The sequence below is a fragment of the Neobacillus jeddahensis genome, from assembly GCF_000612625.1.
Lineage (GTDB): Bacteria > Bacillota > Bacilli > Bacillales > Cytobacillaceae > Neobacillus > Neobacillus jeddahensis.
In genome coordinates this window covers 1-90,519 of sequence record NZ_CCAS010000013.1, presented here as the reverse complement: position 1 = coordinate 90,519, position 90,519 = coordinate 1, and the positions used below count along the sequence as shown (strand labels likewise).

Annotated in this window: 89 protein-coding genes, 2 tRNA genes, 2 riboswitches and 2 other annotated features; of the genes, 56 read left to right on the top strand and 35 right to left on the bottom strand. The window is 36.9% G+C overall.

Translation table 11 applies throughout. The features are described 5' to 3' along the window. Positions 1–294 carry a DUF6509 family protein gene (locus TY15_RS08640; RefSeq protein WP_040208637.1) on the bottom strand — a complete coding sequence of 98 codons (294 nt, stop codon included), beginning with the start codon at positions 292–294 and terminating at the stop codon, positions 1–3. A 231-nt stretch (positions 295–525) separates the two neighbouring features. Between TY15_RS08640 and TY15_RS08635 the strand changes: the two genes are divergently transcribed. From TY15_RS08635 to TY15_RS08620, 4 genes are read left to right on the top strand one after another with little or no spacing between them, the layout of a single operon-like run. After that, positions 526–1,191: a TorD/DmsD family molecular chaperone gene (locus TY15_RS08635; RefSeq protein ID WP_052353732.1), complete on the top strand. Its 666-nt coding sequence runs from the start codon at positions 526–528 to the stop codon at positions 1,189–1,191. Then, entirely contained in the window at positions 1,184–3,577 is a 2,394-nt protein-coding gene (locus TY15_RS08630; protein WP_040208638.1) for a DMSO/selenate family reductase complex A subunit, read from the top strand. Before TY15_RS08635 ends, TY15_RS08630 begins: the two co-directional genes overlap by 8 nt. A gap of 12 nt (positions 3,578–3,589) precedes the next feature. Further along, positions 3,590–4,177: a DMSO/selenate family reductase complex B subunit gene (locus TY15_RS08625; protein WP_042374321.1), complete on the top strand. Its 588-nt coding sequence runs from the start codon at positions 3,590–3,592 to the stop codon at positions 4,175–4,177. Positions 4,178–4,197: 20 nt separating this feature from the next. Beyond that, the gene (locus tag TY15_RS08620; RefSeq protein ID WP_074432792.1) at positions 4,198–5,103 is read left to right on the top strand and encodes a 4Fe-4S dicluster domain-containing protein; all 906 of its coding nucleotides are present in this window, start codon (positions 4,198–4,200) and stop codon (positions 5,101–5,103) included. 109 nt (positions 5,104–5,212) lie between these two features. On the opposite strand, the gene TY15_RS08615 is transcribed toward TY15_RS08620, so the two are convergent. From TY15_RS08615 to TY15_RS08605, 3 genes are all read right to left on the bottom strand, one after another. Further along, positions 5,213–5,304 (bottom strand) — tRNA-Ser (locus TY15_RS08615). Between the two features lie 5 nt (positions 5,305–5,309). Further along, positions 5,310–5,383, bottom strand: a tRNA-Gly gene (locus tag TY15_RS08610). Between the two features lie 187 nt (positions 5,384–5,570). After that, entirely contained in the window at positions 5,571–6,848 is a 1,278-nt protein-coding gene (locus tag TY15_RS08605) for a bacillibactin exporter BcbE (RefSeq protein ID WP_040208643.1), read from the bottom strand. A 238-nt stretch (positions 6,849–7,086) separates the two neighbouring features. Beyond that, positions 7,087–7,335, top strand: a binding site (T-box leader). A 39-nt stretch (positions 7,336–7,374) separates the two neighbouring features. Further along, positions 7,375–7,629: a binding site (T-box leader), on the top strand. Between the two features lie 62 nt (positions 7,630–7,691). Between TY15_RS08605 and trpE the strand changes: the two genes are divergently transcribed. The 11 genes from trpE to TY15_RS08550 all read left to right on the top strand — a co-directional run bounded on the left by trpE (position 7,692) and on the right by TY15_RS08550 (position 17,835). Further along, entirely contained in the window at positions 7,692–9,077 is a 1,386-nt protein-coding gene (trpE, locus tag TY15_RS08595; RefSeq protein WP_040208645.1) for an anthranilate synthase component I, read from the top strand. After that, positions 9,077–9,688, top strand: a complete 612-nt coding sequence (locus TY15_RS08590; protein ID WP_040208647.1) for an anthranilate synthase component II — start codon at positions 9,077–9,079, stop codon at positions 9,686–9,688. The genes trpE and TY15_RS08590 overlap by 1 nt, the downstream gene beginning before the upstream one ends. Next, complete coding sequence (gene trpD / locus TY15_RS08585; RefSeq protein ID WP_040208648.1) at positions 9,660–10,685, top strand: anthranilate phosphoribosyltransferase; 1,026 nt, start codon at positions 9,660–9,662, stop codon at positions 10,683–10,685. The genes TY15_RS08590 and trpD overlap by 29 nt, the downstream gene beginning before the upstream one ends. Next, positions 10,686–11,477, top strand: coding sequence for an indole-3-glycerol phosphate synthase TrpC (gene trpC, locus TY15_RS08580; RefSeq protein WP_040208650.1), 792 nt, complete (start codon positions 10,686–10,688; stop codon positions 11,475–11,477). Further along, the gene (locus TY15_RS08575) at positions 11,474–12,094 is read left to right on the top strand and encodes a phosphoribosylanthranilate isomerase (protein WP_040208652.1); all 621 of its coding nucleotides are present in this window, start codon (positions 11,474–11,476) and stop codon (positions 12,092–12,094) included. The genes trpC and TY15_RS08575 overlap by 4 nt, the downstream gene beginning before the upstream one ends. 1 nt (position 12,095) lies before the next feature. Further along, on the top strand, positions 12,096–13,295 hold the full coding sequence (gene trpB / locus TY15_RS08570) for a tryptophan synthase subunit beta (protein WP_040208653.1): 1,200 nt from the start codon (positions 12,096–12,098) through the stop codon (positions 13,293–13,295). A 1-nt stretch (position 13,296) separates the two neighbouring features. After that, positions 13,297–14,082 (top strand): tryptophan synthase subunit alpha, encoded by a 786-nt coding sequence (gene trpA / locus TY15_RS08565; RefSeq protein WP_040208654.1) that lies wholly within the window; start codon positions 13,297–13,299, stop codon positions 14,080–14,082. A gap of 251 nt (positions 14,083–14,333) precedes the next feature. Then, a complete protein-coding gene (mnmH, locus tag TY15_RS08560; RefSeq protein ID WP_040208656.1) occupies positions 14,334–15,410 on the top strand; it encodes a tRNA 2-selenouridine(34) synthase MnmH in 1,077 nt (358 codons plus the stop codon). A gap of 177 nt (positions 15,411–15,587) precedes the next feature. Continuing rightward, the gene (locus TY15_RS25120) at positions 15,588–15,716 is read left to right on the top strand and encodes a hypothetical protein (RefSeq protein ID WP_257000283.1); all 129 of its coding nucleotides are present in this window, start codon (positions 15,588–15,590) and stop codon (positions 15,714–15,716) included. 29 nt (positions 15,717–15,745) lie between these two features. Next, positions 15,746–16,429: a response regulator transcription factor gene (locus tag TY15_RS08555; RefSeq protein ID WP_040208657.1), complete on the top strand. Its 684-nt coding sequence runs from the start codon at positions 15,746–15,748 to the stop codon at positions 16,427–16,429. Further along, complete coding sequence (locus tag TY15_RS08550; protein ID WP_040208658.1) at positions 16,426–17,835, top strand: HAMP domain-containing sensor histidine kinase; 1,410 nt, start codon at positions 16,426–16,428, stop codon at positions 17,833–17,835. The genes TY15_RS08555 and TY15_RS08550 overlap by 4 nt, the downstream gene beginning before the upstream one ends. Positions 17,836–17,906: 71 nt before the next feature. Here TY15_RS08550 and TY15_RS08545 read toward each other — a convergent pair whose 3' ends face one another. Beyond that, positions 17,907–18,056, bottom strand: a complete 150-nt coding sequence (locus tag TY15_RS08545) for a sporulation histidine kinase inhibitor Sda (protein ID WP_392391390.1) — start codon at positions 18,054–18,056, stop codon at positions 17,907–17,909. 232 nt (positions 18,057–18,288) lie between these two features. Here TY15_RS08545 and TY15_RS08540 point away from each other — a divergent pair, with 232 nt between their 5' ends. Together TY15_RS08540 and TY15_RS08535 are read left to right on the top strand one after the other, a co-directional pair. After that, positions 18,289–19,926 carry an AMP-binding protein gene (locus TY15_RS08540; RefSeq protein ID WP_040208660.1) on the top strand — a complete coding sequence of 546 codons (1,638 nt, stop codon included), beginning with the start codon at positions 18,289–18,291 and terminating at the stop codon, positions 19,924–19,926. Between the two features lie 98 nt (positions 19,927–20,024). Next, positions 20,025–20,228 (top strand): DUF6501 family protein, encoded by a 204-nt coding sequence (locus TY15_RS08535; protein ID WP_040208785.1) that lies wholly within the window; start codon positions 20,025–20,027, stop codon positions 20,226–20,228. Between the two features lie 116 nt (positions 20,229–20,344). On the opposite strand, the gene yidC is transcribed toward TY15_RS08535, so the two are convergent. From yidC to TY15_RS08510, 4 genes are all read right to left on the bottom strand, one after another. Continuing rightward, positions 20,345–21,136 carry a membrane protein insertase YidC gene (gene yidC / locus TY15_RS08530; RefSeq protein ID WP_040208661.1) on the bottom strand — a complete coding sequence of 264 codons (792 nt, stop codon included), beginning with the start codon at positions 21,134–21,136 and terminating at the stop codon, positions 20,345–20,347. 490 nt (positions 21,137–21,626) lie between these two features. Further along, positions 21,627–22,376, bottom strand: a complete 750-nt coding sequence (pflA, locus tag TY15_RS08520; protein WP_040208664.1) for a pyruvate formate-lyase-activating protein — start codon at positions 22,374–22,376, stop codon at positions 21,627–21,629. 60 nt (positions 22,377–22,436) lie between these two features. Further along, positions 22,437–24,662 carry a formate C-acetyltransferase gene (pflB, locus tag TY15_RS08515; RefSeq protein WP_040208665.1) on the bottom strand — a complete coding sequence of 742 codons (2,226 nt, stop codon included), beginning with the start codon at positions 24,660–24,662 and terminating at the stop codon, positions 22,437–22,439. Between the two features lie 333 nt (positions 24,663–24,995). After that, on the bottom strand, positions 24,996–25,448 hold the full coding sequence (locus TY15_RS08510) for a cupredoxin domain-containing protein (protein WP_040208666.1): 453 nt from the start codon (positions 25,446–25,448) through the stop codon (positions 24,996–24,998). Positions 25,449–25,736: 288 nt separating this feature from the next. On the opposite strand from TY15_RS08510, the gene mprF reads away from it, so the two are divergent. Together mprF and TY15_RS08500 are read left to right on the top strand one after the other, a co-directional pair. Beyond that, on the top strand, positions 25,737–28,265 hold the full coding sequence (gene mprF, locus TY15_RS08505) for a bifunctional lysylphosphatidylglycerol flippase/synthetase MprF (RefSeq protein WP_081799369.1): 2,529 nt from the start codon (positions 25,737–25,739) through the stop codon (positions 28,263–28,265). Between the two features lie 153 nt (positions 28,266–28,418). Further along, positions 28,419–29,579 (top strand): D-alanyl-D-alanine carboxypeptidase family protein, encoded by a 1,161-nt coding sequence (locus TY15_RS08500; protein WP_040208667.1) that lies wholly within the window; start codon positions 28,419–28,421, stop codon positions 29,577–29,579. A gap of 148 nt (positions 29,580–29,727) precedes the next feature. Here the strand turns inward: TY15_RS08500 and TY15_RS08495 are convergent, their stop codons facing one another. Beyond that, a complete protein-coding gene (locus TY15_RS08495) occupies positions 29,728–29,982 on the bottom strand; it encodes a hypothetical protein (protein WP_040208668.1) in 255 nt (84 codons plus the stop codon). Between the two features lie 156 nt (positions 29,983–30,138). On the opposite strand from TY15_RS08495, the gene TY15_RS08490 reads away from it, so the two are divergent. Together TY15_RS08490 and TY15_RS08485 are read left to right on the top strand one after the other, a co-directional pair. Further along, positions 30,139–30,630, top strand: coding sequence for an Hsp20/alpha crystallin family protein (locus TY15_RS08490; protein ID WP_040208669.1), 492 nt, complete (start codon positions 30,139–30,141; stop codon positions 30,628–30,630). A gap of 105 nt (positions 30,631–30,735) precedes the next feature. Continuing rightward, entirely contained in the window at positions 30,736–31,155 is a 420-nt protein-coding gene (locus tag TY15_RS08485) for a hypothetical protein (protein ID WP_040208671.1), read from the top strand. 30 nt (positions 31,156–31,185) lie between these two features. On the opposite strand, the gene TY15_RS08480 is transcribed toward TY15_RS08485, so the two are convergent. Next, positions 31,186–31,428, bottom strand: a complete 243-nt coding sequence (locus TY15_RS08480) for a YkuS family protein (RefSeq protein WP_040208672.1) — start codon at positions 31,426–31,428, stop codon at positions 31,186–31,188. A 101-nt stretch (positions 31,429–31,529) separates the two neighbouring features. Between TY15_RS08480 and TY15_RS24210 the strand changes: the two genes are divergently transcribed. Continuing rightward, complete coding sequence (locus tag TY15_RS24210) at positions 31,530–31,670, top strand: YuzL family protein (RefSeq protein ID WP_074432791.1); 141 nt, start codon at positions 31,530–31,532, stop codon at positions 31,668–31,670. Positions 31,671–31,726: 56 nt separating this feature from the next. Here TY15_RS24210 and TY15_RS08475 read toward each other — a convergent pair whose 3' ends face one another. Together TY15_RS08475 and TY15_RS08470 are read right to left on the bottom strand one after the other, a co-directional pair. Beyond that, complete coding sequence (locus TY15_RS08475) at positions 31,727–33,346, bottom strand: ABC-F family ATP-binding cassette domain-containing protein (RefSeq protein WP_040208673.1); 1,620 nt, start codon at positions 33,344–33,346, stop codon at positions 31,727–31,729. 370 nt (positions 33,347–33,716) lie between these two features. Further along, entirely contained in the window at positions 33,717–34,319 is a 603-nt protein-coding gene (locus TY15_RS08470; protein WP_040208674.1) for an SCO family protein, read from the bottom strand. Between the two features lie 159 nt (positions 34,320–34,478). Between TY15_RS08470 and TY15_RS08465 the strand changes: the two genes are divergently transcribed. The 3 genes from TY15_RS08465 (at position 34,479) to TY15_RS08455 (ending at position 37,849) form a co-directional block, all read left to right on the top strand. Beyond that, the gene (locus TY15_RS08465; RefSeq protein WP_040208675.1) at positions 34,479–34,874 is read left to right on the top strand and encodes a CidA/LrgA family protein; all 396 of its coding nucleotides are present in this window, start codon (positions 34,479–34,481) and stop codon (positions 34,872–34,874) included. Next, on the top strand, positions 34,858–35,535 hold the full coding sequence (locus TY15_RS08460; RefSeq protein ID WP_040208677.1) for an LrgB family protein: 678 nt from the start codon (positions 34,858–34,860) through the stop codon (positions 35,533–35,535). The genes TY15_RS08465 and TY15_RS08460 overlap by 17 nt, the downstream gene beginning before the upstream one ends. A 373-nt stretch (positions 35,536–35,908) precedes the next feature. Continuing rightward, positions 35,909–37,849, top strand: a complete 1,941-nt coding sequence (locus TY15_RS08455) for an endonuclease MutS2 (protein ID WP_040208678.1) — start codon at positions 35,909–35,911, stop codon at positions 37,847–37,849. A 55-nt stretch (positions 37,850–37,904) separates the two neighbouring features. Here the strand turns inward: TY15_RS08455 and TY15_RS08450 are convergent, their stop codons facing one another. Both TY15_RS08450 and TY15_RS25115 read right to left on the bottom strand, forming a co-directional pair. Continuing rightward, the gene (locus TY15_RS08450) at positions 37,905–38,075 is read right to left on the bottom strand and encodes a XapX domain-containing protein (protein WP_040208680.1); all 171 of its coding nucleotides are present in this window, start codon (positions 38,073–38,075) and stop codon (positions 37,905–37,907) included. Positions 38,076–38,246: 171 nt separating this feature from the next. Then, positions 38,247–38,378 carry a hypothetical protein gene (locus tag TY15_RS25115; RefSeq protein ID WP_040208681.1) on the bottom strand — a complete coding sequence of 44 codons (132 nt, stop codon included), beginning with the start codon at positions 38,376–38,378 and terminating at the stop codon, positions 38,247–38,249. An 85-nt stretch (positions 38,379–38,463) separates the two neighbouring features. On the opposite strand from TY15_RS25115, the gene TY15_RS23540 reads away from it, so the two are divergent. Then, on the top strand, positions 38,464–38,649 hold the full coding sequence (locus tag TY15_RS23540; RefSeq protein WP_074432790.1) for a cold-inducible protein YdjO-related protein: 186 nt from the start codon (positions 38,464–38,466) through the stop codon (positions 38,647–38,649). Between the two features lie 201 nt (positions 38,650–38,850). On the opposite strand, the gene yhfH is transcribed toward TY15_RS23540, so the two are convergent. Then, on the bottom strand, positions 38,851–38,985 hold the full coding sequence (gene yhfH / locus TY15_RS23535; protein ID WP_074432789.1) for a protein YhfH: 135 nt from the start codon (positions 38,983–38,985) through the stop codon (positions 38,851–38,853). A gap of 287 nt (positions 38,986–39,272) precedes the next feature. Between yhfH and TY15_RS08440 the strand changes: the two genes are divergently transcribed. The 3 genes from TY15_RS08440 to TY15_RS08425 all read left to right on the top strand — a co-directional run bounded on the left by TY15_RS08440 (position 39,273) and on the right by TY15_RS08425 (position 44,639). Then, positions 39,273–41,426, top strand: coding sequence for a PAS domain S-box protein (locus TY15_RS08440; protein WP_040208786.1), 2,154 nt, complete (start codon positions 39,273–39,275; stop codon positions 41,424–41,426). A gap of 114 nt (positions 41,427–41,540) precedes the next feature. After that, positions 41,541–43,616, top strand: a complete 2,076-nt coding sequence (fdhF, locus tag TY15_RS08430) for a formate dehydrogenase subunit alpha (RefSeq protein ID WP_244440902.1) — start codon at positions 41,541–41,543, stop codon at positions 43,614–43,616. Positions 43,617–43,859: 243 nt separating this feature from the next. Continuing rightward, on the top strand, positions 43,860–44,639 hold the full coding sequence (locus TY15_RS08425; RefSeq protein WP_040208685.1) for a LysM peptidoglycan-binding and 3D domain-containing protein: 780 nt from the start codon (positions 43,860–43,862) through the stop codon (positions 44,637–44,639). A 42-nt stretch (positions 44,640–44,681) separates the two neighbouring features. Here the strand turns inward: TY15_RS08425 and TY15_RS08420 are convergent, their stop codons facing one another. After that, positions 44,682–45,983, bottom strand: a complete 1,302-nt coding sequence (locus TY15_RS08420) for a NarK family nitrate/nitrite MFS transporter (RefSeq protein ID WP_040208686.1) — start codon at positions 45,981–45,983, stop codon at positions 44,682–44,684. A 203-nt stretch (positions 45,984–46,186) separates the two neighbouring features. Further along, positions 46,187–47,686 carry a nitrate/nitrite transporter gene (locus tag TY15_RS08415; RefSeq protein WP_179301850.1) on the bottom strand — a complete coding sequence of 500 codons (1,500 nt, stop codon included), beginning with the start codon at positions 47,684–47,686 and terminating at the stop codon, positions 46,187–46,189. Positions 47,687–47,949: 263 nt separating this feature from the next. Here TY15_RS08415 and TY15_RS08410 point away from each other — a divergent pair, with 263 nt between their 5' ends. Then, positions 47,950–49,101: an acyl-CoA dehydrogenase family protein gene (locus TY15_RS08410; RefSeq protein ID WP_040208688.1), complete on the top strand. Its 1,152-nt coding sequence runs from the start codon at positions 47,950–47,952 to the stop codon at positions 49,099–49,101. Positions 49,102–49,255: 154 nt separating this feature from the next. On the opposite strand, the gene TY15_RS08405 is transcribed toward TY15_RS08410, so the two are convergent. Together TY15_RS08405 and TY15_RS08400 are read right to left on the bottom strand one after the other, a co-directional pair. Next, positions 49,256–49,435: an H-type small acid-soluble spore protein gene (locus TY15_RS08405; RefSeq protein ID WP_040208689.1), complete on the bottom strand. Its 180-nt coding sequence runs from the start codon at positions 49,433–49,435 to the stop codon at positions 49,256–49,258. Positions 49,436–49,501: 66 nt separating this feature from the next. Beyond that, positions 49,502–49,690 carry a hypothetical protein gene (locus TY15_RS08400; RefSeq protein ID WP_040208690.1) on the bottom strand — a complete coding sequence of 63 codons (189 nt, stop codon included), beginning with the start codon at positions 49,688–49,690 and terminating at the stop codon, positions 49,502–49,504. Between the two features lie 486 nt (positions 49,691–50,176). On the opposite strand from TY15_RS08400, the gene ltaS reads away from it, so the two are divergent. Together ltaS and TY15_RS08390 are read left to right on the top strand one after the other, a co-directional pair. Next, entirely contained in the window at positions 50,177–52,132 is a 1,956-nt protein-coding gene (gene ltaS, locus TY15_RS08395; RefSeq protein ID WP_042374316.1) for a lipoteichoic acid synthase, read from the top strand. A 213-nt stretch (positions 52,133–52,345) separates the two neighbouring features. Continuing rightward, complete coding sequence (locus tag TY15_RS08390) at positions 52,346–52,858, top strand: HD domain-containing protein (protein WP_040208691.1); 513 nt, start codon at positions 52,346–52,348, stop codon at positions 52,856–52,858. A gap of 42 nt (positions 52,859–52,900) precedes the next feature. Here TY15_RS08390 and TY15_RS08385 read toward each other — a convergent pair whose 3' ends face one another. Then, a complete protein-coding gene (locus TY15_RS08385) occupies positions 52,901–53,377 on the bottom strand; it encodes a hypothetical protein (protein ID WP_040208692.1) in 477 nt (158 codons plus the stop codon). A gap of 264 nt (positions 53,378–53,641) precedes the next feature. Here TY15_RS08385 and TY15_RS08380 point away from each other — a divergent pair, with 264 nt between their 5' ends. The 7 genes from TY15_RS08380 (at position 53,642) to TY15_RS08355 (ending at position 63,122) form a co-directional block, all read left to right on the top strand. Further along, entirely contained in the window at positions 53,642–57,040 is a 3,399-nt protein-coding gene (locus TY15_RS08380; RefSeq protein ID WP_040208694.1) for a hypothetical protein, read from the top strand. 422 nt (positions 57,041–57,462) lie between these two features. Further along, a complete protein-coding gene (locus TY15_RS25110; protein WP_257000286.1) occupies positions 57,463–57,591 on the top strand; it encodes a hypothetical protein in 129 nt (42 codons plus the stop codon). A 250-nt stretch (positions 57,592–57,841) separates the two neighbouring features. Beyond that, the gene (locus tag TY15_RS08375; RefSeq protein WP_040208695.1) at positions 57,842–58,843 is read left to right on the top strand and encodes an ABC transporter substrate-binding protein; all 1,002 of its coding nucleotides are present in this window, start codon (positions 57,842–57,844) and stop codon (positions 58,841–58,843) included. Between the two features lie 119 nt (positions 58,844–58,962). After that, positions 58,963–59,994 carry an ABC transporter permease gene (locus tag TY15_RS08370; protein WP_040208696.1) on the top strand — a complete coding sequence of 344 codons (1,032 nt, stop codon included), beginning with the start codon at positions 58,963–58,965 and terminating at the stop codon, positions 59,992–59,994. Then, positions 59,969–60,763, top strand: a complete 795-nt coding sequence (locus TY15_RS08365; protein WP_040208697.1) for an ABC transporter ATP-binding protein — start codon at positions 59,969–59,971, stop codon at positions 60,761–60,763. The genes TY15_RS08370 and TY15_RS08365 overlap by 26 nt, the downstream gene beginning before the upstream one ends. Positions 60,764–60,929: 166 nt before the next feature. Then, on the top strand, positions 60,930–61,544 hold the full coding sequence (locus tag TY15_RS08360) for an NUDIX hydrolase (RefSeq protein WP_040208700.1): 615 nt from the start codon (positions 60,930–60,932) through the stop codon (positions 61,542–61,544). Positions 61,545–61,760: 216 nt separating this feature from the next. Beyond that, the gene (locus tag TY15_RS08355; RefSeq protein ID WP_040208702.1) at positions 61,761–63,122 is read left to right on the top strand and encodes an aspartate kinase; all 1,362 of its coding nucleotides are present in this window, start codon (positions 61,761–61,763) and stop codon (positions 63,120–63,122) included. Between the two features lie 43 nt (positions 63,123–63,165). On the opposite strand, the gene TY15_RS08350 is transcribed toward TY15_RS08355, so the two are convergent. Continuing rightward, on the bottom strand, positions 63,166–63,738 hold the full coding sequence (locus TY15_RS08350; protein ID WP_040208703.1) for a DUF2238 domain-containing protein: 573 nt from the start codon (positions 63,736–63,738) through the stop codon (positions 63,166–63,168). 11 nt (positions 63,739–63,749) lie between these two features. Continuing rightward, on the bottom strand, positions 63,750–64,316 hold the full coding sequence (locus tag TY15_RS08345; protein WP_040208705.1) for a DUF2238 domain-containing protein: 567 nt from the start codon (positions 64,314–64,316) through the stop codon (positions 63,750–63,752). 147 nt (positions 64,317–64,463) lie between these two features. Between TY15_RS08345 and TY15_RS08340 the strand changes: the two genes are divergently transcribed. Beyond that, positions 64,464–65,111, top strand: a complete 648-nt coding sequence (locus TY15_RS08340; RefSeq protein WP_040208706.1) for a GntR family transcriptional regulator — start codon at positions 64,464–64,466, stop codon at positions 65,109–65,111. A gap of 28 nt (positions 65,112–65,139) precedes the next feature. Here the strand turns inward: TY15_RS08340 and TY15_RS08335 are convergent, their stop codons facing one another. After that, positions 65,140–66,705 (bottom strand): ABC transporter permease/substrate-binding protein, encoded by a 1,566-nt coding sequence (locus tag TY15_RS08335; RefSeq protein ID WP_040208707.1) that lies wholly within the window; start codon positions 66,703–66,705, stop codon positions 65,140–65,142. Then, positions 66,705–67,829 carry an ABC transporter ATP-binding protein gene (locus tag TY15_RS08330; protein WP_040208708.1) on the bottom strand — a complete coding sequence of 375 codons (1,125 nt, stop codon included), beginning with the start codon at positions 67,827–67,829 and terminating at the stop codon, positions 66,705–66,707. The genes TY15_RS08335 and TY15_RS08330 overlap by 1 nt, the downstream gene beginning before the upstream one ends. A gap of 211 nt (positions 67,830–68,040) precedes the next feature. On the opposite strand from TY15_RS08330, the gene TY15_RS08325 reads away from it, so the two are divergent. The 4 genes from TY15_RS08325 (at position 68,041) to TY15_RS08310 (ending at position 71,983) form a co-directional block, all read left to right on the top strand. Next, positions 68,041–68,739, top strand: a complete 699-nt coding sequence (locus tag TY15_RS08325) for a M50 family metallopeptidase (RefSeq protein WP_081799368.1) — start codon at positions 68,041–68,043, stop codon at positions 68,737–68,739. A gap of 16 nt (positions 68,740–68,755) precedes the next feature. Beyond that, positions 68,756–69,241, top strand: coding sequence for a nitroreductase family protein (locus TY15_RS08320; protein WP_040208711.1), 486 nt, complete (start codon positions 68,756–68,758; stop codon positions 69,239–69,241). Positions 69,242–69,477: 236 nt separating this feature from the next. Continuing rightward, positions 69,478–70,728 carry a DHH family phosphoesterase gene (locus tag TY15_RS08315; protein ID WP_040208713.1) on the top strand — a complete coding sequence of 417 codons (1,251 nt, stop codon included), beginning with the start codon at positions 69,478–69,480 and terminating at the stop codon, positions 70,726–70,728. Positions 70,729–70,996: 268 nt separating this feature from the next. Further along, positions 70,997–71,983 (top strand): acyltransferase family protein, encoded by a 987-nt coding sequence (locus TY15_RS08310; RefSeq protein ID WP_040208714.1) that lies wholly within the window; start codon positions 70,997–70,999, stop codon positions 71,981–71,983. 71 nt (positions 71,984–72,054) lie between these two features. Here the strand turns inward: TY15_RS08310 and TY15_RS08305 are convergent, their stop codons facing one another. From TY15_RS08305 to TY15_RS08295, 3 genes are all read right to left on the bottom strand, one after another. Further along, a complete protein-coding gene (locus TY15_RS08305) occupies positions 72,055–72,576 on the bottom strand; it encodes a MerR family transcriptional regulator (protein ID WP_040208715.1) in 522 nt (173 codons plus the stop codon). 109 nt (positions 72,577–72,685) lie between these two features. Next, positions 72,686–73,564 (bottom strand): MerR family transcriptional regulator, encoded by an 879-nt coding sequence (locus tag TY15_RS08300; RefSeq protein ID WP_052353731.1) that lies wholly within the window; start codon positions 73,562–73,564, stop codon positions 72,686–72,688. A gap of 236 nt (positions 73,565–73,800) precedes the next feature. Beyond that, on the bottom strand, positions 73,801–74,589 hold the full coding sequence (locus TY15_RS08295) for an HAD family hydrolase (RefSeq protein ID WP_040208717.1): 789 nt from the start codon (positions 74,587–74,589) through the stop codon (positions 73,801–73,803). A gap of 217 nt (positions 74,590–74,806) precedes the next feature. Between TY15_RS08295 and TY15_RS08290 the strand changes: the two genes are divergently transcribed. The 4 genes from TY15_RS08290 (at position 74,807) to TY15_RS08275 (ending at position 77,327) form a co-directional block, all read left to right on the top strand. After that, on the top strand, positions 74,807–75,451 hold the full coding sequence (locus tag TY15_RS08290; RefSeq protein WP_052353730.1) for a VC0807 family protein: 645 nt from the start codon (positions 74,807–74,809) through the stop codon (positions 75,449–75,451). A 34-nt stretch (positions 75,452–75,485) separates the two neighbouring features. Beyond that, positions 75,486–76,085: a TetR/AcrR family transcriptional regulator gene (locus tag TY15_RS08285; protein ID WP_040208718.1), complete on the top strand. Its 600-nt coding sequence runs from the start codon at positions 75,486–75,488 to the stop codon at positions 76,083–76,085. Between the two features lie 73 nt (positions 76,086–76,158). After that, a complete protein-coding gene (locus TY15_RS08280) occupies positions 76,159–76,674 on the top strand; it encodes a GNAT family N-acetyltransferase (RefSeq protein ID WP_040208720.1) in 516 nt (171 codons plus the stop codon). Positions 76,675–76,676: 2 nt separating this feature from the next. Further along, a complete protein-coding gene (locus TY15_RS08275; RefSeq protein WP_040208721.1) occupies positions 76,677–77,327 on the top strand; it encodes a DUF2306 domain-containing protein in 651 nt (216 codons plus the stop codon). A gap of 59 nt (positions 77,328–77,386) precedes the next feature. On the opposite strand, the gene TY15_RS08270 is transcribed toward TY15_RS08275, so the two are convergent. Together TY15_RS08270 and TY15_RS08265 are read right to left on the bottom strand one after the other, a co-directional pair. Continuing rightward, on the bottom strand, positions 77,387–78,748 hold the full coding sequence (locus TY15_RS08270; RefSeq protein WP_040208722.1) for a PFL family protein: 1,362 nt from the start codon (positions 78,746–78,748) through the stop codon (positions 77,387–77,389). Positions 78,749–78,765: 17 nt separating this feature from the next. Next, complete coding sequence (locus tag TY15_RS08265) at positions 78,766–79,041, bottom strand: ACT domain-containing protein (RefSeq protein WP_040208790.1); 276 nt, start codon at positions 79,039–79,041, stop codon at positions 78,766–78,768. A gap of 79 nt (positions 79,042–79,120) precedes the next feature. Beyond that, a riboswitch (glycine riboswitch) is annotated at positions 79,121–79,199 on the bottom strand. A 270-nt stretch (positions 79,200–79,469) separates the two neighbouring features. On the opposite strand from TY15_RS08265, the gene TY15_RS08260 reads away from it, so the two are divergent. The 3 genes from TY15_RS08260 (at position 79,470) to TY15_RS08250 (ending at position 81,985) form a co-directional block, all read left to right on the top strand. Further along, complete coding sequence (locus tag TY15_RS08260; protein ID WP_040208723.1) at positions 79,470–79,817, top strand: hypothetical protein; 348 nt, start codon at positions 79,470–79,472, stop codon at positions 79,815–79,817. Positions 79,818–79,979: 162 nt separating this feature from the next. Beyond that, positions 79,980–81,482, top strand: coding sequence for an aminotransferase class V-fold PLP-dependent enzyme (locus TY15_RS08255; protein WP_040208724.1), 1,503 nt, complete (start codon positions 79,980–79,982; stop codon positions 81,480–81,482). A 14-nt stretch (positions 81,483–81,496) separates the two neighbouring features. Next, positions 81,497–81,985: a L,D-transpeptidase family protein gene (locus tag TY15_RS08250; RefSeq protein ID WP_040208725.1), complete on the top strand. Its 489-nt coding sequence runs from the start codon at positions 81,497–81,499 to the stop codon at positions 81,983–81,985. Between the two features lie 149 nt (positions 81,986–82,134). Here TY15_RS08250 and TY15_RS08245 read toward each other — a convergent pair whose 3' ends face one another. Then, the gene (locus TY15_RS08245; protein WP_040208726.1) at positions 82,135–82,668 is read right to left on the bottom strand and encodes a YceI family protein; all 534 of its coding nucleotides are present in this window, start codon (positions 82,666–82,668) and stop codon (positions 82,135–82,137) included. A gap of 265 nt (positions 82,669–82,933) precedes the next feature. Here TY15_RS08245 and TY15_RS08240 point away from each other — a divergent pair, with 265 nt between their 5' ends. Then, positions 82,934–83,695, top strand: coding sequence for an ATP-binding domain-containing protein (locus TY15_RS08240; RefSeq protein WP_052353729.1), 762 nt, complete (start codon positions 82,934–82,936; stop codon positions 83,693–83,695). Positions 83,696–83,754: 59 nt separating this feature from the next. Here TY15_RS08240 and TY15_RS08235 read toward each other — a convergent pair whose 3' ends face one another. After that, positions 83,755–83,889 (bottom strand): BA3454 family stress response protein, encoded by a 135-nt coding sequence (locus TY15_RS08235; RefSeq protein ID WP_040208727.1) that lies wholly within the window; start codon positions 83,887–83,889, stop codon positions 83,755–83,757. Positions 83,890–84,070: 181 nt separating this feature from the next. On the opposite strand from TY15_RS08235, the gene TY15_RS08230 reads away from it, so the two are divergent. Continuing rightward, positions 84,071–84,535 carry a GNAT family N-acetyltransferase gene (locus TY15_RS08230; protein ID WP_040208728.1) on the top strand — a complete coding sequence of 155 codons (465 nt, stop codon included), beginning with the start codon at positions 84,071–84,073 and terminating at the stop codon, positions 84,533–84,535. A 42-nt stretch (positions 84,536–84,577) separates the two neighbouring features. Here TY15_RS08230 and TY15_RS08225 read toward each other — a convergent pair whose 3' ends face one another. Next, a complete protein-coding gene (locus TY15_RS08225; protein WP_040208730.1) occupies positions 84,578–84,808 on the bottom strand; it encodes a hypothetical protein in 231 nt (76 codons plus the stop codon). 415 nt (positions 84,809–85,223) lie between these two features. Between TY15_RS08225 and asnS the strand changes: the two genes are divergently transcribed. Then, positions 85,224–86,615 (top strand): asparagine--tRNA ligase, encoded by a 1,392-nt coding sequence (gene asnS / locus TY15_RS08220; protein ID WP_040208731.1) that lies wholly within the window; start codon positions 85,224–85,226, stop codon positions 86,613–86,615. Positions 86,616–86,687: 72 nt separating this feature from the next. Here asnS and TY15_RS24635 read toward each other — a convergent pair whose 3' ends face one another. Next, complete coding sequence (locus TY15_RS24635) at positions 86,688–86,858, bottom strand: hypothetical protein (RefSeq protein WP_179301852.1); 171 nt, start codon at positions 86,856–86,858, stop codon at positions 86,688–86,690. A gap of 160 nt (positions 86,859–87,018) precedes the next feature. Between TY15_RS24635 and TY15_RS08215 the strand changes: the two genes are divergently transcribed. Next, positions 87,019–87,252 (top strand): helix-turn-helix domain-containing protein, encoded by a 234-nt coding sequence (locus TY15_RS08215; RefSeq protein WP_040208732.1) that lies wholly within the window; start codon positions 87,019–87,021, stop codon positions 87,250–87,252. Between the two features lie 50 nt (positions 87,253–87,302). Here TY15_RS08215 and TY15_RS08210 read toward each other — a convergent pair whose 3' ends face one another. Continuing rightward, positions 87,303–88,781, bottom strand: a complete 1,479-nt coding sequence (locus TY15_RS08210; RefSeq protein ID WP_040208733.1) for an amino acid permease — start codon at positions 88,779–88,781, stop codon at positions 87,303–87,305. A 153-nt stretch (positions 88,782–88,934) separates the two neighbouring features. Beyond that, positions 88,935–89,126, bottom strand: a riboswitch (Lysine riboswitch). A 218-nt stretch (positions 89,127–89,344) separates the two neighbouring features. Here TY15_RS08210 and TY15_RS08205 point away from each other — a divergent pair. Continuing rightward, positions 89,345–90,160 carry a YitT family protein gene (locus tag TY15_RS08205; protein WP_040208734.1) on the top strand — a complete coding sequence of 272 codons (816 nt, stop codon included), beginning with the start codon at positions 89,345–89,347 and terminating at the stop codon, positions 90,158–90,160. Positions 90,161–90,519: the final 359 nt, after the last annotated feature.

The following is a 90,519-nucleotide window of genomic DNA, read 5'->3' as shown; positions in this document are numbered from 1 at the left end:
TTATTCCACCCGATGTTCTTTACAATAAGTAAGGACAAGTTCCTCCTCATCTTCCTCCAGTTCAAAATCAAGAACCTTGTCGCTTCCACGTTCATAAAAGTAATAGTTGGTAATTTTTTCTTCGCTTTCATCACTTACAAAAATAACTTTTAAGCCAATTCCATTTTCAGAATAGAGCTCATCTTCTATATCTACTTCAAGTTCAAGAAAGAACTCATAGCGATCACCTGATAATAAACCAAATGGGTCTTCTAATTTTTCAACTTCGTGTCCAGTAATGTTCAAGTGTATCATCCTTTGCTGTTTATTCGACCATCTTATTATACACCTTTTTTTCCTCACTGAAAAAAATTACTACTGAAGTGTCTATTGATTTTGAACTTAATGTGAATAATTGAACAAATCAGTTCCAACTTTGGAGCTATAAGGTAAGATAAACATTGAAAGGCTTACATATTTACTAAGAAAAAGGAGGAATAAATTTATTAATGTATGTGAAATATTTCACATTTAAGGAGAGTGGAAATGACATTAACTAAGTCGATACATACCCAATTACAGCCGTTTATGCAATCGAGACAAAATTTTTACAAAATCCTATATTCCTTATTTTTAGATCCAACAAATGAGGAGATATTGTTTGAAATTGGTACCCTAGTAAATTTTGGTGAACTAGAGGAGTTCCACGAAGGTGGAGGAATTCTCGCTTGCTTCTTTGCACAATTGACCACAGAAAACTACAGACTAGAAATAGAGGAATATCATCGTCTTTTTGTTGGACCAGGCTATTTGGCTGCACCTCCTTGGGAATCATTTTATAGGAGTAAAGACCATCTGTTATTTGATGATTGTATGCTTCAAATAAGAGACCAATATCATCAATTTGGACTTAAATTTATCAAAGAAAATAATGAACCGGATGACCATTTGCTACTTGAATTGGAATTTATGATTCATCTTTCTGATTTATGCTTGCAGCCAAGCGAAACGGATGAAATTTTAGAATTAATCTCTAGTCAGATACACCTGCATCAAGAACATCTATCCATTTGGATTCCTAATTTTTGTGACAGAGTTATTGATCATACCAAAAGTCAGTTATACATCGGGGCTGCCATGCTATTGAAAGACTTTATTAACTACGATTTAGCATCTTTATTGGAAATACGGGAGGCGTTAGCCAATGTCTGAAAATAACCATTTAAAGAATTTATTAAACAATAAAATGCAGAGGCGCACCTTTCTGAAATGGTCAGGGGCGATTGGGATTCCGGTAATCGCTGGTGGAATTGGAACAAAGATGCTGGTGGACCATAAAGAAGAAACAAAAAAAGCAGTTGCAAAAGACAATGAGAAAATTATTTCAACATGTAGTATTAATAACTGCGGGGGACGCTGTGTCATTAAAGCCCATGTAAAAGATGGAGTAGTAGTACGTGTAAGTACTGACACACAACCGGGCGGTGACCTATCGACGCCTCCACTCCGAGCATGTGTCAGGGGTAGAAACTATCGCAGTTTACTCTATCACCCGGATCGACTGAAATTTCCGATGAAGCGAATTGGGAAAAGGGGCGAAGGCAAATTTGAACGGATATCTTGGGACGAAGCCATTGAAACGATTGCGTCGAAGGTTAAACGAATTGGGGATAAGTATGGTCCTGAATCAAGGTATGTAAACTATGCATCAGGGCAAAGTTGGGGACTACACGGGGGAAAAAGTGCAGCAAGGAAATTATTAGCTCTTACAGGCGGTTATTTGAATGCTCGGAATGATTATAGTTCTGGTGCTGGAAATGTTGCCACTCCGTATACGTATGGAACCAACAATTCTGGTAGCAGTTTTGATTCTCTCTTGCATTCAAAGTTGATTATTTTATGGGGTCAAAACCCATCCGAAATGATTTTTTCGACACCATATCGTGAATATTTAATGCAGGCAAAGAAAAATGGTACAAAAATTATCGTCATTGACCCAAGATATACAGATACGGCAATAGCCTTTGCAGATGAGTGGATTCCAATCCTTCCAACAACTGATACGGCTTTGATGGATGCAATGGGGTATGTGATTGTTACCGAAAAATTGCATGATCAAGCGTTCTTAGATAAATATTGTATTGGTTTTGACGGGGATCATATGCCGGATGGAGTAGCGAAAGAGGAATCCTTACAAAATTATTTACTAGGAGAAAAAGATGGTGTTCCAAAAACCCCTGAATGGGCCGAACAGATTTGTGGGGTCTCTGCAGCTAAAATACGTGAAATTGCCCGTGAATATGCGAACACTAAGCCAGCCGCGTTAATACAAGGCTGGGCTGCGCAGCGACAAGCGTATGGTGAGCAATTTATGCGTGGGGGTGCTCAATTAGCCTGTTTGACCGGAAATGTTGGTAAGCTTGGCGGCTGGGCTGCAGGGACAGGTTATTGGAGCCGCTCAGACATTGTTTATCCATTTTCAGTTGAAAATCCTGTAAAAGCATCTATCCCTTGTTTCCTTTGGACAACTGCTGTTGAAAAAGGCACGGAAATGACCGCTACAGATGGTTTAGTTGGCACAGATAAACTTACGACTAACATTAAAGCCATTTTTAATATGGCAGGGAACATGTTGATTAATCAGCATGCGGATATCAATAAAACTCGCAAACTTTTAGAAGATGAAAGTAAAGTTGAGTTTATTGTTGTCAGTGATTTATTTATGACTCCAAGTGCTAAATATGCTGATATTTTATTGCCTGGAACAACCTTTTTTGAACGCTATGATATCGGTGTACCTTGGTGTTTCGGAGATTACGTCGTTTTTGGCGATAAAACAATTGACCCACTATATGAATGCCGGGATGAATATGATGTGTTTGCAGAAATTGCAGGTAAATTAGGTGTTAAAGAGAAATTTACCGAAGGGAGAAGCACTCTTGACTTAGTAAAGGAAAGTGTGGAAAGAACGAAAAAAGAGTTAGATCCGAACTTTCCGACGTTCGAGGAATTCCGAAAGCAAGGAGTACATCACTTTAAATATGATGAACCACTTGTAGGCTTTAAAGATCAAATTGATGATCTTGAGAAAAATCCATTTGAGACTCCTTCTGGGAAGATTGAATTGTTTTCAAAAGCATTATGGGATATGAACCAACATGAAGAAATTCCTGCGATTGCGAAATATATCTCCTCATGGGAGGGACCAGAGGATCCATTAATTAATGAATTTCCATTACAGCTGATCAGTTGGCATTATAAACGAAGATGTCACTCCACCTATGATAACCAGGAATGGCTTGAAGAAGCAGCCAAACAAGAAATGTGGTTGAATCCGAACGATGCCGATAAACGAGGGATAAAAAATGGTGACCGTGTTCAGGTGTTTAATGAACGGGGTTCTCTTTTGATTGATGTAAAAGTGACACCAAGAATCACTCCAGGAGTTGCTGGAATTCCTCAAGGTGCTTGGTATACTCCTGATAAAAACGGGCTTGATCAACGGGGTTCAGTTAATGTGCTGACATCACAGAGACCGACTGCCCTTGCTAAAGCAAATCCGCAATTAACAAACCTTGTTGAAGTTAAGAAAGCATAGGGAGTGAGGAATTTGGAACAATTAGGATTTTATATTAATCAAAGTCTCTGTACTGGTTGTAAAGCATGTTCCGTTTCTTGTAAAGATAAAAACAACCATGATGTCGGGATTAATTTCCGAAGAGTATACTCTTATGAGGAAGGTTCCTTTCTTGAGCAACCAAGCGGCGGGATTGTTCAGAACGTAAAATCATATTATTTTTCAATAGCCTGCAATCACTGTAAACAACCAGCTTGTATCCCTGTCTGTCCAGTAGGAGCCATTGAGAAAAGTAAAAAAAATGGGGTAGTGACGATTGATCAGGATATTTGCGTAGGGAGTCAATTATGTGTGAAAGCATGTCCTTATGGAGCACCACAATTTAATCAAAAAGTTTTTAAATCAAATAAATGTAATTTCTGTATTGATTTGCAAGAATTAGGGGAAGAACCCGTATGTGTAACGACGTGTCCAATGAGGGCAATTGAATTTGGTCCAGTTGAAGAGCTGCGAAAAAAATACGGAAATGTCAGTCAAATAAAAGGAATGCCAAGTAATACGATTACACATCCAAATATTGTGATCACTCCACATAAGGATGCGAAATTATCCAGCAGTTAACCTTATCAGCAGGTGATGAAATGTCTCTATTAATGAATTGGCTAGAAAGCTTGCACATCGATCCCAATATTACCAACAAGTGCTCGAGGAGGAGAAATCGACGATCAACCTGTAGTATCTGCTCAGAAGTATGTAATAAGGGGTCCCTTTCTCTTACCGAGGAGGCAATCGAAATAAACTTAGAAACATGTACCTCCTGTGGGGAGTGTATGATTGCTTGTCCATTGTCTGCTATCGAGGGGATTCCTACATCTAGAGAAATCAACAGTGGGTGTTTAATCTATTCGGACTGCTATACTCCAAGTGTAAAAGAATTACTGATTTACAAGAAAAGAGGGTTGGCTCATATTCGTGTGAATACCTCAAGACTTAATGAAAACTGGGAGCAAACCATTAATGAGGCAAATCATCAATTAACGCTGCTTGGACAACCAGTCTTGGAAATTGTGAGAAAGAGCGAAGAAAAAACCTTTTCAAGACGAGGGCTATTTAGCTCACTTCAAAAGGAAGGAAAGCAACTGGCAAAGAGTATGACTCCTGCGTCATGGAAGATGAATGCGAATGATTGGGTATTGAGGCATTATTATCCAGATGATCAATTTTACACGGTGGATATTGATAAAGATAAATGTACCTTCTGTCAGGCGTGCTTTTCCTTTTGTGCACAAGCAGTTTTTCAAGTTGAGAACGAATCTTTACAAATTGAACATCAGAACTGTGTTAACTGTCGGGATTGTTATGATATTTGTCCTGAAGAGGCAATTCAAATAAAACCGGAAATTAAGAAAAAAGAAAACTCACAGCTTGGCTTTCATATAGGAGAATGCCGAGATTGTGGGAGGGCTTTTCATACATTTCAAGAAGATAAACGTACATGTCCAGTTTGTTTTAATCGCGATTCGGGATGGTTAAGCCCGTTTGAATAAAAAATAAGAGGAGTCTCTACAGAGTGATTAAGACTCCAGAGAACTGCTCTTACTTCTTTTTGTATGAAAAATAAAAACCACTTCATGGAGTGGTGTAAACACGAAAAGATGGAGGAGAAGATGAGATTCGAACTCACGCAACGGTTGCCCGTCCTAACGCATTTCGAGTGCGCCCCCTTATAACCACTTGGGTACTTCTCCATTGTTGGAGCGGGTGAGGGGAATCGAACCCCCGCCGTCAGCTTGGGAAGCTGAAATTCTACCATTAAACCACACCCGCAAACTTCATTATAAACAAGATATATTATAGCATATCTATTATATTATTGGTATAAAAAATAGGAAAACAAATTTAACTAGTCAGAATGATTTTACGGGTCATTAAAAAAAGTGCTGAAAATAATTCTTCAGCACGGTTACTTTAGACGTTTGCCCTTCTAAAGTGGTAAGTAGGTATCTACCCTTTTTTATGCATTTGCCTTTGGTTTAATCGCGATCAACGCTACAATTGCTGCCACAATACTGAGGCTGCTTAATGTGATGAAAATCCAATGGGTGGCATACTTCATTAACAGAGCAATCATAGGCGGCCCTGCTGCGACACCAATAAACCGCATTGAGCTATAAATCGAAGAAATTGTTCCTCTCTCTTTTTTTTCAATACCTTCCGTAATTAAAGCATCGAGACATGGAAGGCTTAATCCAATCCCAACTCCGCTAATGAGAAACATGGTAATCATATACCAAAGGTTAATCGAGAACCACAGTGCCGCAATCGAAACAGCAGCGAAGACTATACCCCCAAAAGTAATCCATTTCATTAATACTTTATTTTTCTTAATGACTTTTCCGCTAATAAATGATGATAAACATAGTGCCCCTAAGGGTAAGGCTAAAAAGAAGCCCTTTTTGACATCCTTGATTCCATATTCTTTTTCGAAAATTTCAGAGAGGTAAAACAATATACCAAATAGAACGAGCATTAGTATACCTCCAATAAAAAAGATGGCATAAAGCCAACGTCCTTTTTCGGTAAAGGTATTTTTCACATTCACAAAAAAATCCTTGAAAGGGATTGGTTTTTCAGTCGTTTTGGGACATTTAACAAGGAAAATCATCATAATAACGGAAATTGCACAAAAGACAGGAAACGAAAAAAAGGGCAAAAACCAAATAAAACCAGCAAGAAATGCCCCTAATATGGGGCTTAAGACCTTTCCAAACGTATTGGAAGTTTCAATAAGACCCAAACAACTACTGACATCATCATCATTTTTAAACATATCACCTACAAGGGGCATGACAATCGGTGCTGCGCCTGCTGCACCAACCCCTTGGAGTGCACGGCCAATTAATATAAGCCAATAGGCATCCGCTAATTTCCAGGCAGCCCAACCGGAAACAATTCCTCCAATACCTGCAATGACAAGACTTGGAATGATAACTTTTTTCCTCCCTATGTGATCTGAAAGGTAGCCTGCTACAGGAATTAGAAAAATGGCAACAATGGAATATACCGTTATGACCATACTCGTTTGAAAAGAGGAAATTGATAATTTTGTTTCCATGGAAGGTAACACAGGAATCAACATTGAATTCCCTAAAGTCATGACTAAAGGAATGGAAGACAGTGAGACAATTGCCCATTTTTGAATAGATATTTCATTGGACTTTTTTCGCCCACCAGCCTTCTGTTTCTTTTTTGCTCCCTTTGGCTCTTGGCATAATTGTTCGATATGTTCCATGAATCCTCTATCCCGCCTTCATTTTTGCTTCTAAATTTTACATACATTCATCGTTCTAATTACATTGTTAACTACCTTTACTATTTACTTATTTTCTTAAAAATACCTATGGACACTAAATCCTTTAAATGGAAGTACTCAAGTAATAAAAGTTGATAATTAAATAAAGCTAAAATTTCAAAAAATACTTGACACTCAAGACAAAGTTGGATAGGATAATAATCAATAAAGAAAATCGTATACGGCGTTGACGAAGAGTAGTAACTAGTACGGATTGTTTAGAGAGCTGATGGTTGGTGAAAATCAGTGAAGACGTAATAGTGAATGGACTTCCGAGCCTCCAAACCGAACCTCCATAATGGTCAGTAGGCTTTGGCGAAAATCTCATCGTTACAAGAGTCAGATATTCAAGCATTTGCTTTGATATCGGTAAAGTGAGCTATATTTTAGCTAATGAAGGTGGCACCACGGGTCTCCCGTCCTTTTTGGATGGAGGCCCTTTTTGTTTTATTCAGAATAAATTATAACGAAATCGTTGAGCAAGAGGAGTACACAAATTAAATTTCTTTCCAGAGAGTTGGGGCTAGGTGGAAACCCGATATGAATGGATTTGTGGAATGGACTTGCGAGAGGTATCTTGAAGCAGAGTAGGGATACCCGGAGTTCCACCGTTAAAAGGATAGGATATCGAGCAGAGCATGTTTCTGTATCCGAAAAGAGGAAGCAGCGTTTTACTTGCTTCGAATGGAGGTGGCACCACGGTCTTAGAATCGTCCTCTATATGCGCAAACTATTTGCGCATATAGAGGACGATTTTTTTATTTAATAAAAAGGAGTTATGAGATGAAAACATTAAATAAGCTTATCATTCAGGAAATGAAGGGTGATACATTGACGCCTATTTCAATTTTACAAAAGATTAGTGGGAGGAAGAAATTCCTATTGGAGAGTTCTCATAAATACAATGATTCCGGCAGATATTCTTTTATTGGATCTGATCCCGCATTTGAACTCATATCAAGAGACGACAAGAATGAAGTCATTAGTCGTGATGGTAAGAAACAGATTTTGAAAGGGAACCCGCTAGAGATATTAACAAAATTAATACCAAAAAGTGACGATGAAGTAAATCTTTTTCCCTTTATTGGAGGAGCGGTAGGGTATGTTGGATATGACATCATCAGAAATTTCGAAATAATCGGAAAAGAATACCCTGACCAATTAGATATGCCGGATGTGCATTTAATGTTTTATGAGGAGGTCATTGTGTTTGACCATCTTGAGGAGAAAGTGATGATTTGTGGAATACCACTTTCAGAACAAAGTAGTAAAGAAGCAATTACACAACGGATATTACAAAGAATGGATGAACTGAAGGAACCAGACTTTTATCGTGAAGAAGAGCCATTTCATTTTACAGGCTTTACTTCAGACTCGACTAAGGAAGCGTTTATGAAGAATGTTGAAATTGCAAAGGAACATATTGTAGCAGGGGATATCTTTCAAGTTGTCCTGTCAAGAAGAATGCAATCAACTTTTCAGGGAACGCCACTATCCCTTTATCGGAAGCATAGGAGTACAAATCCTACACCCTATATGTTTTATATCGAGTTCGAAGAATATACTGTACTTGGTTCCTCCCCGGAAAGCTTAATAAAAACAAGGGGCACAACGGTGATTGCTAATCCGATAGCTGGGACAAAACGGAGAGGGAAATCAAGTGAAGAAGATGAACAAATTGCCAATGAATTATTTAATGATAAAAAGGAACTTGCAGAGCATCGAATGTTAGTGGATCTTGGAAGAAATGACCTTGGTAAGGTATGTGAGTTTGGGTCAGTCCATATTGATAAATATTTGTCAGTTGAAAAATTCCGACATGTCATCCATCTTGTTTCCGAAATAAGCGGCACACTTAATCCAGAAAATACGGCATTAGATGCTCTGGCAGCTTGCCTTCCAGCCGGAACGGTTTCAGGAGCTCCAAAGGTCCGTGCAATGGAAATTATTAATTCCTTAGAAAAATCAAAACGTGGGCTTTATGCTGGGGCAGTTGGTTATGTATCAGCTAGTGGAAATATTGATTTCGCCTTGGCAATCCGGACGATGATTATTAAAAATGGAACAGCGACCATACAGGCGGGTGCTGGGATTGTTCATGATTCACAGCCAGACTCAGAATATGAGGAAACATTAAATAAACTAAGATCCTTTTTGGAGGGTGAATAATGATTTTACTGATTGACAATTTCGACTCGTTTACATTTAATCTTTATCAGTATTTAGGTGAATTAGGGGAAAAAATAGTCGTTTACCGGAACAATCAGCTAAGTATGGATCAAATTAAAGAAATGAAACCAAAGGCCATTATTCTATCTCCAGGTCCTGGAAGGCCAGAACATGCAGGGATTTGCATGGAAATTATTCGGACCTTTTATAAAGATATCCCTATTTTAGGTATTTGCCTCGGCCATCAAGCGATTGGTGCGGTCTTTGGATATAAAATAAGAAGAGCAAATTTTATTAAACATGGCAAAACTTCGTTTATTACCCATCGAGGAACCGGGGTATTTTCAAACTTAGAGTCTCCATTAGAAGTGATGCGCTATCACTCATTAGCGATTGAAATATCAAGTGGTTCAACAGATTTAGAGTGTATCGCAATTTCCAAGGACGATAATGAAGTGATGGCTATAAAGCATCCAAACTACCCGGTTTATGGGCTGCAATTTCATCCAGAATCAATTGGTACACCTACTGGTAAGCAGCTATTAAAAAATTTTATAATTGAAATAGAAGGGGAGAAAAAGAATGAAAAACTATCTACTTCAATTAGCTGAGCAGCAATCTTTTACGGAAAGGCAAATGAAAGAAGTAGTGGAGTTTATTTTAGATGAAGAAGTCACGGAATCTGAAATAGCTGCATTTCTTATGGGTTTAAAATCAAAAGGAGAAACGGTTGAAGAAATTGCGGGAATTGTTAGAGCGTTGAAGGGAAATACCTTGACATTTAAACAGAGATTTCCGAATGTTCTGGATAATTGTGGAACAGGAGGGGATGGCTCGTCTAGTTTTAATGTAAGCACAACTTCTGCGTTTGTCATAGCAGGAGCTGGCATTCCCGTTGCCAAGCATGGCAATCGCAGTATTTCGAGTAAGACGGGGAGTGCAGATGTGCTTGAATATCTTGGCGTAAACCTAAATTTATCAGCAGAACGAACAGAGGAAATCCTCCAAGAAATTGGCATTGCCTTTTTATATGCCCCACATGTCCATCCGAAATTAAAGAAAGTTATGACTGTGAGGAGGCAATTGAAAATCCCAACCATATTTAATTTTATCGGGCCATTAACCAATCCAATCGAGTTAGATTATCAATTATTAGGAGTTAATCGAAGAGATTTACTAAATGTATTTGCAGAAGTGTTACAGATGCTTGGTCGTAAACGGGCTGTTGTAATAAATGGGGCAGGCTTTATGGACGAAGCTTCCCTTCAAGGAGAAAACCATTATGCTCTGTTAGAAGATGGAGTAATCACAAATCTAACTTTTCATCCTGAAGAAATGAATCTTCCGCTTTATAACAACATTGCAATTAAGGGTGGAGATTCAATGGAAAATAGTGAGATCTTAGTAAATGTACTAAAGGGAAAAAAAGGAGCCCATCGTGATACGGTGTTACTCAATGCAGGAATTGGAATTTTTACGGCAGGAAAGGCCACTTCCATAGTAGATGGCATTGAAATGGCAAAAGACATCATTGACACAGGTAAGGCCTATTCGAAATTAACGGACCTTATTAAACGTTCACAAGCAGAGAAAAGTGAGGCGATATAAATGGCAACCATCCTTGACAAAATAATTGCTGAGAAAAGGAAGGAGGTTTTACACCTTCATCAAAATAAACAAATGATCCAAAGAAGAAACGGTCCAATAAGGTCATTTTTACAAAAGCTTGAGGATGCGACTGAACTTTCGATTATTGCTGAATTTAAACGAGCCTCACCATCCAAAGGAATAATTAATGAGGGAATTGAACCAGTGCAACAAGCAGTCATTTATGAAAAGGCAGGTGCTGCAGCTATTTCCGTTTTAACCGATTCACCCTTTTTTAAAGGCTCGTTTACCGATTTAAAAGCAGTACGTGAAAAAGTGGATATCCCGATTCTTTGTAAAGACTTTGTCATTGATCCCATTCAAATAGATATAGCAGCAGCCAATGGAGCTGATCTTATACTGTTAATTGTTGCTGCGTTAAAAGAGGAGCAATTGATGGACCTTTTTCATTATGCAAAATCTAAAGGTCTAGAGGTATTAGTTGAGGTGCATAATCTAGCTGAACTAGAAACGGCGGTTAAAACAGGTGCAAAACTCATTGGTGTCAATAATCGTGACTTGAAAACTTTCCATGTATCACTTGGGATTACAGAACAATTAGCTCCGATTGTAAAACAATATGGTGCGTATCTCATAAGTGAAAGTGGAATCCACAAACAAGAGGATGCAGAGCGGGTTAGAAACGTAGGTGCAAGGGGAGTGTTAGTGGGTGAGTCATTGATGATTAGCCAGGATGTCAACAAATCCTTTTTAAACCTTCGTATACGACTTAAAGGGGCTGTTAACAAGTGAAGGTGAAAATTTGTGGCATAACCGATGTGTCCACAGCGCAGGCTGCTGTAAAGTTAGGTGCTGATGCTATCGGGCTAGTATTTGCTGATAGTAAACGCAAAGTTTCTCTGGATAGAGCTAAAGAAATCGTACTGGCACTTCCCTCAGAAGTAAAAAAAATTGGCGTCTTTGTAAACGAGAACAGCAAGGAAATGGAAAGGATCGCTTCCTATGTGGGTTTAACACATCTTCAATTACATGGAGACGAATCGGCCATTTATTGTGAATCGCTCTCATTACCAGTAATCAAAGCGATTAGCTTCCAAGGAAATAAAGTGCTGGCGGCCATGCAATCCTTTCCTGCAGATTATATCCTTCTCGATGGTCCAAAAGGCAAATATCATGGTGGAAATGGTACTGCCTTTAATTGGAGTGAGGTGCAAACAGCTTACTTAAATGGAAAAAAGCTCATTTTAGCTGGAGGATTACATGTTGAAAACGTGGAAGAAGCTATTTCAATTATGAATCCTTATATGGTAGATGTAAGTTCAGGAGTTGAAACAAATGGAGTAAAAGATCTTGTGAAGATCGAAGCTTTTATTAATAAGGTCAAAACTAGGAAAGTTGGAGGAGAATAGAATGAACACATATACGTTGCCGAATGAAAAAGGCCATTATGGCATTTTTGGGGGAAGATTTGTTCCAGAGACATTAATGAAGGCTGTGATTGAACTGAATGAAGCATATGAAGAGGCAAAGAATGATTCCAGTTTTCAAGCCGAAATTTCGAGATTACTAAAAGAGTATGTTGGCAGAGAAACTCCCTTATATTTTGCAGAAAATCTCACAAAGCATGCGGGTGGAGCGAATATCTACCTAAAAAGAGAAGATCTAAACCATACAGGTGCACATAAGATAAACAACGCGATCGGTCAGGCATTGTTAGCAGTAAGAATGGGGAAAAGAAGAATTGTTGCCGAAACTGGTGCTGGCCAGCATGGTGTTGCAACAGCTACTGTTTGTGCATTACTAAATCTTGATTGTATCATTTTTATGGGTGAAGAAGATATAAAACGTCAATCATTAAATGTTTTCAGAATGGAATTGTTAGGTGCAAAGGTTGTAGGAGTAACCTCTGGAAGTGCGACTCTAAAGGATGCCGTTAATGAAGCATTAAGATACTGGGTAGCTAACGTCGACGATACTCATTACTTATTAGGATCTGTGATGGGGCCACATCCTTTCCCGGTAATAGTACGAGATTTCCAAAGTGTGATTGGAAAGGAAACAAAAGCGCAGTTTTTAGAAAGGAATGGTTGTCTTCCCGAGGCTGTCGTTGCTTGTATCGGAGGAGGTAGCAACGCAATGGGGATGTTCTATCCATTTATTGAAGATGAGACGGTCCAATTATTTGGGGTCGAGGCAGCGGGAGCAGGGGTAGAGACGGATTTTCATGCCGCTTCATTAACGAAAGGAAAACCGGGCGTTTTACACGGTGCTTTAATGTATTTATTACAAACGGATGATGGTCAGGTCCAAGAAGCTCATTCTATTTCTGCAGGATTGGATTATCCTGGAGTTGGGCCGGAACATAGCTATTTAAAAGATAGTGGTCGGGCAAGCTATTTCTCGATTACAGATCATGAAGCACTTGATGCCTTTCAACTTTTATCGAAGCTCGAAGGTATCATCCCAGCACTTGAGAGTGCCCATGCTGTTGCCTATGCTATCAAATTAGCAGGTGAAATGGAAAAAACAGAAAATATTGTTGTTTGTTTATCTGGCCGTGGAGATAAGGATGTAGACACAGTAAAAGCAAGGATTGAGGGAGGGAAGTAACATGAATCGGATTGAAAAAGCGTTCTCATTACTAAAAGAAAACAACAAAAAGGCCTTTGTTCCGTACATAATGGCAGGGGATGGGGGATTAGAGGTTCTTGTTGACAGACTAGTATTACTGGAACGATTTGGCGCCACTGCAATAGAGGTTGGAGTTCCGTTTTCTGACCCTGTAGCAGATGGACCCACCATTCAACAAGCAGGATTAAGAGCACTGGAGAATGGGACGACACTCAAAGAAATAATTAGCGTGCTTGAAAAGGCGCGAGAGGTAGTAACTATTCCAATCATTCTTATGACCTATTTAAATCCTATTTATGCATATGGCATAAATGAATTTGTCAAGGATATCCGTCAAGCAGGGGTAGATGGCTGTATTATTCCTGATCTTCCGATTGAAGAGGAGGAAATGATTGCGCCACAGCTCGAAGAAGTACAGTTGGAATTAATTCGCCTGGTTACTCTTACAACACCACTCGAACGAATTAAAACAATTGCGAGCAAGGGAAGGGGCTTTTTATACATGGTAACGGTCAAGGGAATTACTGGAGAAAGGAAGGAATACGATGAGCAGTTATATCAATTTCTGCAGTTAGTGAAACAGGTAAGTCCCATTCCGGTAATGGCAGGTTTCGGAATCTCAAATAAGCATCAAATCTCAGAAATCACTGCCTATTGTGACGGAGTGATTGTAGGAAGTAAAGTGGTTGATTTATTTGAGCAAGATGATCTGGGTGAATTGGAAAATTTGATGTCTATCTTCAAACAGGAATCAAATATCATGTAAGGTTTACAAGTCTACTTCATCTTATTGGAGTAGACTTTTTAATTGGCAGTCTTTAAAAAAGTAAATTTTCAATTTCTTGAATACAGTGCAATTCTTCTTTATAATAGATATATATCATTGTAATAATAAATTTTTGCGTATGATTTCTATTTAATGAACAAATTTTTAAAACTTCCAGTAGTGGAAGTTTTGTTTGTTTTTATTGCTTTTTATCTGAACGTTTTATTATTTTTTCTAGGGGCGTAATATATATGAAGGAAATAACTGTAGAAGATTTGTTTCGCTTAAATAAACGAATAATTATTGATATACGATCTCCGATAGAGTTTAAAGACGGAGCTATCCCTGGAGCAATCAATGTTCCCTTATTTTCCGATAAAGAACGTGAAGAAATAGGTACGATCTATAAACATGAAGGACAAGCAGCAGCTAAGTGGAAGGCGATGGAATTTGTGTCTCCCAAAATTCCGTCTTTATTACAGACAATAAAATCCTACCATACAGAGGGTGAGTTAGTTATCCATTGTTGGCGGGGAGGGATGAGAAGTAAAGCAGTAGTGACCTTTTTAGAATTTGCAGGAGTTTACGCATGGCGCCTAGTTGGTGGGTATAAAGCATACCGTCATTTTATCCTTGAGAGTATCCCCGAATTTATTCCTGAAAAGGCAATTGTACTTCACGGGATGACAGGAGTAGGTAAAACTGAGGTATTGAAAATTTTGGAAAATAAAGGCTATCCTGTTCTAGACCTAGAAGGAATGGCTGGTCATCGTGGTTCTATTTTTGGCACGATTGGTCTGAGTGAAGGCCACAATCAAAAAACATTTGACTCTTTATTATATAAAGGTCTTCAAGATATTCAAGGGAGTAACTATTTTCTTGTGGAAGCGGAGAGCAAAAGAATAGGTAAAGCCGTTCAACCAGAAAAATTGATGGACGTTAAATTTCAAGGAATGAATATTTGTATTCATTCTTCCCTTGAACAAAGAGTAAAGCAGCTTGTCGCTGAATATGTGTCGCCATACATGGATGAAACATGGTATCATGACAAAATTTCACAGGGAATTAACAAGGTATTAAAACGTATAAAGGACCCAGAGATTCGAAATAGACTTTTAGAATTACTACATGAGCAAAATTATCCAGAGATCATCTTGATATTACTTCAACATTATTATGACACACGATATGAACATGCAAGGCAAGAATATGAAGGGGATTTTTTTGATATTTTTGCTGACAATCCTGAAGATGCTGCTGTGAAAATCATTGCAAAGTTAGAGGAATTATCGATTCCACCTTTTATTGAAGCAAATAAAATAAATTAATCCTTTTTATAGCCAAAAAGCACACGCGTTGTGCTTTTTTAATTTATTTTCTAAGCGAATTCTCATTTACTTTTCATCATTGCCACTTCTTATAGATGTATTATTACAACGATATAATTAATGGAAATAAGGGGTACCTTTTTGTAGCCGAAATGATTGAACAAGGAGGAATGGATTATGTTATGGATACGATTTGTCATAGTTGGCTTCTTCTCACTCACGGCTCTTTCGCTCATATCTTATCAGTCAATTGAAATTATTCAGGCGGTGATGGATTTTATTCGCGATAAACATCAGTTAAAATAATAGAAAAACGTACTGTGAGTGTGGAATGTATGTCAAAATTATTAATTATAGAAGATGAGAAAAATTTAGCTAGGTTTATAGAACTTGAGATGACTTATGAGGGGTATGAGACTACCGTTTCTGCTGATGGTCGAAGTGGATTACAATTAGCACTTGCCGATCACTGGGATGCTATCTTATTGGATTTAATGCTTCCCGAATTAAATGGGATGGAGGTATGCAGGCGGATTAGGCAAACTAACAAGACAATTCCGATTATTATGATTACTGCACGTGATAGTGTGTTGGATCGTGTTTCGGGTCTTGATAGTGGTGCTGATGACTATATTGTAAAACCATTTGCCATTGAAGAATTATTGGCTCGATTAAGGGCTTTATTCAGAAGGGTTGATGCACTCACTCCCACGTCTAATGAGATGACTATCCTGACGTTTAAGGATCTTGTTGTTGAATTAGAATCCTGCGTCGTTAAAAAAGGAGATAAGGTAATCGCTCTTACAAAGCGAGAATATGACTTATTGGTTATTTTCATGAGCAACATCAACATTGTGTTAACTCGAGAGGTACTCTTAAATAAGGTTTGGGGCTACAGTACGGGCGTTGAAACAAATGTCGTCGATGTATATGTGCGCTATTTACGAAACAAAATTGACAAGCAAAATGAAGGAAGCTATATCGAAACAGTTCGTGGGACAGGATATGTTATGAGATGATTAACAAGATAAGGAAGCAACTAAATCGACTATCATGGCAGACAAAGTTAGTGTTAAGTGGTTCAACAGCCATTTTTTTTACTTTTTTTCTATTTAGTTTCTTAGAATATCATACCGTTTCAAAATGGATGATGAATCGTGAAGAAATAGCCATTAATAGGACGATGACTGATATTGCCACATTTTATAAAGAAAAAGGTAACGAGTTAACAAGTGAAGATATTCAGAAGAGTGAAGAATTTTTAAGAAAAATGAATGATAATGACCAATTAATAAGGATATATGATCAAAAGGGGAAGATCCTTGTTTCCGATAAGAATGGTGAATATGCTGTATTAGAGCCTATACCAGCAAAGAATAGTACGACGGAATTGGTTTCAATCGAGGGGAATGAAGCGTATGTCGCTAGGTACCCGTTAAGTGGTGATAATTTTAAAGGAACACTGGAAATTGTGCGACAATTAAACAATTATCATAAAATGATGAGTAATCTCTTTTGGGTAATGACAATATTTGGAGTTGCTGCTATTTTATTTAGTGCAATCAGCGGTTTTTTTCTGGCAAAACAACTTTTAAAGCCTGTAAGAGATTTGGCCAATGCAATGAAGAGAATCAAGGAAAATGGTTTTCAGGAAAGAATGGTTGTTTATAAACAAAAGGATGAATTAACGGCTCTCACAAATGTTTTTAATGAAATGATGGATGACATAGAAAAGTCCTTTCTGCTTCAGAAACAATTTGTTGAAGATGCTTCACATGAACTAAGGACACCTGTTTCTATTTTAGAAGGACATCTTTCATTACTAAATCGATGGGGAAAAAAGGATCCTGCCATTTTAGATGAATCATTAGAGACCTCCCTTCAAGAGGTAACAAGATTAAAAAAGTTAATCAATGACTTATTGCATTTGACTAGAGCCGATCAGTTGAGATTAAAAAATGATGAAAATAGCGATATTTCTGTTATTTTGCAGCAATTGGTGAAAAATTTAGAAATCCTTCACCCTGATTACCAATTTACTATTGATCTTAACAAGTCATTACCGAGTTTAGCAATTGCCAAACAGCATTTTGAACAACTCATGATTATTCTATTAGATAATTCAATAAAGTACTCTTGTAGCAAAAAAAAGATTCGGATATCTGCTATTCAACAAGGGCATGAAATTTGGATTTCAGTCGTCGATAGCGGGATAGGAATACCAAATGAGCATATTTCCAAAGTATTTAATCGTTTTTACAGAATTGATAAGGCACGTGGCAGAGAGAGCGGTGGAACAGGTCTCGGCCTATCGATTGCCCAAAGGCTAATCAAAAAATATAATGGATCTATTTCCATTGAGAGTAAAGAAGGGGTAGGGACCAGAGTGAATGTTGTCCTCCCAGTTGTTGGCCACAATTTATAATTTAAATCCACACAAGATCGTCTACCCTTTAATCTAGGAAATAGAAAAACCGCTGAAGTTCAGCGGTTTTTCTATGCCTTTTTGGGGAAACTTCGATTCTTAAATGGCCTTAAACCACGACGTTGAATTTCATCTTTCAAAATTTGAATCCATTCTTTTTCCTTTTCCTCTCCAGATTTTACTGCATCCCGATACGAAACAACCAATTGTTCGTTACTCATAATTTTCAATTAAAGAATGCCTCCTCGGAAAATGGAATGAATATTCAGTTTTTATAATTGTAATGGTTTTCATTGCATTTAAGAACCCTAATTTACCAAATTTAAAAAAAGGTTCACAAATGCATATTTATAGTTATATTTTAAAAATATTGAATATTAAGATAAATGTGGTAACATATTTTTGTAAGCGTTTAAATTAAGGCGGATTACCTAATGTGGAGGGGATGAAAGAATGTCGACTTTATTAGAAGTGTCCATTGGAAAGTTATTAGAAAGAAAAGCAGAATTACACCCTGAGCATACAGCCGTGATTTATTCAGATCGAGACTTAAGATGGACGTATCGTGAATTTGATCAGATTTGCCGGAAGGCAGCCAAGGGGCTTATGAAGCTGGGTATTAACAAGGGAGACCAATTAGCTGCTTGGTCGACGAATACTCCGGAATGGTTGATAACGCAATTTGCAACTGGAAAAATGGGTGCCGTTCTCGTCACAGTGAATACTAATTATCGGACGGCTGAACTTGAATATCTTCTAAAACAATCTGATTCCACCACAATTATATTAATGGACAGCTGTAAGGGAACCTCCTATATTGATATGATTTATGATATAGTACCAGAATTGAGGATGTCTGAAAAAGGAAAACTCCAGAGCAGTAAGTTGCCTTTTCTGAAAAATGTAATTGTCCTAGGGGAAAAACAATATCCTGGAACATATAGCTGGAATGAAATTGTAAGATTAGGTGAAGAAGTTTCGGATGAAGAATTAGATCAGCGGATAAATTCACTTGATCCTAATGATGTCATTAATATGCAATATACATCAGGAACAACGGGATTTCCAAAAGGGGTCATGCTGACCCATAATAATATCGTCAATAATGGCTTTAATATAGCCAGTTGTATGAAGCTAACTGTAGCAGATAGACTTTGTATACCCGTGCCGTTTTTTCATTGCTTTGGGTGCGTTCTTGGGACGATGGCGTGTGTTTCTGTTGGTGCCACTATGGTTCCAGTTCAGGAATTTAACCCGAAAAGAGTTTTACAAACAGTCCAAGATGAAAAGTGTACAGGTCTACACGGGGTTCCAACAATGTTTATCGCAGAATTAAATGAACCTGAATTTGAAAGTTTTGACTTAACGTCTTTACGAACAGGAATTATGGCTGGTTCCAATTGTCCGATTGAAGTAATGAAAGCAGTGATTGAAAAAATGGGAGCGAAGGAAATAACCATTGCCTATGGTCAGACAGAATCCTCCCCAGTTATCACACAAACAAGAACGGATGATCCAATTGAGTTACGAGTGGAAACAGTTGGAAAAGCACTTCCAAACGTGGAAGTGAAGATTGTCGAACCAGTTACTTCTATTGAAGTTGCACGTGGTATACAAGGTGAACTATGTACACGCGGATACCATGTGATGAAAGGCTACTATAAGAACAATACTGCGACAAATGCTGTGATTGATGATACTGGATGGTTGCACACGGGGGATTTGGCCATCATGGATGAAAGTGGCTATTGCAAAATCACTGGTCGGTTAAAAGATATGATAATTAGAGGCGGAGAAAATATTTATCCACGTGAAATCGAAGAATTCCTTTACTCCCATCCCAAAGTTCTTGATGTTCAAATTATTGGGATTCCTGATGAAGTGTATGGGGAAGAGGTTATGGCGTGGATTATTTTAAAAGAGGGGGAGTTTGCTACAGCTGAAGAAATAAAACAGTATTGCGCTGGGTCCATTTCTAAACATAAAATTCCTCGCTATATTGAATTCACAAAGGAATATCCGATGACTGCATCGGGGAAAATACAAAAATTTCGACTTCGAGAAGAAGCATTAGAGATTGTAAAAAAATAAAATCTATTCGTTGATTGTAAAGGATGATATGGTTGCACTCCACTGGTCGGATTGATTATACTAGTACATGGACAATGACCGAGAGGACGGTGGCAACGATGATTCATTTATCATGGAAAGATCGCGAAACAGTAAAAAAAGTAAAATGTGTTCATACCGATGCTAAAAAATATCTTGTTAATAATGCCTTAACAACTGGGAAAATCTATGATGTAAAAAACGAAACTGAAGAGTTTTATTACATAATTGATAATACTGGTAAAGTAGGCGGATTTTATAAGGAATATTTTCAAGATGCATAGGTAAAAAAAAGAAGCAGCGCTGCTTCTTTTTTTTGTGGTATGGGGCAGAGTGCCCCAATATGAGTCTATTCATTTTTCATATTCATTCAATGTTGAAACTTACCTACAGGTTTTAACTATTTTTGCGTTACTGCTGTCTTAGTTGGTTTTGCTGATTGATACAATTTACGGCTAATCAGTGTTTGGATTGTTAGGAATGTACCACCAACTACCCAATAAAGCGGTAAAGCTGCAGGTGCGTTAAATGAAAACATCACAATCATGAGCGGTGACATTAGTCCCATGATTTTCATTTGTTGTTGTTGTGCTGTTGGCATGTTTGATTGTGAAACCTTAAATTGGAAGTAATAAACTAGCCCTGCAATAATCGTAATAATGATATCAGGATGTCCTAGATTAAACCACAAGAATTGATGGGAAGCAATTTCCTTTGATCCACGAATGGCATAATAAAATGCAGTTAAGATAGGCATTTGAATTAGCATTGGCAAACAACCCATGTTAAGTGGATTAACACCATGTTTCTGATAAAGCCCCATCATTTCTGTTTGCAACTCTTGCTTTTTCTTTGGATCCTTTTCAGCCTTCATTTTCTTTTGAATAGCATCCATTTCAGGCTTTAATACATCCATTTTTTCCTTCATTACCATTTGATTTTTGTATTGTCGTAACATTAATGGCATTAAGATAAGTCTGATCAAAACTGTAATGATAATGATGGCTAAACCATAGTTCCCATTGAATAATTCAGCTGTTGCATGGATGATGGATGAGAATGGATGGACAAAATAAGTTTGAAAAAACCCAGTTTTATTACCATTTTGTGTTTGTGATGAACAAGCAGTTAATAATAGGGTTGGTAAAATTAAAAGTGCTAAAAGTAAAAGTGAAGATCGTTTCGTTTTCATATTTCCTCCTAAAATGTCTATTAATGTGTGGTTAAATTAAAAGGAAGGAAATTGGATCCTCGGAATCATCTTGTGAGCATCTTTTTCTACGAATATATTTAACAATTCTTTTCAGAATTAAGTTTCCATTTAGACAGCTTCGTTTACGGTAAAAAACTAATGGGTGAATAATTTTTGTGTTTGCCGGATCAGATAAGGAACCAATAAATGAATATTCAACTCCCCATGCCCATAAAAATTTTATTGTGATACCTAAGTAGATACTCACATAAAGTGCGTTTAAGGCATTTATATCTGAAATATCAAGTAGCAATTGAATCAAAAATTATCACCTCGCTTTAAATGTCAATGATATGAGTATATAGGAGAACCGGCAAAGAATCAATTTTATCGCTGTTAAAATGCCATTTTATGAAGAGATTACTAATAATATTTAAAGGTAGGAAAGAACCTTATAAAATTAGAAGAAAAACACTGATCCATAAAAGAATCAGTGTTGTTGAGGTGCTTTCCAGTGGGCTGTCAACATTTGATTGGCAAAGTCCACTTTGGCCTCAGTAGGAGGCTCTACATGGCTGAGCTGATATTCATGTCCAAGTGCTTCCCATTTATAAACCCCAAGCTTGTGGTAGGGGAGAATTTCAATCTTTTGTACATTTTCGAGAGTGCCAATAAATTCTCCTAGTTGTTGCAAATCTATAGGGTCATCTGTAACAGTTGGGACGAGAACGTGACGCACCCAAATAGGAACATGGCGATCGGACAAGAATTTTGCAAATTCAAGAATATGATCATTGGCCATCCCAGTAAGTTGGATATGCTTCTTCCTATTGATATGCTTCAAATCCAGTAATACTAAATCTGTATATAGTAATAATTCTTCTAGTTGTTCAATAAAGAGTTTAGAGTGAGAGAAGCAGCCACCTGAAGAATCAATAGTGGTATGAATACCTTTCTTCTTACATTCTTTAAATAATGCTGTTAAGAAAGGAACTTGCAGCAATGGTTCACCGCCACTAACCGTAATCCCACCTCCAGATGCTTGTATGAAAGGAAGATAGCTCATGAGATCATCCATGATTTCGGAAACAGTCATTTCCTTGCCGGACCCGATTTCCCAAGTATCCGCGTTATGGCAAAATTGGCACCGTAAAAGACAGCCTTGGGTAAAAATGACATATCGAATCCCCGGTCCATCAACTGTCCCTAATGTTTCAATAGAATGAATATTTCCGTTCATGATTAAAATCCCCTTTCATTTTAAGCAGGAGCTCCACTAGGGGAGCTCCTATCAATCTAGTTATAGTGATTCATGGAACGTACGGTTAATAACATCAAGCTGTTGTTCTTTTGTTAATTTAATAAAGTTGACTGCATATCCTGATACTCGGATCGTTAATTGTGGATATAATTCTGGATGTTCCATCGCATCAATTAATGTTTCTCGATTAAAGACGTTTACGTTTAAATGATGTCCAGTTTTAACAGCATAGCCATCTAAAATGGAGACTAAATTACGAACTTGACTTTCTTCTTCTTTTCCAAGTGCTTTTGGAACGATGGAGAAAGTATTTGAAATACCATCCATTGCGGAACTGTATGGAATCTTCGCAACAGAAGATAGGGAAGCAAGAGTTCCTTTTGTGTCACGGCCATGCATTGGGTTTGCACCAGGTGCAAACGGTTCGCCAGCACGACGGCCGTCAGGAGTATTCCCAGTTTTCTTACCGTATACCACATTTGAAGTAATCGTTAATACGGATAATGTATGAAGTGAATCGCGGTAGGTGGCATGTTTGCGTAATTTTTTCATAAAGGTTTCGACGATTTCTACCGCAATACTATCCACGCGATCATCATTGTTACCGTATTTAGGGAAGTCACCATCTGTTTCAAAATCAACGGCTAATCCATTTTCATCACGGATCACTTTAACTTCTCCGTATTTAATAGCACTTAAGGAATCAGCCACGACACTCAAACCTGCGATGCCGCCAGCCATAGTACGAAGGATTTTGGTATCATGTAAAGCCATTTCAATTCTTTCATAGCTATATTTATCATGCATGTAGTGTATAACATTAAGGGTATTAATGTATAGACCAGCAAGCCAATCCATCATTTGGTCGAAACGTTGCATTACTTCTTTATATTCTAACACTTCAGCGGTAATTGGGAGATATTGCGGACCCACTTGAATTTTTAATTTTTCATCGACGCCACCATTAATCGAGTAAAGAAGTGCCTTTGCAAGGTTTGCACGTGCCCCGAAGAATTGCATTTGTTTGCCGATTTCCATTGCAGATACACAGCAAGCAATTCCGTAATCATCACCGTATTCAGGGCGCATAATATCGTCATTTTCATATTGAATGGAACTAGTTTTGATTGACATTTTAGCACAATACTTTTTAAAGTTTTCAGGAAGCTGTGGAGACCATAAAACAGTTAAGTTTGGTTCTGGAGCTGCCCCTAAATTATCCAAAGTATGAAGGAAACGGAATGAGTTTTTCGTTACAAGTGCGCGGCCGTCATGTGCCATCCCACCAATAGATTCCGTTACCCATGTTGGGTCACCACTAAACAATTCATTATAATCTGGTGTACGAGCAAATTTCACTAAGCGAAGCTTCATGATGAAGTGATCGACGATTTCTTGTGCTTCCACTTCCGTTAATGTGCCATTTTGTAAATCACGTTCGATGTAAATATCCAAGAAGGTTGACACACGGCCAAGACTCATTGCTGCGCCGTTTTGTTCTTTAATGGCAGCAAGGTAACCAAGGTATAACCACTGGAAGGCTTCTTGAGCGTTTTCAGCAGGGCGAGATAGGTCAAATCCATAGCTAGTTCCTAATTCTTTAAGTTCATTCAAGGCACGAATTTGCTCTGAAATTTCTTCGCGAAGGCGAATGTTGTCCTCGGTCATTACGCTCGTAGTGTTCTTTTTGTCTAATTGCTTTTCTTTAATAAGGAAATCAATGCCGTATAATGCAATACGACGATAGTCACCAATAATTCGTCCTCTTCCATAGGCATCCGGCAATCCAGTAATGATGGCTGCTTTACGAGCAAGCATCATTTCATCTGTATAGGCATCAAATACACCTTGGTTATGTGTTTTACGGAAGTCAGTAAAGATTTTTTCGATTTCTGGATTTAATTCATAGCCATATGATGCGCAAGCTTGTTTTGCCATCCGAATTCCACCGAAGGGTTGTAAAGAGCGATTGAACGGTTTATCAGTTTGAACGCCAACTACTTTTTCTAAATCTTCATTCAAATATCCTGGGCCATGAGAGGTAATAGTAGAGACTGTTTCGGTATCCATATCAAGAACGCCGCCATTTTCACGTTCTTGTCTAGTTAAGTCCATTACTTGTATCCAAAGTTGATTGGTTGCCTCAGTTGCAGGTTCTAAAAATGAATCATCGCCTTCATAAGGGTTGAAGTTTTTTAAAATAAAATCACGTACATTCACTTCTTTTGACCAAGTTCCTTTTATAAAGCCTTGCCATTTTTCCATTATTATTCACCTCTTATAGTATTGAAAAAAGTATAACAGATTGGATATCTATTGCTTGGTTTTAGTATAACAGGTTTATTGCAGAGCGTGTGGCATAAAAGGTGGTGAATTTGTTAAGAAATTGTGAAGTCTTTTAGAATAAGGGTTTTTAAGGGGTGTTTGTGAAAAATATGTGAACGGATATATTTGAAAATAAAAACTGTATTATAAAAATATCTGAATAATACGGAACTGTTATATAAGAAGAATTCAACAAAATCAACGTATTTATAGTGGAAACCCACGAAACAGCCAGCAAAAAGAAATGAAAAAAGCAGGGGGATTCTCCTGCTTTTAATCAACAACAATATAGGCAATCATCGGACCGTTATGTGATCGATCTGAATGAATCTCGCAAATTAACCGATATGTTCCTTCCTTATCAAATTGAAGTGGAACGCTTGTTTCCTCACCTTTTTTCACAGTTCCCTTAATAGTTGTACCTTCAATTTTAAATGGATGCTCTTCTCCGTTAATCCCACTAATTAACAGGTGTACCCTTTCTCCTTTTTCAAGGAAAATGGTGCCTGGATCCCAACGATACGCTTCTAGTTCCTTCCCATCTTTCATAGTGGTCTTAAACTCTCCAGTCACCATGTGGATTTCACGGATTTCTCGATTTGATTGCTGATTAAAAACGGTTGTATCGCCGGCCTTTAACATAACCCATACAGAAATACTGGCAATTACGACTCCGACGGCTAAAAAAAAGAGTAGTGTTTCTTTTTTGAAAACTAAAAACCTCACCCTAAAACCTCCTTGTAGACCCACCGATTGGCGAGTTTCTTTCTCTATTTAATACATATGCTAGAAGGGTTCGAAAACTTGTCTCTTTTTTGAAAGTTTTATAAGATTGTATAGGTTTCAATAATAAAAAAATTAGGTAGAACTGATTAGTTTATGATGAACATGGTTGAACAAACAGTTATATGTCTACAATAGTCCTAAACAGTGCCCCGTAATTAAATATATCTATGTTTTTCCTGATGAACAGTTTATATTAAAAACAGGAATGAAAATTAGGTGGTAATCTTGTTGAAAACCAGAAAAGATAAAGTACTTAAAGGTGCAAAATTCATTTTTCCATTGTTTCTATTGATTTTTGCCATCTTAGAAATGAAAAAATTCACTGGCAATTTAAATATTCACTTACTTAGAAATGAAATAAATCACTTGAATATTTGGCAGCTATTATTGATTTTTACTGTTACGATTGCTGCCGTTTTACCAATGTTGTTTTATGATGTGATTTTAGTTCGAATTTTAGGTGTGAAGGTGCTTAAAAGGGAGTTAGCGGAACAATCGTTCATCGCAAATTCTTTTTCTAATTTAATAGGCTTTGGTGGATTAATTGGTGCGATGCTAAGAACTTATTTTTTTCATAAACTTGAACAGGATAAGCGGAAACTTCTTGGAGTTATTGCTTCTGTATCCCTTTTTTATTTAACAGGTATATCACTCCTATCATGGATTGTGACAGTAAAATATCGTCAATTCCCGTTATTTATGGATGTAAGATGGCTCTATTTTGCTGCTTTAGGGGTGGCTTTATATTTACCGATTTTTATCCTTATACATACTATTAAGTCTAAAAGAGATAATCACTCATTGATATCACCACGTGTCAGTCTAAGATTAATAATGGTTTCTCTAATAGAATGGTTAGCCGTGTTAGTCGCTATTTTTGCCTTGACTAAAATAATAGGTATTCCTATTTCTTTTGAAAATCTGTTTCCTGTTTATATTGTTGCAGCATGTGCAGGAATCATTAGTATGATTCCTGGTGGACTGGGTTCGTTTGATTTAGTGTTTATTTGGGGGATGCAGGATTTACAAATACCCGAAGAGAAAGTTCTTGTTTTGCTTTTGTTTTACCGAATCGGTTATTATTTCATTCCTTTTGTCATTAGCTTAGTCTTTTTTGTAAGGCTATACTGGGAAAGATGGAACAAATCCTGGAACCACTTACCTAAAGCAATTTTACAGGGAATGAGTCATATCATATTAACTATGCTTGTTTTTCTATCAGGGTTAATCCTTTTGCTCTCTGCCAGTGTTCCCGGAATCATGTCAAGACTTAGGATTGCACAGGAATTATTATCATTTCCAATTATTAATGTTTCCCATCAACTCTCTGTTGCCGCAGGTTTCTTGTTACTAGGTTTATCACGAGGTATTGAATATAGTGTAAAAAGAACATATGATTTGACAATGCTAGCGCTAATCCTTGCAGCATTATTTTCTATATTTAAAGGAATCGATTATGAAGAGGCCATTTTTCTTATTATTGTCGCTCTGCTACTTAGAACGTCAAAAGGTCAATTTTATCGAGAGAGCTATGTCTTGACATGGGGAAAAACAGTATTCGATGTGACTATCATTCTTATTATTACATCCATGTATATTTTAATTGGCTATTTAAATTTACCAATCTCAAAAATCGCCTTGCCTCAAAAATTTTTACCTTATGTCATTGTCGATTATCGAGATTTGTTTACCAGTGCATTCATTGGCTTAATGATTGCCTTAACTATCCTTTTTATTGGTTATATAATCAGTATTCCTAAAAAATGGAAATTTGTGAATTCTATTGACCAAGAGCAAGAAATTATCGGGCATTTATCGGCGTATAAAGGAAAAATGCTCTCGCATCTTATTTTCTTGCATGATAAATATATTTTTTGGAATAACAAGAAAAATGTTTTGATCACATTTCAAAAATATGCGGATAAATTAGTCATCCTCGGTGATCCGATTGGAGAAGAAAAAGATTTATCATCCTCGATTGAGGAATTTCAAGAAATAGCGGATTTATATGGCTTTACACTTGTTTTTTATCAAGTTAGCGATGAAATGCTGCCATATTTACATGGACATGGGTTTGCTTTTTTTAAATTAGGAGAAGAGGCATTTGTCGATCTTAGTCATTTTTCACTGGATGGAAACGATATGAAGAATTTGAGGGAGATTAATACTAAATTTGATCGTGAAAAATTCAGGTTTGAATTAATAGAACCACCATTTTCAAATGAGATATTTGGGGAGCTAAGAGAAGTTTCAAGTGCATGGCTTCAAGGACGAAAAGAGAAGGGCTTTTCGCTGGGTTTCTTCGATGAACATTATTTAAATAAGGCCCCAATTGCTTTGGTAAGAGATAGTGGCGAGCAAATAATTGGTTTTATGAGCATTATGGATGTACATAATCATTTTCAAACTATTTCTGTCGATCTAATGAGAGTGAGACCAGATTCCCCTATGGGTACCATTGATTTTCTTTTCCTTTCATTAATGGATTGGGCAAAGGAAAAGGGCTATGAACGCTTTAATATGGGTATGGCCCCACTTGCTAATGTTGGACTTTCTCGTTTTTCCTTTTTAAGCGAGAAAATAGCTGCGCAAATTTTCTTGCACGGTCACTTTATCTACCACTTCCAGGGATTGAGGAAGTTTAAAGAACAATATACAAATATTTGGGAATCTCGGTATTTGGCGTATAGAAGAAAATCATCATTGCCAATTATTATGGCCCAAATCACGTTGTTAATTTCAAAAAAAAGGACATAAACAAATGAGACCGTTATTTAACTGGTCTCTTTTATTTATTATCTCAATTTAATATTAATTCAAAAATAATAATTTTGTGAAAGGCTATTTTCTTTATAGAAGAATCTGTTAAAATCATATAGGAATTGAATGTAAGAGTAAGGGTGTAGACGAGTGAAAAAATTTGTATTTTTTATCATCATTTTCCTTTGTATATATTCTAGTCAATTAACTACATACGCAGAGGAATCGGAGCAATTAAACTTAAAAAGTGAGGGGGTCGCCTTGTTAGACTCCGATACTGGGGCTGTTCTTTATGCGAAAAATGCCAATGAAAAAATGTATCCTGCGAGTCTTACAAAAATCGCCACCGCCATTTATGCAATCGATAAAGGAAATCTAGATAGTATTGTTACAGTTAGTGAGAATGCCGTTCGTCAGGAGGGAACACGCGTATATCTAATTGAGGGAGAACAAGTTCCATTAAAGAAACTGATTCAGGGAATGCTTATTAACTCAGGAAATGATGCTGCTGTAGCCATTGCAGAACACCTTGATGGAACCGTAGAACAATTTGCAGAAAATCTAAATATATTTTTGAAAACGAAGATTGGTGTGTCCAATACACATTTTACTAATCCAAATGGTTTATTTAATGAGAATCATTACACAACTGCCATGGATATGGCTTTAATGACCAATTATGCGATTAAAAATCCCGTTTTTGCTGAGATATTTGGAACCAAGGTTCTTGATTGGAAGGGACAGTCTTGGGAGTCGACCCTGCTAACACACCACCGGATGCTAAAGGGGGAGCTACCTTATCCAGGGATAACAGGGGGAAAAACTGGGTATACAAGTGAGACAAAGCAAACACTGGCAACCACGGCAGATAATGGTAAGATCAGGTTGACAGCCATAGTTTTAAAGTCTGAACAAAAAAATGATAAATATAATGATACATCCTTATTATTAGATTATGGTTTTCATGCGTATCAGCATGAAACGATTAAGCAGAGTGAACTTTTTACCACTGATAAGAAGGAGTTTTATCCTGAAAATGATACATTAATAACGGAGAATGTTACAGGGGTCATCAAAAAGGTAAATAATCAAGGGCTTCTCTCGATAGAAAATCAAAATGGTCGAGTAGTTCAATCAATCCAACTAAAATATAAGGAACCAGCCAAGTCCAAGGTAGTGCCAGAGAAAAAGACCCCCTCAAAGGAACCTACCCCGTCTATGTTCCAAATAAATACTGTTGTAGCCATGGTTATTGTTGTTTTTGCAGCAGTTTTGATGGGGGTTCGTAAAAAATTGATAAAAAAATATTAACATCATTATAGAATAAGCCATGGAGACGAATCCTTCCCATGGCTTTTTTTATGTCTAATTGAGTGAAGAGGCAATAGAACTGTCTTAATTGGTAGTATGATGTTTGTAAATCTTGTATATAGCAAATACCTATTTTTAAAAGATTTGCTTACATTTTATCCGAAATTGGATGATTCTCAAAGGAGGAAGGGGAGTCAATTTGATCTTTGTCATCAACAAAACTTCTAGTACCCACAAAATCACTGCTATCACCAAAATTTTGTCCATAGCCCTGATTTTTTTTATCGGAATTATGCCATTCTGCTAAAAGGTTTTGACCGATATTCACAGCAGAAGCATTTTCAAAGGAATTTATTTTAATCATGAATATATTTATATTAATAAATGGCGCCGGTGCTGGCATAGGATCTCCTCCTTACACTTGCTTTAATGTATATGCGCATCTTAAACGTTTATGAATAGAGTTAAAGATGGATTATTTTACGAATCGGTTTCGTAAGATGAAAGTAGGATGATAAATGAATCCTTACCTATTAGATGGGGGAAGGGAGGTAGCCGGATGGATATGGAAAAATTAAAACAGTGGATGGACATCGCTAAGAATATGCAGGGAGGAGACTTTTGGAACAATATTTTTGACCAAGATTTCGCAAAGCAATTTATGGATGATCAACAAGCGACACAGTCTTTTTCTAGCATGAAGGGACAACCGAGGCAAACTGAGAAAGCGGAGGAGAGGTCATTTCCGATAATCGATCTTTTAGAGAGTGAACAGGAGGTAATTGTTTTGATAGAGGTCCCCGGTGTAAAAAAGGAAAATTTAGAGTTAGGGCTAATCGGTAATATCCTCACCATAAAAGGAACGGTGGTACCAATCTACCCGCAATTTAATATTACCTATTCGGAAAGGTTTTACGGTGAATTTCAAAGACAAATTACTTTACCGGATTCTGTAAATCCCCAGCAATTAAATGCGAAATTTTGGAACGGGCTACTGTTTGTTAGTTATCAACGCACGATTGAAAAGGGAGAAATCATTCCAATCGATTAAGGATTAAGTATTGACATAATTTTGTTCCTCCTTTTTATACTTGGACATGTTAAGGCATCTTTCCCATATAAATAAGTAAGGGATAAAATAAGGGAGTTAGTGTGCATGTCATTAAAAGATTTATTATTAATATTTAAGGAAAACGATTATGAAAAGGAATTAAAGAAAAAATTACTCTCTTTAGAAAAGAATATTATAGAGTTGAAAAAATCACTACAAACCTTTCAAAATCAAAATTCAATTGACAAAGACGTTAAGGTAAAGGAACCACCGATTATTATTGAAAAAATTAATATTGAAAAAATTATTTTAGATAAATTTGAACTAAATAATAATCTTGGGCAGCTTGGAATTAAAGAATTAAAGGGGAAGTTAAACATTGGGGCAACATATGGTGGTGAATATTCACCTAGCCTTGATGAAGCAGAAAGTAATAAGGCTCATAACGAAAGGATAAAAAATAATACAAAAAATAACCCTAAAGTGAATATTAAGGTAAAAAAAGAAGAGAATGAAAAAGACTAAAGTGGAAAGCCTTTAGTCTTTTTACATACATTATTGCAGCCTGCTCTCTACATGCTGGCATACTTCATCGGCGGAAAGTCCATTTGCATCAATAACAGAGCCTTTTGTTGATGTATCCTGCATACCCATCACGTTTGAATCAAGGCCTGTCACAACACAGCAGTCACAATTTTGCGCATCAGACTCCTGCTTTAGCTCCACCACATCATAACCTTTTTCCTTTAGTGCTTGTTGAATGTCTGTAAGAGATTGTTCTACACCCACTTTTACCATACAAACCACCTCCTCCTGTAAATTATCTTGCCTAATTTTTACGTAAATATTCTGTATACAGAAGGAACACTTTCCAAAAGCTAAAAGAGGAGGTGTTGTTCATGGGAAAGCGAAGTAAACGGAAGGCAGATCCTTCTACTATTGGACTAAATTCACCACAAGTAGAGGGTCAAGGAACTACAACGACAGAAATAGGCTCTAGATCAGAGCCATCATCAAGAAGAAAGCAAAAACGAACCTAAACCTAAAAAAGGATGTTTCAAAAGGAGATTAATCTTTTGAAACATCCTTCACTTTATTATCGATACATTTCTGCTACTTGCTTTTGGATCTCATCATTCTCAAGGTATTCATCGTATGACATTTGCTTATCCACTAATCCTTTAGGAGTGAATTCGAAAATACGATTCGCAATCGTTTGAATGAACTGGTGATCATGAGAAGAAAACAGAAGTGAGCCCTTGAAATTAATTAATCCATTATTAAGTGCTGTAATCGACTCTAGGTCTAAATGGTTTGTTGGCTCATCTAAAAGAAGAACGTTCGCGCCATTAAGCATCATTTTCGAAAGCATACAGCGTACTTTTTCGCCACCTGAAAGAACACTTGCCTTTTTTAAGACCTCTTCACCGGAAAATAACATTCTTCCTAAAAATCCACGTAAGAAGCTTTCACTATCATCTTTAGGTGAAAACTGACGAAGCCAGTCAACTAGATTTAAGTCACTGTTTTCAAAATACTCGGAGTTGTCCTTAGGGAAGTATGCCTGTGAAGTGGTGATGCCCCACTTAAATGTACCGCTGTCGGCTTCCATTTCACCCATTAGTATTTTAAATAATGTCGTTTTCGCTAGCTCGTTAGTTCCGACAAGGGCAATTTTATCCCCCTTATTCATAAAGAAGCTAACGTTATCAAGGACTTTTACACCATCAATCGTTTTAGTCAAACCCTCGACACGCAGCAAATCATTTCCGATTTCACGATCGGGAGTGAAGCCAACAAATGGATAACGTCGTGATGATGGTCGAATATCATCAAGGGTAATTTTATCTAATAATTTTTTACGAGAAGTTGCTTGCTTCGATTTAGAGGCATTGGCACTAAATCGGGCGATAAAGGCTTGCAATTCCTTGATTTTTTCTTCCTTCTTTTTATTAGCATCAGAAGTTAATTTCGAAGCTAATTGGCTAGATTCATACCAAAAATCATAGTTCCCAACATAAATTTGAATTTTACTGAAATCCAAATCGGCAATGTGTGTACAAACCTTATTTAGAAAGTGACGGTCATGGGATACAACAATGACGGTATTTTCAAAATTAATTAAGAAATCCTCTAGCCACTGGATGGCTTTGATATCTAAGTGGTTTGTAGGCTCATCCAATAGAAGAACGTCCGGTCTACCGAATAAAGCCTGCGCAAGTAATACTTTAACCTTATCAGAACCGGTTAAGTCAGCCATTTTTTTATCATGTAATTCTTCCCCAATTCCAAGCCCTTTTAAGAGAATAGCTGCTTCAGGTTCTGCTTCCCAACCGTTTAATTCGGCAAATTCACCCTCGAGCTCGGCTGCCTTCATCCCATCTTCATCAGTGAAATTTTCTTTCATATAGATGGCATCTTTTTCTTGCATGACTTCATATAGTCTTGCATGTCCCATAATGACGGTCTTTAATACTTCAAATTCCTCGTATTCAAAATGGTTTTGTTTTAAAACTGCCATCCGTTCATTTGGACCCAGTTGTACCGTACCTGTCTGTGCCTCGATTTCACCGGACAAGATTTTTAAAAATGTTGATTTTCCAGCTCCATTTGCTCCAATAAGACCGTAGCAATTCCCTGGATTGAATTTAATGTTTACATCTTCAAACAATTTACGGTCGCCATATCTTAAACCTACGTTACTTACAGTAATCATATTAGTAATCCTCCAAAACAAAATATCTATTAATTATACCACCATTTAAGTTTAAGAGCGAATTCTTTTGGGGAGTTAACAGATATAAGAAAAATTTTCTAAAAAATATTTCCATATTCACACTTTATTCATATTTTTGTTGTAGAATTGGATTAAGAAGTTTTAAAGAGGGTGAGAAGTATGGCAAAAAAACAGCTTACTGAACTCGTGAACAAGTTAAAAAAGGCAGGTATAAAAGCGAGTCTAACTAAACCAAAGTCCAATTACCTTTTATCTTTGCAGCAAATAAAAAAATATCCTTCATCCGTGAATTAATTAGAAAAATAGGTAATAAAAAGCGATTAATCCCTAGGACTAACCGCTTTTTTTATTAATCAATTTTATCTATGATTTTATCATAAACCTTCTGTTTATCAAATTCTTCTCCCATAGGGAACTTTGCGATATATTTATTGTTTTCATCGACCAAGTAAGTAAAAGTAGAGTGGATAAATTGTCCATCACCAGGGTCTTTGTATTGGAATTGTAACGCATCAGTTATTTTTCTTAGTTCTTTATTAACCTCTTTTATATTTTGCTTTTCTCCAGTAAGAAAAACCCAGTCGTTGTCATTATTTATCCCAAACCCTTGTCTGTACTCTTGTAAAATTTCAGGGGTGTCTCGATAGGGGTCAATGGTTATGGTTACATATTCAATGTCTTTTCCATAAACCCCCTTTTTTGCTAACTTATTTTTCAATTCAACCATTTTTTGCGTTGTGGTTGGGCAAATGTCTGGGCAATGAGTGTAAATAAATTCAATTAGTTTTAATTTGGTCTTATCCTTCCCAAAATTATATGTATCACCATTTTGATTAATCAAAGTTACTTCTGATGGAATCGTTGCATGTGCATCCCGAATAAGAAAAAAAGCAATTCCTCCCGCAATTCCCAAGAATACGGCAAGACTGCAGATTAAATATATTTTTTTCATGGCCATCCCTCCTATCAATAAGATAAAGAAATTTTCAAGAAAAAGATATGGATATTTTGTGAACAAAGAGGATGCATTACATTCATTAATCCTTTATGCTGTAATATTATATATATTTTGAAAAATCAGAATATGAAATTAGGGAGATAGGTGATTCATATGGCAAAGAAAGCTTGGAGATTTTTGATTCAGATGGTTATTCTTATCGCAATCTATCAGATAGGGAATGTAACTGCATGGTTCCTTCATTTACCGATCCCTGGCAACGTTATAGGAATCATCCTTTTGTTCGTATTGCTTTGGTTAGGTGTGATTAAGATTGAGCAAATAGAATGGGCAACAGGATGGCTTTTGAAGCATCTTGGCTTCTTTTTTATTCCTATTTCCGTTGGTTTGATGACTTTAGGCAATATGTTTGTTTCGAATGGCCTGGCCTTCCTAGCAATCCTACTGGTTAGTGCTTTTATCGGACTACTATTTGCGGGGAAGACTACACAAATAGTGATCATGAAAAATGATAAGGAAAAAGTAAATTATCATGATCACGCTCTTTAGCATTCTCATAACCATTTCTGCCTACTATTTTTCTAGATATTTAGGGAAAAAATATTCTTCACCGTTAACCAACCCTGTTTTCCTGAGTACCATTATCATCATTTTCCTATTAGTAATTTCTCATATATCTTTTAATGAATACAGACCTGCTAATACAATAATGACTTTTTTACTTGGGCCGGCAACGGTGGCATTGGCTGTCCCAATTTATAAAAATCGTGAATTGTTCGCTAAATACATCGGAGCTGCTTCGATTGGGATTATAATCGGAATTTTAACAACGGTTACATCAGCGATTTTATTAGCTAAGGTCTTGCAACTTCCAAATATATTTATTTTGGGCTTAACAGTGAAATCCGTAACTGTTCCCGTTGCTACCGAAATCGGGAAGATTATACACGGGAATACTTCGCTAATTGCCGCATATGTAATTATTACAGGGATGATTGGAGCTATGTTTGGTTCGAAGGTGTTAAATTTGTTTAAAATTGATCATCCATTTGCCAGAGGCTTAGCGATAGGAACGATAGCGCACGGTATCGGAACAGCTGAAGCTGTAAAAGAAGGAGAAGTACAAGGAGCGGTAGCGGGTGCAGCAATGGGAATAGCCGCAGTATTAACCTCTTGTATCATTCCGTATATTATTAAATACATTCTATAGATATGGGTCACTAAAGCGTTGACAATTGGTTCTGATTACCGTATTCTTTAGAAGAATTAAAATTTTTCAATAAGGGAGTATGTTTTATGTTAGGTGTCGTTCTTAACTAATCCAATCAATTGGATAGTTTCATTCCTAAAATCATCGTCATTTTATGGCGAATGATGGGCTTATTTAAGTATGGAATGGAGTTAAGAACAATGGGCAAGCATAAGCATACATCTGTTTCCAATGTAGCTGTGTACACTCGTGTAGACAGTTTTTTATTTTGGTTTTGCAATTGTATGATAAATGTGTGGATACTCCACGCATTTCCTTTGGCCGCAATGACATTGTTCATTGCGGCTATTTTTATTTTTAGGAGGCAAATATTTTGAATCAACATACGTTTAACGCATTGGAATTTCAACAAATCAAAGAAACGATAGCAGCTTTCGCTTTAACAAAAGAAGGAAAAGATAAAATAGCCAATCTCTCACCATCTACTAATATCAAGCAAATTGAAGCCTGGTTGGATGAAATTTCAGAAGCAGTAGAGATTTTGAAAAAGAGTTCGAGCGTTCCAGTTCATGGTTTAGATGGTATCGTTCCATTACTCAATAACATGAACAAAGGAGTGTTATTACGAGTAGAGCAATTTACTAAGCTATCTGATTTTTTGGATTGCTGCGGTAAAATGCGCAGATATATGAAGGATAAAGTATTTTTTGCACCAAGGGTTTCTTCATATGTTGAGGTAATTGATGAATTACCTGAACTGGCATCAGAAATAATTCGTTGTATCCGCAATGGCAGAATGGATGATTACGCAAGTAAGGAGTTATTGAAAATTAGGAAGCAAATAGCGATTCAAGAAGAACGGTTGAAAGATAAAACGATGCAGCTTATTCGATCTAATAAATATAAAGCATTCTTGCAGGAGCAAGTCGTTAGCCAAAGAAATGGAAGATATGTTATTCCCGTCAAAAAGGAGTATCGAAATAGAATAAAGGGGACAGTGTTGGATACATCTGCCTCCGGTTCCACATTATTTATTGAACCTGAGGAAATTAGTGTTTTCCAGGATCAATTAACCTGGCTCTGTGCAGATGAGGAAGTAGAAATGCAACGGATCTTAAGCTACTTAACTGGTCTGGTTGAGGAAAAGGAGCAGCAACTTCTACTCTCAGTTGAAACGATGGTTCACTATGATTTTTTATTCGCCAAGGCCAAATACAGTCGTTCTATAAATGGTGCCAAGGTAAGAATCAATGAATCTGAGGAAATGACTTTGGTGGAAGCGAGGCATCCACTTATAGGAGATAAGGCAGTCCCGTTAACATTCAAGCTGGAAAAAAAACAGTCAGCTTTGGTCATTACGGGCCCTAACACAGGTGGTAAGACTGTTACAATTAAGACTGTGGGTCTATTAACCTTAATGGTTCAATCTGGTCTTCATATCCCTGCGGCCGAGGTAAGTAATCTAAGGGTCTTTGAGCGGATTCTCGTAGATATCGGTGATGGACAAAGTATTACTGAAAATTTAAGCACCTTTAGTTCAAGAATTGTCAATATCATTAGTATCTTGAAAGATACCAATGAGCGCACTCTGGCCTTGTTAGATGAGCTCGGATCAGGTACCGACCCTGGAGAAGGGATGGGACTTGCAACAGCAATTTTAGAGACACTTTATGAAAAAGGGGCAACGATTCTAGCAACAACACATTATAGTGAGATTAAAGAGTTTGCGGAAAACCATCAAGGATTTATCAATGGTTCGATGGAATTTGATCTAAATACTTTAAGTCCGACTTACCGTTTAACAATTGGTCGAGGAGGAGAGAGCCAAGCTTTTGCGATTGCTTTAAAATTAGGCATACATCCAAAAATTATCCAGCGTGCACATCACATCACCTACAAGGAAGAAAAGCGATATTTAACTGAAGTGACCGATCGTGGGGAATTGTTAGAATTAGAAAAACAGGTGAGTGTAAACAGGTATCAACACCGTGAAAAAGTAAGTAAACGAGAGGTAGAGGTCGGAGTTTTTCAACGAGGGGATAATGTCATAATATCACCCACAGATGAATTTGGATTTGTCTATACAGGGCCAGATCAGCTTGGAAATTATATCGTCCAAATTAAGGGAGAAAAGATATCGGTAAATCATAAAAGAATCAAGCTATACATTGCTGCGAATGAATTATATCCCGATGACTATGATTTTGATATTATCTTCCATACAAAGGAAAATCGTAAAAAGAGTAAGCTGCTTTCAAAAAGACATGATGAAGCGATCACGATTGATTATGATGAAAATAATAAAATACAGTAAAGATGAAAAACCAATACCGTAAATGTAAAAGCCTTCCTAATCGGAAGGCTTCCTGTTATTTTACAAATTGTTGCAAAACCCAATCCGCGATGACTCCACCAAAATAGACCCCAAAAATACCTAATACTCCAGAGAGGACGGGTGGAGCCGGAATAGGTAACTTAAGAAATCTAAATAAAATCCCAACGGCAATACCAGCGATGATACTCAATACAATCTCTTTCATTATCTTCCCTCGTCACTTTAATTAGTTCTTTATTTAAGTATGAGTTATTTTCTACGACATATTCCTTTTCAAATAAATAGTTTATACTCCATGATTATCAATATAAAAAAACAAAAGTAAAAATCAAAATATTGATAACATGAAGGGATTCCCTATAAAGAAAGAGATACATTATTTCTTCTTATTCACATATTGTTTGGCCAATACTTCTTTTACTTGATTATAGCTTAAGCCAGATTGGCTGTTTAATCGTTTAACTTCTTCAATGTCTGTCCCAACCTTTGTCAATCTTTTATGAGGCATTATTTTCTCACTCCTTCACTCAAAGAAATTTTGGAAATGAAATGTCACTTTTTTGTGCATACTATTATAAAAGGAGGCGGTTCCCATTTTTTACGGTAAAAGGGCTAAAGAAGAAGAAATCGAAACCATTCTCGTGGATACAGAAATCTATTCTTGTATGGATGATTCCTGTATTGGTTGGATGAGAAAAGATTTTGTTGCAGATGACCTGCTTTGTCCAATGTGTGGAAATGAAATGTTACAAGAAATTAGAGAGCTTCCGAAAATTTAATTAGCTATTGCAAAGACTGTCTTGATGAAAGGGCAGTCTTTTATTTTTCTCTGAAAAGTTAAAAGTCAACTGAATAGCTAGTCTCTTTATATAAAGGTTTTACATAGTGAATAGGGTTTATGCCTACCTTTTTATGTCTGATTGGAGATCCGTGTAAAACAAATTAAAAAAGCTCTCCAACACTTGGAGAGCGTTTACGGGTTACTCTTCTCTTTTTGCTAAGCAACGATCACATTCCATTAAATAACTTTCAGCTTGTTCCTCCATATGCTGACCACATTCTGGACATTCCTTCTTAGGTAGGGTACGGAAAAATTCTACTGGACTCATTAACATTTAAAACTCCTCCTTTAGTAATACAGTTTATTTATTTTCATCTTGTTATAGTACAGTATAAACAAAAAAATAAAAATTGTGTAGACCTTTTTGAAAAAAAAGTAAAATAAATAAAAAATGAGGCTTTTATCACAAAAAGCTTTATATTGTTTTTTTGAGTTAATGATCAAAGTAATGAAAATAGGTTACTTTATGGGTATTGTATTAAAATATTTCTTCCATATGTATCATCTTTACATTACAATCATAGTAGAAATCTATTGTTTGAATTGGGGGGATGCATGTTAATGGACACATTTCTAGGGACTTTTCATCCTTTTTTCATCATTATTGCCATTGGTTTAACAATCATGGCATCCTATACGGCATTGGATATGTTTATGTTAATAAGGTCAACAAATCAAAATCAAAATAAGCGGCTTTTGTTTCTTGGTGGGACATTATCGATGGGAATAGGGATTTGGGTGATGAATTTTATGGCACTTATTTCTGCTGATACAAATCGATTTTCGAGCTACCATATTCCACTTACGATTCTATCCATATTTATATGTATCGCATTTACAGGAATGGCGTTTTTTTGGTTTTTTGGCAAGACGATTAGTATTTACCATTTACTGGCTGGAAGCATGTTTTTAACTTTAGCGGTAATTGCTATTCAAGTGATTGGTTTTTCGGCCATGAATATGAATATAGAATATAATACAGGGCTCCTTATATTTTCTGGACTATTAATTTTTTGTTCCTTTTTATTTTCTCTGTGGATCCTGTTTTCTTCAAGCTATTCACATGGAAATCAGGTTTGGTTAAAACCAATCAGTGCGTTGATCATATCTGCAGCAATTGCTGAAGGACATTTCCTTTTAAAACGAGCTACTAGTCTAACTGATGGGACATTAAATGGTAATTCGGATAGTCCTTTCTTTATTTATTTGGTCTTATTCGTCTCAGTTCTTATCATTGGTGGACTTATTATTTCGAGTACGTTAATTAGCAAACAATTAGTAACCACAGACACAAACTTAAAGGATATTAAGTCAGCCCTTGATGCCTCAACCATTGTAGCTATTACCGATCATCGGGGAATTATCACATTTGTTAACGATAAATTTGAAGAAATCTCAAAGTATCATAAAGATGAAATTATTGGTAAAAATCATCGAATATTAAATTCTGGTTATCATTCAAAGGAATTTTTTCAACATTTGTGGAAGACCATCAAATCCGGGCAAATTTGGCGTGGTGAAATCCGTAATAAAGCCAAGGATGGCTCCTTTTATTGGGTAGATACAACGATTGTCCCATTTTTAAATAATAAAGGGGAACCGGTTCAGTATATTGCGATTCGTTCAGATATATCAACTAGGAAACGGGCAGAAGAGCATCTCAAAGAAATGATTAAAGAAAATGTTGATATTAAATTCGCACTTGACCAGTCCTCGATTGTAGCCTTTACTGATGCAAAGGGGAAAATCACCAGCGTGAATGATAAGTTCTGTGAAATTTCCAAATATAGTCGAGAAGAAATCCTTGGACAAGATCATAGAATTCTTAATTCAGGTTACCATTCAAAGGAGTTTTTCAAGGATTTATGGAAAGCAATTGGTTCAGGAAGTGTGTGGAAGGGTGAATTGAGAAATAGAGCAAAGGATGGTACTTACTATTGGGTAGACACGACCATTGTTCCATTTTTAAATGATCAGGGTAAGCCATATCAATATCTAGCCATTCGGAATGATATAACAGAACGAAAGAAAACAGAGGAAGTCCTTCATCGTCAAGATAAGCTTGCTGCCGTCGGACAACTCGCTGCCGGGGTCGCTCATGAAATTCGCAACCCCCTCACTTCGATGAAGGGATATGCAGAATTCTTACAATTGGATGAAAAGGATCCTGAACGGATGGAATTTTTGAATATTATTCTTGATGAAATTGATAGGGTTAATACGATTGTAGAGGACTTTATGGTTTTAGCGAAACCAAAGGCGGTTGAACTAGAAGAACAGAATGTCGTCCCATTAATCAGAAATGTCGTTTCTCTTCTTGAATTTGAAGCAAGGAAAAAGAATGTCCACTTGTCATTTGATTGCAATCAAGAGATTATTCAAATAGAATGTGATGAAAGTCGCTTAAAACAGGTATTTTTGAACTTTATTAAAAATGGAATAGAAGCGATGCCAAATGGTGGGGATTTACATGTAAAAACCATCATCCATGATAATAATGTTCAAATTTCTATCCAAGATTCTGGGGTTGGAATACCTCAAGAAAAATTGAAGAAGCTAGGCGAACCATTTTACACAACCAAGAAGAACGGGAACGGCTTAGGATTAATGGTAAGCTTCAAAATTATTGAAAGCCATAAAGGTAAGGTATTCGTTGAAAGTGAGCCCAATAAAGGAACAACGTTTAATATTTTATTACCAGCAAACATTGCCTAAAAAACGAGAGACTTTTCTCGTTTTTTTTATTTCTTTCGATCCAACAAAATTTTTAAAAAAAGAATCTACAAAGTGAATAAATAGATTATGATAGTTATATAGCGATGATTTTGAATGGGAGGGGTATTTTTGAGCGAATCAAATTTTGTAAAGACAATATGCGGATATTGTGGAACTGGATGTGGATTAGTCCTTGAAGTACAAGATAATAAAATTGTAAAGATCCGTGGGGATAAGGACGCACCTGTAAATAAAGGGCAAACTTGTGTAAAAGGGGCGTTTGCCTATGAATATGTCCATGCAAACAACCGATTATCTGCACCACTCATCCGTAAAGCTGGAAAACTAGTTGAATCAACTTGGGAAGAAGCCTATCAATATATTGCTAATAAATTAACAGGAATAAAAACAACCTGGGGTCCGAATGCTATTAGCATGTTCGCATGCGCCCGTAGTACGAATGAATCAAATTTTATTACCCAAAAATTTATGAGGACTGTAATAGAAAGCAATAACATCGATGGTTGTAACCGAACGTGACACGCTCCAAGCGTTGCCGGTCTGGCAACTATTTTTGGAAGCGGTTTCCCTACAAATACAATTGAGGATTTTGAAAAAGCAGAAGTATTGCTGTTGATGGGGTCAAACACAACGGAGGCTCATCCGATTATCGCCAATCGAATGAAGAAAGCAGCAAAATCTGGTCTCAAGATCATTGTTATTGATCCAAGGAGAATTGATATGGTGAAAGTAGCTCATCGCCATTTACAAATCAATGTTGGTTCGGATATTGCTCTTATTAATGCTTTCATCCATGTCATTTTAAAGGAAGGACTCTATAATCCAACATTTATCCAACAATTTACGATTGATTTTGATCGGCTTGCAAAACAGGTAGAGCTCTATACACCCGAATATGCCTCAGTGATTACCGGCATTAAGGCAGAAGATATTATTTCGACCGCAAGAGAATATGCTACGTCTAATGCTTCAATGATTGCTTATACACTAGGGATCACAGAACATCATTGTGGGGTTAACAATGTTTTTGATATTGCGAATTTAGCATTACTTACTGGAAATATTGGAAAAGTAGGAACGGGAATTATGCCGCTGAGAGGGCAAAATAATGTCCAAGGAGCAGGGGATATGGGCTGCTTGCCAAACCAGTTGGCAGGTGCGATGAGTTTGGCTGATGATGAGTATAGAGCTCGTTTTGAAAAAGAGTGGAAGGTTGAATTAAATCCACATGCCGGGGATACCCAAACTCGTACCTTTGACCGGTTGGAAATGGGCGAACTAAAGGCACTTTATGTGATCGGAGAAAATCCACTCCTTGCCGATGTTCACATGAATCATACAAAAACATTATTTGAAAAGCTTGACCTCTTAATTGTTCAAGACATCTTTCTTACCGATACAGCAAAAATAGCTGATGTTGTATTGCCTGCACGTTCTTGGGGCGAGGTGGATGGAACTTATACGAATACGGATCGAAGAGTTCAACGTGTTCGGAAGGCTGTCGATGCTCATCCTAATACGAAGGAAGATTGGGAAATCCTTTGTGAACTCTCAACGCTAATGGGCTATCCCATGCATTATAATAGTAGTGAGGAAATCTGGGATGAAGTCAGAAAGCTAGCGTGGGAGATGTATGGTGGTATAACATACACACGCCTTGATAGAGAATACAGTATCCACTATCCATGTCCTAATGAAAACCATCCAGGAACATTTATTATGCATGAACGGTTCCATAATCAGGAGTCAGTTGTAAAAAAATCTCCATTTGTGCCGGTAGACTATACAGCACCATTAGAATTACCCGATGAAGAATATCCGTTTACATTAACGACTGGACGGCGCTATGAGTCATACAATACCCATAGTCAAACCCGACACTATGCATCAGGAGTTAAAGTGAAACAAACAGAAGAAACGGTTGATATTCATCCGGATGATGCCATGGCACTTAATATTTGTGACGGTCAAGTGGTAAAGGTTCGTTCGCGTCGGGGAGAACTTGAGGTAAAGGCGAAAATAACAGAACAAGTTGTACCTGGGCTGGTATTTATGAGTTTCCATTGGAGTGAAACACCAACAAATGTATTAACTTTGAATGAGTATGATCCAATATCAGGTACGGCTGAATATAAAGCTTGTGCAGTCTCGATATCTAAGATTTCCTGAAAATGAATACCGTGATGTTATAGTGCAGAAATAATTCTGCACTATTTTGTTGTTCAAAATCAACAGGGAGGTAGGAAATGGAAGGAGTTTGGGTTGAAATTTGAATATTCAGTTATCTAGAAATATTATCGTAATATAATTGCCATTCTTGTAAACGAATTAACATCCCACTGTTCTTTGTTTCAGTAAAATTCATGTTATCATTGGGAACAGTTAGCGACGAAAGAACATGGGAGGTAAAAAATGCGCAAAACAATCAAGACATTCATTGCAGTAGCTGCACTCTCAGGAACAATAGGTGCTAATGTTCAAGCTGCAGAATTAACAGTTGAAAAAGGGGATACCCTTTGGGGGATTTCACAGGAACATCATACATCGGTAGAAAATATTGAAAAATGGAATCACCTTTCTACGAACTTAATTCACCCTGGCGATGTTTTAACCATTGCAACGGAAAAACAATATACCATTCAACAGGATGAAACGCTATGGGATGTTGCTGTGAAATTCCAAGTATCGGTAACGCAAATAAAAGAATGGAATAATTTAAATACAGATTTGGTTCACCCAGGCTTGACTCTTCTCATCTATGATGAAGTATCAGAGAGTGTTAAAAATGTTGAGACTGAAACCGCATCTAGTAATAGTAGTACTGCGGTTGACGAAACACCATTACAACAAGAAGAACTAGCTCACCAAGAAAATAAACCAGCGCCAAGTGATGTAAATGACTCAAAGGAAATTACGGTAAAGGCTACTGCCTATACTGCCTCATGTGAAGGATGCTCTGGAACAACTGCCACAGGTGTTGATCTAAATGCGAATCCAGATGCTAAAGTCATTGCTGTTGATCCAAAGGTTATTCCATTGGGAAGTAAAGTCTATGTTGAAGGATATGGAGTGGCAACAGCAGCGGATACAGGTGGAGCCATCAAAGGAAATAGAATTGATGTATTTATTCCTACCAAACAAGATGCGCTCAATTGGGGAAATAAACATATTACCGTGAAAATTTTAGACTAATAAAAAAACTGCCTAAATTGGCAGTTTTTTTATCTATTCAAGTTAACTAGCTTGATTCACCGCTGACTTTACCACTGTTGATTTTCTTTGGTAGAAGTACCAGTTAAGCACAAATGAAATGGCGTAGAATCCGATAAAGAAGTAGAATGCAGTTACATAACTACCTGTAGCTTTTACAGACCATCCAAACAGTTTGGGAATAAAGAATGATCCATATGCTGCAAATGCGGCTGAAAATCCGATTACAGGGGCAGCTTCCTTTGGAATGAAAATGTTTGGAATCATTTGGAATGTTGACCCAGAGCCAATACCAGATGCAAGGAAAAGGATTAAGAAAGATAGTAAAAATCCAGCAAATTGTTTATCATTTAAGAAGTAGATGACTCCTGCTGCACCAATGGCCATGATTACTAATACATAAGCTGTTACCTTGGCTCCGCCTAGTTTATCAGCTAACCAACCACCCACTGGACGAGCAGCTGCCGCAACTAGAGCACCAAGGAAAGCGAGTGAAATATGTTCAGGAAATTGTGATTTTAATAAAAGTGGGAATGCCGCAGAGTAGCCGATAAATGATCCAAAGGTTGCTACATAAAGAGCGGTCATAATCCATGTATGCTTACGTTTTACAATAACAAATTGATCTGCTACAGATTGCTTGGCACCTGGAACGTTATCCATTTTAAATTGGGCAAGAATGGTCATGATCACGATAGGAATGACCCAAATAAACGCTGCATTTTGTAACCAAACAGTTTGACCATCAGCTAAAACTTGTTTGCCACCAACAAGGGCGAATGTTCCTGAAGTAATAATTAATGGGGTTACAAATTGTACCACTGAAACTCCCATGTTTCCTAAACCACCATTAATTCCAAGGGCTGTTCCTTTTTCTTTTTTAGGATAGAAGAAGCTTATATTAGCAGAAGAAGATGAAAAGTTTCCTCCTCCAAGTCCACAAAGGGCAGCAAGTAAAAGCATAATAGAGAATGGAGTATCAGGATTTTGAACTGCAAAGCCAATTCCGATGGCGGGTATGGCTAGAACAGCAGTTGAAATAACAGTCCAATTTTTTCCACCCATCGCACCGGCTGCGAATGTATAGATAAAACGAAGAGTTGCTCCGACAAGTCCTGGTATGGCAGCGAGTGTAAATAATTGTTCTTCTGTAAAATGAAAGCCGATATCATTTAATCTCACAGCAACTACAGACCAGATCTGCCAAACGATAAATGCAAGCATTAAGGATGGGACTGAGATCCATAGATTTCTTCTTGCGTGTTTTTTTCCTTCCGCGTTCCAGAACTTTTCATCTTCTGGATTCCAATAATTAATTCGAGCCATGATTTTTCCTCCTATATTGTTAAAAGTAAGTTGTTTTGTTTATGTTGTTACTATAAAACAGATGGGAACATGATTTTTGTGACGTACGTCACAAAAATGGTGAAGGAAATGTGAACTCGATTGAATAGACAAAAAGTTGTAATATTTATCACAGTGAGGTGATAAAAAAAAGACCTTCTATGGAGAAGGCCTTCATCTAAGTTTCATTTTGATTTTTCTTTATCTTCGTAGAACATGGCTACGAAATTTTTTGTTTCCCCAGAGTCATCTTTGATAGCTGTGATCGTCAACCATTCCTGATAAATCTCATTATTTTTTCGTTTGTTCCAAATATTCCCTTCCCAAAATCCATTTACTTTCAAACTATCCCACATTTTCTGATAAAAATCATGGCCATGTTCACCAGACTGAAGGACACTCGGGGTTTTTCCAACAACTTCGGCTTGACTATAACCTGTAATTTTCGTAAATGCAGGGTTCACGCTTTGAATTGTTCCATTTATATCTGTTACGCATATACCATCTAAAGCATGGTTCACGATTTTTGCTGAGATATCGAGCTTATCTTGATAGTATAGCCAGACTACGATGACCAGACTTGCCAGTGAGAATTCCGACAAGGACATAAATCCAATCGCATAATGGCCAGTCCAATTATAGAAAATCGTTAATATGATTGGTGGAAAAAACCCGCCCAATCCCCCCATCGCCGCCACAATTCCATTAACTATTCCTGCTTGTTTAGAAAAATACAACGGAACTAACTTAAAGATTGCACCATTTCCAATTCCGGCAAAAAAGGCAACTAGTAAACAGCCAAAAGAATAAATTGGCAGGGAGGGTGTAAAGGCCAATAAAAATCCGGCAAATGTTAGGCTGAAAAAAACTGACATTAATATAAGAAATGGATTTACCTTGTCACCGAGCCATCCACCAATGGGTCTAAAAAAGGTTGCAAGTGCAATAAAACCAGCTGTTCTTAACCCAGCATCTACCTTATCTAATTCAAAATGATTCACTAAAAAGGAAGGTAGATAAATGGTGAAAGCGACAAAAGATCCAAATGTAATGAAATAGAACAAACTTAAAAGCCATAGTTTAGGAATTTTATAAACTTCTTTAATTTGTTCTACAAGGGGATTATTTATTCTTTGTTCTTTTCGGTCACCAAATAAGAAATTAATAATGGAAAATACTACCATAATAATCAGAAAAATCTTTATAGTGTTTCTCCAGCCAAATTCATTTGCCAATACAGGGGCAAAAAAAGAAGTGATAGCCGTTCCGATATTTCCAGCACCGTATATTCCATTAATAAATCCATGCTTTGTCTTTTCATAATATTTCGGCAAGGAAGTAACCCCAATGGAAAAAACTGCACCGCCAACTCCTAGGAGCAAGCCGCCTAAAAGTAACATGAACAAAGAATTTGCATAGCTCAAAATGGCAAGTGGAATTAGTAAAATGAGAAAACTTATCGCAAATAATGTTCTTGCACCATAGCGATTGGTCCAATAGCCTATCGGAACCCTGAGAAGAGAACCGAGGATAACCGGGATGGCAGTTGCCCACGCAATTTCTGATGAAGATAATGTAATATCTGTCTTAATATATGGTATAAGTGAAGAAATGAGTACCCAGACCATAAATCCCGCTACGAGACTACTTGTTTGAATTAATAGTTGTTTTATCCCTAGTTTCATCTTCATCCCCCTTGAAAGACTTTTCCACTATATTATTTCCACAAATAAACATGCGCTATTATAAATGGTAAATCATAACATGGAAAAATTCACTTCCAGTATTATAGAACACTTTCTTACATAAATCAGTGACGTATGACACATAGCTTCTATGATTTAAATGAAAAATGGTTCTAATTTCGACCAGTCAGGTTTTTAATTCATTTATTCCATTATTTTTATGGTAAGGTAAAGAGAAAGAACTCGGATTGGAGTGGAATGGAATGAACTTTCTAGAGAATGAAACAATGGAAGAACGTCTAGCCTTGATGAAGACTCTTTCAAAACAGTTCTTAATGAGAGCCCATCAAGTGGATATAGAAGGAGGTTTTCCGTTTGCCAATATTCAAGATCTTAGACAAGCGGGCTACACTTCTTTAACAGTACCAGTTGAATATGGTGGGAAGGGAATCACATTATATGAATTAATTCGTCTTCAAGAGCAAATCGCAGAAGGTGATGGTGCAACAGCTTTATCAATCGGCTGGCATATGGGGATAATGATGAATATTTATGAAAAAAAATCATGGAACCTGTCGATCTATAAGTTTTTGTGTGAAAAGGTTAAAGGTGGTGCCTTGATTAATAGTGCTCAAACAGAGCCAAGAACAGGTAGTCCTACTCGAGGTGGTAGACCGGAAACAACCGCCCAATTAATTGGTCAGAATTGGGTGGTGAATGGAAGAAAAACGTTTACTACCATGGCACCAGTCCTTGATTATTTTATTGTGAATGCATCCATTAATGAATCCAATGAGATTGCCAACTTTCTCATTCCACGGGAAACAATCGGTATTGAAATAGAAGAAACATGGGATAGCATTTCCTTACGGGGAACAGGAAGTCATGATTTGATTCTCAATAATGTGATGATCCCAGATAAGTATCGGGTAGAAATGTTTAACCAACAGAGTAAAAAAGCTAATGGTTGGCTGCTCCATATTCCGGCCTGCTATCTAGGTATCGCCAAAGCAGCACAAAGATATGCCATTCAATTTGCTAAAGAATATTCCCCAAATAGCATTGAGGGGACCATTATTGACTTACCAAACGTTAAGCAAAAAATTGGTGAGATGGAATTGAAACTAATGCAGGCAGAATATTTTTTATATGGGGTTGCAAAACAATGGGATAGTTCAAATGATGAGCAGCGGGAAAAAATGATTCCAGCCTTGGGTGCTGCCAAATTAACCACAACCAATTTGGCCATTACTGTCGTCGATTTGGCAATGAGACTGGTTGGGGCGAAAAGCCTTTCAATCCAGAACCCCTTACAACGATACTACCGTGATGTAAGGGCTGGTCTCCACAATCCACCAATGGACGATATGACCATCCAATTATTGGCGAAAGAAAGTATTTTACATCACGACTGATATTAAGGTTCTGCATGATTCTGCAAAAAATGACAATAATCCATACTATCATTCAGTAAAGCCCAATTTAGTTTTATCGGAGGCAGGAAACCATCCCTGCCTCAATTTTGGCATTGATGATAAAAAACATCTTTTCAAGGAAAAGATGGTGGATTCACTCCTCTATTAATTCACCAATTTCAACAACTGTTCGTTCCTCAAGAGGACCGCGCAAATGAACTGTAGCTGTGTTTCCATTCTCATTTAGATGATCTATCCAAATAGAAGCTCCATTGTATTTAACTTCAATATCAGCTGAGGAAGACAAAATTTGTTTTACACGGTTTACATTCATTATGATTACTCCTTTGAAATAATAGTCATCTCTATGGTTTGTTTTCGTTTTCTTCTATATAATATGTTATTCTTCGTGATAGAAATGAATCTTGATCCCCTTTATGGTTCCTGGTTCATCTAAAATTTCTAAACTGTTCAAGTATTCTTCTAGTTCATTTTGCATTTCCTTAGGAGCCCCGGCTTTTAAATGCCAGTTTCCAGGCTCATCAATGAAATATGGACTTTTAGTGAAGTCAGGCCTTATTCTAGGCATACATACAACTCCCCTTATCATATCAAGTATCCTTTCCAGACTATGGTTACCAATTATTTAATAATTATTCGATATCGATTCAGTGAAATATAAGTCTAAATTCTTATTGCCATACGATTAGCGCAGAATTATGATATGTAGAAATATACTCGTTCCTTGAGCTTTAATCTGAGTGTAGAAGATCCAATTAGAATAGAATTTGAAAAAAAGTGAAACCAAATTTGATCTCAGCTCGTCTTATAACAATGAAGATGGAAATCAGTCATGTCCAACAAATCGCATACATAATATTAATGAAAAAAGCTCGAACATACAGATGCTGTATGTCGAGTTATGTCGAAATGTTGTAAAAAATGGCGTAATTTATTTTGTTCAATCATACATAAAATGGGATGATTTATGTTTTTATTTTTTTAGAAAATGTGATATAGTAATTGAGGTTCGTTTACCGGAGCTTAATTTGGTAAGTGAGAGGAGAATTTATAAATGAAAAAAATTAGACTACCTAAAAAAATAAATAATAGTCACATTTCATTTTTCGTAATCGCCGTAGTATTATTCTGGTTAAAGACATACGCGGCATATCAAATTGAATTTAACCTTGGAATTGATAATAGCTTACAGAAATTTTTGTTGCTTATAAATCCTTTAAGTTCAGCGCTTTTCTTTTTTGGATTAGCATTGCTCTTTAAGAAGCGTACAAAACTTGTCATGATTATCATTAATTTCATTTTATCTTTCTTATTGTATGCAAATATTGCCTATTATCGCTTTTTTAATGACTTTATTACAGTACCTGTCTTAATGCAGACAAAAACTAATGCAGGACAGCTTGGAGATAGTGCCCTATCATTGATGTCTCCATTAGATATATTTTATTTTATCGATATGTTTATTTTAATAGCACTTGCATTGACCGTATTCAAAAAAGTTACGGTGACGAACCGAAAGTCATTTAAGATTGTTCTTTTGTTTGCAATCACAACATTTCTTTTTAACTTAGGTTTAGCTGAAAAAGATCGCCCGCAATTATTAACACGTTCTTTTGACCGTAATTACTTAGTTAAATATCTTGGTGCCTATAACTTTACGATTTATGACGTTATTCAAAACATAAAATCATCGAGTCAACGGGCATTAGCAGATTCAAGTGATATTACTGATGTGGAAAACTACCGTAAAGCAAACTATACGGCACCAAACCCGGACTACTTTGGTAAAGCTAAAGGTATGAATGTTATTTATATTTCGATGGAATCTTTCCAAAGCTTTATGATTGATTATAAAATGCCTGATGGGCAAGAAGTAACGCCGTTTTTAAATTCTTTAAAACATGATGGGAACACATTTTATTTTGAAAACTTTTTCCACCAAACTGGTCAAGGAAAAACATCGGATGCTGAGTTTTTAATGGAAAACTCCTTATATCCAATGGCACAAGGTGCTGTGTTTGTTAATAAGGCACAGAACACCTACCAAGCAATGCCATCTATTCTTAAAGGGCAAGGCTATAGTTCAGCTGTTCTTCATGGGAACTATAAGACCTTCTGGAATCGAAATGTTATTTATAAAGCATTTGGTTATGATCAATTTTATGATGCCGAATACTATAGCATGTCGGATGAAAATACAAAAAACTATGGCATGAAGGATAAGCCGTTTTTCGAAGAATCCATGCCATTGCTTGAAGGCATGAAGCAACCATTCTATACAAAATTTATTTCATTATCAAATCATTTCCCATTTGAAATGGATCCAGAAGATACAGATTTCCCTGCAGGTGATTATGGGGATACAGTAGTAAATCAATACTTCCAATCTGCTCATTATATGGACCAAGCATTTGAACAGTTCTTTAATGACTTAAAAGCTGATGGCCTATATGATAATACTGTAATTGTCATGTATGGTGATCATTATGGTATTTCTGAAAATCACAACGATGCCATGGCAAAAGTACTAGGGGTAGATGAAATCACACCTGCCATTAATGCAAAATTGCAACGCGTACCATTGTTTATCCACGTACCAGGCGTAAAGGGTGGTATTCAAACCCAGGTTGGTGGAGAAGTAGATGTTCGCCCGACTGTGCTTCATCTATTAGGTATTGATACAAAGGATTACATGGAATTTGGTTCGGATTTACTTTCTAATGAACATCGTAATTGGACATTATTTAGAAATGGTGATTTTGTTTCTTCTGATGCCATTTCAATTAATGAAAAATGTTACTCTTATGATACCGGAGATTTATTGGAAGATAGTTCAACCTGTAAGGACCTAAGTGATAAGGTTAATACAGAGTTACAAATGTCTGATGAAGTGGTTTATAAAGATCTATTACGTTTTTATAAACCTGAAGGATATACTCCAATCAATCCTAACGATTATGAGTATTTGGGACCTAATGGAAAAACGTCAAAAAAAACTGAAGATAAATAACAAAAAAAGAGAGGATGTTCTTCCTCTCTTTTTTGACCGATGGGGAAGTATAACTTTCCTATCAGGCATAAGTGCAACTACGCCTCTGTCTTCGCCCTTTGGGCTCGCCAATCGGCGAGTTTTCTTTATTATTTGCTGTAAAGGAATAGCCATACAGGACAGGTTAGCATATAATAAGTGAAATATTATTAAATTTACGATAGGAGAGATCGCATGAGAGACGTCACCTTATTGAATATATTTGAACATCATATCGCCCAAAAATATTTAAACCGCTCTGGACTTGCCCATGCGATTGCGGTAGCGTATCATGCATTTCATTCAGCAAAAGAATCCCAAGTGGACGTGGATATCGCAGCTAAAGCAGGCCTTCTCCACGATATGGGGCATTATACATGGTATAAAAATGGTAAATGGGATTATGACCTTTATAGACAAAATGATATCCATCCAATAAAGGGTGCGGAGCGTGCACATAAACTTTTAATACGACTAGGGGAAAATCCGATAAAAGCGAAGACCATAGCCCTTGCCATTCTTTTTCATACGGATTCTTTTTTACCGACAAACGATATTGAAAGAACCCCTTTACAGCAGATCGTAAAATGGGCGGATGAGAAAGATGAGGAAGTAGGGGGGGAGCATCACTATCGAAAGATCGACTATGAGCGGGCAAAACAAAGTATTATTCGTTTAGACGAATGGATTGACAGTGACCTTATATAAATGGGTAAAGGCTATGCTCATGATGAGCATAGCCTTTACTTTTTACATGCGGTTAAAACCTTCTTCTTTTAAAAACTCTTCTGCTTCCCCATAGGTGTCAAAGCTGGCATCAAGGTTTAATCCAAAATAAATATTCCACGCATCATTTTCATTTACGACGATGAGCCGATTGTTTTCACTATCCATCCAATGCTCTTCACTTGAATCTCCCACAATCGCTTCTTCTGCTGCCGTCTTTTCGTTTGGTAGAAGACCTTGGATCGCTTCTGCTAACAATTTGCGTAATTGATCAGCAGAAAAGTCGCGGATATTGGCCATTCCTTTTTCGTCCGTTTCATAGTTATCTAAATGACCTGCATAAACAAAGCCATTTCCATTAGGATGTAAATGATAAACGATATTCTTTTTATCCGAAATACTATTTGGTAGTTGGAAATTGACTCGGCCAAGCGAGACCGTTTTTCGCTCTAATTCGGGAAAAGTTTCAATTATTGCTAATTTTTCATTATAAGTAAGCATAAATTCCTCCATTTGTAGATGTAAGTTTTCCTGTGGGGAGATAGTTTCTTTTATGTTCCCTATGAAATTAATTCTCCTCTAAAGATAACATATCTAGCTAGTATATTTTATCATACAGATATTTTACTAAAAGGTAAAACTGATTATTTATTGCTAATAAATGAATTATTGGCAATTTTAATGAATTTGGTGTAAAATTACACTAAATAGATCTTTTATGAAGATGAATGGACCACATCAATGGGATGAAATGGGGGAAAACCAATGGAGCAGAATCCAAAAGAAGAGAGAAGAAGGATATTTAGGCAGGTGCTTTTTACTTTGAGAGAAGAAGGGTACTTATCTCCTGCAATTGTAGAAATGGTTGCCAAGGCACATCATCAATACTACCTCGATTTACTTGAATTAAGTCCACTTCCAGCAAAAGAAAAAGAAACAGTACCAATGGCTGTTCCTCTTAGACCAGCAAAAGTTAAGAAAACAAGGACACTAGATGAGATTCGTGAACGGAACATTACGTGGTTATTAAATATTGGAGTTATTTTCTTACTAATTGGTGGCTTATTTGTTGCTACAAGTAATTGGGAATCAATGACAAGTCTGATGAAAAGTGGATCAATAGCTATTGTTTCCATATTATTTTATGGGATTGCGTTTGTAACAAAAAAAGGTTTGCATATCGATAAAACGGCCTTTGCCTTTACTGTTTTAGGAAGTTTATTTCTACCTATATTTATCCTTTCACTAGGATGGTTCGAACTTTTAGGCCCATATCTGTCTGTCAATGGAGAGGGACGCTATTTACTTGGCATGCTAGGTAGCCTGGTTCCAATTACGATTTACATCTTCCTTGCTAAGAAACTAAATTCTAGATTATTTGTTTGGTTTACGTATGTTTCATTATCAATAGGATTAAGCTTTTTATTGGCAGCATTGAACCTTAGAACCGATTTTTATTATTTAGGAATAGTGATAATTAATACCATCTTCATTATTGCTTACCAAAGATTAAAGGACAGGGTAGCTCTCAAATTGTTTACTCAGGAAATGGTTCCCTATATCCAAATACATCTAATCATTTCAACCCTAACGATGCTTTTTATCTACGATAATGAGGTGATCCATGGCTTTAATTTACTTTTAACAGGAATCATCTATTTGTCGATGATATATGTGAGTGGCAGGAAAGAATATCATTTTATCTTTACGATTATGCTTGTTTATGGTGCCTATCAAGTGATCGAGCATAGCGCTCTAGATCAGATTGGCGCGATATTCTATGCATCCTTGGCCTTTGGATTGGTATTTATTCCTAAAGTATTAGATAATAAATTTTCATTAGAGAAAGTATTTCAATATACAAGTGGAGTCCTATCTGGCTTTGCCTTTATTTATATAAGCGTAGAAGCGTTCTTGATTAGGACAGGAACTCCTTCGATTGTCCTTCTATTTGCCTATCTTATTATGGCTACTAATTTCTTATACTTAGCTTTCAATCGTAAAGAGAGGATTTTTCCTTATTTAAGTTCACTATTTTTTGCATCAACTAGTCTCGAAGCGGTTGACTTACTTAATCATCCGTTTGGATTTTTTCCTTTTCCACTTTTGGTCTTTATAGCTGGATTTCTACTTTTTTGTGTCTTTGGATTCCGTCGAATGAAATGGGTCATGATCCTCCAGACTGCTTCAAAGGACGTTGGTATAGGTATCATGGTGCTTGCTGTTTTGATATCGTTCACTTTCCTTATGTGGTGGGAATTAGGGATCATGCTCATCCTACTATCAATATCTGCTTATTTATTACACAAATTTGATGAAAGGGTGCAATATAAGCAAGTAGCGATTTGGGTCATACCGATTGCATGGGGTCTCTCGATCATGGCATTTGGTGAAGAAATGATTGGCTATTCAGGCGTATATGCAGTTAATTATGGATATCCGGTAAATCTTGCCTGTGGAGCCCTCTTTGTTTTATGTTCAAGCTTGCTATGGAATAAGATTGGTGAAATAGAAATAGGGAAACTTTCCTTGTACACGGCACAGATACTTTACACGTTGGCTATTTTTTGCGTATTAGTAGATCCTTTAAATCAACCATGGGTCCAACCAGCTATATTGACAATAGGAATTGGGATGTATACATATCTTTATAAACTCACCGGAATAAAATGGATACCATTTTTTATTAGCATAGAAGTACTGTTTAGCTATTTTTCCATCATACATGCTGTTTCACTACTGATAACATTTAGTCGGTCTGTTGATTCATTAATCGCCTCAACAGGAGCTGTGATTTTGCTGTTAACTGCTTTTATATGGAGGAAATGGGATCATGTCCTATCGTCTGCCTTTGCATGGGTCGGACACATCGTATATCCATTTACATTGGTCTATACTTTGTTTGTTTTTCATGATTTTGCACTTTACAGCTTCATTCTAGCCATTTTTGTATATGCATTGAGTAGTAGATATGCCGTTCGGGAATGGCAGATTAAAGTCTATCTTTATGGTTGTTTTACCTCATTATTTTTTATTGTCACAACTGCTATCAATATGGTCTTTGCTGATTACCTAGGACAATATAATTTTCTTATCACCAGTGGCTTAATTCTTTTATTCTCATTGGTCGTGAAGGGAGAATATGCAAGGCGAACCACTTATTACTTAGTGTCATTTTCAATGCTTGGGATTGGTTTTTCACTTTTGATCTATCCATATAATGGGCTTCAATATCTTGTAACCCTTTCCTATGTGGTGGGATTATTAGTCTATTTGCATAAGGTAAAATGGGATATTTTTGGGCTGGTTCCATTAATATTTGCATTTTTTGCAACAGTGGAGTTCTCGTATTCGAGTGAAATAATGGGGCTTGAAAACATGCTACTTTTCGGTGGTTTGGGAATTCTCATGATTTTTATTGGGCAAAGTATTTACAAAAAGGTTGTTTCTAATGGGAAAATGCTTCTTGATACAAAGATTGATGGATATACAATGGTATCCTTCTTATATTTTGTGTTTATGTACTTTATTGACACAGAAAATCTTTGGACGCATGCCTTACCAGGGTGCCTCATCGCCATCGCCATCTGGCTGCAGGCAAAAAGAGTACCAGTAGGTGCATCCGTATTTATGTCCATCCTCGGAGGAACCTATCTATTACAGCCCTATTATTCGGTCATATATAGGTTGAATATTGCGGATTTATGGAAACGGGAGGTACTTGTCCTTCCCTTTATTCTACTGGTTATTTTTATTCAAAAAAATCTAAAAGGAAGGTATGCTGAAAGTATAAAAGCTATCCAATGGGGAGTATTAATCTCCGTTTCTCTGCTCCTAATCCAGGATGGCTTAGCTAGCAATACCGTGTATGATGCCATTATTTTAGGAACACTTTCATTAGTATCTATGCTGACAGGAATGTTTCTCCGTATTAAATCTTACTTTTTTGTTGGGGCAGGGGTGTTACTATTAAATGTATTCCTGCAAACCAGACCATATTGGGGCAACATGCCATGGTGGGTATATTTATTAATAGCAGGCATGGTCTTAATTACTGTTGCAAGCTTTAATGAATGGCATAAGCAAAAAGTACAAAAGGGGGAGTCCACCTTCTTTACCCTGATAAAGAATAAAATAATCGAGAAAATAAAAAATTGGGATTAAATAAAAAGGAGCCTGTTGCCTTGGGATTACGATCCCCAAAGGTGACAGACTCCAATATTTTTGTACGATTATGAAACAGATATAAGTGACTCCGACTCGCTTTGTTTCCCACCTTTTTTTAATCCGTTAAAAAATCTAAATTCCCGCCGGCTTGTCTTGTGCTTGGCTACAGAAAGCTATCGCTTTCTGTACGCATTAAGAGAAACTAAGCCGATTTTCAATCGTAAGACTTGCCTGATTCCCTTCCCTTCCCCATTGTAAACTGACTTTTTGGAAAAAATAGTGAATAATATCATATCTTTACTGTTAAAAAAGTACTCGATATTTGTTTTTTGTTGATTTCTTTACGACCCCCAGGTTTTTTAAGGAACCATCGAATAGTCTTATAACAAGTAAGGAGTAACAGTTGATGGAGGTTTGTGATGGGAAACATTTTAATTGATATCGATAAATTACTAGAGGCCACATCAGAGCTAACATCTGAAAAGAACAGTCATATGGTGAAAATGGTAGAGATTGATCAATTACTAGAGAACACTAGGGAATGGTAAGATAAAGAATTTAACTCATTTCCTTATCATGTTTTATATACTTGCTTGAATGCCTTCCACTTACACGAAGGCATTTTTTTTGTCGAAAATTTTAGGTTTGATGTTTTCTCTTCACTAATACGCTTTAAAGCAAAAAAATATTTTCCCCATTTCTATTGCTTTTAAAACAAAAAGATACTAGAATAATTTTAATATAAAAAATTTTTTGACAATAATTATATTGAACGAGGTCAAGGGGGATGGAAGTTACATGAAAAAAAGAGTTCAGGCATTTTCTATTGCAATGGCAGGAATGTTGCTGCTAGCTGGCTGTGGTAGTAAAGAATCAGCAGGAGGTTCGGAAAAGGGAGGCGCGGATAAGGAATTCAAAGTGGGGATTACCCAATTTGCACCGCACCCTTCATTAGATGCTGCGACGGAAGGCTTTAAAAAGGCTTTAAAAGACAAGGGGATTAAAGTTAAATATGATGAACAAAATGCTCAGGCAGATATGAATAACACGCAAACAATTGCTACAAATTTTGTGGGTGATAAAGTAGATTTAATTTTTGCAAATGCAACTCCTAGTGCGACAGCGGCATTGAATGCTACCAAGGATATTCCCATTATCTTTACATCGGTAACAGATCCTGTTGGGGCAGGATTGGTTGAGGCATTTGACAAGCCGGGGAAAAACATTACCGGAACAACTGACAATCATCCGGAAGCAACGAAAAAAACCATTAGTTTTATTACTGACGAAGTGAAAGCAAAGAATATCGGTGTCATCTATAACTCTGGTGAACAGAATTCTGTTGTTCAGATTGAGGAAGTTAAAAAGATTGCTGAAGGACAGGGAGCTAAACTTGTAGAAGTATCGGTTTCTACTACAGCAGAAGTGAAGCAGGCCGCCGAATCATTAGTTGGGCGCGTGGATGCTATTTATATCCCAACGGATAATACTGTTGTGACAGCGCTTGATTCAGTTATTTCGGTTGCAAACAGCAAAAAAATACCCCTTTTCGTTGGTGAACTGGACTCTATGAAAAAGGGAGCAGTTGCAGCAAGTGGCTTTAGCTATTTTGATCTAGGTTATCAATCAGGTTTAATGGCTGCAGATATTTTAAGCGGCATGAAGAAGGCGTCTGAAATTCCAGTTGAATTGCCTAACAGCCTAAAGCTAGTTATTAATAAGAAGGCAGCTGAAACGCAAGGACTCAAGGTAAATGAGGATTGGAAGAACTTAGGCGAGTTTTATGAAGGAAATGAATGAGCAATGCTTCAAGGAGGAAGCCTTTTTAGGGGTTAACTCCTTGATTTTTACATAGGAATGAAAGCAGCTTTTATTGATTATTAAAATAGACGAAAAGACATAAAGAAAGGATGATCTTCATGTTTACAGCCCTTTTTGGTTCATTTGAAGCAGGAATCATATATGCGATTATGGCACTGGGCGTTTATCTTTCCTTTCGGATTCTGGATTTTCCAGATTTAACGGTGGATGGAAGTTTTGTAACAGGGGCTGCCATTTCGGCAATTCTTATCGCGAATGGTGTCAACCCCTTTTTAGCAACAATCGGGGCTTTATTTGCAGGATTTGCAGCTGGGTGTATGACGGGACTTCTCCATACGTTTGGGAAAATAAATAATTTACTTTCTGGAATCCTCATGATGATTGCTTTATATTCGATTAACCTAAGAATCATGGGGCGATCCAATATTCCGTTATTAAATACGGATACGGCCTTTACAAAAATTAGTGAAGTTTTTGAAAAAACAGGCATTGATTCTTTTTTCAATAGCCTTTTAACTTCGGTAGGTCTTGGGGATAGTCTGCCCGAAACATGGGGAATTCTCATCTTTATGATTCTCGTCACGTTCTTAATTAAATTCATGACTGATTTGTTCTTACAAACGGAAATTGGTCTCGCTGTCAGAGCAACGGGAGACAACAAGCGAATGATTCGTAGTCTTTCTGCTAACACCAACCTCCTTGTCGTCCTTGGACTCGGTTTATCTAATGCCTTAGTTGCTTTCTCTGGTGCTCTTATTGCCCAACAGGGAGGATTTGCTGACGTCGGCATGGGTATCGGAATGATCGTGATCGGCTTAGCATCAGTGATTATTGGAGAGGCCCTATTTGGCACAAAAACCATCGCCAGAACAACTCTTGCCGTTATTGGCGGGTCCATCATTTACCGAATTGTCGTAACCTTAGCGCTTCGGGTTGATTTCTTGGATCCAGGTGATATGAAGCTCATTACTGCCCTCATTGTAATTCTTGCACTTACTACACCGAAAATCATTGAAGGCTCTAGAGAGAAAAAGCGGAAGGCCCGTAGAAAAGCTGAACGAATGAATCAGATCCAGGCTTCTGCTCATGCAAAGGGGGATCACCATGCTACGCTTAAATCAGATTCATAAGATTTTTAATGAAGGGACGCCCGATGAAAAAATAGCTATTGATCATGTGAACTTAACCCTTGAACCCGGGGATTTCGTCACCGTCATTGGAAGTAATGGAGCTGGCAAGTCTACGTTAATGAATATCATTTCAGGTGTATTAACTCCAGATGTTGGGGAAGTGCAAATTGGCGGTAAAAATGTAACAGGGGTGTCCGAATTTAATCGTTCTAAAATGATTGGCCGTGTTTTTCAGGATCCGATGGCAGGTACGGCCCCAAGTATGACGATTGAAGAAAATCTTGCAATGGCTTATTCACGAAATAAAACGCGTACATTCCGAAGAGGGGTAACGAAAAAACGGCGTGATTATTTCTGTGAAGTCCTCGAATCCTTGCATCTCGGGTTGGAGAATCGTTTACAAGCGAAAGTAGGTTTACTATCTGGTGGGGAGCGGCAGGCACTTTCCTTATTAATGGCGACCTTTACAGAGCCCTCTATTCTACTACTTGATGAACATACGGCTGCGCTAGATCCATCAAGGGCAGAGCTAATTACCAATTTGACAAAGGAAATTGTAAGGAAATACAACCTTACTACTCTTATGGTTACTCATAATATGCAGCAAGCGATTGATTTAGGAAATCGGTTAATTATGATGGATAAGGGACAGGTGATTTTTGAGGTAACAGAAGAAAATAAATGGAATCTAACCATTGAAAGTTTATTAAGTGAATTTAAAAGAATTCGTGGTGTACAAATGTCAAGTGATCGTGCCATATTGTCGTAAGTGAGCAAAGTTACGAGCATCTAATCATGGGATTGATAATAAAAAAACATACTTCAGGGGCAATCCAACTCATTTCTGTTGGGTTGTTTTTTTCTATAGTCTAATAAAAAATGGTATTGTAGTAAGTAACAAACATAATATTACGAATATAGAGTGAGGTGAAGGCATGGAATTAGATCCGGTTTTACAAAAATTGAAAGTGCATACCCCTAAGATTTTAGGCAGTGAGAGATTTTCAAAATATGCGGTTATGATTCCACTACTTCAAAAAGAAGATGGAATTCATATCTTGTTTGAGGTTCGTTCCCTTGAATTAAGACGGCAGCCAGGAGAGATTTGTTTTCCGGGAGGAAGAATTGACCCGGAGGATTTAGATGAAAAAGGTGGCGCTGTACGTGAGACGGTTGAGGAATTAAGAATTGATGAAGAAGATATATCGGATGTTTACCCACTTGATTATATGATTTCTCCGTTTGGAATGATTCTCTATCCGTATGTTGGCTATATTAAAAAACCTGACCGAATTTCGCCAAACCCATCAGAGGTAGGAGAGATCTTTACTGTACCGTTAGCTTTTTTTATGAAGAATAATCCAGAAATTTATCGAGTCCAATTTAAAGCAGAACCAGAGGAAAATTTTCCATTTGATCTGATTCCTGGTGGTGAAAAATACCAATGGCGAGCAAGAGGATTGGAGGAATATTTTTATCGATATGGTGATAGGGCAATCTGGGGACTAACTGCTAGGATTCTTGCCCATTTTATTGAAATTATCCGTTAATTTAAGGATGCTATCCTCCTTGGTAGTATAGTTAATTTTTGATATAACAAGTTCAACAGTGGTTTTCTTAGGGAAATTACTGTTTTTTCTTTTGTATTTATTCCACAGTCTTTTATACAAGGACAAATGTGCATTGGAGAAGGAAAAAACACTTGAATATTTTCGGAATTGTAATAAAATTAAGATTATATTTTTGATAGATAAGGGGATGTATCAATGAAGGTTATTAAATTTGGCGGATCCTCTTTAGCATCGGGGAAGCAACTTGAAAAGGTATTTCAGATTGTTTTATCAGATCCCGAACGAAAAGTTGTCGTCGTATCAGCACCTGGCAAGAGATTTTCAGATGATTCAAAGGTAACTGATTTATTAATTGAAGTTGCTGAACTTTGTTTAGCGAATAAAAATCCTCAAATCAGGCTTGAAGAGGTTATCGAAAGATATGCAGCCATTGCGGAGGAATTAGCACTTCCAGATCGGGTCATGGCCGAAATCTATGACGATTTAATGGTAAGAGTTGCGAGTAATAAAAGTAAACCTGACCGATTTATCGATTTACTGAAGGCGAGTGGTGAGGATAATAATGCAAAATTGGTGGCTGCTTATTTTCGTGAGCAAGGAGTAGAGGCTTACTATGTTGATCCTAAAGAGGCAGGTCTGTTAGTAAGTAATGAACCAGGTAATGCCCAAGTCTTACTGGAATCCTATGACCGGCTGTTTGCACTCAGTCAACATCCTGGAATTTTAATCTTTCCTGGTTTTTTTGGCTATAGTGAAACAGGTGAAGTGTGTACTTTTTCGCGGAGTGGTTCTGATATTACAGGTTCTATTCTTTCTAACGCGCTAAAGGCAGATTTATATGAAAATTTTACAGATGTGGATGCTGTTTACTCTGTTAATCCAACAATTGTGAGCCAGCCAAGAGAGATAAAGGAATTAACCTACCGTGAAATGCGTGAATTGTCCTATGCCGGCTTTACCGTATTGCATGATGAAGCACTTGTTCCAGCATATAAAGCTGGTATACCAGTTCAAATAAAGAATACAAATAATCCGAATGCACCAGGAACAAGAATAGTGAATGTACGTGATAACATCAACGGTCCGGTTATTGGTATTGCCAGCGATCAAGGGTTTTGTAGTATATATGTTAGCAAATACTTAATGAATAGAGAAATTGGCTTTGGCCGAAAGCTGTTAGGAATTTTAGAGGATGAAGGTCTCTCCTATGAACATACGCCATCTGGTATTGACGATGTCTCGATTATTTTAAGAGAAAATCAGTTAGATGTTAACATGGAGGCAAAGATTATTAAGCGAATTAAGACAGAATTACATGCGGATGAAGTGAAAATCGAACATAGTCTTGCACTTATTATGGTGGTTGGAGAGGGGATGCGTCAGAACGTTGGGACAATGGCAAAAGCATCCAAGGCATTAGCAAAGGCTTCGGTTAATATTGAAATGATTAACCAAGGCTCCTCAGAGGTAAGTATGATGTTTGGGGTTAAGGAAGTCGATGAAAAAAGAGCTGTTCAGGCTTTATATGAGGAATTCTTTATGGCAGTAACCGCATAAAATCAATAAAAAGGTGCGTCGACTAAGACGTACCTTTTCCCTGTCATTTCTTAATCTTCTTATTCGTGCGAATGCCAGCCCAAATGGCAATGACAAGACCGCCTAATGAATCCGCAATTAAATCGGTCATGGTATCCTTATTACCTCCGCCTTGTAAGGTCATACCAATCAATTGGTCACAGCTAAACTCATACACTTCCCAAAGTACACCGCCCAATGCTGCAAACGAAAGAGTAAAGAGAAACACAAACCACGGTGAAATAGCCTCACCTGCATTTCTATGGATGAGTCTTTCATATAAGGCAATACCTGAAAAGGCAAGGATGGCACCGCTAATGAAATGCATGAAAGTGTCCCACCAACCAAGGCCATACCAACCTAGTATCGAGCCGAAATATTGTGATCCGATCAAGAAGATTAAATAAGATAGGACAATCGGTAAATTGAATTGAAGTTTAGTGAAAAAGGCTAAGATAAGGGGGATAGCCCCGCATATAATCCCCCCAATTGCTACAGTTGATTTAAAGGAATCCTCATTTTGATAGTAATAGACTGCCAAAACAGCCATGAAAATAACATATAAGGTACTAAATAGAATGACAAGCTTCCGGTTCATTCAAATCACCTCTACACTTTTTCTTTTCTAAAAAGGGAATAAATAGCTATAAGTAAACCGCCGGATAGACCACAAAGTAAATCCTCCATCGTATCCTGATTTCCACCTCTTTGCATCGTATGTGTTAATGTCAAATCACCAACATATTCATAAATTTCCCAAAGCACACTCGACATCGTCGCTAGTGACAGAACGAACAGAAATAGAATCCAAGCTGAGACACCTGCTCGCATCTTTTCAGGAATCCAGCATTTATATAGGACTATGCCGATCACCCCTACTAATATACCCTTATAAAAGTGAAGGGTAGAATCCCACCATTTATGATGCAGGTAAAAGCTAGAGATCGACCCTAAAAATAATGAACAAAATAAAAACAGATAATAACCGAAGATGATTGGGATGTTAAAAGGATTATTTTTCAACCTTAGGAGGACAAGTGGTATAGAACTAACAACGATTCCTCCTAGAGCCACCTGCCATCGTGATGAATCATCCTTTATCATGTAATAAATAAATAATGCAACCATAAATAGACTAAACCCTATGCTTAATAGTACTAACATCCACTTTTTCATCTTGATCATCTCCTATCAAATAACTCCCTACAATTATGTCCAAATCAACATACTTATATATTCCGCTCGCAAATAGGAAATAAAAACGGTATAGTGTAAAGGTATCAAACATCCATTTTATCAAATGAATCTTGATGGAGGTTCCTAATGCAGAAAGCACAAATTCCTACATATGAGCGGATTGCAATTGATTTAGCAAATAGAATATATGATGGTAAATTTAAGGTAGGAGAAAAGATCCATGGCAGGTCCACTTTGGCAAGTGAATACAAGGTTTCCCCTGAAACGGTAAGGAGAGCTATCAAGATTCTAGAAGATGTCGAGATTCTTCAATCTACAAAGGGCAGTGGAATCATTATTTCTTCTCGAGAAAATGCCTATAAATATATTCATCGATTTTCTAATTTAGCCAGTATTAAAGATCTTGAAAAGGAAATGAACAAACTTATCACTGAGAGGGATAAGCTTGATGAGCAGCTGTTTGATACCCTGAGAAAGATTATGGACTACTCAGGAAAGCTTCGTCACACCAATCCACTGGCACCGATTGAAATAGAAATATTCCCAGGCTGTATCCATATTGGCAAAACAATTTCTGAAGTAAAGTTTTGGCAGAATACAGGAGGGACCGTGATTGGGATGAAGCGGAACGGGGAATTAATTATCTCGCCAGGACCATATGCTCTTATTCAAGAAGGGGACATCTTACTTGTGATTGGGGACGATAAGACATATGATCGGGTAGTTCATTTTCTCGAGGATGCATATGAACAGGAAGAAGCCGGTCGCAATTGACCGGCTTCTTTTTCATTGAAATAGGTGGTTAATCTAATAACCCTTCTTTTTCTAAAAATTCCTTGGCTACCTTAGCAGGTGACTGCTTGAGACTGTCTACCTTATAATTTAGCTCACGCATTTTTTCATCAGATAGTTTACCGGCTAGGGTATTAAGAGCTTTTTTCACTTCTGGGTGTTCCTCTAGGGTGCTTTCTTTAATAATAGGCACTGCATAATAGGGAGGGAAAAAGTTTTTGTCATCCTTTAATACCTTCAAATGAAAGGCCTCGAGTAAGCCATCAGTCGAAAAGGCATCGATGACATCACTTTTATGGTTATCAAGTGCAGTATAGCGTAAACCGCCATCGACCGCTTTGACGTCTTTGAATTCCAGATTATATGTTTTAGAAAGACCGATTAAACCATCTTCTCGATTTGGAAATTCGATAGTAGGACCCATGGTTAAATTTCCGCTAACTTTCACTAAATCTGAGATCGTCTCCAATCCAAATTCTTTAGCGGTATCTTGTCGAACTGCTAAGGCATAGGTGTTATTAAATCCGATCGGTTTTAATAAGTCAATATTATATTTTTGTTTAAATTCTTTTTGAACATATTCATATACTTTATCTGGGTCACTTTCTGGCGGCTGATTTAAAATATTTACCAAACCTGTCCCTGTATATTCTACATATACATCGATATCTCCACTTTGAATCGCACTAAAAGCGACTTGAGTCCCACCAAGATTTAATTTTCTCTCTACTTTAATATCAGTCTTATTTTCTACTAAATCTGCTAGCATATTTCCTAAGATTATCGATTCACTAAAATTCTTAGAACCAATTACAATCTTATCTTCCGCATTAGCGGTTGTATATACTTTGAATGCACCAGCCACAATGATTACAAATGAGGTAAGTCCAATCAGCCATCTTTTTGTTTTTTTACCTACTTTAGCTGTTCTTTTTGCAGATGTTTGTTTATTTGTATAAGAAAGGCCTGATTCAAGTTTACCAACAACAAAGTCAATTAAGAGAGCTAGAATACAAGCGGGAATTGCTCCGGCCAAAATCATATGATTATCGACGGTTTGTACCCCAGAGAATACGAGGTATCCAAGCCCGCCTGCTCCAACGAAAGCAGCAATGGTCATTAAACCAACAGCTGTTACCGCTGAAATTCTGATACCCGCCATAATCATCGGGAAGGCTAGTGGTAACTGAACCTTTCTCATTGTTTGACTCTTGGTCAGACCGATACCTTTGGCGGCTTCCAGAATGTCTCCATCAATATTTGTCAATCCAGTATAAGTGTTCTTGACGATAGGTAGTAATGAATAAAGGACGACCATGACAATCGCTGGTGAACTACCAATTCCGATAAACGGAATGAGGAAACCAAGTAGAGCCAAGCTCGGAACGGCCTGAATAACGTTTGTTGTGCCAATAATAGGTTTTGAAAGCTTTGGCTCATTTGAAATCAAAATGCCAAGAGGTATCCCAATAATAATGGCGATAAGGACGGAAATAATGCTTAAATAAAGATGTTCACCCAATAAACTTAGTATTTGCTGATAATTTTCCGTTAAATAATTCAAAAAAGCACTCATTAAAACGCCACCTCCAAGTCAATTAATTGGCTGCTTAATGCCGATAGAATGCTACTTCTTGTAATTAACCCTGTTAATTGGTTAGCGTTGTTGACAACAGGCAAATAACCAATTTTATGTTCATTCATGGTTGCTAAGACAGATATTAAGTTAGCATCCTGTGAAACGGATTGGACTTGGTGCTCCATGACCATTTCAATTGATGTAGTTCGATTTAACAGTTGAATACTTTTTAATGTGACAAGTCCTTTAAGGACGTTTTGTTTATCTGTCACCATGAGACTATCTACTTTGTTGTCCTTCATTATTTCAATCGCCTGGAGAACATTTCGCATTGCATTAATCTTTACCGGTTGATGAATCATAATATCCTCAGCCAATAATAATTCAGGATTATTCCAGACTCTTCTTTTTCCGATAAAGTCTTCAACGAAATCATTAGCAGGATTTTTAAGAATGTTTTCAGGTGTATCATATTGAAGAATATCTCCATCTTTTAATATACAAATTTTATCTGCTATTTTAATAGCTTCATCCATATCATGAGTAACAAAGATGATGGTTTTATTTAATTCCTTTTGCATCTGGAATAATTCATCTTGAAGTGAACTTCTTGTAACCGGGTCTAATGCGCTGAAGGGTTCATCCATTAGGATGATGTCGGAGTTAGTGGAAAATGCTCTAGCAACGCCAATTCTTTGCTGCTGACCACCGCTCAATTCTTTTGGATATCGATGCAAAAACTCTTTTGCGTCTAAACCAACTATCTCCAGTAATTCACCTGTTTTTTTCTCAATAGCTGCAGGATCTTCACCTTTTAATTTTGGAATCAGCTCAAGGTTTTCTTTTATCGACATATGCGGAAAGAGACCAGTGTTTTGAATCACGTATCCAATATTTCTTCGTAATTCAATCGGATTCATCGTCGAGATATCTGTCCCATTGACGAATATTTTACCTGACGTTGGCTGAGTCAATTTGTTAATCATTTTAAGTAAAGTCGTTTTTCCACAACCGCTTGGCCCGATAAAAACAACAAGTTGACCAGCTTCAATTTCTAATGAAAATGGATTAATGATTGTTTTTGTTCGATATTTTTTAACAATGTTATGGAATTTAATCAATTTCATTCCCCCTAATCTAATATCATGTTATATTAGTAACAACTTAATGATAACATAAAAGTTGTTGGTTTGTCTAATTCGCCTAATAAATAGGGGAGAAAACCTTTATAAATCACATCTTTTACTGAATGTGAAAGTTAAAATTTGCAATATTGCTAATATAAAATGTTAAAATAGAGAGAAGTAGTTTCTATAAAGAGGGGGAGTTATGTTGAGCTTTGTTCGGGACAAAGTCAGTACGAAGTTTTTTCTATTCCTCATGTTTGCCTTTTTACTGATTCATGTACCATTCCTCGGGAACTATGTAAAAATAATCAATACGTTAATCCATGAATCAGGCCATGCTTTGATTGCTCTTTTGGGTGGAAATGTTGAAACAATTTCTTTATTTATGAATTCTGAAGGTGCAACAATCAGTAATCAGTCTACATGGATTGGCAGCTTCTTCACAAGTCTTGCTGGTTATACGTTTGCCTCTTTTATGGCTTTTTTATCTTTTTTATTAATAGGGAGAAAAAAGGAAATAATCCTAATTGATATCATATTGGGGTTTATATTCTTGAATTTAATTTTTTGGGTGCGAAATCCGTACGGAATTTTTTGGCTCTGTTCATTTGCTGTTGGGTTTCTGTTATTGCTCATAAAAGGAAGTCAAGAATTAAGAAATCATTTGTTACTGTTAATTGCTGCCATCTTGTTAGTGGATTCGCTACAAAGTGCATATGAAATACTCTACATTAGTATTTTTCAACCACAATCAGCAGGTGATGCTGCTAATCTAGCACGATTGACTGGCTTTATACCTGCACCTTTATGGGGGCTTTTCTTCTTCGTTCAATCAATTGGGTTTTGTTATTTTGGTTTAATAAGGGGGTATTATAAGTTAGGGAGTTTTCACAAACAACACTAGAAGGGGGATAATGTGTATGAATATCATAGATGTGATGAGCACAAGACGAAATATAAAGGTATTCAAGCCGGATGTTATTAAGGATGAATTAATTAATAAATGGCTTCAGACCGCATCATTGGCTCCAAATCATCGTATGACTGAACCATGGGAGATTTATGTAATCGGCAAGGAAACAAGAGCTAAGTTGAACCATAAAACGAATTTTGGTGATGCCCCATTTCTAATGGCAGTCGTATCAAGGAATGGTGCTACAGTAGTTGAGACGGAAGAAAACGTAGTGGCAACCGCATGTTTTATTCAAAATTTTAACTTGGCGGCATGGGCAGAGGGGGTTGGGACATTTTGGTCATCTGTAGGGATAACCCCAAAGAACAAACAAATTCTTGGGGTAACTGATGACAGTACCATCCTTGGAGTTTTAGGAGTTGGCTATCCAAAAGTTGTCCCAGATCCAAAACCACGGACTCCGATTCAGAACAAAATAACAAGTTTACCATAATATAAAAAAGTCAACCGATTTATTTGGTTGGCTTTTAATTGTTAGTGACTCATCAAATTAAATACAGTTTATCGTTGATGATGAAATCTTTTAGTCGATATTATCGTTCATTTAATATATATTTAGTGAATGGACCAGAGCTTAAAAGACCTATACTAGGTCAACATCATTCTGTATAAGAATAGGTACTCGAAACCAAACTAAACGTTATGGAAACAAGATTGGAAGGTGTCAAGATGGTAAAAATTTTCACAGATATTGACTTGGACGGCTTAGGTTGTGGGTTAATTGCCAAAATAGCCTTTGGGGAAAAGGCAAATGTATTTTATAGTTCATATCGAAATTTAAATCAAAGAGTAGATTCGTTTATTTCACATCCGGGTAATAATCATGAAGATGTATATATTACGGATTTAGCCGTTAATGAAGTTATCGAGAAAAAACTGGAAGAACGATTTCAGCACGGAAGACATATTCAAATGATTGATCATCATGTGACAGCAATGCACTTTAATCAATACAAGTGGGGGAAAGTCCTACCCGAGTATGAGAATGGTAAAAAGACATGCGCAACCTCACTATTTTATGATTTCCTTATTGAGCAAGAGATGATGGACCGAAATCATGCGCTTGAAGAGTTTATTGAGTTAGTTCGTCAATACGATACGTGGGAATGGGATGAAAATAATAATGTAGCGGCTAAGCGCTTAAATGATTTATTTTACATAATGAACAGAGAACAGTTCGAAGAAGAAATGCTTAAACGGTTAACAGAGAATAAAGACTCATTTAGGTTAACCGATACGGAAAATATGATTCTTGATATCGAAGAGCAAAAAATTAATCGCTATATCCATTCCAAGAGTAGACAAATTGTCCAAACCATTGTAGACGATTATTTTGTTGGAATTGTACACGCTGAACAGTATTTGTCTGAGCTTGGAAACGCCTTGAATAATATTTACCCCCATTTGGATATGATCGTTCTTATGAATGTTAGTGGAAAGAAAATGGGCTTTCGTACAATCCATGAAGAAGTGAATGTAGCCGAATTCGCTCAAAAATATGGCGGGGGTGGACACCCGAAAGCCTCAGGATCAGAAATGACAAAAGAAGCATTTGAAACTTTTATTGTAAATGTTTTCGACTTAAGCCCGCTTAAACCGGATGCAGATAGGAATGAGTATAATGTTAAGGATTCATTATTCGGGACCAGCTATCAAAATCAAAGCGGAGAAAATTCTTATATTCTTCCAGCGGGTGAAGGAACTTTCTATGTGGTACATAATGGGGAAAGAGCAAATGAAATATTTTCAAATTTCCAAGCTGCAGAGCACTATATAAAAAGAAATTATTCCTCATGGCTACGACAAGATCAAGAATATCTAAAACAGGTTTCATCCTCTCTTCGTGTCCCACTTGAAGAATTAAAAGAAAATTATATTGAAATGATAAGTAATCATTTGATTGATATTGAGAGCAGATAAATGAGAGCTGGGGATGCCCAGGCTCTTTTTTTTGGGGTTTATTTACTTTGTAGAAGGGTTACATAGTAGCTACCAGGTAAGTTACTCCTAGGTAAAAGGAATTACTATTTTAAAATTGTAATTTATACGAAATAGAATGTTAACCCAATTTCATCATCCTGTAATAATACTAAGTTATCATGGTTACATGGTGGATGATTCCAACGTATATCAAAAGACAATAATGGTAAGAGTTTTTTTGAGGAAAATAAAGCTATGGGGTGATGTGATGAATACCACTTCAAAAAGGAGTAAATTTTTCGATAATGCAAAATTTATTTTGATTTTCCTTGTTGTTTTTGGCCATATGATAAGTCCTTTGAAGGAGGATAATGGTATCTTATTCACTTTATATACAGTTATCTTTTTATTTCATATGCCAGCCTTTATTTTAATCTCTGGATACTTTGCAAAAGGGTATAAAAAGAAGGGCTACTTCTTAAAATCAACAAAGAAAATATTAATCCCTTATTTTATCTTTCAAATTATTTATTCGATTTATTACTATTTGATCGGACAGGAAGAGCGATTAGCTTTTGATTTCTTACATCCTCATTGGTCATTATGGTTTTTGTTGAGTTTATTTTTTTGGAACTTGTTATTATATGTATTTGCAAGGTTGGGATGGCCTGGGTTTGCAGCGGCTGTCATAATAGGGATCGCCATTGGGTACGTAAATCATGTGGGAAGTTTTTTAAGTTTATCTAGAACGATTGTTTTCTTTCCGTACTTTTTATTGGGTTATTTACTTAATGGAAATCAGTTAAAACGACTCATTCGTGCAAAATTTTCATTCCCACTTGGTATTGTCATCATTATGTTAACATGGTTCTTGTTGGGTTATACCTTCCCAAAAGACGCTGTCCCATGGTTATTGGCTGATACCTCTTACGAGAGTATGGGGGGCATGGAATGGACGGATGGTTTTATTCGTGCACTACAATATGGGTTGACACTTATCGTTGTGTTTGGCTTTTTATCACTAATCCCGTCCACTCAATATAAATTAACAAAAATTGGCGAACGAACGTTATATGTCTATCTGTTCCATGGTTTTATTATTAAATCGCTTCAAGCGATAATTCCTGAGGAAAGCTTAGTATTCATTTCAGGAAATTATCTGTTACTAATGAGTATTTCTTTAATCATTTGTCTAATTTTAGGAAGCTATATGATTAAAAAATATACTCAACCACTGGTAGAGTTAAAGGTATAGGCCGTAATCTTCAACTACACAGAAAAGCCGAACATGATTGTCCGGCTTTTTTGCTATTTATATGGTATTGGTTAAAATCCAAAAATCGAACTAACAAAATTCTTCTTTTTTCTTTTGATCTTGCTTTGTTCAAAGCTAATTGTTTTTTCAATTTGTGAAGGTAAGTTCAGTTGGTTAAATTGACTTTGAAGCAATTCGAGCTGTTGTGATAATTTTTTAACTTGGTCCTGCAAATCTTCTATTTCACGGCGATGTTGTAGGAGTTGATAAGAAGCAACAGAATCTGCCTTCGTATTTAAGCTAATTTCTAGTTCGTTTACCTTCATAGTTAATTTTTCAATGACCTTATCATTTTCTACAGACTTCATAGCGCCCTTACGTATATTTTTTTCCTCATTCACTGGAGTAATTTCATGGAGCAATGTTCCATTTTGAAGCTGTTCATGAATCTCTTTGAAAAGATTAATATCATCGTTGGTAAAATGATAATGCCCCCGATCATTTTTTTCCATCGGTAATCTAAGCTGCTTAACCCAACGTTGAACCGTACTAGCAGACACCCCTAATAATTTTGCTACTTCGCTTGTATTCATGTCAAATCCTCCTAACGATAGAATAAGCCAAAACCATAAGTGACGATCGACCAAAGGAAACTACAAAAATTCAAGGTGCTTCAACTAACTAGACATAAAGATAGTGAAATTAACCCCAAAATTTCCACCATTTTTTTTCTTTTGCTCCTGCAACATCACGAAAGCTTGTTAGCATTTGTTGAAAAGCTAGTTCTCTTTGTGTTACTTCATGTCGGTATTGATTTCGTTCTTTGAGTAAAAATTCACGATCTCGTGAAATTGTTTCAGACAAATTGGTAATTTCATTATTGGTGGCATCAACATAATGAGATAATTCAGTTGTCGTCTCAGATAACTGCTTTGTGAGTGTGAAAATTTCCTCAGAAGTATCAATTGAAACGGTGGTTATCCTGTTTGCGAGGTGGCCAAGGGAATCTTTTGTCACCTCGGTGGCTTTTTCGAGTGTCTCAGTTAATTCTTGTATTTCAACTTTCGTGTTGGCTGTTGATTTATAAATGGAATCAGAAACGGCTTTTACCGTAAAAAGCTGCCCGTTTTTAATTTCCTTCTTTACCTCTTCCACCACTTCTTTGCGAACAACATTTCGAATTTCATCCTTTACTTCATTTAAAAATGTTTTCTTATACGTTTCCATTGCATCAAAAAATAGTTCCGTATTTTTCATTGCACTTTCTTCTAGTGGAACTGGTAACATTTCTTCTTCAGAGATGATTTCTACTGAGACATCAGCTGTAGGCTTTATTGTAGCTATTTCTTCCGGTTCCTGTCGTTTTTGCATCCTTTGTCTAATTAAGTGCTTGCTCACTTTGTTGCCAGCCATATGTTTAATTTCTAATAGTTGTTCCATTTCCAAATTAGTATAAATTCTTGCCCCTTGTTTTGTACGAGGGATGTCAAGTAAATCGGCAAAATCTCGTTCCCATTGGCGAACTGTTCCAGGTGTGACATTTATTTTTTTGGAAACTTCTTTTAAGGTATAAGTTTTCACACTAATCATTCCTCTCTATTTGTATATAGGAAATAATTTTTTCTTAGACTAGTTATTCACCATCTGGTATGTGTTTTTCCTGCCGCATGACAAAAGCTATCAAAACAAGACGTAATTTTCAAAATAACAACATATTCTTGCAATATATGTGGGCAACCACCATAAAATAAAAAAGTGCAGGCACATTTCGCTTGAAATGAGTTCCTGCACTTTTTTATATTGAATGGACTACCTAGTTAATCAACCAATCCAAGCTGCTTTAGCCCATTATAAATCCCTGAATTTGTTACTTCAGTTGTTTTATGCTTTGCGTATTGAAAAATATTAGGATGTCCGTTCCCCATGGCGAAACTTTCTCCAACCGTTTGGAGCATTTCTTTATCATTCATGCCATCCCCGAAGGCGATTGAAGTTTCTTTTTCAATACCAAGCCGTTTTAATACCATCTGAATTCCGTACCCTTTATTTACTTTGTCTCTAATGACGTCATAACAATGACGCATCCCGTCTACATTTACTTGAGATAAATGGATACTTTCCTCCTGGTTATAGGGAGCAAGATCATCTTCCTTCACATTCACTAACGTCATTCCGAGAACATCGTAATGGTTTGATGGAGAAAAAGCGACATTCTTATGTAGGTGAAACATTTCCACAAATTTCTGCATACCAGGAGAATCTAAAGATGTTAATACATTCTCCTTATTTGTGTATAGAACGACTTCATGGTGATGTTTTGCGGCAATCTCCATGAATCGTTGGACTAATTTCTTATCCATGGGCTCCTGAAAAATATCTTCGTGTTGGTATGTTGCATAGGCACCGTTATAGCCAATAAACGAGTCAATGTTTAATTTTTTGGCTAGTTCATCAATTTCATGTAGAGGTCTACCTGTCGCTAAAAAAACCTCTAACCCTTTTGCTTGAACTTGTGCAACAGCATTTTTTGTAGAATCTTCGATCGAATCATTAGGAGTTAAGATGGTGCCATCAATATCTAAAAATAAAACCTTGTATTTAGTCATCATGGTGCTCCTTCATAAAAAGATATGAATAGTTTACCACTATTCCAAGGAAGAAGTCACCCATTCTAAAAAGAAGAATGTAGGGTAAGATTCAGTTTAGCAAATAATCGCATATCTTTCTTTAGGAGGAAAAAATAGTAAAAACCATTTGACAAACCGACTGACGGTTTGTAATATAAAACTAGAACATAAGGAAAGTAAAAAGGGGAGAAGAACATTGGCAACTCAACAATCAAGAAGAAAAGTAATTCAAACCATTGTCCTAAGTCTTGTGATTAATGGGTTGATACCAGTTGTTGTATATAACTTATTGTTGGGATATTTCACAAGCATTGTATCATTGTTAATAGCCACTTTGATACCGTTAGGAGATAATCTAATTCATATAGTAAAATATAGAAAGGCTGATGCCTTTGGACTGTTTATGCTTTTTGGATTTGTATTAAGTTTACTAGCCTTCTTGTTAGGTGGCAATGAAAGGTTAATTTTGTTGCGAGAATCAATGGTTACTGGTTTGTTAGGGTTCGTTTTTATTGGTTCCTTGTTCTTTTCGAAACCGTTGATTTATCATTTTGCCATTAGATTTAGCAGCAATAATGAGTCTGAAAAAAAGGGACAATTTGAAAATAATTGGGAATTTCCCTATTTCCGATTTGTTTTACGCGTAATGACCGCCATTTGGGGTATAGCACTGGTGGGAGAAGCAGTGATAAAAAGTATACTTGTATATGAACTGTCTATATCTGCCTTTTTAGCAATATCGCAAGTAATTTTTTACAGTGTAATTGGGGCTGCCATATTATTTACCCTGTTATATCGGAGGTATGCAAAAACGCGTTTAGACAGACTTACTAAAATATAGAGATATTGAATACGGACTAAGGATGGTAGTACACATGGTAAAAACAACTTTATATCATAATCCAAGCTTTCAACATATATTAACCATTACAGAAAAAATCATTTTAGAAAAAGGGTGTCGAAACACTACATTACGAGACATTATTGAACAATCAGGACTGTCTAAGGGTGCCATTTATCACTATGTTGATAGTAAGGATGAATTATTTGGGCTTATTTTAAAGTCTAAGATTGAGGAAATGAATGACATGTTTCATGAGATGTTGAAAATGACCATAAAGGAGGGGAATCCTAATCAAAATCAATTCGAGGTTGTCAGTCAATTTTTTTTCGGGCGGCAAAATCCACATGAGGTTGGCAATCTAATTTTTCTATATTTATTAAGTCAGGACAATGAAAAGGTTAAAAAGATTCTTCATGATATTTTTAAATATAGTAAGGACACTGGAGCGCACTGGATAAAGGTGGGGCAGGAGCATTGCGTGATTCCAGCAAGCATTGATGCTGACAAAATGGCATTATTGATGATGACGTTTTCTTATGGCTTGCGAGTGACGCAAATAGTATCAACTGATGAGAATGATCAAGTCGAGGCTACAGATATATTTAAAGTAATTATGAAATCTTTGATGTAGTAACAAAATGTTTCCTCTATGTTGGGGGCACATTTTAATTAACATACCGACAGTCGGTATGGAGGAGGGCGTGATGGATATATTCCCAATCGGGCAGGAAAAAAAGAAAAAAGTTCACCGATTATATTCAGATATTACATCAGATTTGAAGAAAAAGGGGATTCATCAATGGGACTGCTTTTATCCTAATAGATTTGTGATTAATTCAGATATCAAGTTGGGGCATCTTTTCGGCATCCTTATAGATAATCAAGTTATCGGTGTGATTGTGCTGGATACGAATGAAAACAAACAGTTTCAGAGCCTCAAATGGATGGATGAAAGGGGGAGGCCGTTAATGATCCATCGATTAGGGATTCATCCTTTGTATCAAGGGAGAGGATATGGAAAAAAATTACTCGGATTTGCTGGCGAATACGCTATTTCGAATGGATTTTCCAGTATGCGGCTTGATGTATTTTCTGGGAACAAGGGGGCCTTAAAGATGTACGAACACGCTGGATTCCAAGAGAGAGGGGAGATTTGCTATCCTTTCCGTTCGGCACCATATATATGCTTTGAGAAAATAGTTACGAGGAGTGAAAGCTAATTATGAAAGAAAAAAGAAATAATGCTTCAATTAGTTGGATGTATTTTACGATTGTTGTATTTACAGTCTATATTTTTGTGATGTTCTTATTAAATGGTGTCGAACATGCGCCAATGGTAAAAGGAAAAATGGAAAATCCTGATTTTTCAGTAGGGACTTGGAAATGGTTTTTTTATTCACATATTTTATTAGGAACGATCTCATTAGTGATTGGTCCATTTCAACTGACTAAGATTAGCCAAAGAAGTCCGAAGCTTCATAAAAGAATGGGGAAAATATATGTGTTAGCAATTTTTCTAAATCTATTCATGGTGCCATACCTTGCAATCTCAGCTACAGGAGGCCTATCATCAACCATCGCCTTCCTTGTATTAAATGCCTTGTGGCTTTGGACTACAGCCATTGGTGTTATTCGTGCAATGCAGCGAAAAATAGCTGAACACAAACTTTGGATTCTTCGAAGTTATGCGATTACGTGGGTGTTTGTGACCTTTCGAATTGTTGTAATCCCTTTTTCGTTGATCATGGACAGTTCCATTGCATTTCCGCTCGCCGTATATCTGTCTATTATTGTTAACCTTTTGTTTGTTGAATGGAGGAAGCAAAAAAATAACAAGCATCGTCCATATCGAAAGATAACAACTTCACCGTAGTAAAAGCCGTGCGAAATATACACAGCTTTTACAGGTTGAGGATGTCAATTTAATTTAATTTAATTGATTAGTGCTTGTAATGGGGCGGGAATTCTTCCGCCTCGGTCGATGAGTTTTTGAGAACTAAAGGGGTTCACTCCCATAACTGGGGCACGTCCAAGCAACCCGCCAAATTCAACCATTTCACCTTCATTTTTACCTGGAACAGGAATAACACGGACTGCAGTGGTTTTCTTATTGATCATGCCAATTGCTGCCTCGTCGGCGATTATCGCAGATAGGGTTGCAGGCGTGACATTACCAGTGATTGCGATCATATCGAGGCCCACGGAGCATACGCATGTCATCGCCTCAAGCTTTGATAATGTAAGGGATCCTTCAATAATGCCTCTTATCATCCCATTATCTTCACTAACAGGAATAAAAGCACCACTTAATCCACCAACATATGAGCTAGCCATAGCTCCCCCTTTTTTTACCGCATCATTCATGAGTGCCAAAGCAGCAATGGTACCATGCGTTCCCACTCGTTCCAGCCCGATTTCCTCGAGTATTTCCGCAACACTGTCATTTACGGCATTCGTTGGAGCAAGCGATAAATCCATTATGCCAAACGGGATCCCAAGACGTTTAGCTACTACTCTGCCAATTAATTCTCCTGCTCGGGTAATTTTGAAGGCGGTCTTTTTAATAATGTCAGAAACTTCTCCGAGATCTGCACTTGGATGACGCCTTAATGCGTTTAAGACAACTCCAGGTCCACTAACTCCGACATTTAGTACAACTTCTCCTTCACCGGAGCCATGAAAGGCACCCGCCATAAAGGGATTGTCTTCAACAGGGTTACAAAATACAACCAGTTTAGCACATGCAATGCCATTATGATCTTTTGTTAACTCAGCTGCTTCTTTTATGATGAACCCCATTTGCTGAACTGCATCCATATTAATTCCAGTCCGAGTAGTAGCAACAGAGACAGATGCACAAACCCGTTCGGTTTCGCTCAAAGCGCGCGGTAATGACTTTAATAAGGTTTCATCTCCTATAGAGGCTCCTTTATGGACGAGAGCCGAAAACCCGCCAATAAAATCAACTCCCAGTTGCTTAGCCGCTTTATCAAGAGTTTTTGCTAGTTCAATTGCTTGTTCCACTGTTGCATTTCCAAGTATTTCTGCAATAGGGGTGATGGAAATCCGTTTATTGATGATAGGCACCCCGAATTCTTTCTCCGTTATCTCCGCCACACTCTTTAAATTCCCCGCATACGTAATAATTTTCTCATAAACTCGTTTATTCATCTTATAAAAATCTGAATCTGCACAATCTTGGAGGCTGATTCCCATCGTAACCGTACGAATATCTAGATTTTCCATTTGGACCATTCGGATGGTTTGAATAATTTCATCCATAGCAATTGACATATGTATCGCTCCTAAGTTTAAATTCTGTGCATCGCTTGAAAGATATCTTCTAACTGTATATTGATTTTCAAATCCATTTCTTCGCCGACCAGCTCTAATTCATCCCGTAATTTATTCAAATGATCTATTACAGAAATATCAATAATCATCATCATGGTAAAAAAATCTTGTAAAATTGTTTGGTTGATATCAAGAATATTCATATTGTTTTCAGCTAATACTGCGGTGACCCGAGAAATTATGCCAACTTTGTCCTTGCCTATCACACTAACCACTGCACGTCTTTTTTCCATTTCTTTCACCTCATTTAATAAAATAAAAAAAGATTGGAATAACTCCAATCTCATAGGTAAGAAAAGTGTGCAGTATGCACAACATTCTCCTGTCCTTTTGCCTGAGATTGTGAATCCTTCGGCGCCGCTCTTTAGACGGTCTCTCCAGAAGCTGCTCCCGTTATAGTTTGACCCATAACGATCATTGCTTGCTATATTGAATTAAACAAATGTTATCAATTAAAAAGTGCTTCGTCAATAAAAATATAAAAATTCAGATAAATATGGAGGGAAAATAACACATTCTCCATATTTGTATAAACATGAATGAATTATGATCGGTCAAAATGATTTGATACCACTTTGTAAACTAGTGGAAACCTGAGTGTAATCAGGCACCGTTATAATAGTGTAAATATTAGTAAGATTTCTTTTAGGACGGTGTATATATGGAAGAGACCATCGCAAAGTCGTATTTACAAAAATCACTTGATGAATGGAAGGATGATATTTCGCTGGTATTAGCTGAAATTGCAAATGAATATGATGAGGTAGCGCAAGAATTAAAAGTGTATTCTTACAAATATGGGATTACCAAGCAAGTGATCCAATCAACCGTGAACGAAGAGATCATTGAAAAAATACGTGAAATGTACCATAAACCATTTGAAGAAAGCTATAACCAACTTAAAGAGTACATAAAGGACCTTGAGGAAAAAAGAAGAGTGTTTCAAATGTTTATTCAAAAGATCGATGAAGTGACAAAAAAAGAGACTGCTAAAATTACAACTTATTAGTTCATTTTACCCCCAATTCGTAAATCGATGGGGGATTTTTTATGAAGAAGAAAATAGGAGTGGAAAATCACGTATAGCTATTTCTTTTGGCATGGCGGGCAAACGGCATGAAAGGTCCCTGCATATATTGAATAACAGAACTAAATGTAAGGTGTGAAACAAATGATAATCGCAAAGATAGGAAATAAAACCTTCCGAATCCCGGAAAACCTCGAAGATTATTTTCAAACGTTTCGCTCACAGGTGATTGGAATAGACCAAGAATTTGCTTCTCCTTATGGAAAAAAGAAAATTATTTATGCGGACTGGACGGCAAGTGGACGGTTATACAAGCCAATCGAACAAAAAATTTCTGACGTTTTCGGCCCCTATATGGCAAATACACATACGGAATCAAATATTACTAGTTTAATGATGACCGGAATCTATAAACAATCTAAACAAATCATAAAGGATCATGTTCATGCCGATCCACATGACGCTATCATCTTGGATGGATTTGGGATGACATCTGTCATTAATAAATTCCAACGACTATTGGGTCTAAGAGTCCCTGATCAGTTTAAAAATCGATTACTTAGTCCTGAGGAAGAAAGACCAATCGTATTTATTACCCATATGGAGCATCATTCGAATCAAACCTCTTGGCTGGAAACATTGGCCGATGTGAAAATAGTAGATCCCAATCCAAATGGGGGAGTGAATGTTAATCACTTAGAGGAACTTTTACAACGATACAAAAAGCGCCCTTTAAAAATAGGATCGTTTACGGCATGTTCGAATGTAACCGGGATTGTGACGCCCTATTATCAACTAGCAAAAATGATGCACCAATATGGAGGAATTTGTTGTGTGGATTTTGCTGCAGCTGCTCCATACGAAACCATCGATATGCATCCAGAAGATCCCCTTGAGAAATTAGATGCTATCTTTTTCTCGCCACATAAATTTTTAGGGGGACCAGGTACAAGCGGGGTTCTCATCTTTGATTCGAGATTGTATAACAACCAAGTTCCTGATCATCCAGGTGGTGGGACAGTAACGTGGACTAATCCTTGGGGTGACCACCAGTATTATAAGGAGATTGAGCTGAGGGAAGATGGAGGGACGCCAGGTATTCTACAAGCGATTCGGACGGCCTTATGTTTGAATTTGAAAGATCAAATGGGTGTTGAACATATTTTAAATAGAGAGAAGGAGCAACTTAAACTGTTATTTTCAGGATTAAAAAATATTCGAGGTCTTCATATATTAGATGGAAATATCAATCGGAGGATTGGAATTGTATCCTTTTATATTGAAGACATTCATTACAATTTAATCGTCCGCTTACTTAATGATCGATATGGAATACAAGTGAGGGGGGGCTGTTCTTGTGCGGGGACATATGGACATTATCTTTATCAAATTGATCAAAACGACTCTATGCAAATTATGAATAAAATAAATGAAGGAGATCAGTCATTAAAACCAGGTTGGGTAAGGTTTTCGTTGCATCCAGTAATGACAGATGAAGAAATTATTTCCTTTGTAAATGCCCTACAAGAAATTACTCAGAATATCAAGGAATGGAAAAAGGAATATAAATATGATGTTGCTAGTAATGATTACTTTTATCTCACGCATATTCGCGAAGATCTTTCGCCATTATTTCGATTTGAATGAAAGGGGGGAGGAGCATGCTTCATATTGTCAAAAGAGGAGAAACGCTAAGTATTATTGCTGCTAATTATCGAATTAGCCTGCAACGCCTTTATGCAGCCAATCCTGGGGTGGGTCAATTACAAGTGGGGCAAAAAATTGAAATTCCTAGCCTGCCAGAACCTGACACGATCCCCTATACTATTCAAGTATCGGTTGGAAAAAGAAGACTGTCCTTATATCAGAACGGAAAGTTAGTGAAAATTTATCCAATTGCTGTTGGGAAAATGCTAACGAATACTCCAGTTGGTGAATTCGTAATTGTGAATCGCCAGTATAATCCTGGAGGTCCATTTGGTGTTTTGTGGCTGTCGCTATCAAAACAAGGATATGGGATACATGGAACGAATGATCCTAGTTCAATTGGTAAGGCAGTTTCCCATGGTTGTATTCGCATGTATAATCGAGATGTGCTGCAGCTTGCGGAGAGAGTACCTAATGGCACCAGAGTAATCATCCATCCTTAAGAAATGAGAAAAGGTTCTCCCAATTGAGGAGAGCCTTTTTTAGAAGATTAGTATGAATTTTGATTTGAAAATTGTCCAGCTCCAGGCGCCATTGTCTCGAGGACACAAGCCTTTAAACGGACTCCTTCCGTTTTACTTGTGAATAGTGATTATTCTACTTTTGCTGCTTGAATTTGTAGGTTAATTTTAACTTTGTCTCCAACTAATACGCCACCTGTTTCAAGGGCAGCATTCCACACTAAACCATAATCAGAACGGTTCAATGTACCTTGGGCACTAAATCCAACTTTTTCATTTCCCCATGGATCTTTTCCTTGGCCCTCAAAGGTTACTGCGAATGTTTCCTGTTTTGTGATACCACGAAGTGTTAAAGCGCCAGTCACGTCATATTCACCTACGTCTGTTTTGTTAATCTTGGTTGCCTTAAAAGTCATATTTGGATGATTTTCTACATCAAAGAAATCTCCTGATATAAGGTGTGCATCGCGATCCTTACTGCGTGTGTCTACACTTGCGGTTTCAACTGAAAATTCGATATTTGCCGATGTTAAATCTGTTGGATCTGCATCAATCGTAGCGGAAAAGCTGTTAAATGTACCTTTTACATTTGCAATCATCATGTGACGAACCGAAAAATCTACACTGCTGTGTGCGGGATCTAAAGCCCATTTTGTCTTTGTCATTTGTATTTCTCCTCCACTTGTTCTAAAATAATTTATCTTGATTTAAAAATAACTTAATTCAAGATAAATTATAAATTGCTGACAACTATACTGTCAATTCTTTTATTAATTTTTATGATAAATTTTTCTAATACTAGTGAAATGTAGCAACAGTATTACCTGAACTTATCTACAATTATTTACGAATAGTGAGGAGAAAAGTGAAAGTCTTCCCCCTCAGTGGGCGTCAATTTGCAGATTAACTGTGGAGGGCTTTAACAACAAGGTGATTCCTTATGAGGATGTGACTCCATATGTTTACCTCCAAGACATCATTAAAGGTCGGAAGTCGAATACAGGAATCCGTCATATCTTCATTGATGAAGCACAAGATTATTCACCATTTCAATTTGCCTTTATCCAACGACTTTTCCCTTACAGTAAAAAGACGTTACTAGGCGATTTCAATCAAGCAATCTTTTCTGGTGTTACAGGATCGGCGACAGTTTTAACCGATCTGAACATTAGCAGTAATGACATTGAGAGGTTTGTTTTAACCAAAACATATCGATCGACGAGGGAAATTGTCGAATTCACAAGCGGTTTGATTGTTTGTGGTGAAAAAATAGAACCGTTTAACCGAACTGGTAATAAGCCAGTGGTCGAACGAGTGGAACAGAACAAATTGAATAAGGCTATTATTGAAAAAACTAATAATGGTTATCAAACGATCGCGGTAATTGGCAGAAATGCTGAAGAAAGTAAAAAAGTTTTTGATGATAGTAAAAATAAAGTGACACTTCATTTAATTGAAAAGGGAACTATTTCTTATGAAAAGGGTAATCTGGTAATCCCTTCCTATCTTGCTAAAGGGATAGAATTTGATGCTGTTATCGTTTATGATTGTTCTCAATATAAAAGTGAAGAAGAACGGAAATTGTTCTATACGGTTTGTACACGAGCAATGCATGAATTGTATATGTTTACAACCGATGGAATTAGTCCACTCATGGCAAACGTACCAAAGGCTACCTTTCAATATCTCTAAGAGAAAAAAGCTGTAAGGGTCTTTTTTAAATCCTTACAGCTTTTCCAATATCAACATCATTATTTTTTCCATTGTTTTTGTACTTGTTCGAAGGCAAGTCGTAATATTTCATCATTTGTCGTTTCTCGATGAGTAATGACATTGGTTAAATAGCTTTTACCTTCGAAAGTTATTGTTACTTCTACTTGTACCATAATAAATCACCTTTCTTTCCGTTTTATAAGTTTTCTTGTATAATGTGTTCCCAAAACGAAACACAACGTTTCAACGTATGTGGTTACTTCGACTTGTATGACAATAATTGTTCGACTAATGTTTTTGGAGATAACTTGTTTGATATAATAGTTTCAAAAAATATGTTCAGGGAGAATACTGATGTCAATTTATTTTGAAGAGATAAAGAAAGAAACATTATATATTGTTCAAGAAGTGATGAATTCGAATCCAGATTATAATGTGTTTGAAAATGGATGTGAGGCTAGAACACTTACTGAAATAGAAGAATTTTTGAACCATGATACAATTAGTGCATTTATCAAGGTTGACGATACATATATCGGAGTCATTAATTACAAGATAGAAAATCCGAAAGATCATTTTCCGTGGCTTGGGTTGTTAATCCTTCATGGTGATTATCAAGGCTATGGTTATGGATTACATGCATTTGAACTCTATGAAAATGAAATGCGTAAACGAGGCTTGGAAAGTATCAGAATTGGCGTATTGAAGGAAAATGCAAGGGCAATTCGCTTCTTTGAATCGTTAGGATTTGTTTATTATATATCATCAACCTCTCGAAATGGAAGTGGAATTTTATGTTATCAAAAACAAATAAGCTAAGTAGTACTTTCCAATGGGTCAAAAAAACTTCCCAAAGGAAGCTTAAACTTCAATTACCATGAATTTTTCAGCGAAAAGTTGCACTTGATTTTTATCAATTTTGTTTTTCTTCAATAAGGACTCGGCAATGATTAATTGAGTCTTAAGAGTACCATTTCTTTTTAGATCTCGAATTGAAACATCGCCATTCAGTAATTGAATGGCTATTTCTTTGATGTCTTGATCCTTAGATGTCTGATATAGAAGATAGGCAATACATGTAACCTTGTCCATAAAGTAACCTCCCATCAAGAATCGATTATCTTCTAATTAATTTCGACTAGAATCTATTGAATTCCTGTTAATATTCTGAAAATTTTATAAAAATTGCGAACATGCTCAATTTAACCGTCTAAATTTGCTGATGAAGGAACTAAGCGCTGATGAAATTGTATTGAATAAAATGAATCTACAAAAAACGAAAATAAAATTCCTTTACAAATCGGAAAATTTGTTGAAAATTGCTTATTTAATGTGGTATTTTATATAATATTGAAGGGATAAAAGAAAAACGATGATAGTCTTAGGAATTTTACCTTTCGTCCCAATGGGGATGGGAGGTTTTTTATTTTATCCTCCCTAATGGGAATGAAAAAATCCAACTGGCTATTAAGAAAACCATATACATATTTTTTAGGAGGAAAATAAATTGAAACAGGTCTTAATTAAGGATTTGTACCGAAATACAAATGATTTTATTGATCAAAAGGTTCAATTATCAGGCTGGATTCGTACGATCCGCGATTCTAAAACGTTTGGATTCATTGAATTAAATGATGGAAGCTTTTTTAAAGGGGTTCAAATTGTATTTGATGAGCAATTGAATAACTTTAAGGATATTTCGAAGCTCCCTATTAGTTCTTCTATTAAGATAGAAGGGGACTTCATTCATACTCCTCAAGCGAAACAACCGTTTGAAATTAAGGCAACGGAAATTGTGATTGAAGGTACATCAAATGTTGATTATCCTTTGCAAAAGAAAAAGCACTCCTTCGAATACTTAAGAACCATTGCACATTTACGGCCAAGAACTAATACCTTCTCAGCTGTTTTCCGGGTGAGATCATTAGCTTCTTATGCGATTCATAAGTTTTTCCAAGATAAAGGCTTTGTATATGTACATTCCCCAATTATCACTGGTAGTGATACAGAGGGTGCAGGAGAGATGTTCCGTGTAACCACGTTAGATATGGACAATCTTCCGAAAAATGATGAAGGGAAAGCGGATGTAAGTAAGGATTTCTTTAACAAAGAAACAAATCTTACTGTCAGTGGACAGCTTTCTGCAGAGGCATTTGCCCTTGCATTTCGAAATGTCTATACATTTGGTCCTACCTTTAGAGCAGAAAATTCTAATACGGCAAGACATGCTGCTGAATTTTGGATGATCGAGCCTGAGCTTGCTTTTGCTGAGCTACCGGATATTATGGATTTAGCGGAAGAAATGGTGAAATATGTGATTGGATATGTTTTGGAACAAGCACCAGAGGAAATGAGCTTCTTTAATAGCTTTATTGAAAAGGGATTATTAGAGCGTTTAAATAGCGCCTATACCGCTAACTTTGGACGAGTAACATATACTGAAGCAATTAATTTATTGAAGGAGTCGGGTGAAACCTTCGCCTATCCTGTGGAATGGGGACTTGATTTACAAACAGAGCATGAACGCTATTTATGTGAAAAGGTCTTTAAACGTCCGGTATTTGTAACTGACTATCCAAAAGAAATTAAGGCCTTCTACATGCGTTTAAATGAGGACGATAAAACAGTTGCGGCAACTGATTTACTTGTCCCTGGAATTGGAGAATTGATTGGCGGAAGTCAACGTGAAGAACGGGAAGAAATCCTTGCTGGTAAGATTAATGAATTAGGTATGACTGAGGAAGATTATTGGTGGTACCTTGAATTAAGAAAATACGGCGGAACGAAGCATTCAGGCTATGGTCTAGGTTTCGAACGATTAATCATGTACTTAACAGGCATGTCTAATATTAGGGACGTCATTCCATTCCCACGTACAACAGGGAATGCCGAATTCTAAAGAGAAAAGAAGACCAATTCACGTGAGATTGGTCTTCTTTTTTTAGATTGAATTTTTCAGTTTAGTTTTTTATTAATCCTGTAGTTCTTCCTCGAAAAAGAAGGTACCTGGGTGCTCTTTAACGATATAAGAATATCTTTTCATATTTTTAACATACTGCCATTTTAAAATGGTAACAGCTTCACCAGTTTCCTTAATATTAACCGTTTGACCATTAGCGTATCGGTTATTTGCGTTTTTCATACTAAACACCCCTTTTACTATTCCTACTTAAGTATACCACAAAATGTAGGATGCTTATTTATAACTCAATAGGATCTGTTCATGCAATTGGAAAAAGGATCTCGTTCACCTTTCCATTATAATGTAATTATGGTATGCTTTACAAAAGCGAGGTGTCATTTTGGCCAATTATAAAGCAAGAAAAAGTAACCTCAAGAGTTTATTGACAAAAAACGGTATGGATATCGATAGCTTAGAAAGGAATACAAATATTCCTAAGAGTCAACTCAACGACTACATGTCAAAAAAAGTAATGAGTTTAAATTCGGCGATGACCATTTCTAAAGAACTGAATTGTCGGATTGAAGATTTATATGTTTGGGGATCCGATGAATCGGTGAAAATTGTTCCATAAGAGAAATGAAAAAGGACAGACTCTAGATAAAAGAGTCTGTCCTTTTTACATTATTCATTTGTTAAATCACATTTCTCTAAAGGAATCACCTTTGTCTTTTTGGTGAACTTATATCCAAGCCATAAAACAAGGAATAATGGCAATCCAATATAGGAAACTAACACTCCGTTCCAGTCGATATGATCGCCAATAAAGGCAGAATAATTTTGACCTAAAACAACAAAACCACATACGGCAAAGGCGAATATCGGACCAAATGGATAGAATTTCGCTTTAAACGGTAACTTGTTAAGATCTTTGCCTTGGACGATATAAGCTTTCCGGAAACGATAGTGACAAATGGCAATACCAAGCCACGCGATAAATCCAGACATTCCTGATGCATTTAAGAGCCATACATAAACGGTACCATCTCCAAAGAATGAGGCAAGGAAGGCAAGTGTCCCAACTAAAGTAGTAGCGATTAAGGCATTAACCGGTACGCCATTTTTATTAAGCTTTCCAAGGAACTTTGGAGCTTTTCCTTGTCTTGCCAAATCCCAGAGCATTCTTGTCGATGCATACATTCCTGAGTTTCCAGCAGATAATACAGCTGTTAAGATTACGGCATTCATGACAGAAGCAGCAAACGCAATTCCAGCCTTTTGAAAAACAAGTGTGAAGGGGCTGACAGAAATGTCCCCATTGGCTAAATTTTCATTGGTATAAGGAATGAGTAAGCCGATGACCAGAATAGCTAAAACATAAAATAAAAGAATCCGCCAAAATACTGATTTTACAGCACGAGGAATTGACTTTTTGGGATCATCGGTTTCACCTGCTGCAACGCCCAATAACTCTGTTCCTTGGAAAGAAAACCCTGCTGCCATGAAGATTCCGAGCATGGACATAAAACCACCATGGAAAGGAGCATCACCAATCGTGAAATTAGTAAATCCAATACTGTGATCCCCCATAATTCCAAAAATCATTAATGTACCTGTAATAATAAAAATAATAACTGTTACGACTTTAATAAGGGAAAACCAATATTCAGCCTCACCAAATCCTTTTACTGAAAGATAATTTAACAAAAACATAATCACTAAAAAGATACTACTCCATATGAAGGAAGGGGTATCGGGAAACCAAAACTTCATAATCATCGTTACGGCAGCTAATTCTGCCGCAATTGTAATTGCCCAGTTATACCAGTAATTCCAGCCTAATGCGAATCCAAGTGAAGGATCAACAAATTTAGTCGCATACGTACTAAAACTTCCAGCAACGGGCATATAAGCGCCCATCTCCGCTAGACTTTGCATTAAAAAGTAAACCATTACTCCAATGACGAGGTAGGAAAGAATGGCACCACCTGGACCAGCAGAATGGATGGCTCCGCCACTTGCAAGGAATAGTCCAGTTCCGATTGTACCACCTAGTGAAATCATGGTGAGGTGTCGTGATTTTAAACTTCGTTTCAGTTCGGTCCGATCCTCATTGGATGTATATTCTTGTTGTTCTAAAGGTCTTGCTGTTTGAGATTGCATAATAAGACTCCTTTTTTTATTTTTCTAGACATCCGATTCTATCTATCATTGTCTAGTTGCAGCGTTAGGGCCGCTTTTCGAGAAGGAGGTTGGAATACAAAAATGCCATCGAAGTAGAATCGATGGCATTATCAATACCCCGCATCATACCTTCCGAAAGATAGCTCAACACGAAATGACTGGTAGGGTCAAGACGTGACAGTTCTGCTCCTATTCGGAGACAGCCCCAGCACACTTTTGCAGAGAAGAAAGCGTACTTCGGCGGTTTTTCCTTCCAAACGGAGTCAATGATGTCTCTGCATCTCATCCGCCTTACTAATAAAAACCGCGACCTCTACCTCATCGGTTTGATGAGGATTTAAACTATGAAGTTAATATACTACTAAAGTATAATTATTATCGTAGAATTGTCAATATCTTATATAAAATAATGATAGATTATCAATTTCAACACAATTGACTGATAATTTATTCTATTGGCAAAAAACTATCTAGTTTACTTTAATAATGAGAATCAGTAATATTTTTAAATAGTGAATATGCGGTGTTAGGAGGATGTTGCCGTGCAGATTATTGGAATAATTATTGGCTCTCTCATTGTGGTAGTGGCATTTAACCTTTTCTTGATCCCCCACGAAGTGTTAAGCAGTGGTTTAAGTGGGATTTCAATGCTATTAGGGATGATTACCCCGCTTAATACAGGTTTGGCAAACTTCCTATTGAATTTTCCGTTAATGATTATTGGCTACAAGATGCTGGGGAAAAAATTCATCATGAATTCTATCTTTTCAGTCGTTATCGTTTCAATTGGACTTTATCTGTTCCCCGTTGTTATGATTGCCCATGATACTATTCTTTCGTCGATTTTTGGTGGGGCGCTAACAGGTCTTGGGGTTGGAATTGTGTTCAGGTCATCGGGATCTACAGGAGGGTTTGATATCATTGGCATGATTGTCTCGCGAAAAAAAGACTTTCCCATTGGGGTGTTGCTTTCGGGAATGAATGCAGTCGTCATTGTCATTAGTGGATTTCTTTTTAATTGGGATTCAGCACTAAATACTTTGGTATCCATCTATGTAACCGGTAAGGTAGTTGATACAATCTATACAGATCATGCGAAACTAACGTTAATGATTATTACGGCTAAAGGTGAAAAAATGAGGGAACACTTACTCACCAATTTGTATAGAGGACTGACAATTATGGATGGAGTAGGCGGTTATTCCAATGACAAACGGAATGTTCTCATTACGGTAATTTCTCGTTATGAATTAAATGAGGTAAAAAATCTTATCAGTGAGGTGGATTCAACTGCTTTTGTGAATATCACAGAAACGATTGAAGTAATGGGGCTGTTTCATCGTCCACCACCATCTTAACAGGAAAGGCATGCACTTATTTCAAGTGTATGCCTTTTTGTTTTTATAAGAATTTATAAGTTTTGACTTAGAGAAATGTCCAGCTCAAGAAGCCATCGGCTCGAGGTCACAAGCGGGTCCGTCGAGAAGCATGAAATCGCGGTACCTGGCCTCGCTCTTATCGGTTTTGAGATCCGATTAAGCACCCAATCTGATAAATAGACGGAAAAATTCCGCCTATTGACTCGAAAAACGTGAAAATGGTGGGATTTTTTTGCATAAGCGGAAAAACTTCGCTTATTTACCCCCGAAACGGGCCCCATTCTGTATCTAACCGGAAAAACTCCGCTTATTACTTTCGTTGGTTACTCAATGGATGT

What these genes read in the sequence shown, in the direction of transcription:
- TY15_RS08640 (WP_040208637.1), bottom strand. Translation starts at nt 294, where the DNA reads ATGATACACTTGAACATTACTGGACACGAAGTTGAAAAATTAGAAGAC.
- TY15_RS08635 (WP_052353732.1), top strand. Translation starts at nt 526, where the DNA reads ATGACATTAACTAAGTCGATACATACCCAATTACAGCCGTTTATGCAA.
- TY15_RS08630 (WP_040208638.1), top strand. Translation starts at nt 1,184, where the DNA reads ATGTCTGAAAATAACCATTTAAAGAATTTATTAAACAATAAAATGCAG.
- TY15_RS08620 (WP_074432792.1), top strand. Translation starts at nt 4,198, where the DNA reads ATGTCTCTATTAATGAATTGGCTAGAAAGCTTGCACATCGATCCCAAT.
- TY15_RS08605 (WP_040208643.1), bottom strand. Translation starts at nt 6,848, where the DNA reads ATGGAACATATCGAACAATTATGCCAAGAGCCAAAGGGAGCAAAAAAG.
- trpE (WP_040208645.1), top strand. Translation starts at nt 7,692, where the DNA reads ATGAAAACATTAAATAAGCTTATCATTCAGGAAATGAAGGGTGATACA.
- TY15_RS08590 (WP_040208647.1), top strand. Translation starts at nt 9,077, where the DNA reads ATGATTTTACTGATTGACAATTTCGACTCGTTTACATTTAATCTTTAT.
- trpD (WP_040208648.1), top strand. Translation starts at nt 9,660, where the DNA reads ATGAAAAACTATCTACTTCAATTAGCTGAGCAGCAATCTTTTACGGAA.
- trpC (WP_040208650.1), top strand. Translation starts at nt 10,686, where the DNA reads ATGGCAACCATCCTTGACAAAATAATTGCTGAGAAAAGGAAGGAGGTT.
- trpB (WP_040208653.1), top strand. Translation starts at nt 12,096, where the DNA reads ATGAACACATATACGTTGCCGAATGAAAAAGGCCATTATGGCATTTTT.
- trpA (WP_040208654.1), top strand. Translation starts at nt 13,297, where the DNA reads ATGAATCGGATTGAAAAAGCGTTCTCATTACTAAAAGAAAACAACAAA.
- mnmH (WP_040208656.1), top strand. Translation starts at nt 14,334, where the DNA reads ATGAAGGAAATAACTGTAGAAGATTTGTTTCGCTTAAATAAACGAATA.
- TY15_RS25120 (WP_257000283.1), top strand. Translation starts at nt 15,588, where the DNA reads ATGTTATGGATACGATTTGTCATAGTTGGCTTCTTCTCACTCACGGCT.
- TY15_RS08555 (WP_040208657.1), top strand. Translation starts at nt 15,746, where the DNA reads ATGTCAAAATTATTAATTATAGAAGATGAGAAAAATTTAGCTAGGTTT.
- TY15_RS08550 (WP_040208658.1), top strand. Translation starts at nt 16,426, where the DNA reads ATGATTAACAAGATAAGGAAGCAACTAAATCGACTATCATGGCAGACA.
- TY15_RS08545 (WP_392391390.1), bottom strand. Translation starts at nt 18,056, where the DNA reads ATGAGTAACGAACAATTGGTTGTTTCGTATCGGGATGCAGTAAAATCT.
- TY15_RS08540 (WP_040208660.1), top strand. Translation starts at nt 18,289, where the DNA reads ATGTCGACTTTATTAGAAGTGTCCATTGGAAAGTTATTAGAAAGAAAA.
- TY15_RS08535 (WP_040208785.1), top strand. Translation starts at nt 20,025, where the DNA reads ATGATTCATTTATCATGGAAAGATCGCGAAACAGTAAAAAAAGTAAAA.
- yidC (WP_040208661.1), bottom strand. Translation starts at nt 21,136, where the DNA reads ATGAAAACGAAACGATCTTCACTTTTACTTTTAGCACTTTTAATTTTA.
- pflA (WP_040208664.1), bottom strand. Translation starts at nt 22,376, where the DNA reads ATGAACGGAAATATTCATTCTATTGAAACATTAGGGACAGTTGATGGA.
- pflB (WP_040208665.1), bottom strand. Translation starts at nt 24,662, where the DNA reads ATGGAAAAATGGCAAGGCTTTATAAAAGGAACTTGGTCAAAAGAAGTG.
- TY15_RS08495 (WP_040208668.1), bottom strand. Translation starts at nt 29,982, where the DNA reads ATGCCAGCACCGGCGCCATTTATTAATATAAATATATTCATGATTAAA.
- TY15_RS08490 (WP_040208669.1), top strand. Translation starts at nt 30,139, where the DNA reads ATGGATATGGAAAAATTAAAACAGTGGATGGACATCGCTAAGAATATG.
- TY15_RS08485 (WP_040208671.1), top strand. Translation starts at nt 30,736, where the DNA reads ATGTCATTAAAAGATTTATTATTAATATTTAAGGAAAACGATTATGAA.
- TY15_RS08480 (WP_040208672.1), bottom strand. Translation starts at nt 31,428, where the DNA reads ATGGTAAAAGTGGGTGTAGAACAATCTCTTACAGACATTCAACAAGCA.
- TY15_RS24210 (WP_074432791.1), top strand. Translation starts at nt 31,530, where the DNA reads ATGGGAAAGCGAAGTAAACGGAAGGCAGATCCTTCTACTATTGGACTA.
- TY15_RS08475 (WP_040208673.1), bottom strand. Translation starts at nt 33,346, where the DNA reads ATGATTACTGTAAGTAACGTAGGTTTAAGATATGGCGACCGTAAATTG.
- TY15_RS08470 (WP_040208674.1), bottom strand. Translation starts at nt 34,319, where the DNA reads ATGAAAAAAATATATTTAATCTGCAGTCTTGCCGTATTCTTGGGAATT.
- TY15_RS08465 (WP_040208675.1), top strand. Translation starts at nt 34,479, where the DNA reads ATGGCAAAGAAAGCTTGGAGATTTTTGATTCAGATGGTTATTCTTATC.
- TY15_RS08460 (WP_040208677.1), top strand. Translation starts at nt 34,858, where the DNA reads ATGATCACGCTCTTTAGCATTCTCATAACCATTTCTGCCTACTATTTT.
- TY15_RS08450 (WP_040208680.1), bottom strand. Translation starts at nt 38,075, where the DNA reads ATGAAAGAGATTGTATTGAGTATCATCGCTGGTATTGCCGTTGGGATT.
- TY15_RS25115 (WP_040208681.1), bottom strand. Translation starts at nt 38,378, where the DNA reads ATGCCTCATAAAAGATTGACAAAGGTTGGGACAGACATTGAAGAAGTT.
- yhfH (WP_074432789.1), bottom strand. Translation starts at nt 38,985, where the DNA reads ATGTTAATGAGTCCAGTAGAATTTTTCCGTACCCTACCTAAGAAGGAA.
- TY15_RS08440 (WP_040208786.1), top strand. Translation starts at nt 39,273, where the DNA reads ATGGACACATTTCTAGGGACTTTTCATCCTTTTTTCATCATTATTGCC.
- TY15_RS08425 (WP_040208685.1), top strand. Translation starts at nt 43,860, where the DNA reads ATGCGCAAAACAATCAAGACATTCATTGCAGTAGCTGCACTCTCAGGA.
- TY15_RS08420 (WP_040208686.1), bottom strand. Translation starts at nt 45,983, where the DNA reads ATGGCTCGAATTAATTATTGGAATCCAGAAGATGAAAAGTTCTGGAAC.
- TY15_RS08415 (WP_179301850.1), bottom strand. Translation starts at nt 47,686, where the DNA reads ATGAAACTAGGGATAAAACAACTATTAATTCAAACAAGTAGTCTCGTA.
- TY15_RS08410 (WP_040208688.1), top strand. Translation starts at nt 47,950, where the DNA reads ATGAACTTTCTAGAGAATGAAACAATGGAAGAACGTCTAGCCTTGATG.
- TY15_RS08405 (WP_040208689.1), bottom strand. Translation starts at nt 49,435, where the DNA reads ATGAATGTAAACCGTGTAAAACAAATTTTGTCTTCCTCAGCTGATATT.
- TY15_RS08400 (WP_040208690.1), bottom strand. Translation starts at nt 49,690, where the DNA reads ATGCCTAGAATAAGGCCTGACTTCACTAAAAGTCCATATTTCATTGAT.
- ltaS (WP_042374316.1), top strand. Translation starts at nt 50,177, where the DNA reads ATGAAAAAAATTAGACTACCTAAAAAAATAAATAATAGTCACATTTCA.
- TY15_RS08390 (WP_040208691.1), top strand. Translation starts at nt 52,346, where the DNA reads ATGAGAGACGTCACCTTATTGAATATATTTGAACATCATATCGCCCAA.
- TY15_RS08385 (WP_040208692.1), bottom strand. Translation starts at nt 53,377, where the DNA reads ATGCTTACTTATAATGAAAAATTAGCAATAATTGAAACTTTTCCCGAA.
- TY15_RS08380 (WP_040208694.1), top strand. Translation starts at nt 53,642, where the DNA reads ATGGAGCAGAATCCAAAAGAAGAGAGAAGAAGGATATTTAGGCAGGTG.
- TY15_RS25110 (WP_257000286.1), top strand. Translation starts at nt 57,463, where the DNA reads ATGGGAAACATTTTAATTGATATCGATAAATTACTAGAGGCCACATCA.
- TY15_RS08375 (WP_040208695.1), top strand. Translation starts at nt 57,842, where the DNA reads ATGAAAAAAAGAGTTCAGGCATTTTCTATTGCAATGGCAGGAATGTTG.
- TY15_RS08370 (WP_040208696.1), top strand. Translation starts at nt 58,963, where the DNA reads ATGTTTACAGCCCTTTTTGGTTCATTTGAAGCAGGAATCATATATGCG.
- TY15_RS08365 (WP_040208697.1), top strand. Translation starts at nt 59,969, where the DNA reads ATGCTACGCTTAAATCAGATTCATAAGATTTTTAATGAAGGGACGCCC.
- TY15_RS08360 (WP_040208700.1), top strand. Translation starts at nt 60,930, where the DNA reads ATGGAATTAGATCCGGTTTTACAAAAATTGAAAGTGCATACCCCTAAG.
- TY15_RS08355 (WP_040208702.1), top strand. Translation starts at nt 61,761, where the DNA reads ATGAAGGTTATTAAATTTGGCGGATCCTCTTTAGCATCGGGGAAGCAA.
- TY15_RS08350 (WP_040208703.1), bottom strand. Translation starts at nt 63,738, where the DNA reads ATGAACCGGAAGCTTGTCATTCTATTTAGTACCTTATATGTTATTTTC.
- TY15_RS08345 (WP_040208705.1), bottom strand. Translation starts at nt 64,316, where the DNA reads ATGAAAAAGTGGATGTTAGTACTATTAAGCATAGGGTTTAGTCTATTT.
- TY15_RS08340 (WP_040208706.1), top strand. Translation starts at nt 64,464, where the DNA reads ATGCAGAAAGCACAAATTCCTACATATGAGCGGATTGCAATTGATTTA.
- TY15_RS08335 (WP_040208707.1), bottom strand. Translation starts at nt 66,705, where the DNA reads ATGAGTGCTTTTTTGAATTATTTAACGGAAAATTATCAGCAAATACTA.
- TY15_RS08320 (WP_040208711.1), top strand. Translation starts at nt 68,756, where the DNA reads ATGAATATCATAGATGTGATGAGCACAAGACGAAATATAAAGGTATTC.
- TY15_RS08315 (WP_040208713.1), top strand. Translation starts at nt 69,478, where the DNA reads ATGGTAAAAATTTTCACAGATATTGACTTGGACGGCTTAGGTTGTGGG.
- TY15_RS08310 (WP_040208714.1), top strand. Translation starts at nt 70,997, where the DNA reads ATGAATACCACTTCAAAAAGGAGTAAATTTTTCGATAATGCAAAATTT.
- TY15_RS08305 (WP_040208715.1), bottom strand. Translation starts at nt 72,576, where the DNA reads ATGAATACAAGCGAAGTAGCAAAATTATTAGGGGTGTCTGCTAGTACG.
- TY15_RS08295 (WP_040208717.1), bottom strand. Translation starts at nt 74,589, where the DNA reads ATGACTAAATACAAGGTTTTATTTTTAGATATTGATGGCACCATCTTA.
- TY15_RS08285 (WP_040208718.1), top strand. Translation starts at nt 75,486, where the DNA reads ATGGTAAAAACAACTTTATATCATAATCCAAGCTTTCAACATATATTA.
- TY15_RS08280 (WP_040208720.1), top strand. Translation starts at nt 76,159, where the DNA reads ATGGATATATTCCCAATCGGGCAGGAAAAAAAGAAAAAAGTTCACCGA.
- TY15_RS08275 (WP_040208721.1), top strand. Translation starts at nt 76,677, where the DNA reads ATGAAAGAAAAAAGAAATAATGCTTCAATTAGTTGGATGTATTTTACG.
- TY15_RS08270 (WP_040208722.1), bottom strand. Translation starts at nt 78,748, where the DNA reads ATGTCAATTGCTATGGATGAAATTATTCAAACCATCCGAATGGTCCAA.
- TY15_RS08265 (WP_040208790.1), bottom strand. Translation starts at nt 79,041, where the DNA reads ATGGAAAAAAGACGTGCAGTGGTTAGTGTGATAGGCAAGGACAAAGTT.
- TY15_RS08260 (WP_040208723.1), top strand. Translation starts at nt 79,470, where the DNA reads ATGGAAGAGACCATCGCAAAGTCGTATTTACAAAAATCACTTGATGAA.
- TY15_RS08255 (WP_040208724.1), top strand. Translation starts at nt 79,980, where the DNA reads ATGATAATCGCAAAGATAGGAAATAAAACCTTCCGAATCCCGGAAAAC.
- TY15_RS08250 (WP_040208725.1), top strand. Translation starts at nt 81,497, where the DNA reads ATGCTTCATATTGTCAAAAGAGGAGAAACGCTAAGTATTATTGCTGCT.
- TY15_RS08245 (WP_040208726.1), bottom strand. Translation starts at nt 82,668, where the DNA reads ATGACAAAGACAAAATGGGCTTTAGATCCCGCACACAGCAGTGTAGAT.
- TY15_RS08235 (WP_040208727.1), bottom strand. Translation starts at nt 83,889, where the DNA reads ATGGTACAAGTAGAAGTAACAATAACTTTCGAAGGTAAAAGCTATTTA.
- TY15_RS08230 (WP_040208728.1), top strand. Translation starts at nt 84,071, where the DNA reads ATGTCAATTTATTTTGAAGAGATAAAGAAAGAAACATTATATATTGTT.
- TY15_RS08225 (WP_040208730.1), bottom strand. Translation starts at nt 84,808, where the DNA reads ATGGACAAGGTTACATGTATTGCCTATCTTCTATATCAGACATCTAAG.
- TY15_RS24635 (WP_179301852.1), bottom strand. Translation starts at nt 86,858, where the DNA reads ATGAAAAACGCAAATAACCGATACGCTAATGGTCAAACGGTTAATATT.
- TY15_RS08210 (WP_040208733.1), bottom strand. Translation starts at nt 88,781, where the DNA reads ATGCAATCTCAAACAGCAAGACCTTTAGAACAACAAGAATATACATCC.